Consider the following 115,343-nt stretch of genomic DNA (forward strand, 5'->3'; position numbering starts at 1 on the left):
ATACGGGCGCGAAGCACCTGCAGCGCCTTCTCCTTGTTGGAGTTCTGCGATTTGCCGTCTTGGCATGTAGCCACGATGCCGGTCGGAATATGCGTTACGCGCACCGCCGACTTGGTGGTGTTAACGGACTGACCGCCTGCGCCACTGGAGCAGAAGGTGTCCACACGAATATCCTTGTCATGGATTTCGATGTCCACTTCTTCCGCCTCCGGCATAACCGCCACGGTGGAGGTGGAGGTATGGATGCGGCCTCCGGACTCCGTGGTCGGAATACGCTGCACACGGTGAGCGCCGCTCTCGAATTTCATTTTGCTGTAAGCGCCGCGGCCGTTGATCATGAAGATCACTTCCTTGAACCCGCCCAGATCGTTGGTGTTGACGTCCATCAGTTCAACTTTCCAGCCCTGGGTATCGGCATAACGGGTATACATCCGGTACAGGTCGGAAGCGAACAGTGCCGCCTCGTCGCCCCCGGCTGCGCCGCGAATCTCGATAATGACGTTTTTATCGTCGTTCGGGTCCTTCGGCAGCAGCAGAATCCGAATTCTCTCCGCCAGCTCTTGCTCGCGCTGGGTGAGCTCCTCGATCTCCATTTTCACCATTTCGCGCATCTCGTCGTCCATCTTTTCGCCCTGCATGGTTTTGGCAGCTTCGAGTTCTTCAATGACGTTTTTATATTCAACATAAGCCTCATAAGCAGGCTGTAAATCGGATTGTTCTTTGGAATAATCCCTGAGCTTCTTGGAGTCATTAGCGACATCGGGATCGCACAACAGCTCGCTCAACTTCTCATAACGGTCCGCAAGGGATTGTAATCGGTCCAACAAAGGAATTCACCTCTCTAAGATATATTCCTGAAGATATGCCATTTCGCACTCCATTTCGTATGACTTATGAAGTGTAAACGACTTTTTATTTTACCATGAAACGACACATTTGACTAGCAGGCATTTGACCGAAGAAAGGGTTCTCGCCTTTCCGATCGCTTCAAAAAAACCACGGTCCCATGCACAAAGCGACATGGAGCCATGGCCTTTGAAACCTTCATCGATTACACGTTAAAACGGAAGTGCATAACGTCGCCGTCGTTCACGACGTACTCTTTGCCCTCCAGACGAAGCTGTCCGCGCTCTTTCGCGCCGTTCATCGAGCCAGCGGCAACCAGGTCATCGTATGCGACGACTTCCGCACGAATGAAGCCGCGTTCGAAGTCGGTATGGATGACGCCCGCCGCTTGCGGTGCTTTCGTTCCCTTGCGGATCGTCCAGGCACGCACTTCCTGCACGCCGGCCGTAAAGTAAGTATACAATCCCAAAAGACTGTATGCCGCCTTGATCAGACGGTTCAAACCGGACTCTTCCAGTCCCAGCTCCTCAAGGAACATCGCTTTGTCCTCGCCTTCTAGCTCGGCGATCTCAGCCTCAACCTTCGCGCTGATCGGCACCACGATCGCGTTCTCCGCGGCCGCGAAATCGCGAACCTGCTGCACGTAAGGATTGCTGTCGGCTTCCGCAACGCCGTCTTCGCTCAGGTTCGCCGCGTATAATACCGGCTTCAGCGTCAGCAGGTGCAGATCGCGCACGATCAATTTCTCATCGTCGCTCAGTTCCACGCTGCGTGCGGGCTGATCGTTGTATAGGGCTTCTTTCAGGCGCTCCAGCAGCTCCACTTCCTGAGCATACTGCTTGTTGCCGCCCTTCATGTTCTTCTTCGCACGGTCGATCCGCTTCTCGACGCTGTCGAGATCCGCAAGGATCAGCTCCAGATTGATCGTCTGGATGTCGCTGACCGGGTTCACTTTACCGTCAACGTGGGTAATGTTCTCGTCTTCAAAGCAGCGGACTACATGAACGATTGCATCCACTTCCCGAATATGGGCCAGAAACTTGTTCCCAAGACCTTCCCCTTTGCTCGCGCCGCGAACCAGGCCGGCGATGTCGACGAATTCGAAAGCGGTCGGCACCGTCTTGTTCGGCTGAACCAGTTCCGTCAATTTGTCAAGGCGCTCATCCGGCACTTCCACGACGCCGACGTTAGGATCAATCGTACAGAACGGGTAGTTGGCCGACTCGGCGCCCGCTTGCGTAATCGCATTAAACAATGTAGATTTGCCGACGTTCGGCAAACCGACGATTCCAGCTTTTAAAGCCATTTATGTGACAACTCCTTATCAGGTTTACTCTTATTTATAAGTATACAAGGCTTGGGTTCTATTCGCCGAAGCCCCTATCACCAGCTAAACAATCTTATTAATTATAGCAGATACCCCATAGACTTCAACACGAATATACTGCCATCGTCGAGCCCCGGTTCTGGCGGTATTCTCCCCTGTTTAGGCACGAATCAGCCGCCTGGTGGACTTCAGGGCTTTGATATTCCCCGCGCCGATGCCGAACATGGCCGTCCGCAGCTCCAACTCCACCTGAGCAAGCCGCTGATCGAGCGCTTCAACCGAATCGACCGCCGAGCCCAGAAGTCCGCGGCCGAAACCTGCCAGATCGGCGCCCAGAGCAAGCGCTTTGGCCGCATCGACGCCGCTTTGCAGCCCGCCGCTTCCGATCAGCGCACAGTCCGGCGCGGCTTCGCGCACCTCCGCGATGCAGTCCGCAGTAGGATTGCCCCACCCGGCAAAAGCCTCGGCCGCGGCGCGGCGAACCGGATCCGGGCTGCGGAATTTCTCGACCTGGCTCCACGAGGTGCCGCCCGCACCGGCCACATCGATGAACGCCGCCCCGACGTCCAGCAAAGTCCGCGCCGTTTCGCCGTCGATTCCCCAGCCCACTTCTTTAATCCCGACCGGTATCGAAAGCGTGCGGCACAAATCCTCGATACGCCCCAGCAGACGGCCGAACCGGGTGTTCCCTTCCGGCTGAAACACCTCTTGCAGCCCGTTTAGATGGAGAACCAGCATATCCGCACCCGCGATATCCACCGCCCGCTGACAATCGTCAAGGCCAAAGCCATAGTTCAGCTGCACCGCTCCTAGGTTGGCGATCACCGGCACGCTCGGCGCGTTCTCGCGCACGCGGAATGTCGATGCAAGCTCCTCCTTCTCCACCGCAGCCCGCACGGAGCCGACACCCAGCGCCCAGCCGCGCCGTTCCGCCGCTTCCGCAAGACGCATATTGATCTCTCCGGTGGCCTTGCTTCCGCCAGTCATGGAGCTGATCAGGAATGGCGTGCGTACGGAATAATCAAGAAACGTCGTGTCCATCTTAATCTCTCCAAAGTCGATCTCCGGCAGTGCGGCGTGACGAAAACGGTAACGTTCAAAACCGGTGGTTACCCCCACGGAACCCACTTCTTCGTCCAGGCATAATCGAACATGCTCGATCTTCCGCTCGCCGGTGGGCACTTCCGGCATCAGTCTGCCCCCAATTCTTCCTGATCCTCCGCCTGAAACGGTTGCAGGTTTGCCCGTAGTCTGTTCATGTTCTGAGTTCATTCCGTGCCTCCTTATCCGATTCACTCATCCTTAATAAAGCCGTATCTAAAGCATATCATTGACATCGCAGGTTGTCCCAGCTGCATGATATGTACATCCTTTGACAATTTTAATACCGATGTTCTCACGATCTTCCGTATGTTCGAAACCCAGCAACCTTCCCAAATAGCATTCTGCCCCGGCTTCCCGGGATCATCCCCAAACGCGGTGCTTGCCGAATTGCAATAACTGGAGTGCGTCAGGGCAGCACTTTCATGTTAATTAACGTTATACGACCTACGAATAGAAAAGATAGGAGGATGGGCGATCTTGGACTTCCGCCGTTTGTTCCATAACCGCAATTCAGCTAAACCACCTGCACCGGGTCCAGACACGCAGCCCCTGCCAGAAAACCCTCATGCCAAAAGCTCCCGAATGCGAAAAACAATATTCATGGGCCTTGTCCTTCTCATGCTATGGCTTATCGGGGTAATGATCTATCAGACTCATAAACCTCTTCCGAATGGAATTTCCTATGAAAGTCCGGTCTACCAGAGCGACGTGAAGATGTGGATCGACCTGACCTATCCCGGACCGGACGGCCAGCCTGTCCACGATCAAGAAATCGGACCGCGCATCGGCCAAATTATCGACGAATCGCGAAAATTCCTGGTGATCGATATGTTTCTGTTCAACGGATATGCCCATAAGGACCAAACATTCCCGAAAGTCAGCGAAGAGCTTGCCCGTCGCCTGGTTACCCATAAGAAGAACCATCCCGATATGGATATCTTCTTTATCACCGACGAAGTGAATACCGGGTACGGCTCCTATACGCCGCCGGAGTTCGAGTCCATGAAGGCAGCAGGCATTCATGTGATTGTAACCGATGTCAACCGGCTGCGGGACTCCACGCCTGCTTATTCCGCCGTATGGCGCACGTTCATTCAGTGGTTCGGCCAGTCCGGCAAAGGCACGCTCCCCAATCTCATGGCAACCGAAGCACCCGATATTACCGTTCGCTCCTATCTGAAGCTGCTGAACGTGAAAGCCAATCACCGCAAAGTCGTGATCAGCGAGAACGCCGCGCTGGTGACTTCGGCCAACATGCATGACGCCAGCGCCTTCCACTCGAACATCGCCTTCGAAACGAGCGGGGACATCATCGGCGATATGCTTGCGGCGGAGCAAGCCGCCGTTAACCTTACAAGCCCGATCAAGCTGCCGGAATACGAGCCCGGCTCCAAGCCGGCGGTGCAGCCTTCAGGTCAACCCAACGGCGTCGATGTTCGTTATTTGACGGAAGGAAAAATCTATAAATATGTGCTGGAGGGCATTGAGCAGTCACAGCCCGGGGACACGCTCTGGATGGGGATGTTCTACCTGGCCGACAGTAAAGTCATGGAACGGCTTCTGCAAGCCTCGGACCGAGGCGTTGACATCCGTCTCATTCTGGATCCGAACCAGAACGCCTTCGGCCGGGACAAAATCGGCATCCCCAACCGTCCGGCTGCCGCCGAGCTCATTCAGAAATCCAAAGGAAAAATCTCCATTCGCTGGTACAACACCGGCACCGAACAGTATCATACCAAGCTCATGTACATTGCCAAACCGACAGGCAAATCGATTATTACCGGCGGGTCAACTAATTTCACCCAGCGGAATCTGGACGATCTGAATTTGGAGAACAATCTGTGGATCGCTGCCCCTCAGAATCATCCGCTCACCCGGGATTTGGACCGTTACTTTCATCGGATATGGTTCAACGAAGATGCCCCGTTCAGTCTGGACGTCGACGCTTACTTGGGAAAAACCACATGGATGAAGGATATCCTGTTTAAATTGCAAAAAAGCCTGGGTTTCACTACCTTTTAAAATCCTTACAGATAGATGGAACGAACGGGCTTAGGGAAGCGGCCGTTCCCGGCTTCTTCCGCTGCGTTTACAACAAGGGGGACATCAGCCGGGCAGCGGATTCAAGCAGCCGTGTCATGATTCTCTTTTTGCGGGTATGATGGCGGTCGTACACGATGGCGGATTCCAGGTCATGCTCGAAATCGGATACCAGCTTGCTTACGCTGTCCGTGTGTACGAGCAATGCGTTGACTTCAAAATTAAGATGGAAGCTCCGCATGTCCATATTGGCCGTTCCGATGGTGGCCACCTCGCCGTCGACGATCAGCAGCTTGGAGTGCATGAACCCTTTTTCGTATTCATAGACCCTTACCCCAACATCCAGCAGGGCCGGGAAATAGGAATGGGACGCGAGGAAGGGCAGCCACTTGTCCGGCTTTGACGGAAACAGAATGCGCACGTCAAGACCCGATAAGGCGGCAACCCTAAGCGCGGTAAGAATGTCCTCATCCGGTATAAAATAAGGCGTAGCCAACCACACCGACTTACGAGCCGACACAATCATGGAGAAAAAAATGTTCTTGAGGGCTCTCCGTTCATTATCCGGACCGCTTGCGATAATCTGTACGGCACCGCTGCGGTTCTCCAGCAAATCCGGGGAGTAATAGATCGGCTCGTTCGGCTGCTCCCCCGTCATATACTGCCAATCCTGCAAAAATACAACCTGGAGCGTCCGAACCGCTTCTCCCCGGACAAGCATATGGGTGTCGCGCCAGAAACCGAATGCTTTGCTGCGGCTTAAATACTCGTCACCCACATTCAAGCCGCCAACGAACCCGACGCTGCCGTCGATCACGACGATTTTGCGATGATTGCGGTAATTCACGCGGCTCGTGAAGAAGATCGTCTTGGGACTGCCGAACACGGCCACCTGCACGCCCGCATCCCGCATCTCCTGCAGGAAGGAAGGCGGAAGCTGCAGGCTGCCGACGGCGTCTACCATAAATCGCACGGCAATCCCTTGCCTCGCCTTCCGTATCAAAATTTCCTGGATCTGCGTTCCGATCGCATCCGGGCGGTAAATGTAATATTCCATATGAATATGGTGCGCCGCTTGCTCCAGCTCCGCAATCAATGCAGTAAAGGTCTCTTCCCCATCGGTCAGCACCTTCGTGTCGCTTGAGAACGATATCGGCGTGCGCGCAAGCCGGGTGGACAGCTGAAGCAGCTGCTGCACTTCCGGCTTGAAGCAGGAGACGTCGGGTGTGTTCTTTCGCAGGACCTCGCTGGTGTATACCAGGCCGTCCTTCCTCGCCTTTTTATCGTATTTTCTCCGTTTGAAATAGTTCTGTCCGAACAAAAAATAAAAAACGAGCCCGACGATGGGGACAAGCGCCAGCAGCAGGATCCAGGCCATGGTGCTGGAAGGATGGCGATTCTCCATAAAAATCATGAATCCGATGGATACGACGGTCAGCGTAGAGAATATCCCGATAACCGTCCCTGTCGTCTTCCCGAAATAATGCATGCCAAAATAATAAAACGCGAACAATAGCGCGGTGATCAGTACAGCCTCTATTCCCTTTCTCATATCCATTTACCCCTTGTTCTTCATCGTTTCTGTCTCTGTATGCACGATGCTGGTCACACATATTCTACATGATCTCCCCCAGGAACTAAAGACTGTTCTCCTTGGGTCGGCAAGTGCCCGATGTCCCAGAAAAAAGAGATTGACAATGCTGACGCCATTTGATAGAAATATAACTAACGATCGTTAGTTAGGAGGAATTCAATGAGTGCCGCCGACATTAAACAGTCCGCTCTTGCCCACTTTGCCAAAAACGGTTACGAAGGGGCATCGCTAAAACATATCGCCGACGATTGCGGTATCAAGAAACCGTCTATATACGCCCATTTTTCGAGTAAGAAGGATTTGTTTCTGCAAGTGCTCCAGGACGTATTCCATCGTCAGGAGGAAATGATGGTAGCCTATTTCCTTGACCATTCCGATTGGCCGCTGGAGCAGCAGCTGCACGGATTTCTTGAGAATCGTCTCCAAGCTTATCAAATGGATGACGAGGTCCAGTTCTTCATGCGGATGGCCTTCTTCCCGCCTAGCACGCTGTATGACGAAGTGATGGCGATGGTGTATCCGCTACTGGATCAACAGGAGCAGAACCTGTCGAAGCTGCTTGCCGCGGGCTGCCCGGAGCAGGGCCGCATCATCCGTCATCCGCGCAATGCGGCGATAGCCTTTATGACCTTGGTGGACGGGATCCATCTGGAAACCGTGTACGGCGGGGAAGAGCGGGCCTCAAGACGCCTTACAGCTGCTTGGCCTGTGTATTGGTTAGGGGTAACGAAGCAAAGATATAACCACAAGAGTTAAATCCTGATGGAATGACGCATCCTAAGCAGGAAGTTGTAGTCGAAAGAATTTGTAATGTAAGGTTACCGTTCTTTTCGTAAAAGGAGTGACAAACATAATGAATCGCAACTGGGGTTACGTGCTGCTGGCTGGATTGGTTGAAATCATATGGGTGATGGGGTTGAAGCATTCCTCCAACATCTGGGAATGGCTTGGGACCTTGGCCGCCATCGCAGCGAGCTTCTATCTTATTATCGAGGCGGCCAAACGGCTGCCAGTCGGAACCGTATATGCCGTCTTTACGGGGATCGGCACCGCCGGAACGGTCGCGTCCGAAATGCTGTTCTTCGGAGAGCCGTTTAAACTGGTCAAGGTGCTTCTGATCTGCGTGCTGCTTGCCGGCGTTATCGGCCTTAAGCTTGTTACGGCTGATCACGCCGAACCGGAGGTGAGTAAATAATGGCTTGGATTGCGCTTATATTTGCCGGATTATTCGAAATCGGCGGCGTCATCGGCATCAAAGGCGTGTCGGATCGCAAAGGCTGGCGTTATGTACTGATTTTGGCCTTATCCTTCGCCGCCAGCTTCTCCCTCCTCTCCTACGCCATGACCGAGCTGCCCATGGGGACCGCTTATGCGATCTGGACGGGGATCGGTACGGTCGGCGGGGCCTTGACCGGCATGTTTCTGTTCGGGGAGCCCAAGGAATGGCGGAGAGTGTTGTTTATCGCCATGATCCTGTGCTCGGCCGTGGGCCTGAAATTGATCAGCTAATATTTTTTCAAGAAAAATCGCAAGTTTTCAGAACCTAACGAAAAGGACGACCGTAGTAAAGTTGAAACGGTCGTTCTTTTTTGTATATAATAGTTCTTGACCTTATGGTCAATCCAAGAACCGATAAGTTCTCAAGCGAGGTGAGCTATTGATTGGCTGATAAAACGGCAGAAAAACGACAGCAAATTCTCATCACTGCGATGCAGCTGTTTTCCGCGAAGGGCTCTTCGGTTACCTCCATGCAGGAAATCGCCGAAGTATGCGGGATGTCGAAAGGCAGCCTCTATCTTCATTTCAAGTCCAAAGAGGAATTGGAAAAGAGCATTTACGAGCATATCGCAGGCCGGATCAAAGACGAGATTCTCCGGGTCGATCACGATCCGCTGCTAGCGCCTAAGGAACAGCTGCGTAAACAGACGGAAGTGCTTCTGATCCATTTTCTAGAGATCCGGGAATTTCTCCTGAAGCAAATCCATGATCAGATGCCGGGAAAACCGCCTTTTGACAAGGAAAACATGCGACTGGAGATGCTTGCTGCATTGCAGTGGTTTAACAATAAGCTGAAAACCATTTATGGACCGGACGTTGAGCCGTATACGATTGAGATCGGCATGTTTATGGCCAGCATGCTGGGCTCGTATATCCGTTTTCTGTTCATGCCGGGATTCCATTTGAACGTGGGAATCACCGCAGATCACCAGATCCAGCTGCTTGATGATATCGTAGCCAGCATTCTTCGCAGACGGCCGGAGCCGCTGATCCCGATGGAGGCGGTTGGCCAATTGGGCCAATTATGCCAGACCGACGTTCCCAAACAGCGCCATCCGCTGATCGTCATTAAGGCAATGAAAAGCGAGCTGAAGAAGGTTCAGGCCGAGCCGGAAGAGCGGGAAGATGCGATGGAATCCCTCAATATTATGGAGAAAGAGCTGCTTGGCCTCCAGCCCAGCCGGGCCGTTCTGAAAGGAATGCTTGCTAACTTGGAGGGGATCGAGGAAATCGAAGCATTGTATACCGAGCTCAAGGGCACCATTTCGACTGTGCTTGAAAGCTATCTTACGCCCGGCGGCATGATGCAGGGGAATTCGTTCAAATTAGAGACATAGAGTTTGGAGAGGAGAGAGAATCGCCTAATGAAAGGAATTATCAATTTCTCGCTGCGCAACAAGTTTGCGATCTGGCTGCTGACCATCATCGTCAGCTTCGGTGGATTGTACGGCGGACTGACGATGAAGCAAGAAACCATTCCGGATATTAACGTTCCGTTCTTGAGTGTCACCGCCATCTATCCTGGTGCATCTCCCGAAGGCGTTGTGGAGGATGTAACCAAACCGCTCGAGACGAGACTCCGCAATATCGACGGCGTCAAAACCGTAACCTCCACTTCCATGGAGAATGCAGCGAATGTCATGGTTGAGTTTGATTATGGTAGTGATCTGGACAACGCTACGGCGGCTGTTCGCGAAGCCATCAACGAGGTAAAGCTGCCTGACGACGCCCAGAAACCTACCATATCCAAATTCAGCATGAGCTCCATGCCGGTTGTCTCGTTAAGCATTGCTAACAAGGACAACATGGAATTGGATGAATTGACCCGCATCACGGAGAATGACATCGTTCCCGAGCTGGAGGATTTGGACGGGGTTGCTTCCATCCAGGTAGCCGGCCAATTCGTGAATGAGGTACAGCTTAAGTTTAACCAGGACAAAATGAGCGAGCTTGGCCTGACCGAGGATACCGTCAAAGGTATCGTTCAGGGTTCGGCGCTGTACGCTCCGCTCGGCATGTTCGAAATGGAAAAGTCCCAAAAAGCCGTTGCCGTTGATGGCGGCATCATCGGCATCGACGATCTGAAGAATATCGCCATTCCGGTCATTCCGGGTGGCGGCGGGGCGGATGCGTCTGCCGGCGCCGGTGCTCCGAATGCCGGTGCAGGCCAGCAGCAACAGCCGCCTGGCGATGCTGCTGGGGCCGGTCAGCAAGCCGTGCCTGGCGCTGAAGCCGCTGCCGGTGCTGGTGCTGGTGCTGGCGCTGGTGGACAAAATAGTGCTCCTGGTATGCCAGCCGGCATTCCAACCGTCAAACTGAGCGAGATTGCCAAAATTGAAGTGATCGGCTCCTCGGAATCCATCTCCCGCACCAACGGGAAGGAATCGATCGGTATCCAAATCGTAAAAGCAAACGATGCCAACACGGTTGACGTCGTGAACCAGGTCAAAGACAAGGCCGAAGAATTGAGAGGCCTGTATCCTGGCATGGATCTGACGATCATGCTGGACCAAGGAAAGCCGATTGAGGACTCTGTCCATACGATGCTTTCCAAGGCATTATTCGGTGCGTTGTTCGCCGTTCTGATCATTATGGTCTTCCTGCGCAACATCCGTTCGACGATTATTTCGATCATTTCGATCCCGCTGTCCTTGCTGATTGCGGTTCTGTGCCTGAAGCAAATGGATATCACCTTGAACATGATGTCGCTCGGCGCCATGACCGTTGCCATCGGCCGGGTTGTCGATGACTCCATCGTGGTTATCGAGAATATTTACCGGCGCATGTCCCTCTCGACCGAGAAATTGAAGGGCCGAGAGCTCATCAGCGCCGCTACGCGCGAAATGTTTGTGCCGATCATGTCCTCCACCATCGTGACCATCGCGGTATTCCTGCCGCTTACATTGGTCAGCGGCATGGTAGGAGAGCTGTTCATGCCGTTTGCATTGACGATGGTCTTTGCCCTGCTTGCTTCCCTGGTCGTGGCGATTACGCTCGTACCTGCCATGGCGCACAGCCTGTTCCGCAAAGGCTTGAAGAACACACATGATCATGAAGAGAAGCCGGGTGCCATGGCCCGCGGCTATCGCTCCATCTTGAAATGGACCTTGAATCACAAAGCGATTACCTTCCTGGCAGCCATCGTGCTGCTCGTTGGAAGCTTGTTCTTGACCAAGTACCTGGGCGTAAGCTTTATTCCGGAACAGGAAGACAAATACGCGATGGTCACCTATTCACCTGAGCCTGGCGTAATGCTGGAGGATGTTGAGGATCGAGCCTTAAAAGCCGAGAAGCTGATCCTGGATCAACCAGGCGTGCAATCGATGCAATACTCCATCGGCGGAAGCAATCCGCTGGGCATGGGCTCCGCCAATTCAGGATTGTTCTACGTTATGTATGATCCGGACACGAAAAACTTCGAAGACGTCAAAAAGACGCTCATCGAAGATCTTGCCAAGGAAGTGCCGGACGGCACTTGGTCCAATATGGACATGGCAGCCGGCGGCTTTGGCGGCAGCCAGCTGACGGTGAACGTCTTCGGCGACTCGCTGGAGCAGATCAAGCCGGTGGCCGATCAAATCGCAGAGCTTGCGAACAAGGATACCGCGACGTTTGAAAATGCGGAAACCAGCTTGTCCGAAGCGTTTGAGCAGTACACGCTGGTAGCCGATCAAGAGAAGCTCAGCTCACTGGGCCTGACGGCCGGACAGCTGGCCATGAAGCTGGCCCCGGTACGGGAACGTCCGGTCTTGACCGAAGTCAAGATCGAAGACAAAACCTACAATGTTTATATTGAAGCGGACAGCAAAACCTATAAGAGCATTAAGGAAATCGAGAACGAAACCGTGACCTCTCCGCTTGGCATCGAAGTACCGATCAAGGATGTGGCCAAGGTGGAAAAAGGAACCACTCCGGATTCCATTACGCGCATCGACGGTAAAATGGTTGTGAGTGTCACAGCCGACATCCTGTCCAGCGATGTAGGCTCGGCTTCGACCAACCTGGAGACCGAAGTGAACAAGCTTGAGCTTCCAGACGGCGTGTCCGTCCAATTCGGAGGCGTCACCGAGCAAATTAACGAAACCTTCGGACAGCTCGGGCTTGCGATGCTGGCGGCCATCGCTATCGTATACTTTGTACTCGTGGTTACGTTTGGCGGGGGACTCGCTCCATTCGCCATCCTGTTCTCGCTGCCGTTCATTGTCATCGGCGCTATCATAGGCCTGCTCGTCACGGGCGAAACACTGAACGTGTCTGCACTGATGGGCGTGCTCATGCTGATCGGTATCGTGGTGACGAACGCGATCGTGTTGATCGACCGCGTGATCCATATGGAACGCGAAGGAATGAGCACGCGCGAAGCCCTGCTCGAAGCCGGCGCTACCCGTCTTCGTCCGATTCTGATGACGGCACTGGCAACCATCGGCGCGCTCCTGCCTCTCGTATTCGGCTGGGAGAGCAGCGCAGGCATCATCTCGAAAGGACTCGGCATCACGGTTATTGGCGGCCTGATCAGTTCCACGCTGCTGACACTCGTGGTTGTACCGATCGTGTACGAGTTCCTGATGAAGTTCAGCAAGAAGAGAATCGAAGATTAATTAGAAAACCAAACGCCCCGGCCTCCTACATTAGGAGGCCGGGGCGTTGTTCTGTTTGTTGACGATGATATGATTCTGGCGCTAATGCACCAGCATGGCTTCCTTGGAATGCTTCCAGGTCTTCAGCATGTTCAGATCCTGTGCGAGGAATTCCTCCAGCAGGCTGAATAACGACTGGTATAGCGGGCTTTGCGTGGACCCCTTCAGATCCTTGCAGAGGGATGGCACCCATGACAACAGATGCTCCTCCAGAAGTTTCTCTTGTACCTCCATTAATTGCAACATGCTATCTTCACAATACGTATTGTTCAGCATACGGTCATGAAGCAGCGTCATAAATTCCAGTTCAATGGCTATATGATCGTCCGCTTCGCCATGCAGTTTATTAAAGGCAACACCGGCGGATGCATAACACTCGGCCAAATCCTGAGCGCATCCATCCTTCGTATAATGGGATTCCGCGGCCTGGCGAGGTTTGGACAGCTGAAGCAGACGACGGTATTCCGCCCCCTCATATTCGCAAATCCGAACCAATTCCTCAGGCGAGCGTCCGCATAAATATTTCATCAGTTCCGTACCGGCCTTCGAACACTCCGCCGCCTTGCTAATTCCGCTCCCGCGGCTCCATTCCGCAATCATAGACAAGCTGGGCCAATTTCCCAAAAAATCAATCAGCAGCTCGTAGACCGTCCCCCGGTTTTCAAGCCACCTGTGACAGACGTCAGGCACCTCCAAAGTTTGAACAGGTGATATCGCCATATCGAACCTCCTATTGGTAACCTTTCTTGTTGGATGTGATATCCTTGACAGTATATCTTAGATGAACGTCTAATGAAAGCAGTTTGAAATGATTTCCGAAAATTTCGGAAAAATCAGGAAACTTTCGGAAATCTAGAATGTCACTACTCGCTTTCAAGGGGAGAAAGCTTTGGTCCACAGGTTCAATATACCTGATTTAGAAAGCGTTTTCTGTGATACTTCTCACAAATCCTTGAACTTATCCGTGCGGCTTGTCCGGCTGACATGACCCTTACAACGCATTGACTCCTGTTCGGGGAATGGCTACAATGTGACCATGCACGCTAGTATAAAGGGGGATTTCCATGATCGAACCGCTTAAAGATTCCTTCGGTCGTGTCCATGATTATATTCGAATCTCGGTGACGGATCGGTGCAATCTTCGTTGTGTATATTGTATGCCGGAAGAAGGGATGGAATTCCAACCTCACGATCAGATTATGAGCTATGAAGAGATCGCCTCGATCATGCGCGTTCTGGCCCCCATGGGCGTCTCCAAAGTACGCCTTACCGGCGGCGAGCCGCTTGTGCGCAAGGATCTGGAAACCTTGGTCCATCAGATTGCTTCCATTGAAGGAGTTCAAGATATATCCCTCACCACCAACGGGATCATGCTCCCATCCAAGGCCCGCCTGCTGAAGGAAGCGGGACTCACCCGCATCAACATCAGCCTGGATTCGCTCCAGGAAGAGCGTTACGCTCGCATCACGCGCGGCGGCCGGGTGCATAAAGTGCTGGAAGGCATTGAAGCCGCTTATGAAGCCGGCCTGAATCCGATCAAGCTGAACATGGTGTTAATGAAGGGCTTCAATGAGGACGAGATTCGCGACTTTATCGCCCTGACGCTTGATCGTCCCCTTCATGTCCGCTTTATTGAATACATGCCGATCGGCCAAGCATCCGATACCTGGCGGGATTCGTACCTGCCGCTGAGCCGGGTATCCGAAGTGTGCCAAGAGGCCGGCTGGGCCATTCAAGAAGAGCAGGGCCCTTCCGGCAACGGTCCTTCGCGCAATATGAAGGTGGTTGGAGCAACGGGAACGTTCGGTTTGATCCATCCGGTCAGCGATCATTTCTGCGATTCCTGCAACCGGCTCAGGCTGACGGCCGACGGCCATATCAAGGCTTGCCTATATTGGTCGGACGAATTTAACGTGCGCCGCGTCATCGATGACCCTTCGGCGGTGGCGAACCTGTTCCGCAAAGCGCTCGGCGCCAAGCCGCTGAATCATGAAATGGCGCTCGCGCTGGAGAAAAAGGCCCAAAGCCATACTCCTACGGCCCGGCGCATGTCGCAGATCGGCGGATGAGCTTCTGCTCAGCGCATGAGAGCAGAATCAGCATAACCAAAGCAAACCGCCTTTATATACTAGAAAGCCCCGCCAAGCATTCGAATGGCGGGGCTATTTTTATAGGATGCGTGCAGGGGACGATCATTCTTCCGTATTCAGCAGACCGCCTGCGGCCTCGTAATCCACGGGCGTATTCATGTTAAATAAGATTCGGCGCGGATCAAGGCCGGTAACCTCCGCTAATTCCTCCTCATTCGCAAAGACGGCATTCAGCTCCTGCACCCACTCCACCATGCGGAGCTGCCCCCGGATCAGCCTGCGCTCAAGGCTTTCCGCGGTCTCTCTGCGATACGCTGCCAGCAGCGGGTGCATCCTTCCTTCCACGACCGGGATTACGGCCTCAGCCGTGTCCTGCTTGTTCGCCAGATCCAGCAGCCCCTGGAGAAACCGCTCGTGGATATAAGGCATGTCGCAAGCTGCGACCAGATTCCATGTGCTCCGGGAAGACTTCAGGGCGGCGTGAAGGCCCGCCATCGGACCTTGTCCGACATAGAGGTCGGGGACGCATTCCAAGCCGAGGAATTGATAAGATTCCGGGTCATTGGTAGACAGGATCACCCTTCCGCTGACTTTGTCCAGCGCGTGGACCGTCCGTTCAATCAAACTCATCCCCTCCATGGGCAGCAGCGCCTTGTTTCTCCCCATTCTCCGGGAGGCTCCTCCAGCAAGGGCGATTCCCGTCACTTGACCCGATGGCAGACGAACATCTTGGGAGTGAACGCTCATATGCTCCACCAGCCTTTCTTCAAGTTATAAAAAATCGGATTCAGTTTATAGGTTAATATCCAGAATAATGGAAAATCATTTAAAAGATGGTTTGTATCCCTTTTCAATGCGTGATACATTGAAAGGAAAGCGGCTTTTTTTCTTATACCGCGATTATGGATTGTATTCGGTTTGAAAGGAATGACCTACTTGCGGAATATGGACAATGCTCAACCTTCGCTGACATCGCTCAAGCTGTTCAACTTCTTCATTTACGGAACCATGGTCATCTTCACCGGTTTCTTCCAGTTGTATTTGCAAGATATCGGCATGAGCAAAATCGAAATCGGCAGCCTGATGGCGATTGCGCCATTTGTGTCCATCTTCGCCAATCCGTTCTGGGGATTCTGGAGTGACCGGGCGGCCAACATCAAACGCGTGCTGCTGATCATGATGACCGGTACACTGCTGCTGGTTCAGCTTGTTTTTCAGGCGAATACCTATGCAATGATATACATGACGATGATTTTCTTTTATTTTTTTCAGACGCCGATGTTCTCGCAGACAAATTCGCTGATTCTGACCTATATTGATGGAACTCAGCAAAAATTCGGCTCGTTCCGGCTGTGGGGCTCGCTCGGATGGGCGCTGACGGCCATCGCTGCCGGGCCTGTCATCGACCGGCTCGGGTCGGGACGCATCGCCATCGTGTTCTCGATCATGCTGCTGGTGGCGGCCGTGTTCATGTTTACGCTGCCCTCCATTCAGAAAACGGCGGCATCGGCATCGGTCAGCCTCAGGGGGCTCAGCAGGCTGTTCCTGAACTCCTATTTTGTCTGGTTCATCCTGTTAGGCATCATGGTATCCATCCCGAACACGGCGAACAATACCTTTATGTCCCTATACATTCTGGAGCTGGGCGGGACCAAGCAGACGGTCGGCCTCGCCATCTTCTTCTCATCGATATTCGAAGTGCTGATCTTCATTCTGTTTGACCGCTTCCTGAAACGGAAAATCAACGTCCTGGTGGGCTGCCTGACGATTGTCAGCCTGCTCTTCGCGCTCCGCTGGCTGCTTATGGCCGAAGCCAACAGCCCGCTGGAGGTCGCCTTCATCCAGCTGCTGCACTGCGTTACCTTCGGCGGCTACTTCTATGTCGGCGTTCAGCTGACAATGCTGTTTGTTCCGACGCCGTACCGCGCCTCCGGCCAAGCGATCTATACCTTAAGCTGGAGCGGCATATCCGGTGTCATCGGCGGCCTTGCCGGCGGCTGGATGTTCCAGAACTTCGGAGCGCAGGCCATGTACCGGACCGGTACGATGCTTGCCATCGTGGGTGCCATCGGCTTTGGCTGGATGTGGTATAACCTGCGCAGGCACGGATACCAGCCGCTGCACCCGGACGATCCCGAAGACGACGAGATCGAGGAGTACGCTGCGAGTTAACGCGAAGTTATCTCCCGTACGATTTCACTTCCAAGATGATATCACCGTAAATATAACAAGACTCGAATGAATCCTGGAACGGAATCTTCGAGTCTTGTTTACGTTTAGGGGCCAGGTCGACCTGATCAGCGCCTACCCGTGCCTTTTTTTATTCTCTGGCTTGTTTAGTTCTTCGGAAGCTGGAACGAGCTCTTCAGGGAAACCACGCGGTTAAATACCGGACGTCCTGGCTGCGAATACTTCGAGTCGACGTTGAAATATCCGTGGCGGAAGAACTGGAACTTGTCCTGCGGCGCTGCATCCTTCATATTCGGCTCCACGAAGCCTTGCACGATTTGCAGCGAATTTGGATTGATGTCGTCCAAGAAGGACTTCTCGGCAGCTGCCTCCTCCGCTTCGCCTGCAACCTCGTGTACCAATTCCGCTTCTTCGTCTTCGTCCTTGAACAGCGGTTCGAACAGACGGAATTCGGCAGGCACGGCCTGCGTGGCCTCCACCCAGTGAATCGTCCCCTTCACCTTGCGTCCGGTAAAGCCGCTGCCGCTCTTCGTCTCCGGATCGTATGTGCAGTGAATTTCGACGACCTTGCCGTTCTCGTCTTTGATCACGTCATTGCACTTGATGAAAAACGCATGCTTCAACCGGACCTCATTGCCCGGGAACAAGCGGAAATATTTGCTCGGCGGATCTTCCATGAAATCCTCTTGCTCAATATAAATCTCGCGCGAGAACGGAATCTGGCGGATCCCCATCTCCGGATTCTCCGTGTTGTTCTCGGCATCCAGCCATTCGACCTGACCTTCAGGGTAGTTCGTAATAACCACCTTCAGCGGGTCCAGCACGGCCATCGTGCGGGGCGCCTTCAGCTTCAGGTCTTCACGGATAAAGTGCTCCATCACTTGGCGGTCCACCGTGCCGTAAGCCTTCGAGATTCCCGTCTCGAACACGAAATTGCGAATGGCTTCCGGCGTATAGCCCAGACGGCGAAGTCCGGAGATCGTCGGCATGCGCGGATCATCCCAGCCGTCCACCACATTCTCGTCGACCAGCTGCTTCAGTTTGCGCTTGCTTGTAACCGTCTGCGCCACGTTCAGACGACCGAATTCGTACTGATGCGGCGTACTGTCCATCTCGCATTCCGCCACGACCCAATCATAGAACGGGCGCTGATCTTCAAACTCCAGGGAGCACAGGGAATGCGTAACCCCTTCGATGGCATCCTCCAGCGGATGGGCAAAAGCATACATCGGATAGATGCACCACTTATCCCCTGTATTGTGATGATGCGCGTGGGAGATCCGGTAGATGACCGGATCCCGCAGATTGATATTCGGGGAAGCCATATCGATCTTGGCGCGCAGCACACGTTCACCGTTGGCGAATTCCCCTTTGCGCATCCGCTCGAACAGATCCAGGTTCTCTTCCACGCTGCGGTCCCGGTATGGACTGTTCTGTCCAGGCTCGGTCAAGGTTCCGCGCGTTTGGCGGATTTGGTCAGCGGACTGGTCGTCCACGTAAGCCTTCCCTTTCTTAATCAGCAGCACCGCGCGATTGTACATCTCTTCAAAATAATCGGACGCGAACCGCAGCTCTTCCCAATCGAAGCCAAGCCACTTCACGTCTTCCTTGATGGAGTTCACGTACTCGATGTCTTCCTTCACCGGGTTCGTGTCATCAAACCGCAAGTGTGTCCGTCCGCCGAATTCATCGGCCAGCGTAAAATTGATCCAAATGGCCTTGGCATGTCCAATATGCAGGTAACCGTTCGGCTCCGGCGGGAAACGGGTAACGATCTCCTTGACTTTACCGGACTTCAGGTCTTCGGTAATAACATTCTTTATAAAATTGGAGGGGGTGCCCCGATGGTTCTCCACGTTGATCAACCTTTCGTCCTGTAATTTCTGTCTATCTCCTGTATAAACGTGTTTCTCTTAAATATACCTGTAATGACGCGATTGTTCAAGGAATTCGGCACTCCCGCGCAGTAAGCCCGCGACTTGGGACAGGGGGGCCGGCAGGCGATAACTACAAGTCCTCAACCTGTTTGCAGAGGCTCCTCCCTTAGCCGGATATAGCAGCGAAAATCATTTTGACGGGGGCTTTTTAATAGGGTAGCATGGAGAGAAAAACAGTGTTTGAAGGAGGCCGGCCATCATCTTATGAAGCCCAGCAAATTTCCAAAAGAACAGCGCGAACAGCTGATTGAATTGGTGCAGGAATACTTTGAAACGGAACGCGGCGAAACCCTCGGAAATCTGGCCGCAGAGAGTGTTCTTGATTTTTTCGTGGAGACCTTGGGGCCTCATCTATACAATCAAGCGCTCAGCGACTGCCGAACGGTTGTCAATCAGCGCATGATTTCCCTGGAAGAAGATATTTACGCATTGGAGCAAAAAGTGAAGCGAACTCGTTAGAGGCACATATACTTTATACTTCGCAATGGAGAACAAAGGAGATACCGTATGTTTGGATACACATTGGACGATCATGTTGAATTGCGCCCGCTTGCCATCGAACATGCACGGGCGATGTTCGAGATTACCGACCGGTCGCGTGACCGTCTTCGCAAGTGGCTTCCGTGGGTGGATGCCGTCACCGAGGTTAACGATACCCTCAACTATATCAAGGGTGCCATGAAGCAAGCAGCCGACAATGGCGGCTTCTCGGCAGGCATCTGGGTGCGCGAGGAGCTGGCGGGCACGATCTCGTTTCACGAGATCGATTGGAACAATCGCTCGGTCGGCATCGGCTACTGGCTGGATCAGCATTTTACGGGGCAAGGCCTGATGACAAGCGCGTGCCGCGCGTTCACGGATCACGCGCTGATGCGCATGGGCCTGAACCGGGTGGAGATTCGATGCGCAACGGCTAACCATCGCAGCCGGGCGATTCCGGAACGTCTGGGCTTTGTCCTTGAGGGAGTCATACGGGAAGCTGAGAAGCTGCCCCAAGGCTATGTCAACCATGCGGTCTACGGCATGATTCAGAGCGAATGGAAGCGGATGAGGTAACGCATACGGTTTAGCTTCGCCGGTACTGGCATTTTCTATAATTCCAATAAAAAAAACGGCTTGTATCCTACCAAAAGGACGCAAGCCGTTTTTGTTGTCCGTATGTGTTCTAGAACGCGGGCTAACCTTGGCTTAGAGCTTGGCAAGAGTCCTCGCGACTTCAATCCTGACGGCTTCGAAGGGTCGCCAGCCATGTCCCGAATTGCGACTTCAAGCTTGAGGCGAGTTCGTCGATCTCCAGCATGCGCTCAAGCCCTTGTTCATCCTTTCGCCCGTCCTTCATCATGCGAAGCACTTCCAGCACCGTGATGCCGGAAGCTTGGGAATCAAGCCGGGTAACGGGGGAGTCTGCGCTGATGCTTCCTTCCTCGAGCACGCGGAAATAAAAACCGCTGTAACCCGTGTTCAGCACCCTTGCCGGCATGTCCTTGACGCCATGCTTTTGCGACAGCTTAAAGCAGGGATATCGGGGCTGGCTGACCTGCAGTACCGCCTCCCCTACCCGGTATACGTCTCCGATGCGGACTTCATCCTCCAGCAGCCCTCGCAGCGTCAGATTTTCGCCGAATGCGGCATACGGCATCGGTTTGCCCAAGGACCGTTCCCAATACGGATAATGCTCCGAAGGATACGCGCACACCGCCTTATCCAAGCCGCCGTGATTGATGAGATCGGCTTGCCCGTCCCCTTCGAAATTCAATGAACTTAGAAACAAGGAGCCTTCCACAGGCTGCTTATAAATTCCGGTAGACAGGTCCTTCCCCTGGTAATCCACCGTTACAGGCTTTCCCACATTCAGCGATACAATGCCCATGGTCATGGAAAAACAACCTCCGCTATCTTTCTTTTCATCTACTATATGCAATCGGGTATGCCCTTGTCCAGAAGCCGTTTCAGTGGGAGGACCCCAAAAACAAAAAGGCCAACCAGAACTCTCCGGTTGACCTAATCATACGAACAACCCGGCAAAACCGCCGGACTGTTCAAGCCTATGATCTCATCTCTTTCGCATCCGTGAACCGGACCAGGGTGATATCCTGAGGGGAATCATGATAAGAAGTAACACATTAAAATATCATCAACGTAACGTCCATCCACGTAGAACTCCCGAATCAGCCGCCCCTCTTCCTTAAACCCGCAGTTTCTGTAAAAGGAGAGCGCGCCCGGGTTGCTGGACAGCACCCGCAGCCTCAGCTTCGCAATGCCTTCCACCCGCGCCATATCCTTCGCCGCCTCGATCAGCCGCTGTCCGATGCCCTGCCGCTGATGGGCAGGGTGGACCGCGATGTTCAGCTCGAGCACATGGCGATTGCTGTTAAGGCCTGTGGGCGAACGGAAGCCGACGTAACCGCACAGCTCCCCTTCATGCAGCGCAACAAGCTGCGTGCCTGGCGGACACTGCAGAAGATAATGGTCCCGCGAGCTCCATTTCAGGGGCTCCGGGGCCGTATTGCGATCCCATACCAGTTCGTCGAGTTCCATAAGCGCAGCGGCATCCTTCATTTCCGAGAACCGGATCGTCACTGTCTCTTGACGGGTCTTCATCGACATCCCTCGCTTCGATAACCATTCCCTCCATTATAACAGACCGGTTCGGTTCCTGCAGACGAGTTTCACGGGTTACGATTTATTGTTCATGAACGCCGCAGTAAATATCCACGACGCAGCCTTGTTCGTCATTTCCGGTCAACCGCTTGAAATCTTCGCCCGAGATGCGAACGCCTCCCGTGCGGTAGCGGTTCTGGACCGTATTCGCGGATACATCCTGCCCGTTAATCGTGACACGGGTCCGCTCAGCGCCATCCATATGATAAACGAATGTTACCGGCACGCCGGCATAGTTGAATTGGAACTCCAAACCATCCAGCGCCTTCGGCAGAACCGGGTCGATCACCAGGTCGCCACCCGCTTCGCGGATGCCCAGCGCATTGGAGATCAGCTGATTCATGTAGATCCCCGGACCGCTGGAATAAATCCGCCATCCCCCTTTGACAGGTATGTCTCCGCTGCGCAGCGCATCAAACGATTCCTGGGCTTCGTAGCGCGTGTTGAACTTTCCGTCCGAGCTGCTGAAATAAGCATTGCTCTGGCGCAGCTCCGCATTCGGCACCACCTCGGTGATGCCGATCGGGTTGATGCGCTCAAGCCCGCTCCAAACCTCGCTGCTCTTGCCGAGCTTGGCCATGGCTTCGACAAAGCGGATATGCGCATGCACATATTGAAGGCCAACCTCCCGGCCGAAATTCGCCGCTTGCTCCGCCCGCTTAAAGTGCGTGCTGACGCCGCCGGCATATACCGCCGGGCGGTTCATCAGCCTTACGCCGTCCGGACAGAACAGCTGCTCCCGAATAATCTCATAATGGCTGGCCGCCTGCTCCGGGGTCAACAGCTCGCTGATCATGCTGCGGGTCATCGGCAGCAGGCGGTACTGGATCCCCGTTTCCTGATCGGAAGGATGCAGCAGGAATCTGCTCTGCTCCTTGCTCTCCATATAGACAAAGCCCGGAATGACTTCGGAGTTCAGGATATACGTATTGAAATCCCGCTGAATTCCTTCAGCGAGTTCCCCCATCGCACCCGACATCGCTTGATCCACGCTTTCCATGACGCGGGAGAACTGGTTCAAGGTCTGATACGTCAAGGCGACCGTCCAGCTGCTGACCATGAACTGCTTCAGCTGGGCGTTAGCCGGCTGCAGCGTATCGTCCCAGTCCCCGTCCCCATACGAAGACAGATGGGTACCATGTAGGAAATGCTCCTGAATATAGGCTATTTGCTTCTTCACGTGTTCAAGCACGGTGTACGTCCGCTCCGTAAAATCGAAGCTGTGCTTTCTCGTGTAAGGAACGGCCGACTCCAGGATGCTGTAATCGTTGGTAACGGCCAAATAATCGCCCAGCACCTTCAGCGGCCATACGATGATGTCGCCGTGGCTCTCTTCCTGCTGGATATGGGCATACTTATCAAACATGAACCACTGCGGCCAGTTTCCGTCATCCTCATATTGGTGGGAATACACCTCAAGCAGGATGTCGCGGACCTGCTCGTATTTATGCGTGGCCATGAAGTATTCCACGGGCCCCTGGCATACATCGCGCGTTCCCCACGCCGCACCGCCGTACTGTTCCAACCCGTGCGGCACCGAATAATGGACGAGCATATTGTGCGTATACCACCAGGCAAGCGCATTGACTTTGAATAAGCCGTCATCCTGCCCGTTGTTCAAGCTCAGATGGAACCCGTTCATAACGGATGCGTAAAACGAACGATAGTTTGCAATCTCCTCATCCGCATTCCGCGCCTCGATTGGAGCATCCGCTGCATCAAGGCTGCCTTGCACCGTCATGGCCCACTCGACACTCTCGGCGAGCTCAAGCACCGTTAAGGAAGCGCTCCCTGGCGCGATGTTGCTTGCCAGACAGGTTTCGTCCGTCACCTGCATATCGGCTCCCGTCACCCCAAGCCGATAATGCAGATCCTTGTACACGGACGCGCTCAGCGAAGCCGAGTCGGCACGGAACGTGAGGACGCCGTCTTCCTGGACCACATGATACGGCACTTCATATTCGTTGACATCCATCGTCATCTGCATGGTCACCAGATAACGGTAGGCTCTTCCGCTTTCGGAACGGACCTGAAGCGTAACCTCCGGTGTCGCGGCGGACGTGAAGTTCGTGATGATCAGCTTGTCGTTTTCGGTTTTGTAATACCAGCGTACATAGTTAAAACCGATCTCGAACACGGACGGCATCGTCAAGAGGCGGTACTGTCCGTCCATCTCGACATAGATCCGCTGTCCGGAAGTCTTGGGCACGTTCAGCGCGTTCCGCGCATGACTCATCATTTTGTTAAAGTTCGTGTTTCCCGTCACCAGCTGGGAATTAAACACGCCATACATGTAGGAGGTGGTCGTGATGACCGGGCTGCCCAGCTTGACGTTGTTGCCGCTCATCAAGATATGGCCGTGCGGACGCTCCACGCGAAGCTCCTTCTCCTTCAAGACGATATGCTCATAGGTGTCCGTGAAGAACGAAAGCAGCGTTTCCCCGTCTCTCTCCTCTTGGCGGCGTACAGGATACAGTGCGTTCAGTTCGTCTGCCGTCAGCGGCACGGTCTGCAGAGGTTCGCCGAAGCGGTCGGAACGTTCCATCTGCGGCAGCTTATTGCCCGTATCGGTCAAACGGCGTGCTTCCGCCTGCTGCCAGGCGGCCTGGAGCTCCTCCTGGTATTCGAGCGCAGTGACGGCATCCGGATGATCCTCCTTAAACAAACCGTAGAATACGAACCGGGCCGTCCCGTTCAACGTTACGCGAGGGGACTGCAGAGCCGTATAGGCAAACTCGTATTGATATACCTCATTCGGGAGGTTCTCTTTGAATAAAGCCTCTGCCCGATTCGTCTCTTTATAGGAAAGACCGAAGAACTGAAAGCCGTCCGTGGCATACCCGACCGCCGATGTCAGCGATCCCTGCTGAAGATAAGGGAATGCGCCACCCTGCGGCTGATTTTGGCGGGAGCACACGACATAACCCCGATCTTCCTGACGGAACACGGCATGGTCGATGTATTGGGACAGGTACGCTTCATTGTTTCGAACGGCGCCCGGAAGGGCAATCCCGATATCCTGCCCGTAGACGACGTCGGCTTGTATTCCTTCCCCTTGGAGTTCGATGTCCCAAAACCACGCACCGGCATCCGTTGGGGTAAACCGTATCGTATAGACCACTCCCTTGACGCTGCCTTCCCACATCATCCGGTTATCCGCATGCGTGACCACGCTTCGGGAATGCACCCCGAGCATGGGAACGGCCTCGATGCCGTCTTCGGTATGGATTCTCAGAAACAAATTGTTGAGGGCGCCGTCAATCGAATTGGAGAGCAGTTGATTGATCATCGTCGTGCCGTAAGCAGCTTGATAAAGATCCCCGCTCGGCAAAAAGGAAAACGTCAATTCTCCCGCCTGGAGTACAACTTTCGCATCGTTCATTACATGATTGGCTGTCACAAGTTTCACTTCCTATTCTGCATATATGATGTTGGTCGCGTTATTTCCGAAGCCGAAAACGTCTGATCTCCGTATCCCGGCTATTCCTTCCGACCATGAGGTCGAACTCGCCGGCATCGCTCGTGAAGGACAGGTCCGAATGGTGATAACGCAGCTGTTCTTCGGTCAGGATAAAGGTGATTTCCTGCCGTTCTCCCGGCTGCAGCAGCACCTTGCGGAAATCCTTCAGTTCCCGGACCGGTCTGACGACCTCGCCGGAACAGTCGCGGACGTACAGCTGGACGACTTCTTCCCCGGCCATATCGCCGGCATTCGTAACAGATACTTTGATCTCAAGCGGCTGTTCCGAAGACATCTCTTCCGCTGAAAGCTCCATGTTTCCGTATTCGAATTCGGTATAGCTTAGGCCGAATCCAAAGGGCAGCAGCGGCTCATTCGGAATGTCCAAATACTGCGATACATAGCGCATCTGCGCATCCGGCGCACCCTTCGGCCGCCCGGTATTATAATGGTTGTAATAGACCGGCACCTGTCCGACGGAATAAGGGAACGACATGCTGAGACGGCCGGAAGGATTGATCTCGCCCGTCAGCAGCGAAGCGATGGCCGCCCCGCCTTCGCTTCCCGGGAACCAGGCTTCCAGCACGGCATCGGCCTCATTCAGCACGCCGTGCAAATCCAGCGGGCGGCCGTTGAACAAGACGGCTGCCATCGGCTTCCCCAGCGTTTTCAAATGGCAGATCAATTCGAGCTGCGGCTGCGGCAGCGTGATAAACCCGCGGCTGCCGGCTTCGCCGCTCATCTCGGAATCCTCGCCCAGTGCCAGCACGATCACATCGGCTTCCTTCGCGGTTCCCATCGCCTCTTCCAGCTGCTGACCGGTCATAGCGCTCACGCTGCAGCCCGCGGCCACCGTCAGCGCACCGGAAGGCAGCTTGGACCGCAGTCCCTGCTCCAGCGTGACGGCATCTTCTTTAGCGCCTGTCCAGGACCATGGGCCGAGTATGTCGCCGCTGGCAGCGAACGGGCCGATCAAGGCTACGCGCTGACCGCCTCTCAGCGGCAGCAGGGAGTCGTTCTTCAGGAGCACGCAGGATTTCGCGGCGGCTTCACGGGCCGCCTGACGGTGCTCCTCGCAGAACACGATCTCCCGTTCGGCTTGCGGGTCGGCTCCCCGCACAGGACGCTCGAACAGTCCAAGACGCTTTTTCAATGACAGAATGCGCAGCACCGCTTCATCGATCAGGCTCTCATCCACCCGTCCATCGCGTACCATTTGCGGCAAATGATGCACGTAGCTGGAGGTCATCATCTCGATGTCCACGCCAGCCTCGATGGCTCTTAACGCTGCTTCTGCCTCGTCCTCGGCAACTCCGTGAGGGATCAGCTCTTTGACCGCTCCCCAGTCGGAAATCAACACGCCGTCAAATCCCCATTCGCGACGCAGTAAATCGCGCATCAGCCGCTTATTGCCTGTAGCCGGTATGCCATCGACGGTATTAAAGGCGGTCATGACCATCTCGACTCCCTCATCCAGCGCGGCCTTGTACGCAGGCAAGTAATACTCCCGGAGCTGGCGCTCGGACATATCCACCGTGTTGTAATCGCGGCCGCCTTCACCGGCTCCATAGGCGGCAAAATGCTTCACGCACGCGGCCAGCCGGTTTACATCGCCACTGAAGTCGTCGCCTTGAAAACCTCTGACAAACGCTCTTGCAAATTCACTGTTCAGATAGGGATCTTCACCGGTCGACTCCATCACGCGTCCCCAGCGCGGATCGCGCACAAGGTCCACCATCGGCGCAAATGTCACGTGGAGGCCGGATACCGCTGCTTCGCGCGCGGCGATTTCTGCGCTCCGCTCCGCAAGGACAGGGTCCCACGAGCTTCCCATGGCCAGCGGCACCGGGAAGATCGTTTTGAAGCCGTGTACGATATCGGCCATCATGAGCAGCGGAATTTTTAATCGATTTTTGCGCATATGCGCTTCTTGGACGGCTATCACTTCCTCCGCCCCCGCCAAGCCCAGCACCGAGCCTGCATTGCTTACGATCTCATCGGTGATGCCCAGCGACTCCATCGGTCCTGTAATTTGCCCCGATTCTTGAGCTCCTTCGAAAAAAGGGACGGCCAGTTGTATAAGCTGCGCAATTTTTTCCTCCAGCGTCATCTGCTCGACCAGAGAAGTCAGTTGTTGATCTGCCATTTCCCATCCTCCTATGTCTTAACCTTCACGATCTAGTCAATTCGAAACGTTTTGATTCTTGCTCAAACCATGAAATATATTCATAAAACCTTATAGTTAATAGGATTTTCTACCTATACATCCATTGTTTAAAAAGCGAGAAAATCAGCCTGTGTCTGTGACACAATCGAAACGTTTCAATAAAAACGGACGAAAAAATCAGGGCAGTGGCAGCCAATCCAGCACACGCTGAATTTTACGGTCCCAATATCCCCATTCATGTCCGCCCGGTTCTTCCTCGTATGTCATCGGAATCCCCAGACTGTCCGCATATCGTCTAAACGTTTGGTTATCATGATATAAAAAGTCTTCCGTTCCGCAGCACTGATACAGCATCGGTTTGTTACCCCCATATGCTGCGAATTCCGAAGCTAAATACAGCAAGTCGTCCCGGCTTCCCCGCAATCGGTCGACGCTTCCGAACAGGGTACGGATTTCGTGTTCCTGGAAGCCCGGTCCTGCAGCCCGGCTGGCGAGATCCAGCCCTCCCGACAGGCTTGCGCCGGCCGCATAACGCTCCGGATAACTCATGGCCAGCTTAAATGCGCCATACCCGCCCATGGAAATTCCGGCGACAAAGGTATCTTCCCTGCGTCCGGACACCGGAAAGAACGACTGAACCAGCTGCGGAAGCTCTTCGCTCAGGAAGGTAAAGTAAGACGGACCGTTGGCCATGTCCATATAATAGCTTCGTCCGACTCCCGGCATCACGAGTGCGATGCCTTTATCCTCGGCGTACCGCTCGATGGACGATCTGCGCATCCATTCGGTCTGGTCCGCGCCGCGGCCGTGAAGCAAATAAAGCACCGGCAGCTTCGAAGAAGAACCGTATGGCATCAGCGCGGCTTGCGGTATAAAAACCTCGATGCCGGTAGACAGCTGTAGTGTTTCGGAATAAAAATCACACGTGATCCATGCCAAGTTCCTCATCTCCGATCCGGTAACATTAACTTTCTACTTTGCTCTTCCCTGCAGATGCACGCTCCATCATTTCCGTTGTCAGCATGTACGACTGCTTTACGGATTCGCCGCCCAATATCTGAAACAGCAGATGGGCTGCAAGCGATCCCGCTTCGCTCTTGGGCTGCCTGATGGTCGTCAGCGGCGGATTCACGTATTCGGCTAATTGGATATCGTCGAACCCGATGACGGACACATCATCCGGCACCGAAATTCCGCTTTCCTCGAATGCCTTCAGCCCTCCGATGGCCATCTCGTCGTTGCCGTAAAATACGGCCGTTGGGAGCGACCCCTGCATAATCATCATCTTGGTGGCATTGTAACCACCCTCGCGCACAAAGTTGCCGCTAAGGCGCCACTTCGACTGCTCCTCCAGCCCCGCCTCCGCGAGTGCCCTTAAATACCCTTGATAACGCAAATGATTATCGTACGAGTCCGAGGAACCGCTAATATAGGCTACGTGCCGATGTCCGTTCTCCAGCAGGTAACGCGTAGCCGTGTATCCTCCCTGCTCCCCGTCGACCAGCACATTGACCAGGAATTCGCTGCATAATGGACGATCCATCACGACGATCGGAAATTGAGGCCCGGAGGTCTCGATTAGAACTTCATCGCGAATATTGGGCGCGAGAATGATGGCACCGTCGGCCCTCTTCTCCCGCAAAAATTTAACCGCCGTCGAATCCCTGCCGCCCATCGAGCTGCAGGCTATCAGATCATACCCGTTGGTCAAAGCAACTTCCTGCACGCTTCGGATCAACTCGGAATAATAGGGCCCGGATAAATCCGTCAGAATTAGAGCGATGGTCTTGGTGCGGCTCCGCTTCAAATCCATGGCAAATCCGTTCTTCCGATAATTCAGCTGTCTTGCTGCCTCGAGCACCTTTGATCTTGTCTTGGAACTCACTCTGCTGTCGCCACTTAACGCGTATGAAGCCGTCGACAAGGCGACTCCAGCGAGCTTTGCCACATCCTTTATCGTTGCCATTTCCTTTCGCCCCTTCTACTACTTAAAAACTCTATACTATCTTATTTCATGCCAGAGATCGTATATCCTTCAATAATATGTTTTTGGAAGAAAGAAAATACGATGATGATCGGAACAACCATAAATGCAGCACCTGCCATTTGCAGACCGAAATCGGATCCATGCTGTCCTTTCAGAAGCTGCAAACCTACCGAAAGCGTATAAAGCTTTTGGTCGTTTGCCATAATGAGAGGCCACAAGAAGCTGTTCCAGGCGCCGATGAAGGCTAATATTCCCTGCACCGCAAATACCGGCTTCGTGATCGGAACGATCAAACGGAAGAAAATCCGCAGCTCTCCCGCGCCATCCAGCCTTGATGCCTCGATCAGATCCGTCGGGATCGTCGACATGAACTGACGGAACAGGAAAATACCGAAAGCGCCGACCAAACCGGGGAGCACGATACCCGCCATCGTATTAGTCAAGCCCATGGCGTTAATCAGCAGATACACCGGAATCATGGTCACCTGTCCCGGAATCATCATCGTGGCGAGCACGAGATAGAACAATTTTTTGTTGCCCGGAAACTCAAACTTGGCGAATGCATATCCTGCAAGCGCGTTGAGGAACAGACCCACAAAGGACCAGAATACAATAATAAGCGTATTTTTGAGGTAGACCATAAAGTCCAGCTTCGTAAATAAATCCACATAATTTTTCATGGTAAATTCTTTGGGCAATAACGTCGGCGGAACCGCCGTAAATTCATTCTCCGGCTTGAACGAGGACGTGATCATCCAGATAAACGGGATCATCATCAGCAGTCCCCCTGCAATGAGCAGCACCGTCATGACCGTCTTTTCTATTCTTTTCGCTGCCATACCCTAAAGCCTCCTTCAGTTACGATACGGAACATCGCTTGCATCTTAATACTCGACATCTTTTTTCTTGACTGCGAATTGCGCGATCGTCACAACAATGATAATGAAGAAGAGCACAAACGATCCTGCGGCCGCATAACCGAAATTACTGAGCTGGAAGCCATTGTTGTATATGAAGAGGGCCATCGACATCGTGGAATTCAGCGGTCCGCCCTTGGTCATCACCAGCGGCTCTTCGAAGAACTGAATCCAGCCGATCAGCGTCGTAATGGTGACAAAGAAGGTCGCAAAGCTGAGCAGCGGAACGGTGATGTACAACAGCTTCTTCCACTTGCTCGCGCCATCAATCTCCGCCGCTTCATAATAGGAACGCGGAATGCCCTGGAGGGCAGCAAGGAATATAATCATGTTAAGACCGATCGATTTCCATACAGCCAGAAGGATCAGCGATAACTTGGCAAGCGTGGGATCATTCAGCCACTGCTGCGCGGGAATACCAAACCAGGATAACATATGGTTAAAGAGGCCATAATGGCTGTTATAGAGGTAACCCCAAACAACCGCGACCGCCACAATATTCGTAATGGAAGGCATGTAATAAACAACGCGGAATGTCTTGAACAGCCATCCTGTGCCATAGTTAAGCAGCAATGCAGCGCCCATGGCAAGCATAACGACAAGCGGAACTCCGATAATAACATAGAACATGGTGTTAAACATGGATTTCAGGAAAACCGGATCTTTAAATACATTCATGAAGTTATCGAAGCCGACGGCTTCAATATTGGAGTAATTGGCGAGACCCGCCAGGTCGATGTTCGTGAAGCTGATGACAAGCGCAATGATGATCGGAATGATTGAGAACGTCAGAAGCAGCACCAGCGCGGGCGCAATAAACATATAAGGGTACTTATAGCGGTTAAAGCGCTTGATAAAGTTCTGCAATGTCATTCACCTCCTGCAAATATGGGTTTCGATGATACGCTATGGAAGCAGTCAGGCTTGTTTCATCATCGTCTGAAGAAACAAGCCGGGCTGCGTTACACGCTTTTGTTATTTGGATAGAATTTCGGTAGCCTTCGCGTTCAACTGATCCATTTCGGTCTTGATGTCCGCACCGCCCACCGTGATTCTTTCAAAGGCACCGATGGCTTCTTGGGAAACCGCATCCCACTCTTTGATGAACGGAACAGGTCTGGCGTTCTCAAGCTGTTTTCCGAATGTAGCGAAGATCGGATCTTCAAAGCGTTTGTCTTCCCATGCGCTCTTAATGGCAGGCAAGTTTTTGGATACATCGTAGTTGGTCAGCTGCGATTCTTGTTCGCTCATGAAGGAGATGAATTTAACGGCTTCATCTGCATTTTTGGTGCTGCTGAATACGGACATGTTAGCTCCGCCAAGGAACGATGCGTTGTTTTCTTTTGCAGGAAGGGTTGTGGTTGCCCATTTACCCTCAATCTCAGGCGCTTTATCCTTCACGCCTTGAATCATCCAAGGACCACTGATGAACATCGGGAACTGTCCGTCCTTAAATGCGGCAAACAGATCCAAATCGCTCGCAAGCGGCGTCATGCCCGTGTCGTAGAAGCTCTTCAGGTATTCCATGGCTCCCATGAATTCCGGCTCGTTGAAATGAGGCTTGCGGTTCTCGTCGATCATAGCGCTTCCATTCTGCCAAGCAAACATGGACAGGTAGTTCATATCTTTGGCATCGATGGTGATCGCGTAATTGCCATTGCCTCTGGCTGCCAGTTTCTGGCCGGCATCCTTCATCTCATCCCAAGTCTTAGGACCTTCAGGATAGCCTACTTCAGCAAGAATATCGGTACGGTAGAACAATACGCGTGTTTCCACGTACCACGGAATGCCGACAACCTTGTCGTCGTAACTCATCGTTTGAACGGCACCGTCGAAATAATTCTCCGGCTTCAAATTCGGATATTGCTCAAGGTACGGCGTCAAGTCAAGCAAAGCGCCGGCTTGCGCGAATTCAGGGATCCAGGTTGTGCCCATCTGCACGACGTCCGGGCCGCTCTTCGAAGCAACCGCCGTCAACAGCTTGTCATGCGCGCTTCCCCAAGGAATGGATTGAACGCTTACCTTCACGCCGGGATTCTTCTCTTCGTATTGCTTAATCAAGGTTTCGTCCGTTTCGTCACCCATCAACCAGACTTTCAGTTCCTTCTTGCCACCGCCTTCGCTGCCTCCGTCTGCTTTCTCAGACCCGCCCGAGCATCCGGCTAATACGACCGAGAACACCAGCAATGCTGCCAACGTCCACAATATTGATTTTTTTCTCATTCTACATTCACCCCGTTTTTAATGTTTACCAGCATGCGAAACGTAATGCAAAACTTAAATTGAAAGCACTTACTTCGAAACGTTTCGATTTTATTCGAAAAAATAAAGACGCCGGATAAAGGCTATTTCTATAATCCTAATGTCTCTTCATTCCCCCTATGGAGCACCTTTCCATGGTTATCCTTAGGATAATCATGCTCTTGTGTAAACAAAATAAGAAGATTTCTTGCTTGATAACTTCAAAAAACGCATTTCGTTTTGAAACGTTTCGACACGTTCATTATAGCTCCCCCTGAGAGCGATTTCAATATCCTTTTTATTTTTTTTGTAAGGCGTTTCTTTGACAACGGCTGTAAGCTATGAACCGCAGGCAAAAAAGCAGCAGGCTCCGAAGCATGCCTGCTGCTTAATATGATTCTGCCGTGATCCGTCACTTTTTAAGTGCGCTAAGCGTTAAGTTGGCGTTCCTTCTTGTCATGACGGTCACGGCCCAGCCCCCAGTCCCTGCTAAGCCGGGCATGCACCGCAAACGACAGGAATGACAATACGGCAACTCCCGCGGCCAACCACGCCACCGGAGTCAGCCCGCCGCCGTCATACATCGTTCCCATGGCATAAGGCCCGATCACCCGGCCAGCGGCTCCCATGCCGCCGGTCACGCCGATATAGAACGGAGCGGCTTGTCCCGCGCGTTCCGAAATAAAAGCCGGGATCGCTGGCGAAATGAGCATTTCGCCCAATGTGGCCAGCACCATCGCAAGGATCATGCCCGGATAGCTGTGCATCGCCACGATGACGACATAAGCCGCCAGGTAGAACAAGGCGCTCGCGGTCATCTGGCTGCTCTCCGTGCGGGCCGCCCATCGCTTGATGGCATTGGTCAGCGGCTGGGCGGCAAAGATCAGGATCCCGTTCAGCGTCCACAAATAACCGTAAGCCGTCTTGGACATCCCCTCCGAGATGATAAACGGAGACACGCCCGTGTTCCAGATGGAATTGCCGAACCATAGGAACAGCGAGCCCAGTCCCATAAAGAGATAGATGCGGGTGTCCCCAAGCAGTGCCCAAGCGCCGGGCCCCGCCGGAAGCGGACTCTTGGGCTGCGGATGATGCGACCCGTCGGACGCACCCGTTCCGCCCAGCTTCGTCAGGTAAGACAGGAAGAAAATCGCAAAGCCAAAGGACGTGACGCCGTTTAAGACAAAGCTTAAATGATACGATATCTCCGCCAGGAACCCGCTCATGGCCGTTCCCAAGGCTACGCCGATATTATTGGCAACATAGATGACGTTAAACAATTCGCCCCGCCGATCGGCAAACCGGAAGCCGATAAAGGCCTGGATGGCCGGCATCGATACGGCGTTGCAGAATCCGATGAAGCCCATCATCGCGATGAACAAGCCCCATAATCCGTTAATGAACGGGAGGGTGAACAATCCGAGGGCGTTCAGCAGGAGCGAGCCTACGATCAGCTTCTTCACCCCGACTCGGTGATATAACGCGCCGCCAAGGAGCTGACCCGCGATGCCCCCCATGGACTGAATCAAGATGACAAAGCCCGCATCCTGCATGCTGCGTCCCAGCTCGTCGAATACGTACATCGTTGTCAGCGGCCACATCAAGGAACCGCCTGCGGAGGCAACGAGACTTGCAACAAGAAAACCTTTTACTTCCTTAGGGTACTGCTCCAACCATTTCATGTTTATTATCTCCCAGCAGCCTCGCAGCAGTATATTTACGCATAAAACCTAAAATAGCCCCACAAAGTGGAGCCTACGCTCCGATGCTTATTCCAAATACTTTGCGGGGACCCCAAAAAACTTTATAAATTCTAATATATTAAAAAAAAGCCCATGCGGGCTTTTATAAATTCTTCTTAAAGGAAAGAGGCAAAGGCTTTCTACTTTGATACTCCTATAACCTGAATGAATGCACAATGCTTGTCATTTCTTATCGCCCAAATCCTAGTATCGCTTGAGAGATCCATTTTTAGCAAGCACACTCATTGACGCTTTACCTTAACAGCGAACAGGCGCTAAAAAGCGGATCCCCGCTTCACGAGGAACCGCTCTGGTCCGGGGCTCCCGTCTATCCCCCTCTCTTATCCGGGTTAGCATTTCTCGCTCTTGCAGGTATGCGTATTTGAACCGAGGTCCCGATTCCGACTTTGCTGAAGATGGACACGCCGTACTCGCTCCCGTAATGCAGCTTCACCCGCTGATCAATGTTGCGGATGCCGCAGCCGGTATGGCTGTTATCCCGGGGATCGAATATCTCCTGTATTCGCTCCTGCTTCATGCCTAGACCATCATCTATGATCCGGTACAGAATATCGTTGCCTTCCTTGTGAACCGAAATCCGAATATGAATGCGATCTCCACTCCAAGCATGCTTCAGCACATTCTCAATAAAGGGCTGGAGGATCAGCTTAATGGTCTCGTAAGGCCATACGTCTGCATCAATGTCGTAAGTGATTTCCAGCCTCCGGCCATACTTCACCTTCTGGATATCCAGATATGCGTTCGCCTGTTCCACCTCCACCGCTACCGGAATCAGCGTCTTCCCCGAATTTAAGGTAAGGCGATAGAATTGGGCCAGCTCCACCACCATCTTCTGCAGCTTCTCGTTCTCCCCGAACTTGGCCAGCTGGTTGATCGATGACAACGTGTTGTACAGAAAATGTGGGTTGATCTGAGTCTGCAGCATCTCAAGCTCCGCCTCTTTCTTCTGGATCTGGGTCAGATAGACCTTATTAATCAGCGCTTCAAAATCTTCTCCCATCTCATTCAAGGCATTGGCGATTTGGGAAAACTCTCCCTTCCCCTTATCCGGCATGCGCTTATGCAGATCTCCTTCCCGGAAGGAGTTGAGCACCGATACAATTTTATTGATCCGCTTGGAGAAATAGCGCGAAATAATAAAGCCTGCTCCGATTAATAATGCTACGCACAGCAAGCAGATCGTAATGAAATACATCCGAACCCGCACGGCTTCCTGTTCAATGATCGTCAGCGGCACATGGGCAATGATTTTCCAGTCCAGCTGCGGAAGACGCTCCTCGATGGTGAGGTATTCCGGATCCGGAATACCGCCAGGGGAGACGTATCGGTTCGTACCGGCGATGCTCGCCGTTCCGCCTTTATTCAGCAGCTTGCCCGAAGTAAAGACAGCCTCCCCCGCACCATCCAGCACAATCAACTCGCTGCCCGCGCCCAGCTTCTTGAAGTTCACGCTGTCGAACAACTCGCTCTTGCGAACGCTAAAGCGCATAATGCCCACTTCGGCGATCGCCAGCGGATTGTTCATATCGACGATTCGGCGAATCAGCGATATTCTGCCGTCACGCTCATCCTCTTCCACCTGCTTCCACAGCATGGTCTCGTTATACTGCTCAGCCGGAATGTCCCGATACCACGCCGTGTCCACGATGCGGCCCATATGATAGATATCCGCCGTTTGCTCGTTGAAGTCGCGGGTGCTGTCGTCACGCCATACCTTGTATCTTTCATTCACGGACTCATTATGAAAATAAACGGACATCCTCAAGTTCAAGCCGATCGCCTTCGAGGCGCTTTCCAGCTTGGGAATGATCACCTGATTCATCCGGTTGTAGCCCTCGACGCCTTCTTCAAACGAACGCAGACTAAGCACCAGAGTGCGGTTATCGTACAGCGTCGCCGAGGTCTGAACGATATCGTTCATTTTGTAGGTGACATTGTCCTTTATCTGCAGCAGCGTCCCTTGAATATTCAAGCGGGTCTGCTTGCGCATGGAAGCATCGTACATCGAATGGGAGACGTAAAAGTTCACGGCCACCAGAATCAGGATGAACAAGATATAGGACAGCATGAGTTTTAAACCGATCGGCACGTATCTCGCGCTTGCTTTCTTCTCCCGGACCGATTGCATCATGGACCTCCTTAATCCTCCCGCTTCCGGAATTCGAGAGGGGTCATGCCGTATCGCTCCTTGAACTGCCTGCTGAAATAGGGGAGATACCGATACCCTACCTGATCGGCCACTTCGTATATTTTCAGACCCGGCTGCTTCAGCAGCTCTTGCGCCTTCTCCATACGCAGCTGCACCAACAGCTCGTTAAAGGTGCTCCCCGATTTCTCCTTGATCAGAAAGCCGATATGGCTCGGGGAAAAAGAAAAATGCTGGGCGATATCCTTAATGGTGATATTCTCGCTCATTCGTTCACGGATGGTATGAATCACGTTACGGATGAATTTGCTGTCCTTCGAGTTGTTTTTTTCATACAGCCGTTCGGAAATTTCGAATATCCGCTGCACAAACCAAGAACGGATATCGTTGATGGTGTCGAATTGCATCAAGATATCCAAATGGTGGATCTCCATGCCGAGCAGCTCGAACAGATCCTCGTTCCGGCTGCTGAGATACTGATCCAGGCGCCAAATGATGTAATTGGACATGTTGTGAACCGAGAAGCGGGAACGCAGATTCGTAATGGAGCCGAACAGCCCCTCTACTTCGTCGCAGATGCGGACGAGCTCATAGCCTTCCATCGCGGCAAGCAGCTTGTTCATGTGCGCATCCAGCATTCTGGAATCCAGCATGCCCGGCTCCGCGCGCACATCCTCGTATTTGATCAGGCTGCCCTTGCCGAGGAACATCTTCCCTTCTACGGCTTCGATCGCCTGCCGATACGATGACTGAAGCTCCTCCATCGCATATGCCAGCCCGCTGATGCCCGTAGTAATGGAGGCCGGCGTCAGCTGCTGGATGGCGTCATATACCTTATGTACGGTCGGCTCGACGGCCTCGTCCTCCAGCAGCAGCGCCACTCGCTGGGAAGACAGCTTGCAGTAAGGCACGATGCCTTGCCTCGCGATCACATCGTGAATCTGCTGCAGAAATATGCGCGAGACTTCCCGCTGCGAGGTGAAGCTCCCTCCCTGCCTCCACAGTAGATTATCCAATTCCATCACCACGACGCGAATGGGCCAGTTCATGCGGTCCAGCCCGCAGGAAACCGTCAGCTTGGATAACGATTCGTTGTCCTCCGTCTCTTCCTCCCGGAGCAGACGAATGAGCAAATCGCTCTTCACGATCGGAATCATTCGCTGGTAAGCCATCTCCACCTCGCGCTGCTTGGTCTCATCGTCCAAATCCCGCTTTACCTTGAGCAGGGAGGTGACCAATTCGCTGTCGTTCATCGGCTTTAGGACATAGCTGTAGGCTTTCAAGGACATGGCCTGCTGAACGTAGCTGAATTCCTGATACCCGCTCACAAATATAATGCGCATGTTGGGCCTGCGCTCAAGTGCAATGCGCGCCAGCTCCAGTCCCGACATATAGGGCATGTTCACGTCGCTGACCAATATATCGATGGGCTCTTCCTCCATGATTTCGCAGGCAGCCAGCGCATTGTTTACGCTCCCCCTCACTTCCATGCCCAGATCAGACCAGGGAATAAAGCGTTTCATGCCCTCCAGATCAAGCTCTTCGTCATCCACTAACAGGACCTTATACATAGCCATCCCTCCATCCGTTTGCCGATGATCACCAAAGCAGAGAGATCCCAAAGGATCTCCTGGAAATCCCTTGGGATAGATATACTCGATTTTCTTTGTGAACACCGATAGGTTATTCCTGATTCATCTTCTTCAGGTTCTCCTGCCACCTTGCCGTCCGCCATTCCAACAGCTTGCCGTAACCGATCGCCATGAGATCCTCATTACCCTGATCGAGGATTTTATCCACATCCTCATCACTTTTCGCCATGACCGAATTGGCATAAATCTCGAGGAACAATTCATCCACCGAGGTTTGGATGATGCCTTCCTCGGACTCCGGCGGCGGATTCAGGTTCACGAACTCCGTCACGTTATATTGGGTCGGCCAGGTGATCGTCTGCTGATACTTCGTTCTCCAGTCCTGCTCTTCAAACGGCAGCTCAGCCATGTATTTGTATTTGGCCGGGTCGATGTAACTGGTATTGCTGACAAACATGATCGGTTCGTTCTTCGTCTGAATATCGGCTACCTCTGCCGGGTCGTAGTCCGCTGTAAAGTTCGGTTTCCCTTCTTCATCGAAGCCCTCCCAGTTGTCGCCCTCGGGGCCGAAGAACTGAAGGTTCATGCCCTCCGGACCGGTGTACCAATCCAGGAAGGCGAAGATGGCTTCCGGATCCTTGGCAGCCGTCGTAATGTAAGCGGCATTCCAGCCAAAGCTGGTATAGGTGCCCGGATAGATCTTGTTCTTATCCAGACCCGGCTTGTGGATCGGCCAGATCATGAAATATCCGCCGTCCGGATCCTCCTTGATAAGCTCAGGCTGCGCGTCTCCCGCCATCGTGGTCGGACTGGAGCCGGCAAATACGGCAACCCGGCCGGTCATTACCTTCTCCAGCACCTGATCCTCCGTCTGGGTAAAGGCATCCTGGGAAATCAGCTTCTCGCGGTACAGCTTGGCGATGTACTTCTGTGCCTCGCGAAACACCGGGTCGGTGAACACCGAGGTGAGCTTGCCGTCCTTCGGCACGGCGCGCATGGAGCTGTTCAGGTAGGTATACAGCGTGCCTTCGCCGAACGCCGTGTAGAGCACGCCCAAACCCTGCATATCTCTTGCACGATGCGGTTCAAACGGAATCACGCTGCTGCCGTACTTTTCCTTCACTTTGACCAGGTAGTTATAGAGATCGTCCGTCGTTTCCAGCGGGGGAGCGCCCAATTCGTCGTATATTTTCTTGTTGACCACATATCCCGCATTGCCCGCCGGCCTTGACGTGTACCAGTTCGGGAACATATACAGCTTGCCGTCGTCGTGGCGAAGCATGTTCAAATTATCGCCCATCCACGTCTTCAAGTTCGGGTACTTATCCAGATAGTCGTCAAAAGCGACCAGCTTTCCTGCCTCGCGGAGCCTCTCCAGATCCGGGTGATTGCGATCCGTCCAGATCATGTCGGGGAGCTGATCGGAGGCCATCAGGGCGCTCAGCTTCTGCGTATGGGCACCGGCCGCCGCGATCATGCTGATCTTAACGCCCTTGTTCTCGCTCAGCCATTTGCCCGCCGGCGTACTCTCCCATGCAGGGAAATTCGTGTTTTCATAGTGGGCATAGGCCGTGAATTCAAGCGGCTTCTCCCCCAGCACCCATTTTCCGTCAGGATTTCCCGGCTGCTCTGCCTTCGGTGTTCCCCCGTTATCGGTTTGGGCCGTCTTCGGCGTCGTCTCAGGCGATGCGCCGCTTGTGCCGGACTTGCCGCTGCAGCCCGTGAGCGCAGCGGTCAGTACCAGCATGACCGATAACGTCAGCAGCATGGGTCTTGACTTTTTTTTCATAAACCTAACCCCTCTCCATTTAACTTCTAATGCACTTCAAGCCGTCAACCTGTTCCTTATATGTCCAAAGCGGATCTTCCGCCCTAAACCAAAACCGATTATTCCTTAAGGGAACCGACCAGCACCCCTTTGACAAAATACTTCTGCAGGAAGGGATACACCATGATAATGGGCATCGTAACCACGATCATGATCGCCATCTGCAACGATTTGGACGTGATCTGTTTCGTCTTCTCCATCAGGGCGATGGAGCTGGTATCCAGCAGCGCGGTCTGCTCGCTCACGATATTGGCATTCAGCGTCTCCCGCAGGATCGTCTGGATGGGCATCAGGTTGCCGTTCGTGATATAGATGCTCGGCAGGAACCAGTCGTTCCAGTGCGCCACCGCCGTCAGCAAAGCCAGCGTAGCGATGACCGGACCCGAAAGCGGGAGAATGATCCGAAAGAAGATGCCCCAGGTGCTGCAGCCATCAATATGAGCGGACTCCTCAAGCCCGTTCGGAAGCCCCTTGAAGAACGTCCGAAAGATGATCATGTTCCACACGCTGATCAGCGAAGGAATGATAAAGACCAGGAAGGAATCCATCAGACCGAGCGAGCGGATCAGCAGATAGGTTGGAATCAGGCCTCCGCCGAAATACATCGTGAAGACAAAGAACACCATGTAAAATCCCCTGCCGATCAAGTAAGTCCGCGTCATGCCGTAGGCTAGAAGGGCTGTCATGAAGATGGAGGCCACCGTACCGATGACCGCCCGGCTGATTGATACGGCAAATCCGTTCAGCAGCCGGCTGTCGCCCAAAATAATTTCGTAATTCTGCAGGGTAAACTCCCGGGGCCAGAAGGTAATGCCACCCTTGGCGGTATCGACCCCCACATTGAACGATACAACGATGGCATTCCAGAACGGGTAGAATGCTGAAAAAGCAAGTAAGGATAACAGACTATAAATGATGACCAGCATCATTCGGTCGCTAAAGCTGAGTCTTTTTAACATACAGGGCCCCCTACCATAAACTATTGCCGGACCTTCGGGCGATGTAATTGGCGATGGTGAGCAGCCCGATACTGATAATGGCTTTGAACAATCCGATGGCCACGCCGTAGGAATAACGGTGACTGCCGATCCCTACGCGGTATACGTAAGTGTCGATGACGTCCGATACCGGCCTCAGAACGGGATTGGTCGCCAGCAGCAAAATATCTTCGAAGCCGGCATTGAGCAGGTTGCCGATGGCCAGAATCATGAAGATGACCACAACCGGCAGGATGGAAGGCAGGGTGATGAGATAAATTTGCTTGAACTTACTCGCCCCATCCATATCCGCAGCCTCATACAGATGCGGATCTACGCTTGCGATGGCGGCCAAATACACGATGGAACCGAATCCGATCTCCTTCCAAACGTTGGCCGAGATGAGAATCGACAGGAAATACTCCTTGAGGGACAGGAAGTTGATAGGCTCCTGAATCGTGCCGATTTTTTGAAGGAGCATGTTGACGCTTCCGTTCTCCGTTGCCAGCAGGGCCGTCGTGAGACCCGCTACGATAACCCAGCTCATAAAATGCGGCAGGTAGGTAATCGTCTGAACGACCCGCTTGAAGAACATGTGACGGACTTCGTTCAGCATCAGAGCGAGAATGATCGGAGCCGGAAAGCCGATAAGAAATTTCAATAAACTGATCACGATCGTGTTGCGGATCAAGCGTTCGAATTCCGGCGCGGCAAAAAAAGCTTCAAAGTGCTTGAATCCGACCCAGGGATTCTCCCAAATTCGCGAGCCCGTAAACAGGTTGTAGTCCATAAAACCTGTCAGCACCCCGTACATGGGCAGATAAGAAAAGATCAAGACGAGGATGATGCCCGGAATGACCATCAGCTGGGCATCCCATTGCTTCATCAAGCGCCTCAGGAAGCTCCGGCTGTAAACCTTACCTTTCGAAGACAGCCCTTCAGGCTGCGGTTTCGGTGCGGTTGGGGACATTTTCTTCCTCCCATCTATCTAAATTCATTCGTGCTTTTAGCATTTGCCCCGTTCACATGAACTGGTGGGCCGATTACCGCTATGCTGCGGGCTTAAGAACATTCTACCTTTGACAAATGTGTGAAACTATATAACAAACACGCGATTTTTGATACTTCGGACGGATTCTGGCTATTGACAGTTCCGCAAAAAGTATAAGAAATGCCGGCAATGAAAAAGGCCTGTAAGATCCGGGGATCTTACAGGCCTTTTTGTTTCACGTGCACTATACAAAAAAGAAGCCCCCTGAGGGGGCCTCTTCTGCGTCATCTGTCCTTGGGCCATCCGTCTGCCTAGGATGGGTCTATCGCTTTATTGCTTCCGCTTCACCTCGACCACCGTCGAGAAGAAGGTAGCCCCTCCACCCAAGTCGGACAGCCTGTCCGGCGTAAGGGCATTGGCGCGCTGCTTGCGGCCCTCGCCTTCCCACCACAGGCCTTGGCTGACTACGGTGCCCGGCAGCATTTTATCCGTCACCTTCGCCCGGACTTCATAGGTTCCGCGGTCATTATATACGATGACCATCTCGCCGTCCTGGAGCCCGCGTTCCTCCGCATCCGCCGGGTGAATCTGCAGGGCCGGCTCCTTCTCCAGCTTCTGATGCTTCTCCACGTTCGCAAAGGTCGAGTTCAGGAAGTTATGGTTCGGCGGCGAAATGAACATGAGCGGGTATTGGTGCCCGCGGCCGCGCCTTACCCCGTCATATCCTTCCTTCAGCGGCACGTAGGTCGGAAGGGGCGGCAGACCTGCTTCCTCCAGCTGCGCAGAGTATAACTCGATGCGTCCCGAAGGTGTCGGCAAACGATCCAGATACGTGTCAAGCGGCGTCATATCGAGCTTCACATGGCGGTGTTCCCTCAGCTTGTCCAGCGTGACGCCGTTTAGATAAGGGTTATCCGGGAAGTCGAGCGCTCTTGCGATCATCTCTTCCTCGGTCTCATGAAAAGCCGGTTCCTGGAATCCCATAGCCCGTCCCAGCAAGGAGAACAGCTCTACGTTGCCCTTGCTTTCCCCAAGTGCCGGAATGACCGGCTCCTGCAGCTGAACGTACTGATGCCAGTAGGAAGCGTACAGGTCCGTATTCTCGAACGAGGAGGTTGCCGGGAGCACGATATCGGCATACTTGGCCGTATCCGTCATAAACAGGTCATGCACAACCGTAAACAGATCTTCCCGTGCAAACCCTTCCCTGACCCGCTCGGTATCGGGAGCCACAACCAGCGGATTGCTGCAATAAACGAAGAGCGACTTAATCGGCTGTTCGGTCATGGCAAGCGCTTCGCCGATCCGGTTCATGTTAATCGTGCGCGCTTCGGGATTCGGCCGGAGATCGGGACGCTCAAGCGCGTCGCTATCCATGCTGTTGTAACCGCCGTTCGACTTGGCGGCCCCTCCGCCCCGCTTCAGCCATTGTCCGGTCAAAGCGGGAAGCGCGGCAATGCTGCGCACCGTCAAGCCGCCGTTGTCGTGATGCTGAAGACCGTTGCCGATATGGATGTAGGAGGTATCGGCCCGGCCGTAGAGCTCGGCCAATTTCTCGATATCCTCGATCGAGATGCCGGTAATGGAAGAAACGTGCTCCGGCGTGTATTCTTTGACGTGCTCGCGCAAGGCTTCATGACCAATCGTATACTTGCGGAGGAATTCCTCATTTATCATGCCGTCACGGAACATGATGTGCATGAGGCCGACGGCCAGCGCCGCATCCGTGCCTGGATACAGCGGAATGAACCAGTCGGCCCATTGCCCCGTCTGGTTCTTGTGGACATCGATCACAACGACCTTGGCACCGGCTTTGCGCGCTTTCTCTGCAATCACCATCTGGTGCATATTGGTGCTGACGATGTTGCCGCCCCAGACGAGGATGACGTCGGCTCGTACGGTGTCCTCCGGAACGGTTCCCCCATTAAACCCCATCACGGATTTCCAGCCCTCATTGCCCGCGGAATTGCAGATCGACTGCTTCAGGCGGCTGGCACCCAGCCTGTTGAAGAATCTGCGGTCCATGCCGTCGACGCTCAATATCCCCATATTGCCGTAGAAGCTGTAAGGCAGGATACTCTTGGAGCCGTATTCCTCAATCAAGTCCTTATAGCGTCCCGCAATCTCCTGAATGGCTTCGTCCCAGCTGATCCGCTCGAAGGCGCCCTCTCCCTTGGGACCTACCCTTCGCAGCGGATAGAGCACGCGTTCCGGATGGTACACCCGGTGTGCCATATTACGGACTTTATTGCAGATGGCTCCCTGCGTAATTGGATGCTCCGGATTACCGGTCACCTTGACGATTTTTCCGTTCTCTTTATGCAGCAGCAGGCCGCATGTATCGGGACAATCCAACGGACATACCGCCGGAAATACGCCGTTTTCCTGATGAATCATCGCTTGAGTCATTTCGTACTTCCCCCTTATGCTCGGCTGCATCATATCCCTTTATCTTAAAAGAAAATCGGGGTTCCAGTAAAGTCATACATTTTTTTCTAATCAGGTGATTCACTTTACTTTCCCCCGGGTATATTCCTATCAAGAGCAAAGAAGAGGAACCCAGACCCTTTCTCTTCCTTGCCGAATCATGGACCACTCCCAAAAAAATTCGCCATGCCAGTGTCTCCTCCCCCGAGACCGGCATGGCGAATTTGTTCCCCACTCCTAATCCTCCATATTATAGAAACTCGTGATTTTCGCAGTAAACATGCAAAATAAAAAGCCTGTCAAAGCCACGTCTTTATGTAAGCGCTTATCTGTCATTTTTTATAAATAATTCTGTTCGAATGATCGTTGGAGGATGTTTTACAAACGATTGGAGCAGGCGTAATATACTATTCAGCTTCGAAAACATTCTTCATATTCACATGACATTCGCTTAATTTCCATGATGGAAAGCGGGGGAACCAACCGTATGGAGGGATACCTATAGGATCCTTCAACCATACTATGGGGTGAATCCTGATGCGTCGCGTACGTACGCCGCGATGGAATCAGGTAGGGCGACTCTCACCGCCCGAATCCGACAGCTAACCTCGTCAGCGTTGATCGGGAGGGTTGTGAACTTGTGATCAAACACAGGGTTCTAACCTGTGTTTTTTGTTTGCCAAAAATCAGCATAGGAATGGTGACCGTTCCTATGTCCAGCATATAAAAAACACCGATAGAAGTCCGTTCAGGGAGCTTCTACCATGAACTTAATCTTAAGCGGCGGTGAAAAACAACCATGTTATCCTCAATCAAGCGCTTCCTCATCGGAAGACCGCTTAAATCAACGGAATTAGGCGAACAAAAGCTGAATAAAACCAAGGCGCTGGCCATCCTGTCTTCCGATGCGCTATCGTCCGTGGCCTATGGCCCGGAACAAATCCTCATTGTGTTGATGACCGTCGGGGCAGCTGCCTATTGGTATTCCATACCGATTGCCGTCGGCGTCCTGGTCTTATTGCTGGCACTTATCCTGTCGTACAGACAAATTATTTTCTCCTATCCGCACGGCGGCGGCGCATATGTCGTGTCCAAACGGAATTTGGGCATGTACCCGGGGCTGGTGGCCGGCGGTTCCTTGCTCGTGGACTATATCCTGACGGTTGCGGTCAGCGTGTCGGCCGGGACGGATGCGATCACGTCGGCTTTTCCGGAATTGCACGCCTATAATCTGCCGATCTCCATCGTGTTCGTTCTATGCTTGACCGTATTGAATTTAAGAGGAGTTACGGAGTCGGCCTCCATATTGGCTTATCCGGTTTACCTGTTCGTGCTTGCGTTATTCATCCTGATCGGGGTAGGGATATTCAACATTGCCACAGGCCATGCGTCTCCGGAGCTTCATACGCCGATCGGCACGCCCGTAGCCGGGCTGAGCTTGTTCCTGCTCCTGCGCGCATTTGCCTCGGGCAGCTCCGCCCTGACCGGCGTGGAGGCGATTTCCAATGCCATTCCGAATTTCAAAGACCCGGCCCCGAATAACGCCGCCAAAACTCTGGTGGCGATGGGATCGCTGCTGGCCCTGTTATTTTCGGGCATCGTTTTCCTGGCTTATTACTATGGGGTCAGTCCCAGCGAACAAGTCACGGTCGTTTCCCAAATTGCCGAGCATACCTTCGGGCGAAATGCGCTTTATTACTTCATACAAGGGACAACGGCCTTAATTCTGATCCTTGCCGCCAACACGGGGTATTCCGCTTTTCCCCTGCTGGCCGTCAATCTGGCGAAGGATAAGTTCATTCCTAGAATGTTCACCGTCCGCGGCGACCGTCTGGGATACTCAAACGGAATCATGATTCTTGGATTTTTCTCCATTCTGCTGCTGCTGGCTTTTGAAGGCAAAACCGAGCATCTGATTCCGCTGTATGCCGTCGGCGTGTTTATCCCGTTTACCCTCTCCCAGACCGGGATGATGGTGAAATGGATTCGCGAAAAGCCCGAAGGCTGGATCGTCAAGCTGATCATTAACACCACCGGCGCATGCATCAGCTTTATCGTGACCATGATCTTCTTCTTTACGAAATTCGCCCAGGTGTGGTCCGTCCTGATATTCCTGCCGCTGATCATCTGGATTTTCACCCGGATCCGCAAGCATTACGAGGCGGTAGCGGACCAGCTCCGGATTACGACCTGCGAGCCGGTTAAGCCGATTGAGGGGAATGTCATCATCCTGCCTGTGGCAGGAATCACGCATGTGGTGGAGAACTCGCTGAATTACGCCAAATCGCTGGGAGCGGGCCAAATCATCGCAGTGTACGTGCCGTTCGAGCGGGAGGAGGAAGTCGCCTTCCAGGAAAAATGGAAAAAGTGGCAGCCGGACATCCGGCTGGTGACGCTGCACTCGCCTTATCGGAGCATCATTCAGCCGCTGACGAAATTCATCAATACCGTGCAGCGCAAGGCCAGCGAATCCGACTATCAGGTTACCGTCGTCATTCCGCAGTTCATCCCCAAGAAGGGCTGGCATAATTTTCTGCACAATCAATCCAGCCTGCTCATCCGGGCACATCTCCTGTATCGGAGAGACGTGATCATCACGACGGTTCCCTACCATTTAAAAAAATAGCGGGCTTGTTCCCTGCTTGATTCATTACTTGGAACAGCCTCGCCCATCACGACAAAAAGCTGCGATCAACCGCTGCCTTTCATCAAGGACGGTTGAACGCAGCTTTTTCTTTAAGCCAGACGCTCGCCAGGCTTCCGGCATTAGGAAACATTCTGCGCCGAATGAACCTGTTGAGGAGCGCCGGCCGATGGCACAGGCGTCTGCTCGCCGCGCGGAGCGGCTGCGGCCTGTTTCTCCTGCTTTAAATAAACGGTTCCGTATGTCGCTCCCACAAATAACGCGCCGCCAACGAAATTGCCCAGCCATACCGGAATGAAGTTCATCAGATACTCGCCCCAGCTGTAATAGCCTTCAAAAATCGCGGCCGGGATGAGAAACATGTTGGCCACCACGTGCTGAAACCCGATGGCGACAAACGCCATGGTCGGAAACCAGATCCCGAGAATTTTGCCGCTCATCTGATCCGATCCGTAGGACAGCCATACGGCGAGGGCTACGAGCCAGTTGCACCCGATGCCCGACAGGAAGGCTTGCAGGAAGCTGTCGTCCAGCTTATGCCCGGCCATATCCACCAGTTTCTCCAGGTAAACGCCGCTGCCTGTCAGACCGGTCACATGTCCGAAGAAGTAAGCGACGAATAACGCTCCCAACATATTGCTGACCGTGACAAGCGCTAAATTCCGCATCATCTCCTTCGTGGAAATTCTCCTCTTGAATCTGGCCAAGGACACGGCCATCATGTTGCCCGTCAGCAGCTCCCCGCCTGCAAGCAGGACAAGAATCAATCCGACGGGGAATACCGCAGCGCCTATAAAACCGGCAATCCCTCCCCATTCCGGAGACGCTCCGGCAATCACGCGTATGTCAAGCAAAAAGCCGAGCGCAATAAATGCCCCCGCAAGGAATCCTAATATCATCACGTTTATGGCGGAGTTATGCGCTTTTTTTACCCCGTTCTCCACGGTAATCTCCGCAATGCGCTCAGGTTTATGGTAAGCCATGGCACTCCCTCATTTCTTCCGCATCCGCCTTGTCTACCTATCCGAATGCAGATCATGATATTCGTGTTATCGTTACCAACATTGTAACGCAGCTTCTTTGGCAAGAACGTGAATTATATCACGATCGTGTCCGTAAGGGACGGACAGGTACAGATGTGATGTTCCGTATGCCTTGATCTGCTGACCATGCTGCAGCGAATAACATGGATCAGATTCGGTGTGGCCATTTAAGCGATATAGGATATAGGCACAGCACATAGTCCATGGGTGGAGCTTCGGATCAGCTTTAGCGGGCGGGGTGACTGACTTTCGCTCCCTTCGAGGAATCGCATATGCCGAAAAAGCGGTGCCCGGGTTTCTCCCCGGCACCGCTCTTTTGGATTGTCTTTACCAGTACGAAGCCCGTTCGCGCTTGATACCATTCTGCCAGATTCGGCTTAAATGTATAGATTTTTACTCACCCGCTAGGCTTTGGCCGCAGTCTCTACCCTGACAGGCGCCTCCGTTTCCTGCACCGGCACCTTGGCGATCGGCAGCTTCATGCTGATGAACGACGACAGCAGGAAGAGCGTGCCTGCCGTAAAATACACCACGACAATGGAGGTTACCGACATATACCAGCCCGTCAGCCCGGAGCCGATGAGCAGCATGCCGGTAAATATCGGCGTCATCACGCCGTTCAGCCGGCCAATGAATTTCTCTTCCACCTGCTGCATCATCACCGCCATCAGGACCGTCTGGGCCATGGCCATCAGCACCCCGGTGACGAAGCGCATCGAGCCGGTCAGGATCGGCCACTGGGACAGCACCTCGACAAAGGTCGAGAGTCCAAGGAAGGCCAGCCCCGCAAACAGCAAGTAGGAACCTTTCACTTTGCCTGCAATCACCGCTGCGATCACACCGCCGATCAACATGCCCAAGCCCTCAAGCGCGGTGAACCACTGGACGCTGGACATCTCCAGCTGAAGACGCTCGGTGATGACGAAGATGTCGAGCGGCTGTACGAGTCCGCTGCCCAGCGCCAACAAAACGTAGACTACCAGCAGCACCTTCAACAGCCGGCTGGAACCGATGTAGGCGAAGCCTGCCTTCATGTCCTTCACGAACGAACCGGCTGATTCCGAGTCCTTGGAAGGTTCGTCCACGGTGGAAGGCAGAAAGGCCAACACGATCGCCGAAGCGCCGAACAGAATCAGCAAGCTGATTAAAGAGGCCTGCAGTCCAAATGCTTGATAAATCGCCGTGCCTACCATAGGTCCCAAAATGATAAACAGCGACATCGAGGTCTGGGATAACGCCGTGGCCGCGGGCACATGCTCATCCGGCAAACACCGCTTGATGATCTTCATGGACGATGGCTGCGAGAATTGCGATACGACGGCCGAGACCAGCGTCACCGCAAACACGGCCTGCCAATATCCCGCATACACAACAAACAAAATAAGCAGAATGGATATGAAGCTTAAAATATCCCCCCATATCATCGTTCGCTTGGGACGCCAACGGTCAGCCAGTACGCCGCCAACCATGGAAATCACGAAGATCGGCACGTATTCAATCACGGTCAGCAGCGATACGGCGACCGGGTCATGGTTGCTCTGCTCCATAATGAAGAACAACAGTGCCATATTGCGGATCCAGATCCCGATATTTTGCATAAAATCAGATACCATCAACAGCACGAACGCGCGGTTGCCAAACAAATGCTTCATACTCCATCCCCCTGTGAAAACCGACTATTCGGTTTATTTATATTTTTAAAACGCCCTTTCCTGTTAGCTAAGAAAAGCGTTTTCAATAAATCCTCCTACCGCACCGTACGCTATGAACCTTCACCCGATAACACACCGTTCAAAAAGTACATCACGCTCTTGCGGTACAGCTGCCTTAATTCCTCCTGGGACCTTTCGAAGTACGAAACCGACAACCCGTCCAGCAGCGATCCGAAAATAACGGCTATTTCGTCGATATCCTCTGCCGCTATGCGTCCCTCGTCCGCTCCCTCTGCCAGAATTTCGCGGTAGAGCGTACGCGGACCTTGCAGAATCGCCAGCATTTCGCCCACAATCGTCTTATTTTCCGGCTGGTTGATATAGAATTCCTCCGCGATTTTGGTGAGCGGATTCTGGAAGTCGTCAACCATGTGATCGGCGATCCCGTACAGCTTCTCCTCAAAGCTGGCGTAACCGGCTTTTTTGTCGTCCCAGGCTTCCATCCATTCCCGATTCTGCTTTGTCAGCAGCTTGACGAATAAATCTTCCTTGCTCTCGAAGTGATAATAGATGCTTCCCTTGCTGGCCCCCGTATACTTGACCAGTTCATCCATTGACGTTGCCGCATATCCGCGCTGGATGAACAGCTCCTTGGCTTTATCCAGAATCAAATCCCGCTTTCGCTGCGCTTTTTCTGATGACATCGGTGTTAGCACTCCTTGCGTTGGATTCAACAGTCCGCATCAACAAGCGGAAATCCGTGATTCGTAATAAAAAATGTATTCTGTCATGAATGAACTTCATCCCTCGTTAAAAAACCGACTGTACGGTTTAATCATACTGAAAACCTCCTCTTATGTAAAGGACGCTCTTCCGAATGCAACGAAAAAAGGACTTTGCCGAAGCAAAATCCTTGTCCATCTCGCACATTCCAAAATAACAACATGCGATGTATTGCTGCATTATTCCACTGCCCAAATGGCTCTTCCTTCTTTCATCGGATCGCCGTAACTCAGCTGCAGCCCCTGAACGTCCTGCTTCACCTCGTACGGAATCTCGCCCGTCAGCTCGCCGCCCGGAGGAATGGTGCCGTCCAGCATCTTCACGTCATCCGTAATAGGAACCGTATAGTTAAGATCGCTTGAATCCGTCATGGAAAAAGACAGTGCCGAAGAGATGACCAACGGCTCCTGACCGTTGTTCTTCACGGTAATGTCGACCACCTTAAACGTATGGCCGGGCTGGGGCTTCAAGTACTCGTCGCCTTCGGAGTCGCGTACGCCGTTCAGCGTGATGACCGCGCCGTGATAATCGACCGTATCGCCTACTGCGGCAGGCTCATCGATCGGTTTCGTCTCTCCATCGGCAGGTTGACCCTCCCCTAGGGATGGTTCTGCCGGCGGTTCCTCTTCAGCCGCCCCCGTCTGATCCGTTCCCTCGTTATCCACGACAGCCGGCGGGGTTTCTGCCGGCGGGTCCGCCTGATTGCTGGAACAAGCAGCCGTCAGCAGCATGGAGAACAACACAGCCGAGACCAGCATTATTTTTTTATTCATACTTTATCCTACCTCCTGAAAGTCGATATCGATATGTCCGGATATTTTCCAATTCGCTGTCAAAATCCATATTCCTTCTAAAACAAGAAAAAGACCCCCGAATCAGGGGGTCTTCGTTATTGCCTAGAATGAATTAAGCGTGTACCGGCGCTTTGGTCTCCACCGCCGGCAGAGCCTGCAGGCCGGCCGTGTTAAGGAAATTCCACGGCTTGTTGTAATGCGGCTGGAAGAAGAAATCGATGAAGGCCAGCTGGTCGATCGTCATGCGGTTCTGGATGCACACCGACAGGGTGTTAATGGACTGCGTCATGTCCGCCTTGGAGATCACCTGTGCACCGAGCATCCGGCGGCTTTCCTGTTCATACACCACCTTCAGCGTAACTTCCTCGAAGGTAGGCATGAACTCCGGACGGTAATGGTCCGTAATGGTGACCGTATCCACCTTCAAACCTTCATCCTTGGCCGCTCCCTCGGTTAATCCCGTCGAGGCAATGTTGTGTTCGTATATTTTCAATCCGGACGTACCCTGGGTTCCCATATATGGCGTTGTGGGCTGCACCAAATTCCGTGCAACGAGCGTACCCATCCGGACAGCGTTGGTCGCCAGCGGAATGTACATCATTTTACCCGTCGGGTTATAGAGCACCGAGCAGCAATCGCCCGCTGCATAGACATCCTGCTTGCTGCTTTGCATATATTGGTCCACGACGATGGCGCCGTTCTTCAGCATATCGACCTGCCCCTTCAGCAGCTCCGTATTCGGTCGGAAACCGATGCAGAGAATGACCAGATCCGTGTCGATCTCCCCTTTGTCGGTGATGACCTTATTCACCTTGCCATCCTGGCCTTGGAAGGACGTCACGGTCTGCCCCATGGCCATCTCGATTCCTTTTTCACGGAACGATTCCTCGATCTTGCCGCTGAACTCAGGGTCCAGGTATTTGTTCAGAATCCGATCGGCACTGTCGATCAAAGTTACCTGCTTGCCGTTCTGTTGGAAGGCCTCCACCAGCTCCACGCCGATGTAACCGGCGCCGACAACGGTAATATGTTTGGCTCCTTGCGCTTTATCAATGATCGCGTTGGAATGATCGTAGTTTTTGCAGAGCAAAATATTATTCAAATCGATGCCTTCAAGCTTCGGTACGATCGGCCAGGATCCGGTGGTAACAATCAATTTGTCATAGGTATCTTCAAACGTATCTTCCGTGGCCAGGCTGCGGACCTTCAAGGTTTTCCGGTCCGTATCCACCGAGATGATCTCATGCTTCATCTTGGTTTCGACACCAAGCTCGTCGAGTTTCTGCGGCGAAGAATAGAACAGCCCGTCCGGATCCTTCACAACGCCCCCGACGTAAAGCGCAATGCCGCACGACAAGAATGAGATGTTATCATTGCGTTCGTAAACGGTAATCTGTGCATCGGGATAAAGTTTGGCGGTATTCACGATGGCGGACGTTCCTGCATGGGTACAACCGATAACTGCAACTTTCATGGTTTTTCCTCCTCCAAGTATGAAGCTTTATATTGGTTTAAGATGAGCATTTTTGCCTGGATTCATGCTTGGTAACGCTTGTTGAGCATGAACGGGTGACTGGTAATACTGATTGTGAATAATTTCACTTCATGACCTTATCATAATGTGATTTATTTCACAGTTCAATAGGCGAATTGCGTTATTCACATATTGTTCATAATTTCACATAGTGGGAATGATGAATGATCTTGACTCCAAGATTAATGTCTTGATGCCACCGAATAAGGCGAGATCGAGAATATGGGTACGGGATCCGGGGAAGCTAAAAGGGGCCCGCTTGCCAACATTCTCGAGATACCGGAATAGGTTTTTCTTATTAATAACGGATTATTCCCTTTTTGAAACAATCGGCTGCGGGTAATGTTGTGCAGGAGGTGCTTTATCATGACAACCGTATTTGTTGCCGGAGCGCATGGAAAGACCGGGACACGGATCGCGAAGCTTCTCGCCGAGAAGGGGTATCAAGTCCGCGGCCTGATCCCCGATGAGATTCATAAACGGAAGATGGAGCAGGAGGGTGCCGAGGGAATTGTCGGTGATTTGACGCAGTCTTATTCCGATGGTTTAAGGGACGTAGACGCCGTCATCTGCGCAGTTGGCGCCGGGGTAACGGAAGATCCGCAGGAGACGGATCATGTCGGCACCGTGAGGCTGATCGAGCAGTGCGTGCTTCTAGGAATCAATCGCTTCATTATGATTAGCTGCATGGAGACCAAGCACCCGGAGCACTTCTCCGAACTAAAGCCCTATTTGCTTGCCAAACATAAAGCTGAGACCATTCTTGAAGAAAGCACGCTGACTCACACGATCATAAGGGCCGGCGAGTTAACGGATGACGCTCCTGCCGGCAGGGTTCAGGCACATCCCGATCTCCGGGAAACCGGATCCATATCCCGTCAAGATGTCGCTCAAGCAGCCGTGCTGTGTCTCTCCACGCCAGAGACGGAACTTAAGGCGTTCGATCTGATTCAAGGTGATCATCCCATACAAGATGCCTTGAAGGGTCTTGATTCGGGCTGAATGGACGAAATGGCGAGGGATTTCCCATAAAAAAACAGGACTGTTTCTCCTCCGGGGCAAATCCCCCGACGAAACAGCCCTGTTATGTGCTCATTACTTCCTGGCATTAACCCAGCAGGGATTCAATGGCGCCCTTCATGGATTCAGGCGATTCCTTCGGCTCAAACCGCTGGACCACCTTGCCTGCGCGGTCCACCAGGAACTTCGTAAAATTCCAAGCGATCTCTCCGCCTTCATTCGGTCCGGGCTGCTCCGATTTCAGATACTGAAATAACGGATGAGCATGCTCCCCATTCACGTCAATCTTCTGGAAAACCGGAAAGTTCACGCCATAGTTCAATTGACAGAACGATTCAGCCTCTTCGCTCGTACCCGGCTCCTGTCCGCCAAACTGATTGCACGGAAAGCCAAGAACCTGAAGCCCTTGCTGGCCGTATTGGTCGTACAGCTGTTGAAGCTCTCCATATTGCGGCGTTAGGCCGCATTGGCTTGCCGTATTCGCGATGATCAAGACCTTGCCCGAATACTGATCGAGCGAGACTTCCTGCCCCTTGGTATTGGTTGCATGATATTCATAAACTGACATCCTCGAATCTCCTCTCCAGCTTGTATTGATTGAATCGCTTGCTTCCAAGCTTCTCAGCCTGGCCCATCTTCTTACATCATACCGAATATACGCCCCTAAACCAAATTTTCGGTTCCAATGCCTCTACCCCGCCATCCGTAAATCCATTATGATAAACGTATATCCGCTTCAAGCAAGAGCTACATAGACTCATGACAGCTGTTTAGTCAGCAAGTCAGCAGGGTAATGATTTAGGGTTTGGCAAAATATTGCATGATCCCGCATTTCAACAACAGTAAGCGAGGAAAAGAAATGAAATTGTATCCCGAAATGTTCTTGTCTCCATGGCATCTCATCGTCGTTGTCCTGGCCCTGATTGCCTTCATCGGATTGATCAAAGGGGGGTATGACCGAAGGACCGTGCTTCGCAGCACAGGGCTGTCGACGCTGGTTTTCTATTTTATTCTGACGATCCCCATTGGCCTGATCACCCAGGAATCGCTATACAAAGAAGAAACGATGCTAACCGACCTGGATCAGAACTTTGAGGACAAGAAGGCAGATTCCCAGCTGCAGAGCTTGAAAGACTACGTCGTACTTCACGTTGGAGCGTATAAAAATGAGGATGATGCCGACATCGTCGTCTATGCCGGCAATTATCATGAAAGCCAAACGTTCAACGGTCATATTACCTTGTTCGTGTACGACAAGAACGATGAGGAAGTCTTTACCGAGATGTACAGGGACATCACCCTCGCCCCCGGCGAGAAGAAAAAGCTGGACACCTCTTTTACCAGCCAGCCCATGGATACCTACAGGTACCGATACGAAACGCACCCCCAAATGTGAAGGGTGCGTTTCTTTCGTTTTCGTATTAGGTTGACAGCCGGTCTCCAGACTCGAACCCTGGCTTATCGTTTTCCGTAAGAGGCTGGTACGGCCCCGGCATCGGCGGAAGATTCTTCGCATCCCACCCTTTGCGCACATACCGGATTCCCAAATAGAAGAGAGCCGCCACAGGCAGCGACAGCATGGCTATCGCAAGGAGCATACTGGACATTTGGTAGGAAGGATCGGTCTCGATCTCCGAGAAGTCCAGAAACATAAACGATATAAAAGTAACCAGCGAGAACATGATGATCTGTAACCAGCGCATCCATTTCACCAATAAGAAGAACAGGATCGCCGACAGCGCAACAAGAAGAATGGGGTACAGCGGCTGTTCCGGGTCCGCGTTACCCAGCTCCGCCTGGCGCGTCAGCCAAAAACCGACGGCGAACTGAACCGGGAAAACCAGCCAAGCAAGCAAACCGGTTCCACGAAAAGCCGATCTTCGCTTTTGCAGCGCTTCTTCGTATTCGAGGAGCTTCATCTCGTATTCCAGCTGATCCAGTTCCTCCTCCGTCAGCTCCCTGTCTTCCTCCTCGTTCTCCTGTACAAGGCGATCCAGATACGGACGGAATTGTCGCTCGATATTCCCGTCAAATTCGGCACGCTCTAAATCCTCGTCTTCGCGAAGCAATGACGCCACCGATTCATCCCCCAAATCTTGGATGATAACGGATGTCAGATATAAAGGAATCCCTCGTCTGCCGACGACCTCCAGCCATCGGTTCGCCTCCATCGGATCCGTGAAAGGAACGGCCACTGCCCGTTCAGCCGTCCCTTCCCCAGCAACAAGGTACATGATAGGCATTAACTCCGCCATAGGCACCGACTCGGTCATTTTGCTGTTTTTATAGGCATAACTGAATTGAAAAATATATCGCCCGTAATATATTTCCTTTACGTCGCCAATCCGAAGGCTCCCCTTCAAGGAGTCTTTCGTCTCGGGATTCCATCGCTCATATTCAATGTGGTCTTCGTATAACAAATATTCGTCCAGATGCGTATTATTCCAGATATGCCCTTTCAGACTCTTGGATAGTCGAATCACCATAAAGATACCGGCGGGTATAGCCGCCAGACTCATCCACGTCCAGACGTTGGCCCAGAAGTACAGCATAATCAAAGGCCCCATCGTAAACGCCAGGCCCAGCAAAATGCCCAGCACATGCATTTCGAACGTAAGCACCCAATAAAAAGGCTGCATTTTGGGTTTTCTCTGCTCATGAATCACCAGAGACATTCAGGCAGCGCCTCCTCCTTTATTCTTTCGATGTTACCCAATCCAACAGATGGAATAAAGACATTGGAAATCATATTATGTATAAAGCCTAATATCAAGCCCTTCATCCTATAGTTATGTTCATTCCTGCCTTCGAACCAAAAAAACCTTCCCCGGCAAGTCGGCCGGGGAAGGACCCTCATCTCACGCTTCGCCTTATTGAGCCGTACGGTTTTGAGCCAGCTTAACCAGCAGATGAGCCAGCTGATGCTGCTCCGCTTGCGTTCCGACCTTCCATAACTCCTGAAGAAGTTTCTCCTCGGAATTGCGGGGCTCCTCGTTAGCGGCGAGGTATCCGGCTACCTTCTCTGCCGCCTGCGCCAGCTGCTCTTCATTCAAGCCAATGCTCTCGGCAAGCTGAATTCGTTTGTTCAAATAGGATTGAAAGGCATCGAAGTCAGCCAGGATCCGTTCCTTCTCCTTGTCGTCAATCCGGTCCATAGCGTCATCGACCTTACTCACATCCAGCTCACCGTTCTTGTTCACCACATGATTATGTTCAGACATGGTAACGCCTCCTTGTCATTGACTGGGTAACGATCTCTACTTAAACGTGATCCTTCGGATTGAAACAGAGGACTTCCTAAAATTTACCTTGAACTCCCTAGCGGCTCCGACCGCCACGTCGTCCACCGCTTTGGCCTCTGGCAGCGCGGCCTTCGGAGGATCGGGTTCCGCCTTGTCCGCCGCGGCCGGCGAGATTCCCCCGCCCCTCGGTTCTGGACGGTCCGCGGCTGCTGCCTCGTGCTCCGGCTTGCGGTCCGCGGCCCTCGCCTGCACGACCGCCTTCACGCGCGCCGCTGCCTCGGCCTCCGGCCGCCGATGGTCCTCGACCCTCTCCGGTACGGCCTCCTGTCCGGCCCGAATCGCGGTCATCCCTGCGCGATGATCCTGCCCTTCCCCTACCCTGCTCGTTACCGCGGCTACGCCCGGAACCCGTGCCCCGATCGGCACGGCTTCTGCCTTGACCACGTTCATTATCGGATTCAAGTGACGAGACATTTCTTGCTTTCTTCGGTCGGCCCGTATCCCTGCCCGAGCCGCCAGAGCTTTCCCGAAGGCTTCCGGCGGCAGAGTCATAGCGTACTCGCTTCAACCGCTGGGAGATCCCTTCTTCGATGCGCTGCAGATCATTAAGGTCTTTTCCGGCCGCAAACGTGATGGCCATACCGCTACCCCCCGCCCGTCCGGTCCGGCCGATACGATGGATGTAACTTTCAACATCATGGGGCATATCGTAGTTAAAGACATGGGTAACGCCTTCGACGTCCAGCCCCCTCGCGGCAACATCCGTTGCAACGAGCAGCTGCAGCTTGGCTTCCCGGAATCGCTTCATTACCGCTTCCCGTTTCGCCTGGGACAGATCCCCGTGCAGCTCGTCCGATTGATAGCCATGGGCCAACAGCGCCTCGTTCAACGTGGTGGCTCTGCGCTTCGTCCGGCAGAAGATGATCGCGAGGAAGGGATTATGCTCTTCGATCATTGCGCGTAAGGCATCCTGCTTGGAGCGGTCCGTACACTCGACCACCACCTGCTGGATCTGCTCCAGCGGGATCGGGGAAGCCCCCTTAATCACGATATCGACAGGTTGATTCATATAATTGCCGGCAAGCTGCTTCACGCCGGCAGGCATCGTCGCCGAGAAGAGCATCGTTTGGCGCCGATACGGAAGCGCATGGATCAGCGCCTCCACCTCATCCAGGAAGCCCATATGCAGCATCTGGTCGGCTTCGTCCAGCACCAGCTGCTTCACGCCGCCAAGCTCTAACGTGCCCCGGCGCAAATGATCCAGCAGCCGGCCCGGCGTACCGATGATCAATTGGCGTCCGCCTTCAAGCTTGCGCAGCTGTTTCTCCACGTCCTGCCCGCCATAGACCGCCAGAATTTTGATGCCGTCCGGCTCTCCTGCCGTCAGCTTCTTGGCTTCTTCCGTAATTTGCAATGCCAATTCCCGTGTCGGCGCAACGATGAGCGCCTGCGGGTACGCCCGCTTGGGATCGATATGCTGCAGAATCGGCAGCATGAAAGCCAGCGTCTTGCCTGTGCCGGTCTTCGCCCGGGCAATGACGTCCTTTCCCTGCAGCAGCAGCGGAATGCTCTCTTGCTGTACCGGAGTCGGTTCCGTAATTCCCTGCTCCTTCAGTTTTCGTACTCTTTGTTCGTCAATGCCCAGCTGTTGAAAGTTCGGCAAACGTTCCACCTCATTTAATTTATTTATCATCTTATGGTCTCAATCCATTCGATTCAGCAAACAAAACCAACATATTTTCATTACAAAAATCCCAACAAAAGGCCGATACCATTCGTTCTTAGAAGAACAGGGCGCTTCCCTTATGTGTCCAGTGAATGAAGATATGGTTTGAATCCATTCACTATTTTCGCCAGAAAACTGACAAACGACCCTGACTTTGGTAATGTCAATGATATAGAAATCCAGTATACACCAGCGAGGAGGTGTCCCCGATATGCATATCCTACAGCTCATCCTGACAGCCTTGATCTTGATGATCCTATTCGGCCTTATCAATCTAATGATGAATTATATTTCAAGACGCGACGGGGAGCCCATCGTTCCCTTCCGGAAGAAGCTGTGGCTCATTCCGCTGTTGTCGGCCTTTATCATTATGCCATTGGAGCTCTTTTCCATGCTGTATGCCCAGTGGTTCCCCATGCCCGATCCTTCAAGAACAGGCGAAACGCTTGCATACGACGGCCAAGGCGTGCTGCTCGGCTTTTCGCTTTTCGTCCTGGTCGGGTTCCTGATCTTCGAAGGTCTCATACATCCATTGGTCATCGCCCTGCTGCGGCTTCTGCTTCGCAAGGATACCTCCATCTATATGAAACAGGCAGTGACAGTCGTGACCGATACGATGTTGCTGTACATAGCCTCTCTGATCGTGCCCGCCATTCCCGTGGAGGGCTGGCTGCAATCGTTGGTCATCGCCGTATTTTTCCATCTCATAGAGTGGATCCTGATCGGTGTCCAGGCCTGGATGCAGCAGCGCAAACGGACAAGAGCCGAATCGGCAGGCTAGAACCTGCCGGATTTGAATATGGCGTACAGCAGCCATGCCACCATCAGCAGGGCTACGATGAATCCGACTTCAATCACCGGGAAGCTCCATATCATCATCGGCTCCCGGCTGAGCGACGATCCGATAATCAGCCCTACCATGATGATGCTGAAAGCCAGAAGCACGATGCTGAAGGACAGCCGGTTACTGATCTGATCCAACTTGCGCATCAGCATTTTCAGTTCCGGAACGCTGATCTCCACCCGCAGTTTCCCTTTGCTGATCAGGGCCGACAGCTGCCGGGCTTGACCGGGCAGATCGAGCAAACTCTCGGCAAGCCCCGCCACCCCATCCAGCACCTTCCTGCTGATCCGGCGGGTATTGTACCGCTTCTTCAGCAGCTTCCTTCCGAAAGGCTCCGCCATATCGATAATGCTCAGGCTCGGGTCCAACATCTCGATGACCCCTTCCAGGGTCAGCAATGATTTGCCAAGAAGCGTCATATCGGGAGGCAGCATAATCTGGTGCCGCTGGGCAACGGCAAACAGATCGGTCAATGCCTTGCCGATGCGCACTTGAGCAAAAGGCACGTCATAATACTCTTCCCGCAGACGGTCCATATCCGACCGCAGCGCATCCATATCGCAATCGTCCGGAATCAAACCCATTCTGGAAATCGCCCGGATCATCCCTTCCGAATTCCGCCGCATCAATGCAATAATAAGTCCTGACAGATGATCCTTCATATCTTCGCTGAGGTGACCCACCAGCCCGAAATCCAGAAAGACCAGCTTGCCGTCCTCCCTGACCAGCAGGTTCCCCGGATGAGGGTCGGCATGAAAGAAGCCCTCAATAAAAATCTGCTGCAGCATGCCGTCGGTCAAATGCTCGGCGATCGCCTTGAGATCATGCCCCTTGGCCACAATCTCCTGCCTGCGGCTTAAGGTAAGACCCTCGGCATACTCCATCATCAGTACCTTCGATGACGTATAATCCCAATAAATCCGCGGGATATGGACAAATTCCTGCTCCGTCATCCGGGATGCGATCTTCTCCGCATTCCGGGCTTCATGGCTGTAATCCAGCTCCGCCATCATCGCTCTGGCAAACTCGTCGACGATCCGATCCACGCGGTACTGCTTCACCCATTCCCAATGGCGCTCGGCAATCGAAATTAAATCCCGCAGGATTTCCAAGTCGCGGCCGATCATGCGGGCCACGCCCGGACGCTGCACCTTGATCGCTACAAGCTCTCCGGATTTCAGCCTCCCGGCGTGAACCTGCCCGATCGAGGCGGCAGCCAACGGCTTGTCCCCAAACTCACTCAACACGTCATCGATCGGCATGCCCCATTCTTGTTCAATCAGCTCCCGTGCGCTGGCGGAAGGGAACGGAGGCACCCGTTCCTGCAGCTTGACCAATTCCTGGATAATATGGTCTGGCAGCAGGTCCGATCGGGTACTCGCCAATTGGCCCAGCTTCACAAAGGCAGGCCCCAGATCCTCCAGCACTCGCCGAATGCGTTCCCCAAGCGTAATCGTCTCCGGCTGCTCCTTGGAGCTCCAGCGGACAGGCAGCGACAGAACATGGAACAGTCCCATCTCCTCCACCATATAGCCAAAGCCATGACGCATGAGCGCCATGGCGATTTCCCGGTAACGTCCGGCATGTCGAATTCGGACCGCCATCTATTCCTGCCGCGATCCTTCCAGTTCTACAACCTTCTTCTCCAGAGCGGCAATGCGCTGTTCCAGGCTGGCGACATCGCTCTCTTTGGGAACATCCAGATCGGACAACACGCGCTGCACCTGCTCATAAATATATGACTTGATCTGGGATTGCTCCTCTTCGCCGCGCTCGACGAGGCGGTTCACCAGCGCTTTGGATTCCGCAGGAGCCAGCTCCCCGCGTTTGACCAGATCATCCACGATTTTCTCTACTTTTTCCTTGCTGACCACGGTAAGGCCCAATCCTAACGAGATGGCTTTCTTAAAAAGATCACTCACGATATATCCCTCCCGGTCGTTGTCTGGTTCCATTATAACCTTTAACGCTGGCAAAAACATCTATCCTTGGACTTGCTTTCTAAGTATCGAGAAGCTCCCTTATCAATTTCCCCTGATTTTACATGAAATATGAGGGCCAACCGGATGGGACGGCGGGAATGCACTAATGCCATGACAAAAAAGCGAACAGCCGGGTTAAAACCCGTGCTGTTCGCTGATACGGCTATCCTACGCAGATGAAGAACGGTTTAATCGTCATCCCGATCATCATCGTGATCATCATGGTCCCAATCATCATGGTCATCGTGGTCGTCATCGTCATGGTCGTCGTATTTCTCGTATTCTGCCTTGATCACTTTGCCGCTGACCGCGTTGATCTCAACCTCGGACGAGCCTTTGGCCGTCTTCACTTCGACGTCATACACCCACCGGCCGTCATCGTGGTCCAGATCAACCTCTACGGCTGTCCCGCTCTTGACGTGTTTGACAGCGATCGCGGATGCCTTGCCGGCACCGATCAGATTCCCCGGAATGCTGTCACGGTCATCATCGTCATCATCCCGATCTACTATTACGCCAAGGGATTTGCCTGTGTAGGCATCAATCCATACATCGACATCCCGGTTGCTCTGTTGAATCTCAACATCATACACCAACTTGCCCTTTTTACGGTCAATGTCAATGCTCTCCACTTTACCGTTGGCAGCAGCGAGTGCCAATTGTTCGGCTTTTTCCATTCCAATGAGCTGCTTCTGTTGTTTGGCCGCTGCTTGGGTTCCTGCCGGCGTTGTTTGTCCTGATCCTGCAGCCTGCACGGCGCTATAGCCGTATACTCCACTTGCCGCGATCGCTACGGACAGCGCGCCTGCCCACAATGTTCTTTTGTTCATCATCTTACGCCTCCTCAAACTCTCTGTGTGATCTCTACAAACCCAATATACCGTCTCAACATGAGAGCTTTCGGAGAGAAAGATTAGAAAACGATGAGAAAATGCAAATAGGCCTCTAATCTATTCATCGTCATCCTCGTCATCCCAAGTCACCGTCATGATCTTGCCGGTAATCGCGTGGACCTGAATGGTCGCCTCACGCCCATCTTCCCGCTCGATCTCGACCAGATAGTAACGGCTGCTCTTGCTCTCGCGATATTCCACGTCTTCTACCGTTCCCGGTACCTTCTCTAAAGAAAGCTTGATCGCGTACTCTTTGGTGATCATCGTTGCAGGCGGCTCCGCAGTTCCGCTTTCACCATCCGCTGATCCCTTCTCGCCATTCTCAGCGGGCTCCGCAGGAGTCGTGCTTGGATTGTCGGTCGGCTGCTTGGTTTCGCCGGGCTCCGGCTCTGGCTTCGCTGGCGCTTTGTCCAGCTGCTTGATGGACACGATATCGCCTTGACGGGCATCCACCGTCATCTCATACCTTCCGGAATTGGACTCCAGCTCCATCCGGTACATCTCCCCATCCAGCGTTGCCTTTGTAATCTCACCGTCCGGATATTGTTTCAATACTCCGCTTACGGCTTCCTCCTGCGACATCGCCTCCGTCGAACGGGTAAACGGACTCCATACCGCATTCACGATGATCATGACGGCTACCACGATAATGACGCCCAGCAGCACACTCACTTTTTTACGCATTGAATCACCTCGCAACCCATTCGGTCTTTACCGTCAGTATAGCGCAGCATGGTTAGAATTCGATGAGAAAACGGTGGGCTGCTGACGGTTATTTCGATTTTTGGAGCCGAATGGTGGCCGTTGTGCCCACGCCGGGCAGGCTTTCCAGCTCCAGCTCAGCAGAGATGGCCTCCGCGATATCCTTGGCCAACGACAATCCAAGGCCGGCTCCCCCGCCCCGGCGGGTACGGGCTTCGTCCACCCGGTAGAAACGGTCGAAGACGTGCTCCAGCTCTTCTTTGGCAATGCCGATTCCGCGGTCGATGACCCGGATATATACCTCCGACGGCTTTCTGCCCACCTGGATGACGATATGTTCGTCACTGTATTTGCGTGCATTATCCAGCAGAATGAACAAGAGCTGCTTGAGCCTGCGGCTGTCCGTCCAGCCCAGAACCTCGCTGTCGGCTTCAACCTCGACCGTGCGGTTATAGGCATCGCGAAATGCGCGAGCGGAAGACTCCGATAATGCTGCGAGATCCACCTGCTCCATCTCGACCTGCCATTGGTCCTGGTTGCGGGCAAGCAGCAGCAGCTGCTCCGTCATCTCCTTCATCCGGATCGCTTCCGAATGGATCGCTTCAACGGACTCCATGAACAGCTCCGGCCGATCCAGGCCTCGCCGCTTCAACAAACTGGCGTAACTCTCGATGATGGTGAGCGGTGTTTTTAACTCATGGGAAGCGTTGGACACGAATTGTTCCTGCCTCGCATGGTTGCTCTCCAGCAGCGTGATCATGTCATTGAACGCAGCCCCCATCTCCACCAGCTCATCCTTGGATGTTTCCTTCAGCTCGATCCGACGGAACCTTCCGCTCTGCCGAATCTCCCGCATCGTACGGATTAAGGCCGTAATCGGCTGCACGATTAAACGCCCCAATATCCGCGTCGAAATGATGACCGGAACCAAAGCGATCGCGGTTACGGCCACCAGCACAATGCGCAGCACCTGCAGCGTCTCCATCGTAGCGGCAAGGCTGCGGGAAATTTGGATGTTGTATACCGCCCCGTCGCTCCAAATGACAGGCAGGGACACCAGCACATAACGCATTCCTTCATATCGGATCTGCTCGACCTGCTTATTGGCGTTATAAGGCAGCTTCAGCTCATCCATATCCTCGCCGGAGGAGGTCACGTAAGGAGACTTGGCCTTGCTGTCAGCCGGGACGAATTGAATCTTTCCGTCAGCCGGGACATAACTTCGCAGCAGATCGTCAATGGGAATGGTCGCGGCAGAATGCGCAATGCTTCTGACGATGCTTCCCGCCTCGGCTTCCGCCTGCTCCAGCTGGCTGTCCACCGTCATTTTGCTGAACACGTAATACACGGATAAATTCATGAAAATCAGGATGGCGGCCATCAGCACCGACGAATAGAGATGGATTTTGCTGCTCAGCTTCATAGGGTTTCTTTCAGCACGTAGCCGACGCCGCGAACGGTGTGGATGAGCTCTTGCGTGCCGCCATAATCGATTTTCTTGCGGACGTAACGTATGTATACATCAACGACGTTGGTATCGCCGTAATAATCGTAGCCCCACACGGCAGCAAGAATCTGCTCGCGGTTCAGCACCTGCCGCTTGTTCTTCAGCAAATAGACGAGCAAGTCAAATTCACGCGGCGTCAGATCGATCCTTCTGCCGTCGCGAATCACTTCCCGCGTGCCTTCATTCAATTTCAAATCCGCGGCCGTAAGCCACTCCCCAGCCGGTTCCTCTTCCGGATGAGGCTTTCCTTGAAGCCGTAGTGCAGCACGAATCCGAGCCAGCAGCTCTTCGATCTGAAACGGCTTCGTAATATAATCATTGGCTCCAAGATCCAGCCCCGATACCTTATCTTCAACGGAGCTCTTCGCCGTAAGCAGCAGCACGGCCGTATGGGAATCATGGGCACGAATCCGCCGCAGCAGCTCGATGCCGCTCATACCCGGAAGCATGACATCCAGCAGAATGAGATCCACCTCCTGGCTGCGGTATGCCTCAAGCGCATCCAGCCCGTTATCCGCCTTGGTGACCTGGTATCCTTCACTCTCCAGCTCGATTTCAAGCAAACGGGATATTTTCGCTTCATCCTCAACAATTAGTATCTTCCCGCTCACGCGCGTCCCTCCTGCCCGATCATTTCGAAATGCCTTAACCCGGAACGCGCGCCGCCCACTTGGCCGCTTGCGTAATCATTAAACGCAGCTGAGGCTGGAGAAAGGACGGCTCATGATGGCCCGGCATCAAGAAGACCACGCGTCCAATGCCATACGTATGGCACCAGGCGGCAGGCCACTGCTTGCCTTCGTACTCATAATGCAGCAGCACGGTTTTTTCCGTGAACGGACTGAATACGAACCGGTAAGGCTCCTCGTCCAGCACAAACGGCTCAACGCCCTCCGTAATATCGTGATCGGTCTCCCCCGGAACGAAATACAGCTTCTCCATCGGCGGGTGCCCGTCAAAACGGGCGCCAATCAGCTGCGCCAGCTCATAACGGTTTGCCAAGGTAACGCCATTATGAATCACGAGCAAGCCGCCGCCTCCGCTAACGTAGGACAGCAGGCCTGCGGTCTGCCGCGGCGAAACCCGCTCGTCCCACAAGTCGCTATAGGCGATGCACAGCTCGTAAGGGTAGAGATTGCTTTCATGAAGCATTTTATGGTTTTCCGTGCACTGCACGGTGAACATGTCGTTCAGCAGATGCGTGATCTGTTTGTCTATGCCTTGCAGCGGATGAAACTTCGGGTGCGTGTAGCTGCCGAGCAGCAATGCTTTTCTCTTATCCATCGGTCATCCTCCTATTTACTACTCAATATTTCACATGAACCTGAGGAACATGCATCGACGAGCTGGAATGGATCGAAATCCTTAGCTTCGTTACGTTATATCATGACATTATTCTTGATTTTGAGCAAAATAACGGCCAAGCGTCACCATCATGCTGCCCATTCGCTCTTCCTCGGGAACCACCATGCGTTCAATGCCTTCCTCCCGGAGTCCCTGAGCCGTCACCTTGCCGACAGCCGCCGCCACGACCGGTCCGCGGAACGCCTCCAGCACGGCTTCCAGCTTGCCATGGGCACGAGCATAATCCGCAAGAAAACGAAACTGTGGCGCACTTGTAAAAGCAACCGCATGAACCTTGCCGCCAACGATTTCGTCAACGAGCAGGGAAATATCCTCCTCCAGCGGCGGAATGTGCTTATAAGGCAGAATCTGCTGCACCTCCGCTCCCCGTTGCTGAAGCCAATCGACCAGCTTAGGCGCAGACTCGCCATGCAGCTGCAGAATGACGCGTTGACCCGACAAGTCATGCGGCGCAAGCGACCGGATCAGTCCGGACGTGCTGCCGTCATCGTCTCTGACGACCGGTGCCAAACCGCGTTTTTTCAGAGCATTCGCGGTCTTGTACCCTCTTGCCGCAATCGAGGTGCGCTCCAGCGTTTCATTCAATGTATCCAACAGGCCCATCTGCTCGGCCGTATCGTAAATGGCCTCCAGGCCGATTCCCGTCGTAAAAATCGCCCACGGCGCAGGCGCCTCGAGCCAAGCTTCGATGGAACGCCGGAGCACTTCATCATCCAAAAATACCGTCCCCTGCGCCGGGCGAAGCACCGCCGTGCCTCCCATCTTCTCCACCAGCTTGGCCATGTCCGCCGCTTTGCGCGGGCCTGCCAAGGCTACAACCCGATCTTTCATATGCTGTGCCATGATATATGCCTCACTCTCTTAAATTCTAGCTTGTGCAACCTTCATGCCGTATAGCTTCTAGCAGCTGACTCCAGTATAAAGGCCATGTTCCCATAGATAAAGCCACTAAGGTCTTATTCTTCCAAAAAGCCCCCCTTTCCTGCCGCATGCAAAAAAGCAGCAAAGGAATAGTCGTTCCTTTGCTGCTCCACTTATATATTTCAGTGGATGAAAAAAAGAGGCACCCATTTATGCGGGTACCTCTTTTGGCCGGCGACCATGGATCGCCGTCTATATAAAGGCCTTCCATCCTGCACAGCGGAAACCGGATGGCGGGCTCTTATATGCTTGCATCGTGTTACTTCGGCTGACCGGCCGGAATGAATCCGCTCAGGTCTACGCCAAGCCCTGCGGCAAGTCTTGCGCCATATTCGGCGTCTGCACGGTAAAAATTGCATACGGCACGGAGCTGGATGTCGGATTTGACCTGGCTCAGGTCATCAACCAGATTGCGAAGCAGATGATCCTTCTGCTGCTCCGTAAACGAACGGTACAATTCGCCGGCTTGGGTGAAGTCATCCGTTTTCTCGATGCGCTGGCGAACGACATGACCGCTCAGCGGAGCTTCGCTCTCATTAACGGACGGATCTTCCACAGGGCCCGTTGTATAGCTGTTCGGTTCATAGTTCACCGGCGACGGATCTTGATTCACGTTCATCAAGCCGTCGCGTTGATGATTGCGCACAGGGGCATACGGGCAGTTGATCGGGATCTGCAAATAATTGGCGCCCAGACGATGACGCTGCGTATCCGGGTAAGAGAATAACCGGCCCTGCAGCAATTTATCCTCGGACGGCTCAATGCCAGGCACCAATGCGCTTGGGGAGAAAGCCGCCTGCTCCACCTCGGCGAAGAAATTCTGCGGGTTACGGTTCAGGGTCATCGTACCCACGGTTATGAACGGGAAACGATCCTCCGGCCAAGTCTTGGTCGGATCCAGGGGATCAAAGGACAAATCATCCATTTCTTCCGGAGACATCAGCTGCACCTGCAGGCGCCATTTCGGGAAATTCCCGTTAGCGATGTGTTCGCGAAGATCACGGGTGGCATGATTGAAGTCCTTGCCCTGCACCGCTCCCACTTCGTCTGCATTCAGCGTGTTGATGCCTTGCACGGATTCCCATTTGTATTTAATGTAGGTCACTTTGCCTTCGCTGTTCACCCACTTGAACGCATGGACGCTGAAGCCGTCCAACTCGCGATAGTTCGCCGGCGTGCCATGATCCGAGAACAGCCAGGTCATCATATGGGTGGATTCCGGGGACAGCGTCATGAAATCCCAATACCGGCCGGGCTCTTGAATGTTGCTCTCCGGCGAAGGTTTCAAGGAATGCACCATATCGGGGAATTTGATCGCGTCCCGAATGAAGAAGACCGGGAGATGATTGCCTACAATGTCATAGTTCCCTTCCTCCGTATAGAACTTCACGGCGAATCCGCGCGGATCGCGTGCCGTTTCGGGCGACCCGGTTCCATGGATAACCGTGGAGAACCGGACGAACACGGGGGTTTCCTGACCGATTTCCTGCAGGAATGCCGCTTTGGTATACGGCTTCATGTCATGCTCGACCACAAATACGCCGTGAGCACCTGCTCCGCGTGCATGAACGACGCGCTCCGGAATCCGTTCACGGTCGAAGTGGGCGATTTTTTCGATCAGATGATAATCCTCAAGCAGTGTCGGCCCGCGGCGGCCCGCCGTTTTGGAATTTTGGTTATCTCCTACGGGAGCACCTTGGTTGGTTGTCAATCTATCCATCTATGAACCCTCCATCATTTCTATAATTGATTTTAGACTGAATCTAAATTTATGAAATGATTGTATCATCGGAGGTTCCCTCGGATCATGATTGTCGCGTGAGCGTTATGTGACCCTTCCATGAGCCTTATATGAAGTTCGGATGAATCATTGCGACAATCGCGTATGAACAAAAAAAGGGAGGGGATTAATCCGCCAGGCGGTATCCCACTCCTCTAACCGTTGCGATATAGCGCGGGGCACCCGCGTTGTCGTTCAGCTTTTTGCGCAAGCTTTTGATGTGGACATCCACCACGTTGCTGCCGCCCATAAAATCGGTATCCCAAATTTTGCACATCAGGTCCTCACGCGTGCATACGGCCCCTTCGCTGTCCAGCAGCAGCATCAGCAGATGATACTCCGTCTTGGTCAAGTGAATCGGGGTGCTGCCCCGGTGGATGGTCATTTTATCCCGGTCGATCGATAAATCTTTATAGATCAGGCCCCGCATGACCTCTTCTCCACCCGACAAACCCGCTGCCGGGGAGAACAAGCGAATCGTCCGCTGCACCTGATACATCATCGTATCTTTGGAACGGGCCGGCCATACCATCAGCTCTTCATCCAACAGGTTGGATCCTGCATTGCTCATGAGCTCCTCGCCTACAAGATACAGGATCGGAATCGTGGTATGTTCCGGCAGAAGAAGCTCCTTCTCCTTGTTGAACGCCGCCATATTCCGGCAGCCCGTCATGTCGGCGATAATCAGTCCCGTGTTCAGGGCAGACTGCAGTCGCGGTTCCCATTTACGGAACATCATGACCTCGAAGCAGTTCTCCGTCAAGGTTATGAACATTTCGTTAACGCGCCCCGGAGAACGGCTGATCAATGCGGCCCGCAGCGTGGTGGGACAAGCATCTCCAATCGCCATCGGCGTCGTGGGACGCACATACAGATTGCCGGATTGGAAATCCGGAAACGCATAGACTTTCCCGAGCTCCGTCATTTCTTCCGTTTGATTTGACATTCTGGACACACCCCCCCGAATACGACGTGAGCATGATGGATAACGTAGTTGGTTTCACCGGCTACCGTAGCAGCCCAATCCTCTGGCACCTCCGTCATGACCTCGTCCACTTTGCCGCAGACTTCACAAATAATATGCTGGTGCTCGTCGGTACGGGCATCGTATCGACTCGCGCTCTCGCCCAGCTTCAATTCCCGGATCAGCTGTTTATCCGTCAAGTAACGCAGGGAATTATAAACGGTCCCGTACGCGAGATTATATCCTTTCTCCACCAGCCGGTTCATGATATCCGCAGCAGTCGGATGATCATGCGATTCCCGAAGGACATCGTACACCGCTTGGCGTTGCGTCGTCAGATTTAAAGATTTCAAGGTATTCACCCTTTTAATTTATTTTTAGATCAAGTATAAATCTTATTCGCCTCAAGGTCAATATCCCGCACCAAAAACGCTGCTGGTAATCTTTAAGATTTCTTTAGATTCAATTAAAAATTACTTTAGTTTGTCTGGCTAGACTTAGAACATACATAAATGAGACGCATAACCAGTCAAAGGAGACGATAGAGCGCCATGGAATCCATAACCAAGCATCCCCGCAAAGCACCTCCAGCCCCTGAAACATCCCGGCAGCAAACCGGCACGCTTCGGCATCAACGTGCGAACCGCCGCAAGGGACGCGCGAAATTAAGTCTGTTGCTGCTGCTGTTCGGCGTCATTCTGATAGCCGTGTTCATAGCGAGGGTATTTATCCCCCCTCCCATCAAAGCGAGCTCGGCCATCCTGATTCATGCGGACACGGGCCGCGTGCTCTATGCGATGCATGCCGATCTCCCCCTTCCTCCCGCAAGCATGTCCAAGATGATGACCGAGCTGCTGGTGCTGGATGCTGTTCGTTCCGGGCAACATGCCTGGGACGAGAACGTGCCGGTCAGCCGATATGCCGCAGAGGTACCCGGTTCGGCCATCGGCATGCATGAAGGCGAACGTTACACGCTGAAGCAGCTGTTCGAAGCACTCATCATCCATTCGGCCAATGATGCGGCCGTTGCTATTGCGGAGCACCTCGGCGGGTCGGAGGCCCGATTCGTGGAGACCATGAATGCCCGGGCGAAGGAAATCGGCCTCTCTGACCGCACCGTATTCGCCAACGCTTCCGGTTTGCCTGCGGCCGACCTGGTTCCTTTTGCCGAGGCGGCCTCCGAAGGGGACACCGTCATGACGGCCCGGGACTCGGCCATGCTCGCCAGATGGCTGGTGAACAAACACCCGGATCTGCTTGAGGTAACCAGCCAGCGGGATTTGCCCGTCCCGCAGAAGGAACTCTCCCTGCACACCACGAATCTCATGCTGCCCGGCGAGCCGCATGCTTACCAAGGTAATGACGGCTTTAAGACCGGGTATACGGCCTCGGCCGGATATTGCTTCACGGGAACCGCGTCACGGGGCGGAAACCGGCTGATTTCCGTCGTGATGGGAACCGGGGACGCCGATCAGCGGTTTACGGAAACCCGGAAGCTGATGGATTACGGATTCGATCGCCAAGGCATCCTTTCGAATCTCGTATCCGGCCTTTTTAAATAGCTATTGTGCAAGTACTCCCTAGTTTTTGAAGGCAAAGCTGCACTTTATGCGGTTGTTTTAGGGTACACTGTTCCTAAAGGAATCATAGTTTTCATGGGAGATGTACGGGAGGATATCAATGAGAAGCGTATTAATCGTAGATGACGATAAAGAAATATCCGGGCTGATCTCCATTTATCTGGAGAATGAGGGATACCGCGTAATCCAAGCCCACGACGGGGAAGAAGCCCTGCAGGCCATGACCTCGAACAACGGAATGATAGATCTCGTGATTCTGGACGTCATGATGCCCAAGCTGAACGGGATCGACACCTGCCGCAGAATCCGGGAAAACTCGTCCATTCCCATTCTAATGCTGAGCGCGAAGAGCGAGGATATGGATAAAATACTGGGGCTCATGACAGGCGCGGATGATTATATGATTAAACCGTTCAATCCGCTGGAACTGACGACGCGAGTCAAAACGCTGCTGCGGCGCTCCACCCAGTACAACGTGGACCTTCACCAGGGGGACAGCGACCGGATCCGGATCGACGGGCTCGACATTAACCGGACAACGCACGAAGTAACGGCCAATGGCCATGCGATCTCCCTGACGGCCAGGGAATTCGAGATTTTGTACTTGCTTGCCCGTCAGCCGGGGAGAATCTTTAGCGCCGAGGATATCTTCCAGCAGGTCTGGAAGGAAAAATATTACGTCTCCAACAATACGGTCATGGTTCATATCAGCAACCTGCGGGACAAGCTCGAGAAGGAACTCGGTTATAAACTCATCCAAACGGTATGGGGCGTCGGGTACAAAATCCATGCGTAAGCTGCAGTGGAAGATCATCACGTTGTTCTTCGCCAGCGGTGCCTTGACCTTGTCCATATTGTTCATCGCACAGCAGATCATGCGATTGATCGGCCGGGAGTATTGGAAGGAGCCCTGGGTAGACACCCTTTTCAGAGTGGAACGCACGCTGTCGAGTTTCTTCGGCTTTCCGGTCGTCCCGACGATCATCGGCATCGTGCTGTTTATCTGCATGGTGCTTCTCTTAAGTCAAGGCACCATTCGCCAAATCAATCAATTGATGCAGGGGACGCAGCGTTTGGCGAAGGGCGAGTTGGACCAGGCGATCATCGTTAGCTCGAACGACGAGCTGGGGCAGATGGCCGTGCAAATCAATCAAATGGCCCAGCAGCTCAAGCTGTCGCTGGCAGAGGAGCGGATGGCGGTCCAGTCCAAAAACGAGCTCATCAGCAACGTATCGCATGATCTGCGCACCCCGCTTACCTCCATCATCGGGTACTTGCGGCTGGTCAACGAAGACCATTACAAGGATGAGGTCGAACTCCGCTATTACACCGATATCGCCTACGATAAATCGCTGCGTCTGGGCGGCCTCGTGAATGATTTGTTTGAGTACACCCGGATGGGGTATTCCCCGATTAACCGTGTGGACATCAATTTGGTTGAGCTGCTTGCCCAATTGGCCGTGGACTTTTCATTGACCGGGCAGCATGAAGGAGTACAGGTCGTGTTTACGCCTGCCGCGGAGAAAATCATGATCTCATCGGACGGGGATAAGCTGATGCGCACCTTCGAGAATCTGCTGTCCAATGCGGTAAGGCACGGACGGGAGGCCGGGCGTGTGGATTTAAAAGTATCGCAGGATCCCAAGTTTGCCATCGTGCAGGTGATCAACTACGGTCCTCCGATTCCCCAGCATGCCATCCCCCACTTGTTCGAGCGGTTTTACCGGGCAGATGAATCGCGGACCGATCAAACCGGCGGCTCGGGGCTTGGCCTGGCCATCGTAAAAACCATCGTCGATGCCCATCATGGCACGATCCAGGTGACCAGTACGACAGAGTTGACGATGTTCGAGGTTCGCCTACCATTGCAGGTCCCAGAAAATTAACAAAAATTACGTTTATCATTCGACATACAATTCCATTTTCCGATAAAATAGGGGTGAATGTCTTCATCGCTCTGTCGTTCCTACCGCAGGGTACGTGAAAGGAATGATCCCCTATGACCAATATACTATTTACCAATTTTTGTATATTTGTAACGTTCTTATACTTATCCGGACTGCTGTCCCAAAAATATGTCGCAGGTGTCGTGGTGCCCTCCTTCACCGTCAAGATCAACGCCGGGCTGCTCTTTGGCATCTATGGGATCATTTTAATGTACTACTCGTTCCCCATCGACCCGCGGTTTTTTGCTGATTTGCGGCATCTGGCTATTATGGTGATCGCCACCTACCTGGGATGGCTTCCGTCCTTGATTGCCGGCATGCTGATTGCACTTGGACGGCTGATCCTGTTCGGCATGTCCGCTTCCTCGGCCATTGCAGGTGCGGGCATGCTGCTGATCAGCGTCGTCTGCGGGATCCTCTCCCGCACCCATTGGAATCGTCTGAGCAAAATGCTGCTAATGAGCCTATCCAGCATGTTGGTCATCTTGTTCATTATGTGGATGAACATCCCGAACCATCAAAAGGTGTTTACCGTCTTCACGCAGCAGCTCGTCATATCGGTGCTGGCCACGGTGGTCATCTACATGCTGACCGAGTATATCAACACCTCGAATAAACTGTTCCTGCAGATGAAAAAGAACGCGGAAACGGATTACCTGACCAGCCTGCACAATTTGCGCCAGTTCGAGCAGCTGTTGTCGGAACGCTTCCTCGAAGCCCAGCATTTCAGCGAGCGGCTGGGTGTCCTGGTCGTGGACATCGATCATTTCAAACAAATAAACGACACCTACGGCCATGCGGCCGGAGATGTCGTTTTGCAGCAGCTCAGCAAAGTGCTGAGGGATCATTCCCGTTCTTTTGATGAGGTATCCCGCAACGGCGGGGAGGAATTCTCGGTACTGGTCCCGGAAGCCACCATCGACGAGACGGCCGCGATCGCGGAACGAATCCGAGCCGCGGTAGAGGACCACGTCTTCACCCTCGAAGACGGAGCCAAGCTTCGAATCACCGTGTCCATCGGCGCTGCCGTGCACCCCGATACGATCCGGTCCAAAAATGCCAAGGAGCTGCTCCAGCAAGCGGACCGCGAGCTGTACCGCGCCAAGGAAAGCGGGCGCAACCGCGTATGCTCCGCACCCGAAATCAATGACCTGATTCTCTCCTAATTCGGATCCGCCTTCAGGATGTCCTCGATGACAGCCACCGTATCCGAGGACAATTTCATACCGGAAGCCTTCACGTTTTCTTCCACCTGCTCCGGACGGCTGGCGCCCACCAGCGCGCTGGCTACGTTGTTCTGGCGCAGTATCCAGGCCAAGGCCAATTGGCCGACGGTCATGTCCAGCTCGCTTGCGACAAGGCTCAGCGCCTGCACCTTCTGTATGCGACCTTCGTTTATTTTGAGCCGGTCGGCTCCAAGCTTCGACGCTCGGCTGTTCTCCGGCACGTCCTGCTTCGAGGCGTACTTGCCGGTCAGAAGCCCTTGAGCGAGCGGGGAGTATACGACCTGTCCAATCCCCTTCTTCTCGCCAAGCGGGATAATCTCCTCCTCGATCTTGCGCTCGAACATGTTATACAGCGGCTGATTCACCACGATGCGGTCCAGTAAATACCGATCCGCAACGGCTAAGGCCGCTTCCATCTGGGCCGCCGTCCACATACTGACGCCGACATAGAGCACCTTGCCTTGGCGGACAAGATCATCCAGCGCGCGAAGCGTCTCCTCAAGCGGCGTTTCCTCATGATATCGATGGCAGTAGTAGATGTCGATGTAATCGGTGCCCAGCCGCTTTAGACTGGCATCGCACTGCTCTTTGATATGCTTGCGGGACAGCCCCTGATCATTCGGGCCGTCTCCCATCTTGCCGAACACCTTTGTGGCCAGCACATAGGATTCCCTCGGAAATGCCCTTAACGTCTCGCCCACGACGACTTCGGCCGCTCCTTGAGCATAGACGTTCGCCGTATCGAAAAAATTGACGCCGAGTCCATAGGCGGTCTGAATCGACTTGACCGCATTTTCCCGTTCCACGTATCCCCCGTAGGTCAGCCAGCTCCCGAGACTGATATCGCTAACCTTCAGTCCGCTTCCGCCCAATCTTCTGAATTCCATATGTGAAACCTCCTTCATACAAGATAGATGCTTATCCTTATTGTAACATCTTCCTGTACGATAAACAGATATCCCCCGCCTAGCGTTTGTAGCCGGTAGACTTTATTTTTACCTTGACCGATACATTAAATTTGGCATGCGGATAAATGGCAGCCCACTCCTCCATCTCCGTCCGGTTGTTCCAATGCGTGCCGCCATACCGGAGGCCGAAACCCAACGGATCCAGTCCTGTTTTTTGGATTTTCTCCAGAACGTTTTTGACCGCTTGAGATAATTCCTTGTTGAATTGCGCTTCGATGTTGTCCAGATCCCTCGGATCCAGCTGCGCGGGATCCTCTTTCTCCTCCAATATCGCCGTGATCCTTATCTTATAATCAATCGTTTCTTCCCCCCGTTTATCCGTTACGATCTTGTATCTGGCCCGGGTTCTGTCCGTGTTCACTTCAAGCAACTTGCCGCCAATCTTCGTTCCGAAATTCGTGCTTAAATTCCGGAGGTCCAGCAGATTATACAGCCTGGTTTCATCCGGGGTCAGGATGTACTTCACTTTGTTCTTGTCCATCAAGGCTACTTTATCGATATTCAGAACCTGGTCTTCGGTCGTTTCCACGACGGGCATAACCGGGTCCTCCCCCTCCTCCAACATTCGGCGGCTCAGATCGAAGGAATAGGTCTTCGAGATAAAAGGGGATTCGGTGCCATCTTCGCTGAGCGCCAGAAATATGGCGTTCCCGGCGATCCGCTCCGTGGGGGGTTCCGCTTTCAATACGGCTTCTGCGGTAGGAACCGCAACAGCCGGATACATGAGCAGCTGCATGTCCCGTCTCCGAACGGTCCAGTCCTGGATTTTGCTGATATCTGTCCGCGCGAAAGCCTCGCCGTACATCACACCCTTGCAATGTCCGAAGTCAAGCTCCTTATCCACCTTGGATTTGACCTCCCGGATCGCCTCCGCAATGCTTGTCGATTCCTGCGTAATGAGCAGGGATTTTTTGTCTCCGGTCTTCGGATCACCCGAAGGAATGGCGATTTTGAAGCTGAAACGGTGCATTTCGGGATTTTTCTCCGAGACGTCGATCCCTATGGATACTACGAATAGCCTGAGATCGATATCCCGAAATTCGCAGCCCGACAGAAACAAAAAAGAGCAGCACATGAGACAGAGCAGCCCTCGTTTCAGGCCATTCATGCTCTCTTCCTCCTTTTCTTCCATACCGCATAGATTAACATGGCAATAAGCAGGAACTCGCCCCCAAACCGGACGTCCAGGAATACGATCGCCATATCGTTCAATATGTATTGATTCACAATTAACGACGTTCCGAAGGTAATAAGGGAAAAGAGCAACAGGACCCACCATTCGACTTTTCGCTTTTTATCTATCGATTTGCCCTGATCCCCCGTTAAACCGAAGCCCCCCAGGATCAATTCCTTGCCAACATGCCAGTGTATGATGGAATTCACGAGGGAGAGGCACATATAGGCCACGTAGAAGACGTAAATCATCCGTTCAACGATGAAATAACGAATCCGGAGTGCGTCTATCGTCGAAAAGGCCGGGTACACGTGTCCTCCGGCTCCTGCGGCTCCCAATATCCCGATGGGCGCAAACATCGAAACGAGAAGGGTCAGTATGCTGACTACCACGATCGCCCAAATATGGCGGACTCGGAATCGGTGAAAGATCCGGTTGAATACCACCATGTTCACGTACCCCGTAAAAATATAGGTTGCTGCCGCAACCGTCCCGTAATTAGGTAAATTCCAGGCATGGGTAATGATCTGCCTCACGGCATCCCAGCTGAAATACGGGTTGCTGAAGACGCGCCATGACATATAAGCAATCAGGGGAACGGTGATGTACAAAATCATTTCCAACCCGTAAAGAATCGACTCGGAATCGAGCCTGGCGCTAAGCGCCACAACCACCAGAAAGCCCATCAGAACGATATAGGGAGACACGTCCGGACTGATGTAACGATTGGTAATATCCACGAAGCTGGTCAAGGTAATGACGCTGGAGAAATACCACGCAAGTCCGTATAACACAAGCAGGATGCCGGATATCCCTTTCGGCATCACCGATTGGAAAATCTCCGGCAGCCCTTGTCCCGGAAATTTCTGAATCAGTTTGATGAAGCCGAACATAATCAGGGTCCCGATCGGGATGGATACGAGGATCGACATCATCGCACCGTCAAAGCGATCCGTAATCAAGATGCGGGGGACATAATTAATCAGGTTGATGGTTGCGTTGAGCAGGAAGAGGTAATAAAAATATTTGTTTCTAACCACTTCGCTGGTCCCCTTTCTTGTTCCGATCCACGGCGAACATCTTCAAGTAAGGTTTGCCGAAGGAACGTAGGCTCGTGAGGTACATGATCATGGCCACCACACCCAGCACAATGCCAACCAAGCCGAAGAAGGTCGCAAGCACGATGAACAGATACTTCGTAACGCGGATGCCGGAGCTCATCATCGTGATCGGGATGACGAAGTTAGTAATGGCAACCGCGGACACCAGAATGATCATGATGTTGCTGACCAGCCCGGCCTCCGTAGCGGCGGTTCCCAGAATGAGACCCCCAACCGTGGTTGCTGTCTGGCCAATCGCTTTGGGCAGCCGAACGCTGGCCTCCGTCAGAAATTCCATCGCGAGCAGCATAAAGATCACTTCGAAGAAGGACGGGTACGGTACCGTGGCCCGGCTTCCTGCAATGAGAAGCGTAACTTGCATCCTCAATATTTCCGGGTTATACGAAGTGAATGCCACGTATAGACTTGGCATCAGCACGGTTACAAACAAGGCGATATACCGAATGGCCTTGAGAAACCAGCCGATCGGAGGAAGCTGGATTTTATCGTCCATCGCGGTAAAGAAATCATTGAATATGGCCGGCAGCAGAAGGGCATACCCTGTTGAATCCATCAACACGGCGATCTTTCCCTGCGATATATTCAGGACAGTCCGGTCTGGGCGCTCGGTCAGCATCAGCGTCGGATACAACCGAAATCGGGGGTGCATCGTGTGTCTCTCGATTTCGGATGCCGACTGCACAATATCCGCTTTGAGCTCGGACAGTCGCTTTTTAAGCTCCTGCAGCACCGTTTCTTCCACTTTGAGCGCATCGTACATAATGATGATCCGGGTCTGCGATATTTTGCCGACGGTCATGAATTCCGTCTTCAAATCAGTGGTTTGGTATCGATGGCGAACCAGGTTCAGGTTCACCTCGATATTCTCCGTAAACGAATCATCGGGTCCCTGAATGACGTTCTCCGTACTGGCTGGTTGGATAAAACTGGCATTAACCAAGACAGCGTCAAAAAGCAGCACGGTGTCCCGTATGAATATGGCAACGCAGCCCCTCAGTATATTGCGGAGCAATTCCTGTTCATCTTTCGGCTCCGTGCTCGATGGAAAGGAGCGGATGAATTGCTCGTATAAGTCCAAGGAATTCAGCTCATAAAAGCGATTAATCAAATTATCGTTGATCATGGCAGGATCGCACATGCTCTTTAAATAGACCAGCAGCGCGTGTTCATCCTCGTTCTTCAGCTCGCGCTGCTCGATATCACCGATGCGGTTTAGCTGCTCCTTCAGGCAGTTCTTGGCTTGGTCCGCGTTAAGATACTGTTCGCTGGTCATGATACCATCCCCCATTTTCTTATATTTCCGAGAACTCCCTCTTGTTTCCCTAGGTTCTGCACAAATGTCCCAAAATATTTACATTCCTCCAGAAAACTTCGAAGAGCATCATTCCGAGCAGCATAGTTTCTAATCATTCCCATGTGGTAATAATGAAGACAAGAGACTGAGTTTATGGGGGATACCCATAGTAACCAAGGAGGAATCGTGAATGAACCCATCCAATTCATCGCATCAGGAACTGCCGCAATTTCCGGAGTCGCTGTGGGTAGCGACAACCGATCTGCCTGCCTTTCCCCGCTTGGCCGAAGATATTGAGACGGATGTGGCTGTAGTCGGGGCCGGCATAACCGGCATCACGACCGCTTATCTGCTGGCCAAGGCAGGTAAAGATGTCGTGCTGATCGAGGCAGGGCAAATCCTAAACGGGACCACCGGCCATACAACAGCCAAAGTCACAGCCCAGCACGGGCTGATTTATCATGAATTCCTGAATCATTTCGGGGATGAGAAGACAAGGCTCTATTACGAAGGGAATCGGGAAGCGATTGAATTCATTAGGGACATTGTTGGGGGAGACGAGGAGAAGTTTGGGCTGAAGCTGGAGGATGCTTATATTTACGCTCAAACGGATGACAAATACCTCTCCAAGCTGGAGGACGAAATCAAAGCCTACGAGAAGCTCGGCATCCCGGGAGAATGGCAGGAAAGCCTTCCTCTGCCTATGCCCGTCCGTGGAGCGATCAAGATGCCGGGGCAATATCAGTTCCATCCCCTGCAATATCTTAAGCATCTGACGGAACAATTCCTGAAGCTCGGTGGACGAATCTATGAGAATACGACCATGGATGAAAAAGTCGAAACCGACGGACCGATCACGCTGCTCACCAAACGGGGCGGCCACCGGATTACTTGCAACCACGCCGTATCCGCGTCTCATTTTCCGTTCTATGACGGGAAAGGGCTGTTCTTCACGCGGCTGCATGTGGAACGTTCCTATGCGGTTGCCGTCAAACCCGAAACCGCTTATCCCGGCGGGATGTTCTTGAGCGTGGATCAGCCGACCCGTTCCCTGCGGTCGGCTACATATAACGGCGAGGAGTTGGTTATCGTCGGCGGCGAGAACCATCCGACGGGTCGGAGCATCTGCACCCATCAGCATTACGAGAACCTGGAGCTTTTTGCAGGAAATCTGTTGGGCGCTTCCGCCATTCCTTATCGCTGGTCGACCCAGGACCTGATCACGCTGGACAACATGCCTTATATCGGGCCAATCACGTCCAATCAGGACCGGATCTTTGTCGCGACAGGCTTTCGGAAATGGGGGATGACAACGGGAACATTGGCGGCAAAGATCATTTGCGATCAAATACTGGAGAAAGATAACCGTTATGCCGACGTCTTTAACCCGTCCCGTTTCAAGGCAGACCCGAGCATCAAAACATTCGTCGCGCAAAATGCCATGGTTGCGAAGGATTTCGTTGCCGGCAAGTTCGAAATGGCCCACGCCGATATTACCGAGCTGAAGCCAGGCGAAGGCGCCGTCGTCCGCCATAACGGGCAGCGTGCCGGGGCCTACAAGGATGATCAAGGAAACCTCTATCTTGTGGATACCACCTGTACCCATCTCGGCTGCGAGGTGGAATGGAACGAGGGCGAACGCTCATGGGATTGCCCTTGCCACGGATCACGCTTCCGCCATAACGGCGAGGTGCTGGAAGGACCGGCTATTGAGCCGTTGAAGCAATTGGACCCGGAGAGCTGATCCTTAGCCCACCGATCCTTAAGAGGACCCCAAACCAAAAAGAAGTGAAGCCACCGGGCTTCACTTCTTTTTATACATCACCTGCGAAATTAGTATTCCCTGAAAGATTCGGACGACAAGTCTCTAAAGATTTATTCTTTCATTCAAAAAGGCACCCTGACGGGTGCCTGTGTCTTGATATGGCGAAGATGCTCTTTGCACGACAGCCTAAGCGATTTCCGGCGCCAGCTCCTCGCGGTATGCCGCAAGCGACTGATCCACGATGACCTGTATGAAATTGGGATCGATATCCTGGATCCAAGGCATGGCGTTATTCCAAGCATTTTCCTCGATTTGAAGCGCGAGCTGCCTCTGATCCCATTCATCCACCGTTTGATCCATCCGGTCGCACAGCTCTGTCAGGGTCATGTCCATTGAATGGCCCAGCTCATGTGCGAATACCACCGCAAAATAGGCATGGAACGGCTCAAGCGTGCCAAACAGCTGCAAGCACTGCTGGCGTATGACTTCGGTATACATCGTCACGCTGTGCGAATGCATCACATATTTTCCGCCGATTAACCGGCCCCCTGGAAAATACGCCTCCATCTCCACGGTGACACTGCTGCCCGACCGACGTAGAAGCTCTTGCGTAATTCGGTTCAGTTCGGACTTATTCAATAATGATCATGGCTCCCTTTAAAGATATAAACATAAACATCATTATAAAAGAACCATATGAAATTGCAATATCAAATATGCCTGCCGGCTTACTCCGAGCCTGTCAAAAACCTTAAGCGGCGCGGCTTGACGGATACGGCCGCAGGCGTCTCCATATATATCTCCCCATCCGTGTCGGCCTTCATGGGCTCATCCGTTATCAGATTGATCGAAGCTGCCCTCACATACGAGATGCTCTCGTTGGCTGGCTTCCACTCCCCCTCGACTTTACGGCTCAGCAGCTCTTTTAACAGGGGTAATCCGGCTTCGCGAATGATGAGCACATCCAGCAAACCGTCCGTCAACGAATCGAATGTAAAAGGCAGCGGACGGGTCCCCAAGTATCGGCCATTCGATATGTAAATCATAATCGCTTCTCCTTTACTGAAATGGCCGTCATATTCCATCCTGTAGGAGAACGGCTCGGCCGATCGCACGGTTTGCAGCATGCTGATGAAATAACTGAGCCTGCCAAGCGCTCCTTTCAGATCCGGGTTGATGTTCTCGGAAGTGGCCGTTATGAGCCCGACGCCAAAGAAATTCGTAAACACCCTGTCATGCGCCATGCCGATATCCAATGCGCGGACTTGTCCCTTCATTAATGCTCGAGCTGCCAATGTCAGCTCGACCGGCAGATTCATGGAGCGGGCAAAGTCGTTGCAGGTCCCCACGGGCAGAATCCCGATAAGGGGCGGTTGTTCCAGCGCCGCAATGCCGTTCACGCACTCATGGACCGACCCGTCTCCTCCCATAACCAGGATGAGCTCATACGCCTCCCCCTGCTCCCTGCACACGGCCTCCCCTTCTCCCGGTGCCGAGGTCTGAATCAATACCAACTCCTTGATGCCATCCGCCAGTATCGGGATGACAGCCGCCAGCTGCTGCAGGGTCTCCTGCTGACCCGCACTGCGGTTATACACCAACAAAGCCCGATGATACATCATTCCCGCCTCCCTCTGATCCGTGCCTGATTGGCTTGCTTCTATTATTACCTTTGTTATGAAGCGATTAATCAACAAAAAGAAGACCCCGCTTCGCAATCGAAGGGGTCTTCTTGTCATAGCTTTCCTTGCCTCGTTATCCGGCTTCATGCTGTTCGCTGAATTGGCTGTTGTATAGGTCTGCGTAAAAGCCGCCTTGGGACAGCAGCTCTTCATGTGTTCCCTGCTCGATGATGCTGCCCTTGTTCATGACCAGAATCAGGTCGGCATCCCGGATCGTGGACAACCGATGCGCGATGACAAAGCTGGTCCGGTCCTTCATCAGCTCATTCATCGCTTTCTGGATATAAAGCTCCGTCCGCGTATCCACGCTGCTGGTGGCTTCGTCAAGGATGAGAATCGACGGGTTGGCGAGAATGGCCCGCGCAATCGTCAGAAGCTGCTTCTGCCCTTGCGAAATGTTGGAGGCTTCCTCGTTCAGAACGGTATCGTAGCCTTCCGGCAGCGTTCGGATAAAATGATCCGCGTGAGCCGCTTCCGCCGCCCGGATGATCTCTTGTTCCGTGGCGCCTTCCCGCCCGTATCCGATATTATCCCGGATCGTTCCGTTAAAGAGCCAGGTATCCTGCAGTACCATCCCGAACAGGCTGCGCAGCTCACTGCGCCGAAGAGCCGTAATATCCGTGCCGTCTATCGTAATCTTGCCCTGATTCAGCTCATAGAACCGCATCAGCAGATTGATGAGCGTGGTCTTCCCTGCACCGGTCGGTCCGACGATCGCAACCGTTTGTCCGTGCTTCACGTCCACATTCATATTTTCGATGAGAAGCTGGTCCGCTTTATAGCCGAAGCTCACGTTCTCGAAGGTCACGTCACCAAGCGGCTTCTTGAGCGCCGCCGGAGCTGTATGCTCTGATACTTCCTCTTCCTCATCCAGCACTTCAAATACGCGCTCTGCCGAAGCGATGGTGGATTGAATGACGTTCGCGATATTCGCAAGCTGGGTAATCGGCTGCGTGAATTGGCGCGAATATTGGATGAATGCCTGAATATCCCCGATCTCAATCGCTCTGCGGGTAACCAACACCCCGCCGACGACACTGACAATCACATAACCGATATTTCCGACAAAACCCATCAGCGGCATAATGGTACCCGATATAAACTGGGCTCTCCAACCGGCATCGTAGAGTTTGTCGTTGACCTCATCAAATTGCTCCATGGACTGTCGTTCCCGGCCAAAGGCCTTCACCACTTTATGACCCGTGTACATTTCTTCCACATGTCCGTTCAGCTCACCCAAATGCTTCTGCTGAGCCACAAAATGCTTCTGCGAGCGCTTGGCAACCACAATCGTGACCACCACGCTAAGCGGCAAGGTCAGAATAACCACCAACGTCAGCAGCGGGCTGATCGTGAGCATCATGACGATGACGCCGACCAGCGTCACCACGGAAGTAATCATCTGGGTCAAGCTCTGCTGAAGCGTGCCGCTGATATTGTCCATATCGTTGGTCACCCGGCTCAGCGTTTCCCCATGCGTGCGGGCGTCGAAATATTTCAGCGGCAATCGGCCGAGCTTGTTGTACACGTCCTTGCGCAAATCATAGACGGTACGCTGGGCCACGCCGGCCATGACATACTGCTGGATGTACGCAAACAGCGAGCTTAAGAGATATAAGCCTGCAAGCCAGAGCATGATCGTCCGAATGGCGTCAAAATCGATCCCGGCACCCGGCACGCCTTGCATCTTGGCCATGAAGCCTTTAAACAGGATCGTGGTGGCATCCCCCAATATTTTCGGGCTCACGATGCTGAATATCGTACTGAGGATAGCTGCGATCAGAACGATCAGCAGCTTGCCGGTATGCGGCTTGAGATATCGCGTTAACCGACGAAACGTGCCTTTGAAGTCCTTGGCTTTCTCCCCTGCCATCCCGGGCCCGTGCGGGCCGCCGCCAAAGGGACCGCCCGGTCCCCGGGGATGTCCTCCCCGTTTCTTCTCACTCATGCGATCTCCTCCTCTGACAGCTGCGAGGTGACGATTTCGCGGTACACATCGCTGGAAGCCATGAGCTCCTCATGCGTGCCGATGCCGGCAATGCGTCCCTCGTCCAGCACGATAATCCGATCGGCGTCCATGACAGTGCTGACCCGCTGAGCGACGATCAGAACGGTGGCGTCCGTCGTTTCCTCGCGAAGCGCTGCGCGAAGATTGGCGTCCGTCTTGAAATCCAGCGCCGAGAAGCTGTCGTCAAACACATAAATCTCGGGTCTGCGAACCAGTGCCCTTGCAATCGAGAGCCGCTGCTTCTGGCCGCCGGATACGTTGCTGCCGCCCTGCGAAATCTCGGCATCGTAACCGCCTTCCATGGAGGAGATAAAGTCGGCGGCCTGGGCAACCTTCGCTGCATGCCGGATCTCCTCGTCCGTTGCATCCTCTTTGCCGTAGCGGATATTCTCCGCGATGGTTCCAGTGAAGAGCAGCGCCTTCTGCGGCACGAATCCGATCCGGTTCCGCAGATCCTCCTGCATCATGTCGCGGATATCGGTCCCATTGACGAGAATCCGTCCCGACGTCACGTCATAGAAACGCGGGATCAGGCTGATCAGGGTGGATTTGCCCGAGCCGGTTCCGCCGATGATCGCCGTAACTTCACCCGGCCCGGCATGGAAGGAGATATCGGATATGGCGGGCTCCTCCGCGCCAGGGTAATAGAAGGTCACATCCTGAAATTCGATCGATCCCTGCTGCACGCTCGCAGCGCGCGGCTGTTTCGGATCGTGGATCTCAGGCATCATGTTCAACACCTCATTGATCCGGACCGCCGATGCCTGTGCACGCGGAATCATGACAAACATGACGGATAGCATGATCAGTGAGAACATGATCATCATCGCGTATTGAAGAAACGCCATGAGGTCGCCGACCTTCATATGTTCGGCGTCTATGCGGTGGGCTCCGAACCAGACAATCGCCAGTGTGGCAAAGTTCATGACCAGCATCATGACGGGCATCATCGCCCCCATGATTTTATTGACTTTGATCGAAGTGGCCGTCAGGTCCTCGTTCGCGTCGTTAAAGCGGACCGTTTCATGGTCCATCCGGTTAAAGGAACGGATGACCCGGATTCCGGTCAGATTCTCCCGCAGCACCCGGCTCAGCGTATCGATCTTCACCTGAATCGCTTTGAAGAGCGGTATGCCTTTTTTGGCGATGAGGAAAATAGCCAGTGCCAGAATCGGCAGGACGATCAGAAGCACCGTAGTCAGTCCCGGGTCTCTTGATACGGCCATCACAATGCCCCCGATACACATCATCGGTGCTATCGCCATCATGCGCAGGATCATGATCGTGACCTGCTGTACCTGCGTAATATCGTTCGTTGTACGGGTAATCAGGGATGCCGTACCAATCTTATCGAATTCCTGCAGCGTGAAGTTCTCCACATGGGAGAAGACGCGTCCCCGAACAATTTTCCCGAATCCCGTAGCGGATTTGGATGCCAAATAACTCGCGGCAATAGAGCACACCATGCCCCCTGCTGCTACCAGGAGCATAAAGCCGCCCACACGCCAAATGTAAGGCACATCTCCCTCAACGATGCCATAATCCACGATGTCCGCCATCAAGGTCGGCAAGTACAGATCAGACAGACATTGGAAAAATGTGAACAGCAGGACAAAAATGACCGCGGTCCGGTACGGTTTCATGTAGTGAAACAGTTTTAACAAATCCCCCACCCCTACTCGTTGTCTGAAGTCGTTTCATTCGTTTTGCGTTTTTGCTCGTGAAAATGATATACCTTCGTTAACAGCTCCGTCAGTTTGACGCTGTCCTCTTCTCCCAGAAAATCCACCAGCTCGTTAAAGCTGTTCTTGACGTTCTGATAGGTTTGCTGGACAACGCGGTTCCCTTCCTCCGTCAGCTGCACGCGGACCGCTCGCCGATCCTGGGCATCCATCACCCGCTCCACCAGCCCCTTGCTCTCCAGTGCATTAATGAATTGCGTGATCGTCGGTGACGTAACATTCATCATGCTGCTGATTTCGGACACTTTCATGCCGGGACCAGCAGGCTCGATATGATGTTTAAGTCCCATCAGGACGCGAATCTCACCTGGTGTATACCCTGAAATCAAGTGCTGATCCCACTCCTGCTTGTGGAACATGCGTATGCTGTACAAGAGCCTGCCGGCAACGCTGTCCTCCCGCCTGCCGCCCTTCATGCATGGTCCTTCCCGCGAATGTTGGTCCTCGTACCCGTTCATTTCTTTATGTAAATCTGGATGTTGATCCTCTGCCATGGTCCACCTCTTCTCGGCAACGGCTCGAATAAATAGATAGATTGCCAATTTATTTGGTTACCTAACTATATACCCGGAAGATGACCGAAGTCAAATCGACTCCGGCCTTCCCTTAACATCCATTATTCATCATCGTACAGCAGCTGCTGATATGCCCCTTTGCGGCCTCGGTCGCCCTTGCGCGGCGACTTGCCCGAGCTCTTGTTCTGGCGGCGGGTGCTTATCCTCTCTTTGCGGGCGATATGGGCCAGCTCCCGCTCCGTCTTCTTGTAATTCGCATATCGCTTTGCATCCAGCGTTCCGTCCTGCAGCGCTTCCCGGACCGCACAGCCGGCCTCCGTTTCATGACGGCAATCATGGAACCGGCACTGCTGCGCCAGCGCGGAAATATCCGCGAAGGTCGCCTCGAAGCCTTCTTCCGAATCCCACAGCTGCAGCTCCCGCATGCCCGGTGTATCCACCATGATCGCGCCTCCCGGCAGCACGAAAAGCTCCCGGTGCGTCGTGGTGTGCCGTCCTCTTGCGTCCTCTTCGCGTATCCCTTGAACCCGCTGCATTTCCTGGCCGGACAGCCAGTTCAGCAGCGTCGATTTGCCGGCACCGGAGGTACCCGTTATGGCCACCGTTTTCCCTTGCACCAGATACTCCCCAAGCTGCTCCTTCCCTAGATCCATCAAAGAGCTTACCGCATGGACCGGCACGCCCGGAGCAACCGCCTCTACCTCCGCGACGTACGCTTCCGGCGATTCGCATAGGTCCACCTTGGTGAGCAGCACGACCGGTGCGGCTCCGCTCTCCCAGACCGCAATCAGATAGCGTTCAATCCGGCGAACATTAAAATCCTTGTTGAGCGCGTTAATGATAAACACGGTATCCATGTTGGCCGCAATGATCTGCTCATCCGGCACGCTTCCTGCCTCCCTGCGCGTGACGGCGGATTGGCGGGGCAGCAGATGATGAATGACGGCACGGGCTTCGCCCTGCAGCGGCTCCACCATGACCCAATCGCCGACTGCGGGAAAGTCGCTTTTGCTGCCCGCTTCGTATTCATACTTGCCTGTGACAATGGCCGTCTGCTCACCCTCTTGGGTGATAATGCGGTACTGCTTCGAGAATTGGGCCGTAATGCGGGCCGGAACCAGCGCCTTGTCCTGCTTCGGGATCTGAGCGGCCATCAAACGCCAATGTTCATTCCATCCATAGGCTTGCAACGTTGTCATGTCTTGTTTCGTCAAATTCGTGATATCCCCTTATCGTTGTTGGATTGGTTGTTAACACATGATCAAACACAAAAAAAACCGCAGATTTGTATCCGCGGCTGATTTGAAACTATGCAGGAAGAAGGCATCGATCCTCGGCGGCCAAACCGCCAAAGATCATACCGGAGCCTTGCATAGACACAAAAAACCCGCAGGATACCAAGCACGGTCTCCTGCGGGTTCTTAGGTACGGAGATGAAGACATGTTAAACCCAATGCCTTACACCCCGGTTACCATTAGAATTTCCCGTCCAAAGAGACCAACGTCAATGCGACCCATCCACTATGCATCATAACCATTTGACATCAGCCTCCTTCAGCTTAATTAATATATCCGTATTATAGGGGTCGTATTTCCAGGTGTCAACATCCCATGAAAAAATTAGATGCGCCTGTAATGCCTCCACTCCTCCGGCAGCAGCATTCCGTACTGTCGATTCAGAAAGCGGTCATCGACGAGCGTCAGCGTCCCGCTGTCCTGCTCGGATCGGATCAAGCGCCCTCCGGCCTGCAGCACTTTGTTCATACCGGGGTACACGTAGGCGTAATCGTATCCCCTCTTGCCGGTACGATCAAAATAATCCTTGATGATATCATTCTCGAAGGAAAGCTGCGGCAATCCTACGCCGATGACCACGACGCTCGAAAGCCGTTCTCCCTTCAAATCGATGCCTTCGGAGAAAATACCGCCCATCACGGCAAAGCCGATCAGCGGATCTTCAGCATCCGCCTGGAATGCATTCAGGAACGCCTCCCGCTCCTCCTCGCTCATTCCATGCCCCTGGAGCAAGGTACGGGCTTCCGGGTTCATTCTGGCAAACGCCTCATGAATATCCTGCATGTAGGGATAGGACGGCAGGAAGATCAAGGTATTTGCCGGTTTTTCCTGAACCAGTGCACTCAGCATCCGAACGATGGCCTCGCTATTGCGCTCCCGATCCTTGAATCTCGTCGATAACGGCATAATCCGAACATCCAATTGCTCGGAAGAGAAGGGCGAGGGAATCGAGAGGCTGTAATCCTCTTCCTCGGCTCCGAGCATGTCGCGGTAATATCCGAGCGGCATGAGTGTTGCCGAGAAAAATACGCTAGAGCGGTAGTTTTTACCCGCCTGCTGGAGCAAATAAGAGGGGTCCAGGCAAAACAGCTTGAGAAACACCTCGCTCCCGCTCATCTCCGCATACGTGACAAAGCGGTCGTCATACAGCTTGGAGATGCGCAGATACCCCTGCACGGCAAAATAACATTCCAAAAGCGCATCGGCCTCATCCCCGCTCTTGCCGGTCATCAGTTCGGCCTCTGCCTGGAGCGAGAAATCCTCCAGCAGCTCGACCATCATCTCCGGCTGCTGGGACCCGACGATCCGCTCTTCCTCCTCGCTGACCTTGCGCAGCACCTTAAAGCGGTTATTCACCCGCTTCGCCGTGTTGTAAAGCCCGGGATTGCTCTCTTTGTACGCCCTTTGCAGCTCCAGGAACGCGGACTTATTCAGCTCGGCCGAGAACATCCCCCGCGCCCGGTCGACCAGGTTGTGCGCCTCGTCAATGAGCAGCACGCTGCGCTTCTTCACGTCCTCCGGCATCCGCTTGAAGGAGACGCGCGGGTCGAACACGTAGTTGTAATCGCAGATGACGGCATCGGCGGCGTACGCGGCATCCAGCGAGAATTCAAACGGGCATACCGTATGCTTGCGGGCATACTCTTCAACGACGGGCCTCGTGATCAACGTTTCATTCGAGAGCAAATCCAGTATGGCGTCATTAATCCGGTCATAGTAGCCCTCCGAGAACGCGCAGCCCATCTGGCTGCAGCCTTCCGCTTCGCTGAAACAGATCTTGTCCTTCGCCGTCAGCGTAACCGTATGCATGCAGAGCCCTTGACGCTCCATGCGCGCCATGGCTTCCTCCGCGGTGGTTCGGGTAATCGTCTTGGCCGTCAGGTAAAAAATCCGGGATAACAGGCCCTCGCCGATCGCTTTGACCGAAGGAAACAGCGTGGATATGGTTTTGCCGATGCCCGTAGGGGCTTTGGCAAACAATCTTCGTCCTTCCCCGATGCTTTTATACACGGCTCCGGCCAGCTTCCGCTGTCCCTCGCGGTAGGCGGGAAAAGGAAACTTCAGTTCGCGGATGCTCCGGTCCCTCCGCTCGCCATGCTCCCGCAGCAGGTTGGCGTAAGGCGCGTAGGCCGCCACAACCTCGAGCACAAAGGATTCCAGCTGAGCGAAGCTCCATTCCTGCACGAACTGCTTCCGCTCTCCGCTCGGGACCTGGAAGTAGGTCAGTCTCACGGCCATCGCCGGAATTTCATGCAACTTCGCATACATATAGGCATACATTTTGGCCTGAGCCCAATGAACCGGGTACGTATGCTCCGTAATCTCGCCCAAATCGCCGGAGGTCGACTTGATCTCGTCGATCATGATCCGCTCGTCCTCTTGAATCAGGCCGTCGCAGCGACCTTCCACCACAAACAGCAGATCCTCGTAAGGAATCTCCGCTTCAAGCTGAACTTCCTTCTGATCGTTCTCGCCATAGTCGCGCTGTACCTGTTGATGTGCACGGGTCCCCTCGGTCAGGGACGTCGCCGTGCGAAAACCGGAGGTAATGCTGCCGCTGCGAAAGACATATTCCACCAGCGGCCTGACGGATATTTGGATAGTATGAGGCATGATGGTCTCCTTCGTTCATGTTCTATATGAAGGGTATTATACCAAACATTCGTTCCGGAATGCGAAGCATCCGCGAGCATTCGATAACAAAAAAAGCGTGCAGACGGCCTCCTGGCAGGATGGCGTCTGCACGCTGTAAGCATATGCGGCATATGCTTACGGGGATTTCTTTTGCATCTGATCGAGGCTCTTGAACTCGTAGCCCCGGTTCCTTGCTTCGTCAATGATCCGTCCCAGCGCCTCCGTGTTGTCCTTGGAGATGGAGTGCAGCAGGATTACGGCGCCGGGGTGGAGCTGCGCGGTCACTTTATCGTAAGCATACTGCGCGCCGCGCTGGGACTTCACGTCCCAATCCATATACGCGAGCGACCAGAAGACATTGGTGTACCCCAGCTGCTTGCTGGTCGCCAGGGACCGCTCATCGAAAATGCCGCGGGGCGTGCGCAAATATTTCATGTCCGGCTGGCCGGTGATGCGCATAACCTCCTTCTTCACCCGTTCCAGCTCCTCGGTCAGCTTCTCTGCCGAGATTGTGGTCACGTCCGGATGATTCCAGGAATGGTTCCCGATAATATGGCCTTCCGCCGTCATCCGTTTCAGCAGATCTTCCTGTGTCTTCACATAATGTCCGGTCACGAAAAAGGTGGCAGGCACCTTCTTTTCTTTAAGCGTATCCAGAATACGGGAGGTATACCCGTTCTCATACCCGTTATCAAACGTAAGATAAAGCTCCTTCTGCTCGGCATCGCCCATGAAGACGGCATCGTATTTTTGCAGAAGCTCCTTGAAGCCCTCCTCATTGATCGAGGGCAGCTGGCCGTTGACGCTTTTCTTAAATCCAAAGTGAAACGGACCGCTTCCGCCTGCCAAAGCTGCTCCGGAGATGGACAGCATCACCGCCAAGCTCACAAGAAGCATAAGGGCCGGCCGAAGGATACCACGTTTCTTCATATCCGTTCTCTCTCCTTCATTGTTGTGATATGGATCGACTCCCCTGATGAAAGACGTACCAAGGGTGGTATCACCTAATATCCCACAAATCGGAGAAAACTATGTGTCAATCCAGGACAGTCCTCTTTTCGGATGCGGCGGCATGTTTATGTGATCTTGATCAACCGGCCCTTCTGATGGCTCTGCAGCGCATATTCGATCATCCGAATGACATTGCGGGCTTCTTCAGGCTGGACAGGCAGCGAACCGCCTTTATGGATTGCTTCGGCCAATCCCTGGTAAAAAGCTTGATAGCGTCCCGGCAGCGTCTCAATCTCCCCTTGCACCGCCAACCCGCTCAGCTCGGTAGCTAACTCCCCGTATTGGTCCGGCTGGTCTTCGCCCCAGCCCGCGTCTCCGGGATGCATGCCCTGCTTCAGCTGGCCTTCCTGCGGATCCATTCCATATTTCAGGAAGCTTCCCTTATCGCCATGCAGCTCGAATTTCGGCCCTGCCTGCCGTACCAGCGAACCGGAATGCAGAATGACGCGAAACGTCTTATAACCCAGCACCAAATGAAAATAATCATGGGCTTTGGACCCTTTGCGCTCCGTTCTCAAGTCCGCCCAGAGCGTCTCCGGCAGGCCGAACAGGAACAGCGCCTGATCAATCAAATGCGAACCTAAGTCATACAAGATCCCGGATCCGGCAATCGCTTGCTCCCTCCACCGCTCCGACTGAACTTCCGGACGGTAGCGGCTGAACTGCGACTGATAAATGGAAAGCTTGCCTAAGGCTCCCGTCTCCAGCAGATTGCGGACGGTCAGAAAATCATTGTCCCAGCGGCGGTTGTGGTACACCGTCAACAGCACGCCCTTCTGCTTGGCCAGATCAATCAGCTCGTCCGCTTCGGCGGATGTTACGGTAAACGGCTTCTCGACGACCACATGCTTTCCGGCCTCGATAGCTAACCGGGTATATTCATAATGCGTTGCATTCGGACTCGTAATGATGACAACATCGATATCCGGAATGGACAAGAGCTCATCCACGCTGTCGACAACGGCCGTATCGGGCATATCCTGGTGGACCTTGTCCGGATCCGATGATACAACCGTGTGCACCCTGTAATCCGGCACGCTTCTAAGGATAGGTGCATGAAACACCGACCCGGACAGGCCGTAGCCGATGATTCCCGCTTGTATTGCCATAACGCAAGCCTCCTCTTCCCATGGTTCTATGATGATTCGATATGTATCGCTTGGTTTCCTTGCAACATCTTAACATTCCGCAAATATTTTACAACCTTATAAGGGAAAGCCGCCTGCACGTCATTCTTGTGCAGGCGGCTTCGCCATTCCGTGCTGTCCGCGTTTGCGGGACGGCGTCTCTAAGGCCGGCAAAGCATCAATAAGGGTCTGCCTCGTGGCCCATACGGTTTGCATCCTCTACGGCCTGCTCCCGGACGGTCTCGTTCGAGCCCTTCCTTGCCTGCTCGAGTCCTTCCCGCACGCGGCGCCCATAGTCCTCGTCCGCATTCGTGAAATATTCCACCATCTTGTCTTGAATCCGTATATCGCATTGGATCAGCGCACCCACGAGGTTGTTGATCAGGTCGTTTCGCTCCCAATCCTCAAACGCTCTGTACGTATCCCCGGCCTGCTTGAAATCCAGCGTGCGATCCAGCTTCTGCCGCACGAGGTTGGCATCGTAATGCGGCTGATGCGGCTTCGCCGTCTGCGATGCTTCCACCAGCCCATCCGTCATGGACGGCTCGTAATCGACATGCGGGCTTTGGCCAGGCGCCTTATCCACGAAAAAGGACATCTGCCCGCCCCGCTGATTGGTAGCAACCCGTTTCTTCGGCGCATTGATCGGCAGCTGCAGGTAGTTCGTGCCCACCCGGTGCCGCTGGGTATCCGAGTAGGAGAAGGTACGCCCCTGCAGCAGCTTGTCGTCCGAGAAATCAAGCCCGTCAACCAGCACGCCCGTGCCGAAGGCCGCCTGCTCCACTTCGTTGTAGTAGTTCTCCGGATTTTTGTTCAGCACCATTTTGCCTACCTTAAGGAATGGGAATTGATCCTCCGGCCACAGCTTCGTCGGATCCAGCGGATCGAATTCCAGCTCGGGATGCTCGTCGTCGCTCATAATCTGCACGCACAGCTCCCACTCCGGGAAATCCCCGCGTTCAATGGCTTCGTACAGGTCCTGCGTCGCATGGCTGTCATTCATGCCCTGAATCTTGTTCGCCTCTTCCTGCGTGAGATTCTTAATGCCCTGTTTCAGCGGCTCCCAATGATATTTGACCAGCACGCCGGTGCCTTCTGCATTGACCCATTTGTATGTATTCACACCGGAGCCCTGCATTTGGCGGTAGTTGGCCGGGATGCCCCAAGGGGAAAAGACAAACGTAATCATATGCGTCGCTTCGGGGGAACGGGAAACGAAATCGAACATGCCGACAGGACCCGGAACATTGGATACCGGATCCGGCTTGAACGCGTGGACCATATCCGGAAATTTGAGCGGATCGCGGATAAAGAATATTTTCAGGTTGTTGCCGACCAGATCCCAGTTGCCTTCCTCGGTGTAGAATTTCACGGCAAACCCGCGCGGATCCCGAAGCGTTTCAGGCGAGCCGGAACCGTGGATTACGGTTGAGAACCGGACAAACACCGGCGTGCGCTTGCCTTCAACCTGGAACAGCTTGGCCCGGGTATACTTCGAAACGGGCTCATCGCCCACCTTCCCGTACGCTTCGAAGTAACCGTGCGCTCCCGCACCCCGTGCATGCACGACGCGCTCCGGAATGCGCTCCCGGTCAAAATGCGTGATTTTCTCCAAAAAATGATAGTTCTCCAGGGTCATCGGCCCCCGATTCCCGACCGTTCTCACATTCTGATTATCCGAAATAGGATGTCCCTGCCGGTTGGTCAGCGTATCCTCCCGCTCCGTCTCGCCGCGGTTCTGCGCAAAGTCTTCCCGTCCCTGGTTCGTTCCATTATTACCATCATGCTCTTGGCCACTCACGACTGTCATTCCTCCTTGGATATAAGGCTTGTAAATTGGTTCTATTACTATGGATATTATGTCCAAGGCGTGAAAATGTATGAAATGCCCTTCATTTTATAACAAACTTAATCATGCTCGCCCAGCAGGGAACGCGTAAAGCTGATCCATTCCCTGACGGCAAAGGACAGGTAGCGGTCTTTCCTCCAGATCATCCCGAGCTGCCACGGGATCGATGGATTGTCCAGCGGCAATATCGTCACCCGCGAAGAATCGATCTCTTTGCATATCGTTTCGGGAAGCAGCGCGATCCCCAGATTGGCGGCAACCATGCCGCTGATGAGATCCCACTGCGAGCTTTCATAGACCACCCGCGGCTCGAAGCCGGCGCTGACGCATTCGCGGATAATCCGGTCATGGAGCGTAAAGTCTTCCCGAAACAACACAAACGCCTCGTCAGCAAGCTCACTCAGGTGTACATGCTCCCTTCCGGCCAACCGATGGGATGGATGGAGTAGCAGATTCAGCTTCTCTTTCACGAAGGAATAATAGTGGAATACGTCTTCATTGACAGGCAGCACGGCGACGCCGATGTCCGTCTGGCCGCTCTCCACGTCCGCCTCCACCTTCTTGGCGCCGTCCTCGATCAGCTGAATGGTAATCTTCGGATATTCCCGGTGGAACTGCCCGATTACTTCGGGAAAAAAGCTTGAGCCCACCATGGGCGGAAGCCCGATGCGCAGATGGCCGCGCTTCAGGTTCATGAGATCTTCCAGCTCGGCCGATACCCGCTGGAAGGATTCCACCATCTGCTGGGCCTGCTGGTACATGATTTGGCCGGCGTCGGTCAGCTCAATCCGTTTGCCCTGACGATAGAACAAGGTAACGCCCCACTCGTCCTCCATGTTGCGAATCGTTTTGCTGATCGTCGGCTGCGTAATGTACAGCTTCTCTGCGGCCTTGGTGAAGCTCTGGTTCCTCGCTACCTCAAGAAAATACTCCAGGTGCCGTATGTCCATTCCCGATGCTCCCTTCATTTTTGGCTATGTATAGATAAATGGAATACTTATCATTCGATATATGCATTTTACCTATGAAAATTATCGTTGTAAAATTTCAATACCAATGAAAATAAGGAGGCCGGTCATGGTCAACATGTTGAAAGGAACGCTTCAAGTGGCCGGATTCATGCTTCTTTCCTTAGGGATGGATCAACTGGCCGCCTGGCTGAATATCGGAATTCCGGGCAGCATTCTCGGAATCGTGGTTGTGTTTATCCTTCTCGAAACCAAGATCCTCCGTCTGGAGTGGATCGAGCTTGGCGCCAATTGGCTTCTCGCCGAACTGCTGCTGTTCTTTATACCCGCCGCGGTCGGGATCATGAAATATTTCCCGATGCTGGAAGCCGAAGGGCTCCAGATTCTGGCCGTCGTTTTGTTCAGTACCGTCATCGTGATGGTAAGCTCTGGGCTGACGGCCGGCTTCATCTCATCCAGAAAGGGGCGTAAAACGCCATGAACATCCTGCTGACCGTCATCCTCGGCCTGCTGTTAACGATCGGGATTTACGGGGGAGCCAAAAGGCTGTATCGCCGCCTGCCGAAGGTTTATTTATCGCCGCTCCTGATCACGCCGGTGCTGATTGTTGTGATATTGACACAAACGGGCGTATCCTATGAATCATACAATGAAGGTGCGCAGTGGATCAGCAAGCTGCTCGGACCGGCCACGATCGCTTTTGCCGTGCCGCTGTACAAGAACTTCCAAACCCTGAAGAAACACGCAGCCGAGATTATGCTCAGCGTGCTGACGGGATCGGTGCTGGCCATGTTATCTTCCGCGTTTCTCGCAAAATGGATGCACCTGAACAGCTCTCTGGCTACCAGCCTGGTGCCGCGCTCCATTACGACGCCTATCGCCATGAACGTATCCGAGGTGATCGGGGGCGTGCCGAACATGACCGCCGTCTTCGTCATTATGACCGGGATTCTCGGGTCCATGATCGGACCCGCCGTCATGCGGATCTTCCGGATCCGGGGCGATATCGCGAGAGGGGTTCTGTTTGGGACCAGCGCCCACGGAACCGGCACCTCCAAAGCATTCGAATTCAGTTCCCTCTCGGGAACCATATCCAGCATTTCGATGATCGTCGCCGCGCTCTTCACCCTCGGAACCGCACCGCTGATCATGTCCTTTCTTTATTAATATTTGCTAAAACTCTGACAAAACCGGCAATGACCGGTTTTTTCGTTGTCTTTTTGTGTTGTTATAGGAAATTTCGGGACTTACTTTAACTCTTTGACAACCTCCTCCGAAGAGGTCATAATAAATTCTGTTCATTAGTTTTGTTAAATAAATGGTATACGGAACGTAAATCTACAGTAAGAATAACGTCTATGTATTCTTAAAAAACGAATAGCCGCCGAAGTTTTGCGAACAGGTCTGTGGCGGCCCTGAAAGGAAGGCGATACAGGTGTTCTCCACCTCGCGGTTTCGGTTAACGATTACGAAGCCATTTATATTTTTCTCTGTTATTATGCTGCTCAAAAGCTACCTGGCCTGGACGGTCATTTTTGATGATGTCATGCCATGGAAACCGCTGATTACGGAAATTCCCTTTATCTGGCTTGTGTTTAGCTTGATCGAATGGTTTGCTTCCAAGCGAAAGCTGACGGCCTATATGAGCGTTAACCTGCTGCTGACCGCCATCTTCTTTGCAGCCATTATGTATTATAAATATTACGGTGTCATCGTTACCTATCACGCGTTAGAGCAGGTGAACCAGGTAACGGCGGTAAGCAACAGCGTATTCTCCTTGATGGACCCTTACTATCTGCTGATCTTCACGGATATCATCGTGATGTTTGTTCTGTTGTGGCGCAGCGACCGCGTTAAAAATTGGAAGACTCGGCATGCGAAAAAGGAAAAACGCAAGATCATCCCGATTGTTTTTGTTGTCTCTTTAATGCTGTGCCTGTTCCAGATCATGCCGAACCGCGCAAGCATGAACGAAATCGTGAAGGCGCAGGAAATGGGGATTCTGAACTACGAGGCCTACACGATTTTCCAACAGGAGAATAAAGAGCTCGTGGATGCCAAAACCATTACCCAGGATAAAGTCAACGCATTGAAAGGCCTGGAAGCGTCGGATAAGGAGGCTCTCCTTACAGGTGTCGCCAAAGGCAAGAATCTGATCATCATCCAAATGGAGTCCTTCCAGAAGTTCTTGGTCGACCTCACGATTGACGGCAAGGAAATTACGCCTAACATCAACAAGCTGGCCCGCGAGAGCAATTACTTTCCGAACTTCTACCAGAACGTCGGTCAAGGCAATACCTCGGATGCCGAGTTTGTTGTGAATACTTCCTTCTACATTCCGCCGCGGGGTGCGGCTACGCAGCATTATGCGGACAGGGTTCTGCCAAGCCTGCCGAGACTGCTGCAAGGGGAAGGATATGATACGGCGACCTTCCACACCAACGTCGTGGAGTTCTGGAACCGTGGGGAGCTGTACAAGGCGCTCGGTTTCAACCGTTATTACGATAAAGCGTTCTTCGGTGAAGACGATAAGCTGTTCTTCGGCGCTTCGGATGACGCTCTGTACTCCAAAACGGCCGCCGAGCTGAAGAAAATGAACGATGCCGGTAAACCTTTCTATACCCAGGTCATTTCCATGTCGGCTCACCATCCGTTCACGATTCCTGAGGATAAATATCGGATGACCCTGCCGGAGCGGTATGAAGGCACCTTTGTCGGCGACTACATCCGTTCCCAGAATTATGCCGATGACGCACTCGGCAAATTCATCGAGCAGCTGAAGAAAGACGGCGTATGGGATAACAGCTTGATCGTTCTCTACGGCGATCATCTTGGACTGCCGATTTACTCCCTGGACCACAAGGATAAAGAGCTGATGCACGAAATTTACGGCCGCGAATATAACTCCGGAGATATGATCAACATTCCGCTTATCATCCATGGCGAGGGAATTCAGCCCGAAGTGAAGGAGCAGGTCGGCGGACAAATCGACCTCTTGCCGACGGTGGCCAACCTGCTGGGCGTATCGATGGACCATCAGCTACACTTTGGCCAGGATCTGCTCAATCACACCGATAATAATTTGCTGCCGGAGCGGTATTACCTGCCTTCGGGCACGTTCATCAACAATACGACCCTGTACATTCCGGGCATCGGCTTTGAGGACGGAACCAAGCATCCGCTTCCGAATTCGGACGTGAAGAAGACCCAGGCTACCAAGGAAGAATTCGAACGCGCGCTGAAGCTGCTTCATCTGTCCGACAGCTATATCAGACAACAGCCATACCATAAATAGTCCGTTGCAGCATGGGACAACTCTCCGGAAATCTTGGAGGGTTGTCTTTTTTTGTATGCCTGGCGATCATCCGAAACCCTTGATATATAAGGATTTATATAACCGATTGCGACTGTTATTTGACATAGTGGCTTACTTTTTCTTATGATTAATAGCAATATACCTTGTTTTGAAGACCGCGTTCGTGGTGAAATTACGTACAACTACTCAAATCACTTCATATTCATACGCTGACAATTAAGCCATATATTTTTTAGAGCAAATCGATTACGAATTGTAGGAGTGACGATCCGACTTGGACCCCATACGAAGGATAAACAGAATTATATGTTCCACACTTGGCTTACTGCTGATTGCTTCCGTTTGTAATGTTCCCCTGGTGGACATCACCGATTCCGCTGCGGCGACGCAGGGAATGGAAGCCTCTGAAGGCACTCTGCCAGCGCCGACGCCGGTACCTAAAAGTCCGGAACCCGTTCGGTTAATGCTGGAGTCACAACGCCATGTGTCTCTGCTTTCCTTGCATAACGTTACATGCAACACGGATACCGATATGTTTCTCCTCCTCAAGCACATGAAGCTAGAACCTTTAAAATTCCGGTCGAATTACGTTGACAGCCATGCATAGTAATTGATGGTTATTAAAAAACTAATTCGGATCAGATAAAAAAGGATGTGTTTTGTTTGGACGACAATATAGGCTTAAATTTATTCTTAGTCGCTGTGCTTATCGCAGCTACCGCTTTTTTCGTTATGACGGAATTTGCTATCATAAGACTTCGTCCCAGCCGGGTAGACCAATTGGTGATGGAAGGGCGCAAAGGTGCTCTCGCCGTCAAAAAGGTAACATCGAATCTCGACGGATATCTGTCCGCGTGTCAGCTCGGGATTACCATCACGGCGCTCGGTCTCGGTTGGCTCGGGGAACCGACCATCGAGAAGATTCTGCACCCGGTGTTTGACAGCCTTTCGATTCCTGCGGCGATCGCTTCGCTGATCTCTTTCTTGCTTGCATTTATTATCATGACTTACATTCACGTCGTAATCGGCGAACTTGCACCGAAAACGATCGCTATCAATAAGGCTGAAGCCGTGTCGTTCCTGTGTGCGACGCCGATTATCTGGTTTAACCGCATTATGTATCCATTCATCTGGCTCTTGAACGGATCGGCCAACAAGATTGTCCGTCTGTTCGGCATGCATCCTGCCAGCGAACATGAAGAGGCTCACTCGGAAGAAGAACTCCGCATGATTCTGAGCGACAGCTATGAGAGCGGAAAGATTAACCAAGCCGAATACGGTTATGTAAGCCGAATTTTTGCTTTTGACGATATGCTTGCCAAAGAGATTATGGTACCCCGTACCGATATGATCTGTCTGTATGTTGACAAGCCGCTTGCCGCCAACCTGCAGATTATCAAGCGCGAGCAGTACACCCGGTTCCCGGTTGTTCGCGGAGACAAGGATCAGATCGTCGGCATGGTGAACACCAAACAGTTCTTCCTGGAGTTCGATGACAATTCCAATATCGACTTGACCAAGCTGATTCATCCGGCCATGACGGTATCCGAAGCGATTCCGATCAAGAAGCTGCTTCGGAAAATGCAGCAGGAAGGCACACATATGGCCATCCTGATCGACGAATACGGCGGTACTTCCGGGATGATCACCATCGAGGATATTCTGGAGGAGATCGTCGGCGAGATCCGCGACGAATTCGACGAGGATGAAGAACGCGAGCTGACCCAGCCTGAGCCGAACCGCATCATCGCAGACGGCAAGGTATCCATTAACCGGATCAACGACCTGCTTCATACGGACCTGAGCACCGATGACCTGGATACGATCGGCGGCTGGCTGTACGGTCATAACTCCGAACTCGCCAAAGGCGATACGTGGAGGTACAATGACCTGACGTTCACCGTCATCGAGAAGAAGACCCACCGCTATACGAAGCTGCAAATCGTCAAAGAAACGCCTGAAGAAGCGGCAGAAGAAGCCTCTGCCGTTGCAGCGGCCAGCGAAAGCAACGAATAGATAACAGGATGACCAAGCCGCCATGCAGCCCTTACCGGGTATGCATGGCGGCTTTTGGTTTGGCGGGATCGCATTTTAACACTTTAACAAGTTATAACTCTGCTGTAATATAGAAATTATCTAATTTCTAATGTATTGGGGGCAGCAATCATGAATCGTCAAATCGCCATCATCGGAAGCAGCGGCGGCAATCTGTACAATCTCGGCGGCAAAGACCCGCGCAAGCTGCTGGATGAGATATTGATGCAGCTCGATAGCGCCGGCCTGTCCTGCGGGGCCCTGCAGTTTATCGCTGCCCAGGTCTCCATGGACGCAGCCAAGGATACGACGCCTGCGGCTCTTTACAGCTGGAGCTCTTCCCAAGGAGAGCCCATCATTGTCGCTGAAGGCACCCTTCAGCAGATCAATCAGGCGGCCGAGCGGCTGGACCGGGAGATTGCCGAGCAGATTGAACTCGGCGAAATTGACGGCATCATCGTCATGAGCGCCGACCCGGAGGGCAGCAACCGGCATGCCATTGAGGCCGCTGCCAAATTCCGCCTGCCGGTGACCGGTACGGGCGGAACCTCCATGGCCATCATCCAAACCAAAGGCGCGCATGTCATTGCGGCTTCGGGCACAACCGGAACAACCAACAGAACGCGTGCGGTCACCTTTGTCACATCCCTCAGCAAGCATTGGCGGCTTACGTACCGGCCGGTCATCGGGAATGCGACCGCCAATATCCATGCGGTGTCGGGCAGCTCGTCTCCATGGCGAAGAATCAATATTCGGGGCATCATGATGGCGTCCCTCCCCGGTTTCATCGGCATGGCCCTGATCCTGGCGGTCAGCAAAATCCCGGGGTTATCTTCGTTGACCGAAGTGTTTGACCTGCTGATCAAGGCGCTGCCGGTCATCGTTGCCGTCATTGCAGCCAAACAGGTATCCGAGCTGGACGAGGTATCCATCGTGGCGGGCATCGTGGCAGGCGTCCTGTCCGTCGAAGGAGGCATTATCGGCGGCATCATCGGCGGGATCGGCGCAGGCATTATCGTCCATTACATATTCCGTCAATGCGTGGAGTGGCGTTTCCCCGCTACGACGGTCAACATTGTTGCCGGCGGCGTGTCGGGACTGATTGCCGGTTTGCTGGTCTACTTCCTCATTGCGCCGATTGCGCTGAGCGCAGGGCAAGGCATCCGCTTCCTGATCGAGACCCTTGTCTCCTGGAGCCCGGCCATGGCCGGATTGATTGCCGGCCTGCTGATCTGGCCTGCCATCATCGGCGGCGTCTATCATGCGGCCATCCTGCCGATTGTGCTGCTGGAGATGGAAACAACCAGCAACAGCTTCCTCGGCGCGGTCGATATGGTCGGCTTGGTGATGGTATCCGCAGGCATCACGCTAGCCAATATTATCGCTCCGCGGGATAAGGGAGAAGCCGCCGTCGCAGCCCCCGGATTCGCCATCAACATGGGGTTTGGCACCTTCGTTGAAGCCGCCTATCCGTTCATGTTTTCGAACAAGCTTGTATTTGCCGGAGCGATTGCCTCGGCTGGACTTGGCGGCATGCTCGTCGGTTTGTTCGGGGTCCGGGGGACAGCCTATGTGCCCTCCTTCATCGGGCCCATTACATCGAATAACACGATGGGCTTCCTGATCTCGATGGCAGCCAGCCTGCTCTGTTCGTTCCTGATCACCTTCTTCGTTAACAAGCTGTCCGGTTACCGGGATGCCAGGAATACCGTGAGCATGTAATGCGAAGCCGGTTCCACCCTATGCATAGGTGCTTCTCCATGACATAAGAAGCCCCTCAATAAAAGGACGGATCAAGCGCATCAGCTTGATCCGTCCTTTTATCATGTATGCTCTCTGCCTCCCCCATCGGCCCATAATGGCGTCAATATCGAAGCCTTGCGGTGCTAGATTCCTTGCTGACAGCTGAAGGCCAGCTTGATCAAGGTTCCTAAGTACTTACATTCGCAGGCTTATCCTTATTTTCTTACGAAAACGGGCTAACCAATGGGTCAGTAAAAGAGTCTATATAGTAGATAGGCTCCTCATTCGGCTGCCTACACCCATTCGGTATGCAAGGAGGTTATGACGATCGAGAAATTCAGAAGGATATCGCTCTTCGCGCTGACCAGCGTTCTGTTAGCCGCTTCCCTCATCTGGCAGGCGAGCAAGCAGCCGCTAACGAAGCGGAAGGCTATTACGTAAACGTCGGCGGCACCCATATAAAGGACGTCCATGTTCACAAAGGCAAGGCGTACGTTCCGCTCAAATCCTTAGCCGATGCAATGGGATACGAAATCTCTTATACGCTGCAGGAGGAGCTGGACAACTTTCATCAATATGACCTGAAAGCGGCAAGCATTCCCCCAGTATCGGTATGGGGAAACGACAGCTGGGGATATACGATCGTACGGCGGGCTACGCAAGAGATGAGCGTGAACGATATCGACATTTATAAACCGGCGAGGCTGTGTGCCGAAGAATCGGACCACTGCAAGCTGGACAAGAGCAAGTACGACGGTCCCCTGTTCATAAAGAACACCCTCTACGTCCCTGTCCGCGACATGGCCAAGGCCTTGAATCTAAAGCTGACCATGACGAAGACGCCGAAAGGACGCAGCATCCAGCTGTCCCTGCATTAACGAAGGCTCCCTTCACCTGTTGGATCATAATTCATCAACAGGAAGCCAGGCGGAGTTATCCACTCCGCCTGGCTTCTGAATCAAGAATCAATTTATACTCCAAAGCAAAATCCTCATTCCAGCCCATTGATCTCGATGTCATCCGCGGACGTAATGTCCGAAATGTCGAACACCCTGAAGCTGTAGGTACTGGTTTTCCCCTTCATATAATCGATATCCTGCTCCACCTTCTTTACGCTCTCCGCCGTCTTCAAATCCGCGGCATAATAATCGATGGCAAGATCCGTCTCCCCCGGCACCGTCACCGAAGGCAGCCGCCGAATCAGCTCCAGCACCCGTTCCTTCTCCTGCGCCAGATTATCCGCCGTCAAATCCGCGAATACGATCAATCTGATGTTCTGACTGACATCACCCTCGGCGCTATTCGCCAGTTGGCTATAATCACGCTCTAGTGTTTCGGCACCGGCGTTCACATACGCCTCCCCAAACGCCTGGCCCGGATAAAGCTCATCCAGCAGAGGTTTCAGCCGGTCCCTCAGCTGCTGTCCCCAGAGCCGGTTCAGGTAGGTATCATTCGATATGACGGGAGGGCTGGCTTCATTACTGCTCAGCGTAAATTCAAGCTCTGGCGCCTGCTCCGGATGAGCCGTAAGATTATACGAGCCTATGGCCCAGGTATAATCCACGTCCGTGACCTTAAAGGGTTCGTTGTACTTCTGTTCCAGATAGGACTCCGCCGCTTCCTGAACCTCGCGTTTCTCTGCAGCCGTCTTCATGAACGGGGCGGATCCCCAGGTGTACCCGGCGTAAATCGACCCTGCGAACAAGGCCAGTCCGATGATCGTCCGCACGACGATTTTCCAAGGGGAGGCGAGCTGACGCCGCCGCTTCTCGTCGAACATCGGTTTCCTTGGCGATCGGTAGCTGAAGTAGATGACCGGTATGATCAAACCTATAATATGAATCCCAATTGCTAGCGGACCGATAATCAAGCCCAAGTATCCCAGTGTCATGAAAAAAATAAACAAAGCCGCTCCCTGCAGCGCCATGAGCAGCATTCCGCCTATGATCATGCCCGGCGTCCCGATATAAAACATCCCGAGCCCGGTGCATATCAGAGAGAGCAGCGTAGCCATCCATTGATGTTTCTTCAAGTTATCATCCATCCTTCTTACGTTTGTTTGTGAAGTATTGTCAGATGCTGTCACCATATTATAACCGCTGCGAAGCCGGAGATAAACGATTGAAGCACTTTCGCGGCAGACGAGCGGCGTTCCGTGATGTTTTTCTTGCGATGATCGAATGCGTTCGGCTCGGCGGGTAACAATCTCTAATCAACAAAAGCCCACTTCACCGTGGTGAAATGGGCCCTTGGTTCAACGGGAAACCTGCCTAGAAATAAAGCTCAAAAGAAAACTCCCCTATTCCTTCGGATGTATCATTTCTTCCGGACGGACGATCCGGTCAAAATCCTCTCCGCTAAGCAGACCGCTTGCCAGCGCCGCTTCGCGAAGCGTTGTCCCTTCTTTATGCGCACGTTTCGCGATGGCGGCGGCATTCTCGTATCCGATATGCGGATTCAGCGCCGTCACCAGCATTAGCGACCGCTCCATGTTCGCGCGGATCACGTCAAGATTGGCTTCGATGCCGATGGCGCAATTCTGGTCGAACGAATCCATGGCATCCGCCAGCAGACGCACGGACTGCAAGAAATTATAAATGATGACCGGCTTGAAGACGTTCAGCTCAAAATTGCCCTGGCTTGCCGCAAAACCGATCGTGGCATCGTTGCCCATCACTTGGCAGACCACCATCGTCAGCGCTTCGCTCTGGGTTGGATTTACTTTCCCCGGCATGATGGAGCTTCCCGGTTCGTTGGCAGGGATCGTGAGCTCGCCGATGCCGGAACGGGGACCGCTTGCCAGCCAGCGAACATCGTTGGCGATCTTCATCAGATCGGCAGCCAGCGCCTTCAGCGCCCCATGGGCAAATACGATCTCGTCATGGCTGGTCAGCGAATGGAACTTGTTGCTGGCGGACGTGTAGCTTTTTCCGATCTGCAGGCTGATTTCGGCCGCCGTCATTTCTCCGAATTTCGGATGCGCGTTAATGCCGGTACCCACGGCGGTGCCGCCAATAGCCAGCTCGCGCAGCGGTTCTACGGCCGAAGCCAGCATCAATTCGCACTTCTCCAGCATCCGGTGCCAGCCGCTGATTTCCTGTCCGAGCGTCAGCGGCGTTGCATCCTGAAGGTGCGTACGGCCGATTTTGATCAGGTCCTTATATTCATCGCTTTTCTTCTCGAACGTTTTCTTCAAACGGCGGAGCGCAGGCATCACCTGATCTTCCATGGCCACGACCGCAGCCATGTGCATCGCCGTCGGAAACGTATCGTTGGAGCTTTGGGATTTGTTGACGTCATCGTTGGGATGAACGCGCAGCGTGCTGTCTTTTCGCTCGAGCAGCTGATTGGCCCGATTCGCAATGACTTCGTTCACGTTCATGTTGGATTGCGTGCCGCTGCCGGTCTGCCAAACCACCAGCGGAAAATGCTCATCCCACTTGCCGTCCACGATCTCGTCGGCCGCGGTTGTGATCGCATCCACCTTATCTGCATCCAGCTTGCCGAGCTTGCCGTTGACGATGGCCGCGCTCTTCTTCAATATCGCGAACGCCCGAATGATCTCCTTCGGCATCGTTTCGGTTCCTATCCGGAAATTCTCGGAACTGCGCTGTGTCTGCGCTGCCCATAACTTATCCGCAGGCACTTTAATCTCACCCAGGGTATCCTTCTCAATACGATAATCCATCCCAACTTCCTCCTTTGGTCTCCTTGAATGCTGCCATGCCCTGAACGAGAGCCCTTCCACCATGGAAGAGCCTGATCCTCGGGTTCAATCGCATAGCATAAAGCGCTTTATATTCCATCTCTCCTATTATGACACAGACTTGCCCAATAAAAAAATATACGCGATGAAGGCTGCGGCGGGGCTGTTATTCTCTAAGTCTCAGCCCGGCTGCCTTCCGGGCTCGCGGTCGTTCACGGACAAATGACGTAACGAACGGCCATCACCGTTCTGTTCGCCGTCCTTATTCAGGCTAAGTCAATCATCTCCCTGCCTTATAACAGCCACTCGAACCAGCGCGCATGCCCATCCGTGCGTGCCGTCGTAAACTTGCTCGGCACGCCCCCGAGGATATAATCGGCATGCAGATCCTCATCCTGCATATTGTTGTAGACGTGCACAATATCGCGCTTGCTTCCAATCTCGCTCAGATGCCGCAGCAATATTTGCTTGGACGCCTCCGGAATCTGGTTGGCCACATGCGTATGAAACACGCAGATCACGGCCTCTTCCGGAATCTCCTTCACGATGTCAGGCAGCAGCACCGTCCCATCCCCCTCCCGGAAACGTACGTCTGACTGCTGCTTCAACGCCTCCGCCGCATGCTCCAGCATGGACACCCGATCGTGATTGCCCGGCCAAATCAAAGCTCGCAGCCATAAGAAATGCTCCGAGTTCCGTACGTCATTCACATGCAGATCGATCCCCATCCGGTAAACAACCGGCGGACTGGAGGCCGGCAGGAACGGTTTGCGGTCTCCCCTGATCTCCGATGTAATGCACACCTTCGATTCCGTAAGGCCGTAACTCGCCGTGTCTCCATAGGAATAACTGTATTGATCCCACAGCAGCTGCAATCCGGCACTCGTTCCAAGCTCCACCAGGGCAAGCGGCTTCCGGACCTTGTCATAAATGGAGCAGAACACCGGATACAGGTACGCGCAGCGACGGACTTCGTTCGTCTGTACCCGTTTGCGCTTCAGGATTCCGATAATGGCTGCTTCATGCTCCAGCACGAATGCCCGGAAATGGGGATAACAGGAGGCCATCTCCTTCGGGTGCTCCGCAAGGCCGGGGTAATACGCCCTCAGCTCCGGACCCTCGCCCTGAAGCAGCAAGTATTGAACCGCTCCGAACAGCATATTGGGCACGGGCTGGCCGGACGGAACCAACGCAGCGACCTGCAGCACCTCTTCATCATCGGCAATATGCCGGGCCAAATACTCATAGAACACGCTGGAACCCGGACATTCCCGCTCAGCAAAATGACGAAATACGTCAACCAACCGTTTCGAATCCACCCTATACCACACCCCTAACGTTGTAATGAACTCTTGATCCTGCTTAAGACTAATGTTACATCTTTCCAGAAGCCGCGTGGATTCCGATCTTTTATCGGACTTATAAGAAAAAAGAACGCAACAAAAAGAAGAACCAACCTCCTGAAAGGCCGGTTCTTCTGCTGGTAAATCGCCTCAGCTGTCTATACCGCCGGACGATCCAAACGGTACAAGTTCCGATACCGCGGATATCGCTCCATCAGCTCATCATGGGTGCCCCGCATAACGATTCGACCGTCTTCCATGAAGAGGATCTCATCCATGCGCTCCACGCCGACCAGATGATGCGTCACCCAAATCAAGGTGCGGTCCTGCAGGCTGGCGAATATGGTGGACAGCAGTTCCCGCTCGGTCTTGGGATCCAGCCCGACCGTGGGCTCATCCAGAATGACAACGGGCGTCCTCTGCAGCAGGATTCGGGCCAAAGCCACGCGCTGGCGCTCTCCTCCGGAGAAACGCTGCCCGGCTTCCTGCATGCGGGTGCCAAGTCCTTCCGGAAGGGAGGCTACCAGCGGTTCAAGCCGTGCCATGGCGGCGGCGTCCCGGATTTCAGCCTCCGTGGCGTCCGGGGATCCAAGCCGAATATTGTTCGCAAGCGTTGTGTCGAACAAGTGCGGACTCTGGTTCAATACCGAAATGACGGAAGAGATCTCATCGCCGAAACGCGCAGACTCCACGCCGCCTAGGGTAAGGCTTCCTCCCGATGGCGCCAACACGCCCTGGATCAGCTGCAGCAGGGTCGATTTGCCGGCACCGGAGCGTCCGATGACGGCTACCTTGGCGCCGGGAGCAATATCCAGCGACACATCGGTTAATGCAGACGCCTCCCTGTCCACGCCGGATGGTTCCAGCCTCGATGGGCCGTCTGCCCCCTGATCATAGCGGAAGCTGACGCCGTCCGCCTTCACATGAACGCCGCGGCTTATGATGGATTCCACCTCTGCCTTATCCAGCATCTGCGGCAGGTCCTGCCGCCCTTCGGAGGCATCCGCGCTTTCAATCGCCCGGAGCCTTGCGACCGATTGGCCGTACTGCGGAATCCGCTCAACGGCTTCGGACACCGGCAGGAATGCATCCATTAACGGGAACACAACCAGCACAAAAGCCGCGATCAGCGTAACGTCGATGGCACCGTCCGCATACTGCCGTCCCGACCAATACACCACCGAGACCACCGTCACGGCAACCACGCCTTGACCGATAAAGGCGCGCAAGCGCGACCAGCGCTTAAGCGAGCGGTCGGTCCGGTCCACCTCGGCTTCATCCGCCTCATAACCGGTCAGGAATTCCGCCTGCCGGCCGCTGACGTACCATTCATGAATGCCCAGCACCGCGTCGGTCAGCTTCCGGTAGAGGTGGCTGCGGGCCTGTTTCACTTCCCGATTCTTCCGTTTGGTGAGCAGCAGCGAGATCAGCGGCAGCACCAGAATCAGCACCGCTATATACAGTGCGAGCAGAAGGGCGAATGCCGGATCAAACTGGCCGACGGCCAGAATGACCCCGGCATATAACACAAGCGCAACAATCGATGGAAAGACCGTCCGGATGTAGACGTCCTGCAAATACTCGATATCATCGGACAGCACGCCCAGCAGATCCCCGGTGCGATACCGGGAGGATAAACGGAGGGCTTGCGGTTCCAGAATGCGGTACAGCCGAAGCCTCATGCGGGACAGGATGCGAAGAATCGTATCATGCCCCACCAGGCGCTCCACGTAATGGATCACCGCCCGTCCGATGCCGAAGGTGCGAACCCCTACGGTCGGCACGTACACCATCAGGATGTTTTCCGGACGCAGGGCGGATTTGGAGATCAAATAACCGGATGTGAACATGAGCATCCCGGCAAACAAAATGGTGAGCACGCCCAGCGTGACAATGAGCAAAAAGCGCCAGAAATTTGCCGTTACATAGGGTCGAAACCACGATTCCTGCTTCATTGTACTCCCTCCATCTGCGATGTCATCAGTCCGTAATAGACGCCCTGTCGTGCCATAAGCTCCTCGTGGGTTCCCGTTTCCGCAACGCGCCCCTGGTGCAGAACGATGATATAATCCATATCCTGCATCCAGTGAAGCCTGTGCGTCGCCAGAAATACCCATTTGTCTTGAAAAAGGGACAGCATCGTCTCCTTCAGCTCGTATTCCGTCTCAATATCCAGATGCGCCGTCGGCTCATCCAGCAGCAGAACCTGCCGGCCGCCGAGCAGCGCCCTGGCCAAAGCCACGCGCTGTGCCTGGCCGCCGCTCAAAGCGCGTCCGCCGCCGCCGATCATCTCCGCAAGGCCGCCCGGCAAGCTTTCGACCAGCTCCGACAGACCGGCCGCCTTTACCACCGCTTCCACTTGAGCTCTGGACGCCTCCGGCGCATAAAAGCGCACGTTCTCCTCCAAGGTTGCCCCGAACAAATACGGCTGCTGCGGCATATAGGTGACCTCCGACCGCCACTCGCGTCGGTTCGATTCTTCCAGCATCATGCCATTCAGCGCCATCGCTCCGGATGTTGGCGCCATGAAGCCGCCTAACAGCTCGATCAGCGTGGATTTGCCGGCTCCGCTCTCCCCGACGATGCCGATCTTGCGTTGTCCCGGTATTCGGAAGGTGACCTCCTCCAATGAAGCCGGCCCTTGTTCTTCGTGTCTGACGCCGATACCGGAGAGCTCCAGCACGCTGTCCTTTTCCCATCGGAATGTTGTCTGCGGTCTGCGGCTGGGACCCGAGAAATTATTTTGAATTTTAAATGTTAGGCCCGTTGGGGTTCGTTCCATCGTTTCTGCCGCCGGGGCTTCAAGCGCTCCCGTTGGCTCGAATGGACCCGCGCCGTTAGCCAAACCCTCCGTGGTAACAGGACCCGAGCTTCCGCTCGTGTGCCCCTTCCGGGCTTCCCGGATGATGGATTGCATCGCTTCCCCTGCCTGCTTGCCGTCCAGCGTGGCGTGGAAGTCCGCCCCGACCATGCGCACCGGCAGGAAATACTCCGGTGCGAGGATCAGGATGAGCAGCGCGGGCAGCAGCTCCAGGCTGCCGTTAATGAGGCGCAGGCCCAGGTTGACCGCAACCGACGCCACGGACAGCATCGTAAAGAAATCCAGCGCAAAAGAGGACAGAAACGCCACGCGCAGCGTCCGCATGGTAGCTGCACGATACCCCTCGCTGACCTGCTGTATGCTCGCGCCGTGCTTGCGGCTCTGTCCCAGAAACTTCAGGGTGGTCAGCCCTCTCAGCGAATCCACGAAATGATTGGACAGCATCCGGTAGGAATCCAGCTGCCGCTCGGTCTGCTTTCTCGCGGCAAGTCCCACGAGAATGAGAAACACGATCAGGATCGGCATGGTCACCAGCAGAATAATGCCCGAGATCCGGTCCGTCATGAAAACGTACAGCCATACCAGCGCCGGGGTAATGCCTGCCCCCATCATGCGAGGTATGGTCAGCTCCGCATATTTGCGGAACTTGCCGATGCCCTCCAGCACAAGCGTAACCACATTGCCTGTTCCTTCCGACCGGACAAAGGATGGCCCGTTCCGAAACAGCTCCTCCAGCAGCTGCTTTCTCAGGCTCGTGCCCGTCTCCTCGGCAAAGCGCTGCGCGATTCCTTGCTGCACGACCGAGATCCCGTGGCGCGCCAGAAATGCAAGCAGGAACAAGGCAATGGTCTCCCCCTGCTCCTGCAGCGTTGATCCCGCAAACAGGGCGGATACGGCTTCCGCCAGCCATTTGGCTTGCAGGAGGATGGCCATGCTCTGTGCCAGGGTACATGCGGCGACAAGGAAGAATACCGTCTTGGCGCCTTTGTATCCCAGCAGATCTTTTCCCATCAGTACTCCAGATGCTCCTTCTCATGTACCCGTTTGTGGAAAACGAAGTAACTCCAAATTTGATAGCCCAAAACAAAAGGCAGCAGCGATACGGCCACAATCGTCATAATCTTGAGGGAATACGGTCCGGAGGCCGCATTATAAATGGTCAGGTCAAATGCAGCGTTGATGGAGCTGACCATCACGCGCGGGAACAAGCCCACGAACACGGACGTTACCAAGAGTGCGATGACCGCGCCGGTCATCCCGAAAGCCCAGCCGTCCCGCTTGACGTTCATGAAATATCCGCCCAACAGGAATGCAAGCAGGGCCAGCACCAGCAGGACGGTTAACGCCACGCCGCGCTTCTCGAAGATATCGGTCATGAAATACGTCATCACCCCGAACGCCACGAACAGGGCCGCAACAGGAATCAGAAGTCTCCGGGCCATGCGGCGCGCCCGTTCCTGGAGATCCCCCAGCGTGCGCAGCGTCGTGAACATCAAGCCATGCAGCAGGCAGAGCATCACCATCGTCAACCCGCCGACCACGGTATAAAGATTCACGACATCGAAGAATCCGGCATGCAGCTGCATCTCTTCGTTAATCGGAAGCCCCTGGATCAGGCAGGCAAAAACAACGCCGAGCAGGAATGGCGGAAGCACGCTTCCGGTGAAGATCGCTCCGTCCCATACCCGTTTCCAGCGGACATCGCCAACCTTGCCGCGGAATTCAAATGCCACGCCGCGCCCGATCAAGGCCAGCAGAAGAAAGACAAGCGGAATGTAGAACCCGCTGAACAGCGTGGCATACCAGTTCGGGAAGGCCGCGAACATCGCGCCGCCCGCCGTCAGCAGCCAGACCTCGTTGGCGTCCCAGAACGGGCCGATCGAGTTGATCAGCACCCGGCGCTGGGTATCGTTTTTGGCCAGCAGCTGCGTGGACATCCCGACTCCGAAATCAAAGCCCTCCAGGAAGAAGAACCCGATAAACAATACGGCGACGAGCACAAACCACAGTTCGTTAAGAGACAGCATTGTAGTCCTCCTTATTAAACGGATCGCTTGCGTGGTGATCGTCTTCCTCCGCCGCATACGGTCCTTTCTTAATGACTTTGATGAACAGATAGGCCATCACGGCTGCCAGCACTGCATAAATGGCGGTAAACATGATGAGGGAGAACAGGATCGAGCCTGCGCTTACGTTCGGCGAAACGCTGTTCTCCGTGGTGATCAGCCCGAATACCGTCCAAGGCTGGCGTCCGATCTCCGTCATGATCCATCCCGATGTGTTGGCGATGAACGGCAGGGAAATGCCAAACAGCATCAGTCTGAGGAACCATTTGCCCGCCTTCTCGACTTTTTTGCGCAGCATCAGCCACGCTCCGTACAATCCCAGCAGAATCATGACGCTGCCGGCAGCCACCATAATCCGGAAGCTCCAGAAGGTGGTGCGGACCGGCGGAATATAGTCTCCAGGACCGTATTCCTGCTCGTATTGGGCTTGCAGCTCCTTCATTCCGATGACTTCGCCTGAAAATTTGCTGTAGGACAAAAAGCTGAGCAAATACGGAATTTTGAACTCCATCGTATTCTCCTGCTTATCCGGATCGATGGCGGCGATGACCGTCCAAGGCGCGGGATCGTCGCTCGTTTCCCACAAGCTCTCGGCGGCGGCCATCTTCATCGGCTGCGTATCCACCAGATACTGCGCTTGCTGGTGGCCGAATACCGCAACCAGAATGGAGGTGATGAGACCCACCACGATGGCGATGTGGAAGGATTTTTTGAAGAAATCCAAATCCTGCTTCTTCAGCAGCTTATACGCGCTTACCCCCGCTACCAGGAAAGCCCCGGTTGCCAACGCACCGAAGATCGTGTGCGGGAATTCCACCAGCAGCTGACCGTTCGTGATCAGCGCGAAGAAATCATTCATCTCCGCCCGTCCATTGTTGATCTCAAAACCGACCGGACGCTGCATGAACGAGTTCGCTGCCAGGATCCAGAAGGCGGACATCAGGGTGCCGAAGGACACCAGCCAGATGCTGAGCAGATGGACCTTCTTGGATAACCGGTCCCACCCGAATATCCACAGCCCGATAAACGTCGACTCAAGGAAAAACGCCAGCAGGGCTTCGATCGCAAGCGGTGCGCCGAACACGTCCCCGACAAAGCGCGAGTAATCCGACCAGTTCATCCCGAACTGGAATTCCTGCAGAATCCCTGTCACAACCCCGACCGCAAAGTTGATCAGGAACAGCTTTCCCCAGAACTTGGCCATTTTCTTGTAGACTTCCTGGCCCTTGACAACATACATCGTCTCCATGATGGCGATCAGAAACGCCAATCCGATGGATAACGGTACGAAAATAAAGTGAAAAATGGTTGTCGATGCGAATTGAATTCGCGCCAGCATAACCGGATCCATAAAAGATACCCCTTCCTTTAGCTCACGTGATCACTTCAAATTTGATTCTTTTTGTATTGTCGCAGACCGCGTCCTAAAGGATTGTGATAAACATCACAATATAATGGCCGAAATAGGTGAAAAAGTTATCAATTTGTGACGAAAATCACTAAGTAGGCAATGGATTATGTGAGGATTATCCATGGGAGCGTGGCTTGCGGCATCCACTCACAGGCTAAGCCCAGTATTTACGCACCAAAAAAGCAGGTTAGCCATGTGGGCCAACCTGCTTTAATGTATGTGCCACCTTATTGAACCGGACCGATCTCCGTCTCGATGAGCTTGAATTCCGTCACGTCCGCGATCCCGCGATTGGTAATGCGGATCTCCGGAATGACCGGAAGCGCAATGAGCGAGAACGTCATGAACGGCGCATGGATGGAGCAGCCGAGCTGTTTCCAGGCTTCCTCCAGGGCAGCGACTTCCTCGGCCACGACCTCGACCGGACGGTCCGCCAGCAAGCCCGCAATCGGCATCGCCACCTTTGCCAGCACCTGGCCGTTCTGCACCACGATCATGCCGCCTCCGCATGCTGCCAGCTCGTTCGCCGCAAGCGCCATATCCTCGGCGTTCGTGCCCATCACAAGCAGGTTGTGGCTATCGTGCGCCACCGTGGAAGCAACCGCGCCGGACTGTAGTGCGAAGCCGCTCGCAAAGCCGAGCGAGATTTGCCCGGTTGCGCCGTGGCGCTCGATGCATGCCAGCTGAACCACGTCTTGGCCCAGGTCCGGCTGGATGACGCCCTGCTCCACAGCGAGCACCGCGGTCATTTTGACGGTACGGGCACTATTCTCGATGACGCGCACCACGTTCACTTCCGTACGTGCCGCATCGAACTTGCTGCGCAGCAGAAAGTCGTCGGCGGTAAGCGAACGCTGCAGCCGAACCGATTGAAAGGCCTTTTCCGGATACGAATACGCCGGGAACGACTTCACGAGACGGCCGTTCTCCGCGACCACTTCGCCGTCCGTGATCACCACCGAAGGCACCATGCTCTTCAGATCGTCAATGAGCAAAATATCAGCCGTTTTGCCCGGTGAAATGCTGCCGAGCTCCATATCCATACCGAAATATCGAGCCACGTTGATTGTGCCCATCTGGATCGCCGTAACCGGGTCCACGCCCTCTTCCATGGCGCGGCGGACCACATGGTTCATATGGCCGAGCCGCAGCAGCGTCTGCGGATACACATCATCCGTGACCAAGGAGATATTGTCGGTACGTACCTTGTCCTCCGTTACCACCTTAATCACTTCCTTCACATCCTGCCAAGCCGAACCTTCGCGGATCATCAGATGCATACCGAGGCGAACCTTTTCCAAAGCCTGCTCTCTCGTTACGGTCTCATGATCGGAGCTGACGCCGGTTGCCAGATAGGCTTGTAGCATCCGGTCGTCCTCGGCCGGAAAATGCCCCGTCACC

General features: G+C 53.6%; 92 protein-coding genes and 1 riboswitch (2 of these 93 cut by a window edge). Of the genes, 26 read left to right on the top strand and 66 right to left on the bottom strand.

Annotation, left to right across the window (positions count from 1 at the left end):
• From prfA to fni, 3 genes are all read right to left on the bottom strand, one after another.
• A protein-coding gene (prfA, locus tag MHH82_RS30390; protein WP_015737758.1) for a peptide chain release factor 1 crosses the window boundary here: on the bottom strand, positions 1 to 827 show its 5' portion. Its footprint begins 241 nt before the window's first position; 827 of the gene's 1,068 nt are visible here — the first part of the coding sequence; its start codon is at positions 825 to 827; its stop codon lies beyond the left edge, outside the window.
• A 224-nt stretch (positions 828 to 1,051) separates the two neighbouring features.
• Positions 1,052 to 2,152 carry a redox-regulated ATPase YchF gene (gene ychF / locus MHH82_RS30395; RefSeq protein ID WP_015737759.1) on the bottom strand — a complete coding sequence of 367 codons (1,101 nt, stop codon included), beginning with the start codon at positions 2,150 to 2,152 and terminating at the stop codon, positions 1,052 to 1,054.
• 180 nt (positions 2,153 to 2,332) lie between these two features.
• The gene (fni, locus tag MHH82_RS30400) at positions 2,333 to 3,445 is read right to left on the bottom strand and encodes a type 2 isopentenyl-diphosphate Delta-isomerase (RefSeq protein ID WP_251501304.1); all 1,113 of its coding nucleotides are present in this window, start codon (positions 3,443 to 3,445) and stop codon (positions 2,333 to 2,335) included.
• A 309-nt stretch (positions 3,446 to 3,754) separates the two neighbouring features.
• Between fni and MHH82_RS30405 the strand changes: the two genes are divergently transcribed.
• Positions 3,755 to 5,299, top strand: coding sequence for a phospholipase D family protein (locus tag MHH82_RS30405; protein WP_340969254.1), 1,545 nt, complete (start codon positions 3,755 to 3,757; stop codon positions 5,297 to 5,299).
• 67 nt (positions 5,300 to 5,366) lie between these two features.
• On the opposite strand, the gene cls is transcribed toward MHH82_RS30405, so the two are convergent.
• Positions 5,367 to 6,869, bottom strand: a complete 1,503-nt coding sequence (gene cls, locus MHH82_RS30410) for a cardiolipin synthase (RefSeq protein ID WP_251501298.1) — start codon at positions 6,867 to 6,869, stop codon at positions 5,367 to 5,369.
• Between the two features lie 201 nt (positions 6,870 to 7,070).
• On the opposite strand from cls, the gene MHH82_RS30415 reads away from it, so the two are divergent.
• The 5 genes from MHH82_RS30415 to MHH82_RS30435 all read left to right on the top strand — a co-directional run bounded on the left by MHH82_RS30415 (position 7,071) and on the right by MHH82_RS30435 (position 12,787).
• The gene (locus MHH82_RS30415) at positions 7,071 to 7,667 is read left to right on the top strand and encodes a TetR/AcrR family transcriptional regulator (protein WP_036662072.1); all 597 of its coding nucleotides are present in this window, start codon (positions 7,071 to 7,073) and stop codon (positions 7,665 to 7,667) included.
• 97 nt (positions 7,668 to 7,764) lie between these two features.
• Positions 7,765 to 8,106 (top strand): DMT family transporter, encoded by a 342-nt coding sequence (locus MHH82_RS30420; RefSeq protein WP_015737764.1) that lies wholly within the window; start codon positions 7,765 to 7,767, stop codon positions 8,104 to 8,106.
• The gene (locus MHH82_RS30425) at positions 8,106 to 8,420 is read left to right on the top strand and encodes a DMT family transporter (protein WP_340969257.1); all 315 of its coding nucleotides are present in this window, start codon (positions 8,106 to 8,108) and stop codon (positions 8,418 to 8,420) included. The genes MHH82_RS30420 and MHH82_RS30425 overlap by 1 nt, the downstream gene beginning before the upstream one ends.
• A 152-nt stretch (positions 8,421 to 8,572) precedes the next feature.
• Positions 8,573 to 9,526, top strand: a complete 954-nt coding sequence (locus MHH82_RS30430) for a TetR/AcrR family transcriptional regulator (protein WP_145039333.1) — start codon at positions 8,573 to 8,575, stop codon at positions 9,524 to 9,526.
• Between the two features lie 27 nt (positions 9,527 to 9,553).
• The gene (locus MHH82_RS30435; RefSeq protein ID WP_145039336.1) at positions 9,554 to 12,787 is read left to right on the top strand and encodes an efflux RND transporter permease subunit; all 3,234 of its coding nucleotides are present in this window, start codon (positions 9,554 to 9,556) and stop codon (positions 12,785 to 12,787) included.
• Between the two features lie 81 nt (positions 12,788 to 12,868).
• On the opposite strand, the gene MHH82_RS30440 is transcribed toward MHH82_RS30435, so the two are convergent.
• On the bottom strand, positions 12,869 to 13,546 hold the full coding sequence (locus MHH82_RS30440; protein ID WP_340969260.1) for a TorD/DmsD family molecular chaperone: 678 nt from the start codon (positions 13,544 to 13,546) through the stop codon (positions 12,869 to 12,871).
• Positions 13,547 to 13,890: 344 nt separating this feature from the next.
• Here MHH82_RS30440 and moaA point away from each other — a divergent pair, with 344 nt between their 5' ends.
• Complete coding sequence (moaA, locus tag MHH82_RS30445) at positions 13,891 to 14,895, top strand: GTP 3',8-cyclase MoaA (RefSeq protein ID WP_340969262.1); 1,005 nt, start codon at positions 13,891 to 13,893, stop codon at positions 14,893 to 14,895.
• A 123-nt stretch (positions 14,896 to 15,018) separates the two neighbouring features.
• On the opposite strand, the gene mobA is transcribed toward moaA, so the two are convergent.
• Entirely contained in the window at positions 15,019 to 15,663 is a 645-nt protein-coding gene (gene mobA / locus MHH82_RS30450; protein ID WP_340969263.1) for a molybdenum cofactor guanylyltransferase, read from the bottom strand.
• A gap of 189 nt (positions 15,664 to 15,852) precedes the next feature.
• Between mobA and MHH82_RS30455 the strand changes: the two genes are divergently transcribed.
• Entirely contained in the window at positions 15,853 to 17,088 is a 1,236-nt protein-coding gene (locus tag MHH82_RS30455; protein ID WP_015737771.1) for an MFS transporter, read from the top strand.
• Positions 17,089 to 17,252: 164 nt separating this feature from the next.
• Here the strand turns inward: MHH82_RS30455 and MHH82_RS30460 are convergent, their stop codons facing one another.
• Positions 17,253 to 18,971 (bottom strand): glutamine--tRNA ligase/YqeY domain fusion protein, encoded by a 1,719-nt coding sequence (locus MHH82_RS30460; RefSeq protein ID WP_340969265.1) that lies wholly within the window; start codon positions 18,969 to 18,971, stop codon positions 17,253 to 17,255.
• A gap of 276 nt (positions 18,972 to 19,247) precedes the next feature.
• Here MHH82_RS30460 and MHH82_RS30465 point away from each other — a divergent pair, with 276 nt between their 5' ends.
• Both MHH82_RS30465 and MHH82_RS30470 read left to right on the top strand, forming a co-directional pair.
• Positions 19,248 to 19,502 carry a DUF2164 domain-containing protein gene (locus MHH82_RS30465; protein WP_036662061.1) on the top strand — a complete coding sequence of 85 codons (255 nt, stop codon included), beginning with the start codon at positions 19,248 to 19,250 and terminating at the stop codon, positions 19,500 to 19,502.
• A gap of 48 nt (positions 19,503 to 19,550) precedes the next feature.
• The gene (locus tag MHH82_RS30470) at positions 19,551 to 20,099 is read left to right on the top strand and encodes a GNAT family N-acetyltransferase (protein WP_009594522.1); all 549 of its coding nucleotides are present in this window, start codon (positions 19,551 to 19,553) and stop codon (positions 20,097 to 20,099) included.
• Between the two features lie 160 nt (positions 20,100 to 20,259).
• Here MHH82_RS30470 and MHH82_RS30475 read toward each other — a convergent pair whose 3' ends face one another.
• From MHH82_RS30475 to MHH82_RS30550, 16 genes are all read right to left on the bottom strand, one after another.
• Complete coding sequence (locus tag MHH82_RS30475; protein WP_251501291.1) at positions 20,260 to 20,919, bottom strand: MOSC domain-containing protein; 660 nt, start codon at positions 20,917 to 20,919, stop codon at positions 20,260 to 20,262.
• Positions 20,920 to 21,146: 227 nt separating this feature from the next.
• Positions 21,147 to 21,644 carry a GNAT family N-acetyltransferase gene (locus tag MHH82_RS30480; protein ID WP_015737774.1) on the bottom strand — a complete coding sequence of 166 codons (498 nt, stop codon included), beginning with the start codon at positions 21,642 to 21,644 and terminating at the stop codon, positions 21,147 to 21,149.
• An 82-nt stretch (positions 21,645 to 21,726) separates the two neighbouring features.
• Complete coding sequence (locus tag MHH82_RS30485; protein ID WP_340969268.1) at positions 21,727 to 25,104, bottom strand: GH36-type glycosyl hydrolase domain-containing protein; 3,378 nt, start codon at positions 25,102 to 25,104, stop codon at positions 21,727 to 21,729.
• 40 nt (positions 25,105 to 25,144) lie between these two features.
• Complete coding sequence (locus tag MHH82_RS30490) at positions 25,145 to 27,310, bottom strand: glycoside hydrolase family 3 N-terminal domain-containing protein (protein ID WP_340969270.1); 2,166 nt, start codon at positions 27,308 to 27,310, stop codon at positions 25,145 to 25,147.
• Positions 27,311 to 27,508: 198 nt separating this feature from the next.
• Positions 27,509 to 28,270, bottom strand: coding sequence for an alpha/beta hydrolase (locus MHH82_RS30495; RefSeq protein ID WP_015737777.1), 762 nt, complete (start codon positions 28,268 to 28,270; stop codon positions 27,509 to 27,511).
• 25 nt (positions 28,271 to 28,295) lie between these two features.
• Positions 28,296 to 29,297, bottom strand: a complete 1,002-nt coding sequence (locus MHH82_RS30500) for a LacI family DNA-binding transcriptional regulator (protein WP_009594543.1) — start codon at positions 29,295 to 29,297, stop codon at positions 28,296 to 28,298.
• A gap of 41 nt (positions 29,298 to 29,338) precedes the next feature.
• Positions 29,339 to 30,157 carry a carbohydrate ABC transporter permease gene (locus tag MHH82_RS30505; RefSeq protein WP_009594477.1) on the bottom strand — a complete coding sequence of 273 codons (819 nt, stop codon included), beginning with the start codon at positions 30,155 to 30,157 and terminating at the stop codon, positions 29,339 to 29,341.
• A gap of 45 nt (positions 30,158 to 30,202) precedes the next feature.
• The gene (locus MHH82_RS30510; protein WP_009594508.1) at positions 30,203 to 31,108 is read right to left on the bottom strand and encodes a carbohydrate ABC transporter permease; all 906 of its coding nucleotides are present in this window, start codon (positions 31,106 to 31,108) and stop codon (positions 30,203 to 30,205) included.
• Positions 31,109 to 31,210: 102 nt separating this feature from the next.
• Complete coding sequence (locus MHH82_RS30515; protein ID WP_009594526.1) at positions 31,211 to 32,458, bottom strand: sugar ABC transporter substrate-binding protein; 1,248 nt, start codon at positions 32,456 to 32,458, stop codon at positions 31,211 to 31,213.
• A gap of 446 nt (positions 32,459 to 32,904) precedes the next feature.
• Positions 32,905 to 34,158, bottom strand: a complete 1,254-nt coding sequence (locus MHH82_RS30520; protein ID WP_036662055.1) for an MFS transporter — start codon at positions 34,156 to 34,158, stop codon at positions 32,905 to 32,907.
• Between the two features lie 388 nt (positions 34,159 to 34,546).
• A complete protein-coding gene (locus tag MHH82_RS30525) occupies positions 34,547 to 36,367 on the bottom strand; it encodes a cache domain-containing sensor histidine kinase (protein WP_251501572.1) in 1,821 nt (606 codons plus the stop codon).
• Positions 36,368 to 36,378: 11 nt separating this feature from the next.
• On the bottom strand, positions 36,379 to 37,956 hold the full coding sequence (locus MHH82_RS30530; RefSeq protein WP_015737782.1) for a response regulator: 1,578 nt from the start codon (positions 37,954 to 37,956) through the stop codon (positions 36,379 to 36,381).
• 112 nt (positions 37,957 to 38,068) lie between these two features.
• Entirely contained in the window at positions 38,069 to 39,766 is a 1,698-nt protein-coding gene (locus tag MHH82_RS30535; RefSeq protein ID WP_340969276.1) for an extracellular solute-binding protein, read from the bottom strand.
• A gap of 98 nt (positions 39,767 to 39,864) precedes the next feature.
• The gene (locus MHH82_RS30540; RefSeq protein WP_015737784.1) at positions 39,865 to 40,764 is read right to left on the bottom strand and encodes a carbohydrate ABC transporter permease; all 900 of its coding nucleotides are present in this window, start codon (positions 40,762 to 40,764) and stop codon (positions 39,865 to 39,867) included.
• A gap of 10 nt (positions 40,765 to 40,774) precedes the next feature.
• A complete protein-coding gene (locus MHH82_RS30545; RefSeq protein WP_015737785.1) occupies positions 40,775 to 41,752 on the bottom strand; it encodes an ABC transporter permease in 978 nt (325 codons plus the stop codon).
• Positions 41,753 to 42,103: 351 nt separating this feature from the next.
• Positions 42,104 to 44,182 (bottom strand): molybdopterin-containing oxidoreductase family protein, encoded by a 2,079-nt coding sequence (locus tag MHH82_RS30550; protein ID WP_340969278.1) that lies wholly within the window; start codon positions 44,180 to 44,182, stop codon positions 42,104 to 42,106.
• A gap of 456 nt (positions 44,183 to 44,638) precedes the next feature.
• A riboswitch (cyclic di-AMP (ydaO/yuaA leader) is annotated at positions 44,639 to 44,833 on the top strand.
• Between the two features lie 166 nt (positions 44,834 to 44,999).
• Between MHH82_RS30550 and MHH82_RS30555 the strand changes: the two genes are divergently transcribed.
• Positions 45,000 to 46,826: an APC family permease gene (locus tag MHH82_RS30555; RefSeq protein WP_340969280.1), complete on the top strand. Its 1,827-nt coding sequence runs from the start codon at positions 45,000 to 45,002 to the stop codon at positions 46,824 to 46,826.
• A 140-nt stretch (positions 46,827 to 46,966) separates the two neighbouring features.
• Here MHH82_RS30555 and MHH82_RS30560 read toward each other — a convergent pair whose 3' ends face one another.
• The 5 genes from MHH82_RS30560 to MHH82_RS30580 all read right to left on the bottom strand — a co-directional run bounded on the left by MHH82_RS30560 (position 46,967) and on the right by MHH82_RS30580 (position 52,590).
• The gene (locus tag MHH82_RS30560; protein ID WP_192570374.1) at positions 46,967 to 47,827 is read right to left on the bottom strand and encodes a formate/nitrite transporter family protein; all 861 of its coding nucleotides are present in this window, start codon (positions 47,825 to 47,827) and stop codon (positions 46,967 to 46,969) included.
• A 464-nt stretch (positions 47,828 to 48,291) separates the two neighbouring features.
• Positions 48,292 to 49,539: an MFS transporter gene (locus MHH82_RS30565; RefSeq protein WP_340969283.1), complete on the bottom strand. Its 1,248-nt coding sequence runs from the start codon at positions 49,537 to 49,539 to the stop codon at positions 48,292 to 48,294.
• A 110-nt stretch (positions 49,540 to 49,649) separates the two neighbouring features.
• Entirely contained in the window at positions 49,650 to 50,243 is a 594-nt protein-coding gene (locus MHH82_RS30570) for a TetR/AcrR family transcriptional regulator (protein ID WP_251501261.1), read from the bottom strand.
• 258 nt (positions 50,244 to 50,501) lie between these two features.
• Positions 50,502 to 51,095: a DUF4352 domain-containing protein gene (locus tag MHH82_RS30575; RefSeq protein WP_340969286.1), complete on the bottom strand. Its 594-nt coding sequence runs from the start codon at positions 51,093 to 51,095 to the stop codon at positions 50,502 to 50,504.
• 133 nt (positions 51,096 to 51,228) lie between these two features.
• Complete coding sequence (locus MHH82_RS30580) at positions 51,229 to 52,590, bottom strand: FAD-dependent oxidoreductase (RefSeq protein ID WP_340969288.1); 1,362 nt, start codon at positions 52,588 to 52,590, stop codon at positions 51,229 to 51,231.
• 426 nt (positions 52,591 to 53,016) lie between these two features.
• On the opposite strand from MHH82_RS30580, the gene MHH82_RS30585 reads away from it, so the two are divergent.
• Positions 53,017 to 53,652 carry an SDR family oxidoreductase gene (locus MHH82_RS30585; RefSeq protein ID WP_036662043.1) on the top strand — a complete coding sequence of 212 codons (636 nt, stop codon included), beginning with the start codon at positions 53,017 to 53,019 and terminating at the stop codon, positions 53,650 to 53,652.
• 106 nt (positions 53,653 to 53,758) lie between these two features.
• Here the strand turns inward: MHH82_RS30585 and MHH82_RS30590 are convergent, their stop codons facing one another.
• On the bottom strand, positions 53,759 to 54,238 hold the full coding sequence (locus tag MHH82_RS30590; protein WP_015737794.1) for a glutathione peroxidase: 480 nt from the start codon (positions 54,236 to 54,238) through the stop codon (positions 53,759 to 53,761).
• 291 nt (positions 54,239 to 54,529) lie between these two features.
• Between MHH82_RS30590 and MHH82_RS30595 the strand changes: the two genes are divergently transcribed.
• Positions 54,530 to 55,066 carry a hypothetical protein gene (locus tag MHH82_RS30595; protein ID WP_015737795.1) on the top strand — a complete coding sequence of 179 codons (537 nt, stop codon included), beginning with the start codon at positions 54,530 to 54,532 and terminating at the stop codon, positions 55,064 to 55,066.
• Positions 55,067 to 55,091: 25 nt separating this feature from the next.
• Here the strand turns inward: MHH82_RS30595 and MHH82_RS30600 are convergent, their stop codons facing one another.
• From MHH82_RS30600 to MHH82_RS30610, 3 genes are all read right to left on the bottom strand, one after another.
• Positions 55,092 to 56,345: a hypothetical protein gene (locus MHH82_RS30600; RefSeq protein WP_340969290.1), complete on the bottom strand. Its 1,254-nt coding sequence runs from the start codon at positions 56,343 to 56,345 to the stop codon at positions 55,092 to 55,094.
• 195 nt (positions 56,346 to 56,540) lie between these two features.
• On the bottom strand, positions 56,541 to 56,891 hold the full coding sequence (locus MHH82_RS30605; RefSeq protein WP_015737797.1) for a DUF3243 domain-containing protein: 351 nt from the start codon (positions 56,889 to 56,891) through the stop codon (positions 56,541 to 56,543).
• A gap of 97 nt (positions 56,892 to 56,988) precedes the next feature.
• Positions 56,989 to 58,605, bottom strand: coding sequence for a DEAD/DEAH box helicase (locus MHH82_RS30610; RefSeq protein ID WP_340969293.1), 1,617 nt, complete (start codon positions 58,603 to 58,605; stop codon positions 56,989 to 56,991).
• Between the two features lie 244 nt (positions 58,606 to 58,849).
• Between MHH82_RS30610 and MHH82_RS30615 the strand changes: the two genes are divergently transcribed.
• A complete protein-coding gene (locus MHH82_RS30615; RefSeq protein WP_015737799.1) occupies positions 58,850 to 59,419 on the top strand; it encodes a hypothetical protein in 570 nt (189 codons plus the stop codon).
• On the opposite strand, the gene MHH82_RS30620 is transcribed toward MHH82_RS30615, so the two are convergent.
• The 11 genes from MHH82_RS30620 to MHH82_RS30670 all read right to left on the bottom strand — a co-directional run bounded on the left by MHH82_RS30620 (position 59,416) and on the right by MHH82_RS30670 (position 69,949).
• Entirely contained in the window at positions 59,416 to 61,086 is a 1,671-nt protein-coding gene (locus MHH82_RS30620; RefSeq protein WP_015737800.1) for an ABC1 kinase family protein, read from the bottom strand. The genes MHH82_RS30615 and MHH82_RS30620 overlap by 4 nt on opposite strands.
• Positions 61,087 to 61,404 (bottom strand): phasin family protein, encoded by a 318-nt coding sequence (locus tag MHH82_RS30625; RefSeq protein WP_009590344.1) that lies wholly within the window; start codon positions 61,402 to 61,404, stop codon positions 61,087 to 61,089. It lies immediately after the preceding gene.
• 248 nt (positions 61,405 to 61,652) lie between these two features.
• On the bottom strand, positions 61,653 to 62,297 hold the full coding sequence (locus MHH82_RS30630) for a PepSY domain-containing protein (RefSeq protein ID WP_015737801.1): 645 nt from the start codon (positions 62,295 to 62,297) through the stop codon (positions 61,653 to 61,655).
• 117 nt (positions 62,298 to 62,414) lie between these two features.
• On the bottom strand, positions 62,415 to 63,041 hold the full coding sequence (locus tag MHH82_RS30635) for a PepSY domain-containing protein (protein WP_036662034.1): 627 nt from the start codon (positions 63,039 to 63,041) through the stop codon (positions 62,415 to 62,417).
• Positions 63,042 to 63,129: 88 nt separating this feature from the next.
• A complete protein-coding gene (locus MHH82_RS30640) occupies positions 63,130 to 64,482 on the bottom strand; it encodes a sensor histidine kinase (RefSeq protein WP_251501245.1) in 1,353 nt (450 codons plus the stop codon).
• Positions 64,479 to 65,177, bottom strand: coding sequence for a response regulator transcription factor (locus MHH82_RS30645; protein ID WP_251501242.1), 699 nt, complete (start codon positions 65,175 to 65,177; stop codon positions 64,479 to 64,481). The genes MHH82_RS30640 and MHH82_RS30645 overlap by 4 nt, the downstream gene beginning before the upstream one ends.
• Before the next feature lie 34 nt (positions 65,178 to 65,211).
• Entirely contained in the window at positions 65,212 to 65,850 is a 639-nt protein-coding gene (locus MHH82_RS30650; RefSeq protein WP_009590348.1) for a ThuA domain-containing protein, read from the bottom strand.
• Between the two features lie 108 nt (positions 65,851 to 65,958).
• The gene (locus tag MHH82_RS30655) at positions 65,959 to 66,774 is read right to left on the bottom strand and encodes a uroporphyrinogen-III synthase (RefSeq protein WP_251501239.1); all 816 of its coding nucleotides are present in this window, start codon (positions 66,772 to 66,774) and stop codon (positions 65,959 to 65,961) included.
• A gap of 337 nt (positions 66,775 to 67,111) precedes the next feature.
• Entirely contained in the window at positions 67,112 to 68,572 is a 1,461-nt protein-coding gene (locus MHH82_RS30660; RefSeq protein ID WP_096775813.1) for a catalase, read from the bottom strand.
• A 187-nt stretch (positions 68,573 to 68,759) separates the two neighbouring features.
• Entirely contained in the window at positions 68,760 to 69,578 is an 819-nt protein-coding gene (locus MHH82_RS30665; RefSeq protein ID WP_340969303.1) for a winged helix-turn-helix domain-containing protein, read from the bottom strand.
• Positions 69,554 to 69,949 carry a Fur family transcriptional regulator gene (locus MHH82_RS30670; protein ID WP_009590342.1) on the bottom strand — a complete coding sequence of 132 codons (396 nt, stop codon included), beginning with the start codon at positions 69,947 to 69,949 and terminating at the stop codon, positions 69,554 to 69,556. The genes MHH82_RS30665 and MHH82_RS30670 overlap by 25 nt, the downstream gene beginning before the upstream one ends.
• Positions 69,950 to 70,147: 198 nt before the next feature.
• On the opposite strand from MHH82_RS30670, the gene MHH82_RS30675 reads away from it, so the two are divergent.
• From MHH82_RS30675 to MHH82_RS30690, 4 genes are all read left to right on the top strand, one after another.
• On the top strand, positions 70,148 to 71,158 hold the full coding sequence (locus tag MHH82_RS30675; protein WP_015737808.1) for a D-alanyl-D-alanine carboxypeptidase family protein: 1,011 nt from the start codon (positions 70,148 to 70,150) through the stop codon (positions 71,156 to 71,158).
• 118 nt (positions 71,159 to 71,276) lie between these two features.
• Entirely contained in the window at positions 71,277 to 71,972 is a 696-nt protein-coding gene (locus MHH82_RS30680; protein WP_015737809.1) for a response regulator transcription factor, read from the top strand.
• Positions 71,965 to 73,062 (top strand): sensor histidine kinase, encoded by a 1,098-nt coding sequence (locus tag MHH82_RS30685; protein WP_015737810.1) that lies wholly within the window; start codon positions 71,965 to 71,967, stop codon positions 73,060 to 73,062. The genes MHH82_RS30680 and MHH82_RS30685 overlap by 8 nt, the downstream gene beginning before the upstream one ends.
• Before the next feature lie 113 nt (positions 73,063 to 73,175).
• Positions 73,176 to 74,288 carry a diguanylate cyclase gene (locus MHH82_RS30690; RefSeq protein ID WP_036662016.1) on the top strand — a complete coding sequence of 371 codons (1,113 nt, stop codon included), beginning with the start codon at positions 73,176 to 73,178 and terminating at the stop codon, positions 74,286 to 74,288.
• Here the strand turns inward: MHH82_RS30690 and MHH82_RS30695 are convergent.
• The 4 genes from MHH82_RS30695 to MHH82_RS30710 all read right to left on the bottom strand — a co-directional run bounded on the left by MHH82_RS30695 (position 74,285) and on the right by MHH82_RS30710 (position 78,884).
• Positions 74,285 to 75,235 carry an aldo/keto reductase family protein gene (locus MHH82_RS30695; protein ID WP_015737812.1) on the bottom strand — a complete coding sequence of 317 codons (951 nt, stop codon included), beginning with the start codon at positions 75,233 to 75,235 and terminating at the stop codon, positions 74,285 to 74,287. The genes MHH82_RS30690 and MHH82_RS30695 overlap by 4 nt on opposite strands.
• A 79-nt stretch (positions 75,236 to 75,314) precedes the next feature.
• A complete protein-coding gene (locus MHH82_RS30700; RefSeq protein ID WP_015737813.1) occupies positions 75,315 to 76,424 on the bottom strand; it encodes a Ger(x)C family spore germination protein in 1,110 nt (369 codons plus the stop codon).
• Positions 76,421 to 77,530, bottom strand: coding sequence for a GerAB/ArcD/ProY family transporter (locus tag MHH82_RS30705; protein WP_145039375.1), 1,110 nt, complete (start codon positions 77,528 to 77,530; stop codon positions 76,421 to 76,423). Before MHH82_RS30705 ends, MHH82_RS30700 begins: the two co-directional genes overlap by 4 nt.
• Positions 77,523 to 78,884 (bottom strand): spore germination protein, encoded by a 1,362-nt coding sequence (locus tag MHH82_RS30710; RefSeq protein ID WP_015737815.1) that lies wholly within the window; start codon positions 78,882 to 78,884, stop codon positions 77,523 to 77,525. The genes MHH82_RS30705 and MHH82_RS30710 overlap by 8 nt, the downstream gene beginning before the upstream one ends.
• A 211-nt stretch (positions 78,885 to 79,095) precedes the next feature.
• Here MHH82_RS30710 and MHH82_RS30715 point away from each other — a divergent pair, with 211 nt between their 5' ends.
• A complete protein-coding gene (locus MHH82_RS30715; RefSeq protein WP_145039378.1) occupies positions 79,096 to 80,649 on the top strand; it encodes an FAD-dependent oxidoreductase in 1,554 nt (517 codons plus the stop codon).
• A 207-nt stretch (positions 80,650 to 80,856) separates the two neighbouring features.
• On the opposite strand, the gene MHH82_RS30720 is transcribed toward MHH82_RS30715, so the two are convergent.
• The 11 genes from MHH82_RS30720 to cidR all read right to left on the bottom strand — a co-directional run bounded on the left by MHH82_RS30720 (position 80,857) and on the right by cidR (position 95,484).
• Positions 80,857 to 81,309, bottom strand: coding sequence for a hypothetical protein (locus tag MHH82_RS30720; RefSeq protein ID WP_015737817.1), 453 nt, complete (start codon positions 81,307 to 81,309; stop codon positions 80,857 to 80,859).
• A gap of 89 nt (positions 81,310 to 81,398) precedes the next feature.
• Positions 81,399 to 82,292, bottom strand: a complete 894-nt coding sequence (locus tag MHH82_RS30725) for a diacylglycerol/lipid kinase family protein (RefSeq protein ID WP_340969310.1) — start codon at positions 82,290 to 82,292, stop codon at positions 81,399 to 81,401.
• A 133-nt stretch (positions 82,293 to 82,425) separates the two neighbouring features.
• The gene (locus MHH82_RS30730) at positions 82,426 to 84,300 is read right to left on the bottom strand and encodes an ABC transporter ATP-binding protein (protein ID WP_145039380.1); all 1,875 of its coding nucleotides are present in this window, start codon (positions 84,298 to 84,300) and stop codon (positions 82,426 to 82,428) included.
• Positions 84,297 to 86,024 (bottom strand): ABC transporter ATP-binding protein, encoded by a 1,728-nt coding sequence (locus tag MHH82_RS30735; protein WP_036659281.1) that lies wholly within the window; start codon positions 86,022 to 86,024, stop codon positions 84,297 to 84,299. Before MHH82_RS30735 ends, MHH82_RS30730 begins: the two co-directional genes overlap by 4 nt.
• 11 nt (positions 86,025 to 86,035) lie before the next feature.
• Entirely contained in the window at positions 86,036 to 86,596 is a 561-nt protein-coding gene (locus MHH82_RS30740; protein WP_340969313.1) for a MarR family winged helix-turn-helix transcriptional regulator, read from the bottom strand.
• Between the two features lie 122 nt (positions 86,597 to 86,718).
• Positions 86,719 to 87,831 (bottom strand): ribosome small subunit-dependent GTPase A, encoded by a 1,113-nt coding sequence (gene rsgA, locus MHH82_RS30745; protein ID WP_340969314.1) that lies wholly within the window; start codon positions 87,829 to 87,831, stop codon positions 86,719 to 86,721.
• A gap of 406 nt (positions 87,832 to 88,237) precedes the next feature.
• Entirely contained in the window at positions 88,238 to 90,526 is a 2,289-nt protein-coding gene (locus MHH82_RS30750) for an ATP-dependent DNA helicase (RefSeq protein ID WP_015737823.1), read from the bottom strand.
• Positions 90,527 to 90,682: 156 nt separating this feature from the next.
• Positions 90,683 to 91,477 (bottom strand): delta-lactam-biosynthetic de-N-acetylase, encoded by a 795-nt coding sequence (gene pdaA, locus MHH82_RS30755; RefSeq protein ID WP_015737825.1) that lies wholly within the window; start codon positions 91,475 to 91,477, stop codon positions 90,683 to 90,685.
• A 146-nt stretch (positions 91,478 to 91,623) separates the two neighbouring features.
• Positions 91,624 to 92,667, bottom strand: a complete 1,044-nt coding sequence (locus MHH82_RS30760; RefSeq protein ID WP_340969317.1) for an oxidoreductase — start codon at positions 92,665 to 92,667, stop codon at positions 91,624 to 91,626.
• Positions 92,668 to 92,863: 196 nt separating this feature from the next.
• Positions 92,864 to 94,486, bottom strand: a complete 1,623-nt coding sequence (locus MHH82_RS30765; RefSeq protein ID WP_015737827.1) for a catalase — start codon at positions 94,484 to 94,486, stop codon at positions 92,864 to 92,866.
• 107 nt (positions 94,487 to 94,593) lie between these two features.
• Positions 94,594 to 95,484, bottom strand: coding sequence for a cidABC operon transcriptional activator CidR (cidR, locus tag MHH82_RS30770; RefSeq protein WP_015737828.1), 891 nt, complete (start codon positions 95,482 to 95,484; stop codon positions 94,594 to 94,596).
• A gap of 127 nt (positions 95,485 to 95,611) precedes the next feature.
• On the opposite strand from cidR, the gene MHH82_RS30775 reads away from it, so the two are divergent.
• From MHH82_RS30775 to MHH82_RS30800, 6 genes are all read left to right on the top strand, one after another.
• Positions 95,612 to 95,983, top strand: coding sequence for a CidA/LrgA family protein (locus MHH82_RS30775; protein ID WP_009590362.1), 372 nt, complete (start codon positions 95,612 to 95,614; stop codon positions 95,981 to 95,983).
• Positions 95,980 to 96,669, top strand: coding sequence for a CidB/LrgB family autolysis modulator (locus MHH82_RS30780; protein ID WP_009590333.1), 690 nt, complete (start codon positions 95,980 to 95,982; stop codon positions 96,667 to 96,669). Before MHH82_RS30775 ends, MHH82_RS30780 begins: the two co-directional genes overlap by 4 nt.
• Before the next feature lie 268 nt (positions 96,670 to 96,937).
• Entirely contained in the window at positions 96,938 to 98,797 is a 1,860-nt protein-coding gene (locus MHH82_RS30785) for an LTA synthase family protein (RefSeq protein ID WP_340969321.1), read from the top strand.
• 684 nt (positions 98,798 to 99,481) lie between these two features.
• Positions 99,482 to 100,834 carry a hemolysin family protein gene (locus MHH82_RS30790; RefSeq protein WP_015737831.1) on the top strand — a complete coding sequence of 451 codons (1,353 nt, stop codon included), beginning with the start codon at positions 99,482 to 99,484 and terminating at the stop codon, positions 100,832 to 100,834.
• Between the two features lie 150 nt (positions 100,835 to 100,984).
• Positions 100,985 to 102,574 (top strand): PTS sugar transporter, encoded by a 1,590-nt coding sequence (locus MHH82_RS30795; RefSeq protein ID WP_015737832.1) that lies wholly within the window; start codon positions 100,985 to 100,987, stop codon positions 102,572 to 102,574.
• A gap of 329 nt (positions 102,575 to 102,903) precedes the next feature.
• Entirely contained in the window at positions 102,904 to 103,473 is a 570-nt protein-coding gene (locus MHH82_RS30800) for a hypothetical protein (protein WP_340969324.1), read from the top strand.
• A 113-nt stretch (positions 103,474 to 103,586) separates the two neighbouring features.
• Here MHH82_RS30800 and MHH82_RS30805 read toward each other — a convergent pair whose 3' ends face one another.
• Positions 103,587 to 104,627 carry a hypothetical protein gene (locus MHH82_RS30805; RefSeq protein WP_340969326.1) on the bottom strand — a complete coding sequence of 347 codons (1,041 nt, stop codon included), beginning with the start codon at positions 104,625 to 104,627 and terminating at the stop codon, positions 103,587 to 103,589.
• Positions 104,628 to 104,671: 44 nt separating this feature from the next.
• Between MHH82_RS30805 and MHH82_RS30810 the strand changes: the two genes are divergently transcribed.
• Positions 104,672 to 104,797, top strand: a complete 126-nt coding sequence (locus MHH82_RS30810) for a hypothetical protein (protein WP_260871450.1) — start codon at positions 104,672 to 104,674, stop codon at positions 104,795 to 104,797.
• 97 nt (positions 104,798 to 104,894) lie between these two features.
• Here MHH82_RS30810 and fumC read toward each other — a convergent pair whose 3' ends face one another.
• From fumC to ade, 7 genes are all read right to left on the bottom strand, one after another.
• Complete coding sequence (gene fumC, locus MHH82_RS30815) at positions 104,895 to 106,283, bottom strand: class II fumarate hydratase (RefSeq protein WP_015737836.1); 1,389 nt, start codon at positions 106,281 to 106,283, stop codon at positions 104,895 to 104,897.
• Between the two features lie 311 nt (positions 106,284 to 106,594).
• The gene (locus MHH82_RS30820; RefSeq protein WP_340969329.1) at positions 106,595 to 107,620 is read right to left on the bottom strand and encodes a DUF2332 domain-containing protein; all 1,026 of its coding nucleotides are present in this window, start codon (positions 107,618 to 107,620) and stop codon (positions 106,595 to 106,597) included.
• A gap of 182 nt (positions 107,621 to 107,802) precedes the next feature.
• Positions 107,803 to 109,599 (bottom strand): thiol reductant ABC exporter subunit CydC, encoded by a 1,797-nt coding sequence (cydC, locus tag MHH82_RS30825; RefSeq protein WP_251501197.1) that lies wholly within the window; start codon positions 109,597 to 109,599, stop codon positions 107,803 to 107,805.
• Complete coding sequence (gene cydD / locus MHH82_RS30830; protein ID WP_251501194.1) at positions 109,596 to 111,476, bottom strand: thiol reductant ABC exporter subunit CydD; 1,881 nt, start codon at positions 111,474 to 111,476, stop codon at positions 109,596 to 109,598. The genes cydC and cydD overlap by 4 nt, the downstream gene beginning before the upstream one ends.
• Positions 111,476 to 112,492 (bottom strand): cytochrome d ubiquinol oxidase subunit II, encoded by a 1,017-nt coding sequence (gene cydB, locus MHH82_RS30835; protein ID WP_009590373.1) that lies wholly within the window; start codon positions 112,490 to 112,492, stop codon positions 111,476 to 111,478. The genes cydD and cydB overlap by 1 nt, the downstream gene beginning before the upstream one ends.
• Entirely contained in the window at positions 112,479 to 113,882 is a 1,404-nt protein-coding gene (locus tag MHH82_RS30840; protein WP_009590394.1) for a cytochrome ubiquinol oxidase subunit I, read from the bottom strand. The genes cydB and MHH82_RS30840 overlap by 14 nt, the downstream gene beginning before the upstream one ends.
• Before the next feature lie 287 nt (positions 113,883 to 114,169).
• Positions 114,170 to 115,343: the 3' portion of an adenine deaminase gene (ade, locus tag MHH82_RS30845; RefSeq protein ID WP_251501191.1), read on the bottom strand. Its footprint extends 629 nt past the window's final position; only the last 1,174 of its 1,803 coding nucleotides appear in the window; its start codon lies off the right edge, out of view — the gene reads right to left on this strand; the stop codon is at positions 114,170 to 114,172.

The organism is Bacillus sp. FSL K6-6540 (genome assembly GCF_038007545.1).

What these genes read in the sequence shown, in the direction of transcription:
- MHH82_RS30675 (WP_015737808.1), top strand. Translation starts at nt 70,148, where the DNA reads ATGGAATCCATAACCAAGCATCCCCGCAAAGCACCTCCAGCCCCTGAA.
- mobA (WP_340969263.1), bottom strand. Translation starts at nt 15,663, where the DNA reads ATGAGCGTTCACTCCCAAGATGTTCGTCTGCCATCGGGTCAAGTGACG.
- cydC (WP_251501197.1), bottom strand. Translation starts at nt 109,599, where the DNA reads ATGAAGCAGGAATCGTGGTTTCGACCCTATGTAACGGCAAATTTCTGG.
- MHH82_RS30615 (WP_015737799.1), top strand. Translation starts at nt 58,850, where the DNA reads ATGCATATCCTACAGCTCATCCTGACAGCCTTGATCTTGATGATCCTA.
- MHH82_RS30490 (WP_340969270.1), bottom strand. Translation starts at nt 27,310, where the DNA reads ATGGCAGATCAACAACTGACTTCTCTGGTCGAGCAGATGACGCTGGAG.
- MHH82_RS30535 (WP_340969276.1), bottom strand. Translation starts at nt 39,766, where the DNA reads ATGAAAAAAAAGTCAAGACCCATGCTGCTGACGTTATCGGTCATGCTG.
- MHH82_RS30480 (WP_015737774.1), bottom strand. Translation starts at nt 21,644, where the DNA reads ATGAAGACCCGTCAAGAGACAGTGACGATCCGGTTCTCGGAAATGAAG.
- MHH82_RS30415 (WP_036662072.1), top strand. Translation starts at nt 7,071, where the DNA reads ATGAGTGCCGCCGACATTAAACAGTCCGCTCTTGCCCACTTTGCCAAA.
- MHH82_RS30680 (WP_015737809.1), top strand. Translation starts at nt 71,277, where the DNA reads ATGAGAAGCGTATTAATCGTAGATGACGATAAAGAAATATCCGGGCTG.
- MHH82_RS30505 (WP_009594477.1), bottom strand. Translation starts at nt 30,157, where the DNA reads ATGGCAGCGAAAAGAATAGAAAAGACGGTCATGACGGTGCTGCTCATT.
- moaA (WP_340969262.1), top strand. Translation starts at nt 13,891, where the DNA reads ATGATCGAACCGCTTAAAGATTCCTTCGGTCGTGTCCATGATTATATT.
- MHH82_RS30590 (WP_015737794.1), bottom strand. Translation starts at nt 54,238, where the DNA reads ATGTCAGTTTATGAATATCATGCAACCAATACCAAGGGGCAGGAAGTC.
- MHH82_RS30530 (WP_015737782.1), bottom strand. Translation starts at nt 37,956, where the DNA reads ATGTATAAGGTCCTGTTAGTGGATGACGAAGAGCTTGATCTGGAGGGC.
- MHH82_RS30510 (WP_009594508.1), bottom strand. Translation starts at nt 31,108, where the DNA reads ATGACATTGCAGAACTTTATCAAGCGCTTTAACCGCTATAAGTACCCT.
- cydB (WP_009590373.1), bottom strand. Translation starts at nt 112,492, where the DNA reads ATGCTGTCTCTTAACGAACTGTGGTTTGTGCTCGTCGCCGTATTGTTT.
- MHH82_RS30660 (WP_096775813.1), bottom strand. Translation starts at nt 68,572, where the DNA reads ATGGATAGATTGACAACCAACCAAGGTGCTCCCGTAGGAGATAACCAA.
- MHH82_RS30560 (WP_192570374.1), bottom strand. Translation starts at nt 47,827, where the DNA reads ATGGCTTACCATAAACCTGAGCGCATTGCGGAGATTACCGTGGAGAAC.
- MHH82_RS30595 (WP_015737795.1), top strand. Translation starts at nt 54,530, where the DNA reads ATGAAATTGTATCCCGAAATGTTCTTGTCTCCATGGCATCTCATCGTC.
- MHH82_RS30650 (WP_009590348.1), bottom strand. Translation starts at nt 65,850, where the DNA reads ATGGATAAGAGAAAAGCATTGCTGCTCGGCAGCTACACGCACCCGAAG.
- MHH82_RS30795 (WP_015737832.1), top strand. Translation starts at nt 100,985, where the DNA reads ATGAATCGTCAAATCGCCATCATCGGAAGCAGCGGCGGCAATCTGTAC.
- MHH82_RS30640 (WP_251501245.1), bottom strand. Translation starts at nt 64,482, where the DNA reads ATGAAGCTGAGCAGCAAAATCCATCTCTATTCGTCGGTGCTGATGGCC.
- MHH82_RS30425 (WP_340969257.1), top strand. Translation starts at nt 8,106, where the DNA reads ATGGCTTGGATTGCGCTTATATTTGCCGGATTATTCGAAATCGGCGGC.
- cydD (WP_251501194.1), bottom strand. Translation starts at nt 111,476, where the DNA reads ATGGGAAAAGATCTGCTGGGATACAAAGGCGCCAAGACGGTATTCTTC.
- MHH82_RS30840 (WP_009590394.1), bottom strand. Translation starts at nt 113,882, where the DNA reads ATGGATCCGGTTATGCTGGCGCGAATTCAATTCGCATCGACAACCATT.
- MHH82_RS30715 (WP_145039378.1), top strand. Translation starts at nt 79,096, where the DNA reads ATGAACCCATCCAATTCATCGCATCAGGAACTGCCGCAATTTCCGGAG.
- MHH82_RS30730 (WP_145039380.1), bottom strand. Translation starts at nt 84,300, where the DNA reads ATGAGTGAGAAGAAACGGGGAGGACATCCCCGGGGACCGGGCGGTCCC.
- MHH82_RS30585 (WP_036662043.1), top strand. Translation starts at nt 53,017, where the DNA reads ATGACAACCGTATTTGTTGCCGGAGCGCATGGAAAGACCGGGACACGG.
- MHH82_RS30695 (WP_015737812.1), bottom strand. Translation starts at nt 75,235, where the DNA reads ATGGAATTCAGAAGATTGGGCGGAAGCGGACTGAAGGTTAGCGATATC.
- MHH82_RS30700 (WP_015737813.1), bottom strand. Translation starts at nt 76,424, where the DNA reads ATGAATGGCCTGAAACGAGGGCTGCTCTGTCTCATGTGCTGCTCTTTT.
- MHH82_RS30550 (WP_340969278.1), bottom strand. Translation starts at nt 44,182, where the DNA reads ATGACTCAAGCGATGATTCATCAGGAAAACGGCGTATTTCCGGCGGTA.
- ychF (WP_015737759.1), bottom strand. Translation starts at nt 2,152, where the DNA reads ATGGCTTTAAAAGCTGGAATCGTCGGTTTGCCGAACGTCGGCAAATCT.
- MHH82_RS30800 (WP_340969324.1), top strand. Translation starts at nt 102,904, where the DNA reads ATGCAAGGAGGTTATGACGATCGAGAAATTCAGAAGGATATCGCTCTT.
- fumC (WP_015737836.1), bottom strand. Translation starts at nt 106,283, where the DNA reads ATGGATTATCGTATTGAGAAGGATACCCTGGGTGAGATTAAAGTGCCT.
- MHH82_RS30440 (WP_340969260.1), bottom strand. Translation starts at nt 13,546, where the DNA reads ATGGCGATATCACCTGTTCAAACTTTGGAGGTGCCTGACGTCTGTCAC.
- MHH82_RS30500 (WP_009594543.1), bottom strand. Translation starts at nt 29,297, where the DNA reads ATGGCAACGATAAAGGATGTGGCAAAGCTCGCTGGAGTCGCCTTGTCG.
- MHH82_RS30740 (WP_340969313.1), bottom strand. Translation starts at nt 86,596, where the DNA reads ATGGCAGAGGATCAACATCCAGATTTACATAAAGAAATGAACGGGTAC.
- MHH82_RS30465 (WP_036662061.1), top strand. Translation starts at nt 19,248, where the DNA reads ATGAAGCCCAGCAAATTTCCAAAAGAACAGCGCGAACAGCTGATTGAA.
- cidR (WP_015737828.1), bottom strand. Translation starts at nt 95,484, where the DNA reads ATGGACATACGGCACCTGGAGTATTTTCTTGAGGTAGCGAGGAACCAG.
- MHH82_RS30810 (WP_260871450.1), top strand. Translation starts at nt 104,672, where the DNA reads ATGCTGTCACCATATTATAACCGCTGCGAAGCCGGAGATAAACGATTG.
- pdaA (WP_015737825.1), bottom strand. Translation starts at nt 91,477, where the DNA reads ATGAAGAAACGTGGTATCCTTCGGCCGGCCCTTATGCTTCTTGTGAGC.
- MHH82_RS30620 (WP_015737800.1), bottom strand. Translation starts at nt 61,086, where the DNA reads ATGGCGGTCCGAATTCGACATGCCGGACGTTACCGGGAAATCGCCATG.
- MHH82_RS30475 (WP_251501291.1), bottom strand. Translation starts at nt 20,919, where the DNA reads ATGACCATGGGCATTGTATCGCTGAATGTGGGAAAGCCTGTAACGGTG.
- fni (WP_251501304.1), bottom strand. Translation starts at nt 3,445, where the DNA reads ATGAACTCAGAACATGAACAGACTACGGGCAAACCTGCAACCGTTTCA.
- MHH82_RS30575 (WP_340969286.1), bottom strand. Translation starts at nt 51,095, where the DNA reads ATGAATAAAAAAATAATGCTGGTCTCGGCTGTGTTGTTCTCCATGCTG.
- cls (WP_251501298.1), bottom strand. Translation starts at nt 6,869, where the DNA reads ATGAGAAAGGGAATAGAGGCTGTACTGATCACCGCGCTATTGTTCGCG.
- MHH82_RS30605 (WP_015737797.1), bottom strand. Translation starts at nt 56,891, where the DNA reads ATGTCTGAACATAATCATGTGGTGAACAAGAACGGTGAGCTGGATGTG.
- MHH82_RS30760 (WP_340969317.1), bottom strand. Translation starts at nt 92,667, where the DNA reads ATGGCAATACAAGCGGGAATCATCGGCTACGGCCTGTCCGGGTCGGTG.
- MHH82_RS30690 (WP_036662016.1), top strand. Translation starts at nt 73,176, where the DNA reads ATGACCAATATACTATTTACCAATTTTTGTATATTTGTAACGTTCTTA.
- MHH82_RS30520 (WP_036662055.1), bottom strand. Translation starts at nt 34,158, where the DNA reads ATGAAATGGTTGGAGCAGTACCCTAAGGAAGTAAAAGGTTTTCTTGTT.
- MHH82_RS30685 (WP_015737810.1), top strand. Translation starts at nt 71,965, where the DNA reads ATGCGTAAGCTGCAGTGGAAGATCATCACGTTGTTCTTCGCCAGCGGT.
- MHH82_RS30555 (WP_340969280.1), top strand. Translation starts at nt 45,000, where the DNA reads ATGTTATCCTCAATCAAGCGCTTCCTCATCGGAAGACCGCTTAAATCA.
- MHH82_RS30655 (WP_251501239.1), bottom strand. Translation starts at nt 66,774, where the DNA reads ATGGCACAGCATATGAAAGATCGGGTTGTAGCCTTGGCAGGCCCGCGC.
- MHH82_RS30635 (WP_036662034.1), bottom strand. Translation starts at nt 63,041, where the DNA reads ATGCGTAAAAAAGTGAGTGTGCTGCTGGGCGTCATTATCGTGGTAGCC.
- MHH82_RS30580 (WP_340969288.1), bottom strand. Translation starts at nt 52,590, where the DNA reads ATGAAAGTTGCAGTTATCGGTTGTACCCATGCAGGAACGTCCGCCATC.
- MHH82_RS30600 (WP_340969290.1), bottom strand. Translation starts at nt 56,345, where the DNA reads ATGTCTCTGGTGATTCATGAGCAGAGAAAACCCAAAATGCAGCCTTTT.
- MHH82_RS30470 (WP_009594522.1), top strand. Translation starts at nt 19,551, where the DNA reads ATGTTTGGATACACATTGGACGATCATGTTGAATTGCGCCCGCTTGCC.
- MHH82_RS30525 (WP_251501572.1), bottom strand. Translation starts at nt 36,367, where the DNA reads ATGCAATCGGTCCGGGAGAAGAAAGCAAGCGCGAGATACGTGCCGATC.
- MHH82_RS30630 (WP_015737801.1), bottom strand. Translation starts at nt 62,297, where the DNA reads ATGATGAACAAAAGAACATTGTGGGCAGGCGCGCTGTCCGTAGCGATC.
- MHH82_RS30515 (WP_009594526.1), bottom strand. Translation starts at nt 32,458, where the DNA reads ATGAGAAAAAAATCAATATTGTGGACGTTGGCAGCATTGCTGGTGTTC.
- MHH82_RS30570 (WP_251501261.1), bottom strand. Translation starts at nt 50,243, where the DNA reads ATGTCATCAGAAAAAGCGCAGCGAAAGCGGGATTTGATTCTGGATAAA.
- MHH82_RS30610 (WP_340969293.1), bottom strand. Translation starts at nt 58,605, where the DNA reads ATGATAAATAAATTAAATGAGGTGGAACGTTTGCCGAACTTTCAACAG.
- MHH82_RS30565 (WP_340969283.1), bottom strand. Translation starts at nt 49,539, where the DNA reads ATGAAGCATTTGTTTGGCAACCGCGCGTTCGTGCTGTTGATGGTATCT.
- MHH82_RS30775 (WP_009590362.1), top strand. Translation starts at nt 95,612, where the DNA reads ATGGTCAACATGTTGAAAGGAACGCTTCAAGTGGCCGGATTCATGCTT.
- MHH82_RS30545 (WP_015737785.1), bottom strand. Translation starts at nt 41,752, where the DNA reads ATGTCCCCAACCGCACCGAAACCGCAGCCTGAAGGGCTGTCTTCGAAA.
- MHH82_RS30665 (WP_340969303.1), bottom strand. Translation starts at nt 69,578, where the DNA reads ATGTCAAATCAAACGGAAGAAATGACGGAGCTCGGGAAAGTCTATGCG.
- MHH82_RS30540 (WP_015737784.1), bottom strand. Translation starts at nt 40,764, where the DNA reads ATGTTAAAAAGACTCAGCTTTAGCGACCGAATGATGCTGGTCATCATT.
- MHH82_RS30780 (WP_009590333.1), top strand. Translation starts at nt 95,980, where the DNA reads ATGAACATCCTGCTGACCGTCATCCTCGGCCTGCTGTTAACGATCGGG.
- MHH82_RS30710 (WP_015737815.1), bottom strand. Translation starts at nt 78,884, where the DNA reads ATGACCAGCGAACAGTATCTTAACGCGGACCAAGCCAAGAACTGCCTG.
- MHH82_RS30725 (WP_340969310.1), bottom strand. Translation starts at nt 82,292, where the DNA reads ATGATGTATCATCGGGCTTTGTTGGTGTATAACCGCAGTGCGGGTCAG.
- MHH82_RS30750 (WP_015737823.1), bottom strand. Translation starts at nt 90,526, where the DNA reads ATGCCTCATACTATCCAAATATCCGTCAGGCCGCTGGTGGAATATGTC.
- MHH82_RS30420 (WP_015737764.1), top strand. Translation starts at nt 7,765, where the DNA reads ATGAATCGCAACTGGGGTTACGTGCTGCTGGCTGGATTGGTTGAAATC.
- MHH82_RS30435 (WP_145039336.1), top strand. Translation starts at nt 9,554, where the DNA reads ATGAAAGGAATTATCAATTTCTCGCTGCGCAACAAGTTTGCGATCTGG.